We start from the raw sequence: 113,619 nt of genomic DNA, 5'->3' as shown, positions 1-113,619 counted from the left end.
GGTCGATCCGGTCATCAGTGCCGGGGCCCGCCGGCGGCGTAGCTCGGCAGCGCACCGCTGGCCGGCGCGGGCGTGGCGTCCAGCACCTCGCCGACCACGAACGCCGGGTCGACGCGGCGCAGCCACATCTCCGGGCGCAGCGTGATCCGGTGCGCGAGCGCGGGCGCCGCCACCTCCTTGACGTCCTCCGGCACCACGTAGTCCCGACCGCCGAACACGGCGCGGACGCGGGCCAGCAGCAGCAGCGCCAGCGAGCCGCGGGGCGAGGCCCCGACCAGCACCGACGGGTGCTCCCGGGTGGCCGCGGTGAGAGCCACGATGTACCGGCCGATGGAGTCCTCCACCACCACGTCCTCCAGGGCGGCCTGCATCGCCCGCAGGGTGGCCGCGTCGACCACCGGCTTGATGTCGGCCTCCTCGCGGCGGCGGCTCATCCGGCGGCGCAGCACCTCCCACTCCTCGTCGCCCTCCGGGTAGCCGAAGGAGACCCGCAGCAGGAAACGGTCGAGTTGCGCCTCGGGCAGCGGGTACGTGCCCTCGTACTCGATGGGGTTGGCGGTCGCCAGGACGTGGAACGGCTCGTCCAGCTTGTACGTCACGCCCTCCACCGAGACCTGCTTCTCCTGCATCGCCTCCAGCAGCGCGGACTGCGTCTTCGGTGGCGTCCGGTTGATCTCGTCGGCGAGGAGCAGGTTGGTGAAGACCGGCCCGGCCCGGAAGGTGAAGTCGCCGTTGCGCTGGTCGTACAGGAAGGAACCGGTGACGTCGGCGGGCAGCAGGTCCGGGGTGAACTGGAGGCGGCGGAAGTCCAGCCCGAGCGCCTGCGCGAAGGAACGCGCGGTGAGCGTCTTGCCGAGCCCCGGCAGGTCCTCCAGGAGCACGTGCCCGCCGGCCAGGATGCCGGCGAGGACCAGCTCCAACGCGTCCCGCTTGCCGACCACGACGGTGCCGACCGCGTCCAGCACCGCCCGCGCCAGGTGGCCGACCTCGGCGGCGGGCATGGTCCGGTCCACGTCGTTCATCAGATCTTCTCCAGTTCGGCGACGATCGCCGCGACGTCGCGCGGCGACGGGGGGCGGCGGGAGGGGGTGGAGAGGAAGCTCCAGAGCTGGTCACCGAGCAGCGCCCGGGCGCGGGTCGGATCGGATTCGCGGGTGAGGCCGTGCCGCTGGCGCAGCCGCTCGTCGGCGAGCTCGCCGAGGCGGGGCAGGATCCGTTCGGTGAACCGTTCACGGTTGCCCGACGACCAGTCCAGGGGCCGTTCCCAGCCGTTGATCGCCGCGCGCAGGGCGTCCCGCGAGGTCCAGTGGTAGCTGCCGTCCTCCTCGCCGGTGGCCATCCGGCGGGCGGGCGGCGCGGGGGGCGGCGGCGCGAGCAGGGCGGTGACCCGGCGAACCGCGAGTACGGCGAGCACCCCGGCGACCAGCACCGGAAGCGAGACCTGGAGCCCGACCGCGCGGAGGCCGACGAGCAGCACCGCGACCACCCCGGCGGCGACCGCGAGCGAACGCAGCACCGGACGGAACCGTGAGCCCCGCTCCTGCGGGCCGGCCGGTGCCGCCTCCTCCTCCTCGAAGGCGAGCAGGTCGTCGATGCTGGTGCTGCTCACGAACCCACCGCCACCGTCAGCTCGCCGCGCAACCGACGCAGCGCGGAGCGGGCCTGGTCGCGGGTGCGTTCGTCGACCGGGCGGGTCGCGTACCGGGCCTCGCGGTAGACGTACGCCAGCTCGGCCAGCACGTCGGCGCTGACGATCGCCGGCACACCCGCAGCCGGGTCACCGCGCAGCAGCCGGCTGACCAGGTCGGTGGGGGTGTCACCGGCACGTCGGGGAACACCCGCCGTGGCGGCGGCCTCCTCCAGACGCACCCAGCAGGCGATCACCGCCACCCGGGGGTCGGTGTCCCGGTCGTCGAGGTCCACCAGACCGGCGTCGAGCGCGGCGACGACCTCGCGGGCGGCGCCCTCGGCCGTACGCCTGGAGAACTGCGCGGGCAGCGCCCGGGTCGCCCGGCGGCGCCGCAGACCGCGCAGCAGGATCCAGCCCAGATAGCTGAGGGCGGCGAGGATGGCCAACCCGAGCAGCACCATCGCCACGGTCGCGATCCACTGCGGGATGTGCGCCTGGGTCGCCTCACCGGCGTCGCGCGGCTCCACCGGGATCGACGGTGGCGGCTCGGCTGTCGGGTACTCCGGAACCCACGGCACCTGTTCCACAGGCGGGATCCGGCTGGCCCCGATCGACGAGTTGCCGGACGCCAGCGCGGCGCCGGCGAGCAGGACGGCGATCACGCCAACCGGCCACCAGCGGCGCAGCAGGCCGACCGCCGGTCGCAGCACCCCCTGCTCGGCAGCCGGGTACGGCGTGGGCGGGCGCGTACCGTCAGTCATTGCCACCGCCCCACGCGTTCTCAGTCCACTCGGGCCAACTGCTTGGCCCGGCCGAAGACATCGTCAAGCATCTCTGGTGTCAGCCGCCCGGTGAAGGTGTTCTGCTGGCTGACGTGGTAGCAGCCGAGCAACTCCGGCGCGCCCGTTGCGGACCAGTGTGCCCCATGGCCGAACGCCGGTCGCGGGCTGGGCGGGCGCTGCCCGTACACCTGGCGCAGCACCGGCCACCACGCGGCCCAGGCGAACGCGCCGAGCGCGACGCGCAGGGTGGGCCGGATCAGCGTGACCTCGCGGTGCAGCCAGGGAGCGCAGGTGTCGCGTTCGTCCGGGGTGGGCTTGTTGTCCGGCGGCGCGCACCGCACGGCCGAGAAGATCCGCAGGTCGCGCAGGGTCAGACCGTCGTCGCTGGCGACGCTCGTCGGCTGGTTGGCGAGCCCGGCGCGATGCAGGGCGGCGAACAGCACGTCGCCCGAGCGGTCACCGGTGAAGATCCGGCCGGTGCGGTTTCCGCCGTGCGCGGCGGGCGCCAGCCCGAGGATGGCGATCCGCGCGTCGGCGGTGCCGTAGCCCGGGACCGGCCGACCCCAGTACTCCTGGTCGCGGAAGGCGGCCCGGCGGGTGCGGGCCACCTCCTCCCGCCACCGGACGAGCCGTGGGCAGGCGGAACAGTCGCTCACGGCCGCGTCGAGATCGGCCAGGTCGGTCGCCCGCGCTGCGCGGGCGACCACCTGCTCGGGGGTACGCGACTCAGCCAAGCTTGGCCCGGAAGAGTTCCAGGGTCCGGGCCCAGGCGCTGGCGGCGGCACGCTGGTCGAACGCCTCCGGCCGGTCGTCGTTGAAGAACGCGTGCGAGGTGCCCGGGTAGTCGTAGAGGTGGCAGGTGCCACCGGCCTCCTCGATGGCCCGGCGGGCGGTCTGCACGCCCTCGGCGGTGGAGGTGCCGTCCTCTTCGGAGCAGTGGATGACGGCGGCCTTGCCGGCGTAGTCGGCCCAGTCGGGGCGCATCGACTCCCACGGCAGCACCGGGTAGAAGCCGGCGGCGGCGACGATCCGCTCGGAGATGGTTGCCGACCAGAGGGCCAGGCTGCCGCCGGCGCAGAAGCCGGCGGCGCCGACCTTGCCGGTGACCTCGGGCCGCTCGGCGAGGTAGTCGGCCGCGCCGGCGATGTCCTTGGCCGCCTCGTCCATCCGCATCGCCAGCAGCAGCCGCTGCGCCTCGTCCGGCTCGCTGGTGGTCTCACCGTGGTAGAAGTCCGGTGCGAGGGCCACGAAGCCGGCCTCGGCGAACCGGTCCGCCACCGAGCGGATGTGCGGGACCAGGCCCCACCATTCCTGGATGACGATGACCGCGGGACTGGCCGTGCCGCTGGCGGGTATCGCGAGATACCCCTCGCTCGTGCCCCCGTTGCTCCGGTAGCGCACCATCTCGCCCATCGGCCGTCCTCCTAGCGGTCAGTCATCGTTGGCTGGTCGCCCAGTGGTCCTACGTGCCGGTAGCCTGCCACGCCTGACGTCCGGCGGGAAGACGCGCGAACAGTGGCGTTCACCTCCTGTTCGGCTGCCGATGACTGCGGGTACGCCGACGGCGGCGAGGATTCCTCCCCGCCGCCGCCGTCGTCGAGCGTTGACGTTCGGTCAGACCTTCTTGGTCAGGCAGAGCACGTAGCCCGTCTTGCCCGGCTCGATGTTGTAGAAGACGTAGCCCTCGTCGCCCTCCTTGAGGAACTGCTCACACGAGGTGGGCGCCTTGGCCTGCGCCTCGGTCTGCCCGTCAACCCGACCGACCACGTTGTACGCCGCCTCGGTGGAGGTGCAGGAGACGACCTTGGCGCCGTCGACCTTCTCCTCCTTGGTGCCGGTGACCTCGGGAAGCTCCGCGATGCAGTCACCGGCCTTGGCGTCGGCGGTCTCGTCCTTGTTGAGGAAGTTGCCGATCGCCGAAGCGATGCCGAACTTCAGGCCGGCGATGACGAGGACCACGACGATCGCGCCGATGATGCCCAGCGCCTTCTTCGCGCCGGACTTCTTCGCCTCCGGCTCGACCGGCTGCGGCGTCTCGACGGCGGGCTGCGGCGTCTCGACGGCGGGCTTCGCCGTCTCGTCGGCCGGCTGCTGCGGCGTCTGGTCGTCCGGCTGCTGCGGCGTCGAGTCGGGGGCGGAGGACGGTGCGACCTGCTCTGGCACGGGGGTTCCTTCCGAGGGGTTGATGAGCAGACGACACCGTAACGATCATTGATTTTCGGTGCCGTCCCGCTCGCCTCGTCCGTTCAGCTATTTCCCAGCTTCCCCCACATGATCCAGTTCACATGGTCGGTCAGCCCGTCGGGGTCGGCGTTGGAGGCATAGCCGGAGTCGCCGGGGGCGTGGTGGTCGCCGTCGGGGTGGTCGACGGGGTCACGCCGGGCTCCGGCGTACCGGTCGGCGTCGGGACGGCCGCGCCCGGCGCCCGGTGACCGAAGGGCGCCTGGTCGACGCAGTACGGGTAGGGCCGCAGCAGCGGATTGCCGTCCTCGTCGATCGGGCTGGAGCAGTCCGGGTAGCCCAGCCGGATCGGGTTGCCGTTCTGGTCGAACAGCCGGGCGTTCTCCACCAGGCGGCCCTCGCTGTCGTAGACGAAGACGTCCCGGACCTGGCTGTACTGACTGTCGACCGAAGTCTGGTCGTAGTAGTAGTCGTCGTAGCCGAGCCGGTCCTCGGCGTTGACGAGCGCGACCAACGCGAAGGCCACAAGCACCGCACTGCCGACCTGCACGGCCGAACGCGGCCAGCGGGCCAGCCCGCCGGAACGGCGACCGAGCCAGATCGAGGCGAGCACGAAGCCGACAAGCATGAACAGGCCGGCGAGCAGCTCGCCGCCGAACCGGGGCAGCAGCCCGATGCTGCCACCGGTGGACATCACCGTGACAAGCATCGCCGCGAGGTAGCCACGCAGGACCCACCAGGCGGGCCGCAGCAGCCGCAGGAACTCGCTCGCCGTCTCGTACCCCAGGGCGGGGCCGAGCCGGGTGTCGATGGCGCGTAGCTGGCCGCGGACCTGGACCAGTGCGGTGGCGACCCGCTGGTCCAGGTTGCGTCCACCGCCTCCGGTCGCGCCGGCCGCGGAACGCAGCTCGGCGGCGTACGTCTCGGGCTCGCCCAACCGCTCGACGAGGGTGCCGTCGGTCTCGGCGGCGAACTCGGCGAGATGGTCGGCCAGATCCTCGGTCAGCTCGTCGCGCTGGGCGGGCGGCAGGTCGGCCAGGGCGGCCCGGACCCGCGCCACGTAGTCGGTGATGTCCTGCCCCGTGACGGTCATGCCGCCATCCCCCGATCGTCGAGCAGACTGTCCATGGTGGTGGCGAACGAGCGCCAAAGCTTGCCGGAGCGGGTCAACTGGTCGCGCCCGGCGGCGTTCAGTGCGTAGTATTTGCGGTGCGGCCCGGATTCGCTCGGCACGACGTACGTGGTGAGCAGGCCGGCGGCGAAGAGGCGGCGCAGGGTGCCGTAGACCGAGGCGTCGCCGACCTCCTCCAGCCCGGCCTCGCGGAGCCGGCGCAGGATGTCGTAGCCGTAGCCGTCCTCCTCCCGGAGCACGGCGAGGACGGCGAGGTCGAGCACGCCCTTCAGCAACTGTGTGGTGTCCACGCAGTGCACACTACTGTGCAATGCGAAATACCGTCAACGATCCGGCCCCCGACACACGGGATTAACGTCGATCAGGGCCGCGCGCGGCCTACTGGAGGCTCCAGGCGATGCCGTCGAGGATGTCGTGCTCCGAGGCGACCACCGACGGCATCCCGGCCCGCTCCATGATCACGCGGAGCACCAGCGCGCCCGCGCCGATCACGTCGGCCCGACCCGGGTGCATCACCGGGATCTCCAACCGCTGCGCGCTGGTACGACCCAGCAGGTCAGCGGTCACCCCGGCCACCGCCTCGTACGACACTCGGGCGTGGTGGATGCGCTCCGGCTCGTACCCCTGGAGGCCCTGCGCGATGGCGACCACTGTCGTGACCGACCCGGCGAGACCGACGAGCGTGGCGGCCTGACGGCCGGGCACCACCGCGAGCGCCCGGTCCACTGCGGCCGCGATGTCGGACTGCGCGGCCGCGACCTGCTCGGGCGTCGGCGGGTCACCCGCCAGGTGACGCTCGGTCATCCGGACACAGCCGATGTCCACCGAGATCGCCGCCCCCACCCCGGCGGCCCGGTCGCCCACCACGAACTCGGTCGACCCACCACCGATGTCGACGACCAGGAACGGCTCCTTCGCGTCGGCCGGCAACCCGCGCACCGCGCCGGTGAACGACAGCCGGGCCTCCTCGTCGCCGCTCACCACCTCGGGCTCGACCCCGAGGGTGGCCCGCACCATGTCGGTGAAGTCGGCCGCGTTCGCCGCGTCCCGGGAGGCGGAGGTGGCACACATCCGCACCCGCTCGGCGCCCAACTTCTCGATGTCGGCGGCGTACGACGCGAGCGCCACCCGCGTCCGCTCGATCGCCTCCGGCGCGAGCCGGCCCGTCCGGTCCACACCCTGCCCCAGCCGGACGATCTCCATCCGCCGGGTCAGGTCGGTCAACGGCGCCTGCGGACCGGCCGACGCCTCGGGCAGATCGGCCACCAGCAGTCGGATCGAGTTGGTCCCGCAGTCGATGGCCGCCACACGCGTCGTCACCCCGCCACCCTACGACAGCCCGGTGCCGGCCCGGATCACAGGCGCAGCAGCATCCGGCTGTTGCCGAGCGTGTTCGGTTTCACCCGCTCCAGGTCCAGGAACTCCGCGACACCCTCGTCGTACGAGCGCAGCAACTGCTCGTACACCGGCTGCGGCACCGGAGCGCCGTCAATCTCCCGGAAACCGAACGAGCCGAAGAACCGCGTCTCGAAGGTGAGCACGAAGATCCGCGCCACGCCCAATTCGCGGGCCGCATCGATCAGCTCACCCACCAGCCGGTGACCGATCCGGCGGCCCCGGCAGGACGGATCCACCGCCACCGTACGGATCTCGGCCAGGTCCTCCCACATCACGTGCAGCGCACCGCAGCCCACCACCACGCCGTCGTCGGCGCGGACCGCCACCCGGAACTCCTGCACGTCCTCGTACAGGGTGACGGTGGCCTTGCTGAGCAGCCGCCTGTCGTCGGTGTACGTGTCGACGAGCCGCCGGATGCCCCGCACGTCACCGGTGCGGGCGCGCCGCACCAGGATCTGACCCTCGACCTGCGCTGTCATTCGGCGGGAGGCACGTCCACGCACGGACCGGCCGACCACCAGGGCTCGACCAGTTCCAGCGTCTCGTCGCCGAACGGGTTCACACCCGGTCCCGCGCCGAGCGCGTGCCCCAGGTGCACGTGCAGGCACTTCACCCGGCCCGGCATGCCGCCGGCCGAGATCCCGGCGATCTCCGGTACCTCACCGATCGCCTCCCGGCGGGTGAGGTAGTCCTCGTGTGCCGCCCGGTAGTGGGCGGCCAGTTCGGGATCCGTCGTCAGCCGGTCCGCCATCTCCTTCATCAGCCCCGCCGACTCCAACCGGCTGCACGCGGCGGTGGCCCGGGGACAGGTCAGGTAGTAGAGCGTCGGGAACGGGGTGCCGTCGGCGAGGCGCGGCGTCGTCTCCACCACGTCCGGCAGGCCGCACGGGCAGCGGTGCGCCACCGCCCGGGTGCCCCGGGGCGGGCGGCCGAGCTGCGCGGCCACCGCGGCCAGGTCGGCCTCCGTGGCCGGTTCCCGCTTCGGCGGAGGTACGGAATCCGCCGCCGGCTCCGACGGTGGTACGACAGTCACGGTGCCCATCTCTCCTGGTGCTGGTCGGTTGGTCACTTGCCCGGCTGCTGGTTGTCCGCCGCCTGCACGCTGGACCACAACGTGTCGTACCAGGTGGTCGGGCCCGCGTCGGTGGCCGGACCGGCCGACTTCCCGGCGTCCCGGGCGGCGCCCTCCGGATCGTGCAGGACCACCATCATCTTCTCGCCCGGCCGACCCATGAAGAAGCGTTCCCGGGCCTTGGTCTCGATGAACGCCTTGTCCTTCCACTTCGCGGCCTCGGCGGCGAGCTTGGCGATCTCCTCCTCCTGCACCGCCTGCGCGGCCTCCATCCGCTCGATGTCGGCCTGCTGGTCCAGGTAGACCCGCACCGGATAGGTGTACGCGAGGGCGAGCGCGATCAGCACCGCGAAGAGCACAGTGGCCCGGCCGGTGAAGCGACGGGGATGAGGTGCGGAAAGCCGCTTGACGGCGCCACCGGCGGCGGTACGCCGAGCGGCGGCCGGCCGGTTCGCCGAGCGCACACCGTCGGCGCCCCGGGCCGCGCCCGGCGCCCGGCCTGCCGCACCCCGCGACTCGGCGCGTACACCGGTCTCCCGGACCGACCCACGGGTGGCCCGGCCGCCACCCGGCCGGCCGGACTGACCCGGCCGGCGGGCGGGACGCTGACCACCCGGTGTGCGCCGCTGCTGCATCGTCACACCCCTCCCCCGAGGCTTCGTGCTTACAGAGGTTGCCGGGAAGCCCCGCGGTGGGGCTTCCCGACCACGTCTCAGGCCGAACGGTAGCGCGGGAACGCTCCGGCACCCGCGTAGCGCGCCGCGTCGGCCAGCTCCTCCTCGATCCGGAGCAGCTGGTTGTACTTGGCGACCCGGTCCGAGCGGGCCGGCGCGCCGGTCTTGATCTGACCGCAGCCGGTGGCCACCGCCAGGTCGGCGATGGTGGTGTCCTCGGTCTCGCCGGAACGGTGGCTCATCATGCACTTGAAGCCGGCCCGGTGGGCCAGGTCCACCGCGTCCAGGGTCTCGGTCAGCGAACCGATCTGGTTGACCTTGACGAGGACGGCGTTCGCCGCCTTCTCCGCGATGCCGCGGGCGATGCGCTGCGGGTTCGTCACGAACAGGTCGTCGCCGACGATCTGCACCCGGTCGCCGATCGAGGCGGTGAGCGTCTGCCAGCCGGTCCAGTCGTCCTCGGCCAGCGGGTCCTCGATCGACACGATCGGGTACTCGTCGGCGAGCTTGGTGTAGTAGGCGCTCATCTCCTCGGCGGACTTCCCGGCACCCTCGAAGGTGTACGTGCCGTTCTCGAAGAACTCCGTCGCCGCCACGTCGAGCGCGAACACGATGTCGGTGCCGAGCCGGTAGCCGGCCTTCTCGACGGCCTCGGCGATCAGGTCCAGGGCTGCCGCGTTGGTCGGCAGGTTCGGCGCGAAGCCGCCCTCGTCGCCGAGCCCCGTGGACAGGCCCTTCTTCTTCAGCACCGACTTGAGCGCGTGGTAGACCTCCGCACCCGAGCGCAGCGCCTCACGGAACGTGGGCGCGCCGATCGGCGCGATCATGAATTCCTGGATGTCGACGTTCGAGTCGGCGTGCGCGCCACCGTTGAGGATGTTCATCATCGGCACCGGCAGCAGGTGCGCGTTCGGGCCGCCCAGGTAGCGGAAGAGGCTCAGCTCGGCGCTGCCGGCGGCGGCCTTCGCCACGGCCAGGGAGACGCCGAGGATGGCGTTCGCGCCCAGCTCCGACTTGCTGTCGGTGCCGTCGATGTCGAGCATCTTCTGGTCGATGAGCCGCTGCTCGCTGGCCTCGTACCCGATGATCTGGTCGACGATCTTGTCTTCGACGTTGGAGACCGCCTTCTCCACGCCCTTGCCCTGGTAGCGGTCGGCGTCACCGTCGCGCAGCTCGATCGCCTCGAACGCGCCGGTGGAGGCGCCGGAGGGCACCGCGGCGCGGGCCACCGTGCCGTCGTCCAGGCCGACCTCGACCTCGACCGTGGGGTTGCCCCGCGAGTCGAGAATCTCCCGGGCGACGATTCCCTCGATGGTTGCCACTGAGTCGCTCCTCGTTGTTGTGATCCGGTCCGTGGGTGGGCCGCGACGGTGCGGCTGAGGCAGGTGTTGAACGCAGCGTATCGGGCCACGGGAACGGGCACGGCGTCGCCCGCGCACCCGCGCCGCCCCGCGCTGACGGACATTCCCGGATTTCCGGGCGTCAACCGGCAACTGGTTTGCGCTGCGTGGACCGGATCCACCAGGCTGGTCGTCATGCCCGCCGCCTCGACCACCCTCCGCATGCTCGCCGTGTCGGTCATCGCGTCGCTCACGGTCACCGGCTGTCAGACATTCGACGACGCCGGAATCGCCCTGGAACGCTCCGAACTCGTCAACGACCTCGCGGCCCGCCTCGACCGGGCGCTGGAGCTGACCTACTCGGCCGACTACCAGCTCCCCGGCGGCCGGAGCGCCGCGATCGCGCAGGCGCAGGACCCGGCCCGCTCCTCGTACACCTACCCGGGCGGGCGGCTCACCGTCACCCCGGAGGCGGTCACCCGCTGCACCGCCACCGGGGCCCGCACCGACTGCACGCTCGTCACACCGCCCACCTCGGCCGGCAAGCCCACCGTGGCGCTGTTCACCGAGGCGAACCAGCAGGGCCTGGCCACCCCACCGGTCGTGGTGGGGCTGCTGACCGCCGCCGCGCTCGACCCGCAGGCGGTCATCAAGCAGACCGACACGACCGTCGCCGGCCGGCACGCCACCTGCGTCGAGGTGCAACGGTCGGACGGCGACTTCACCGCCTGCGTGACCACCGAGGGCGTGCTGGGGAGCTTCACCGGGCCGGTCGACGGCAAGCCGATGGAGCTGGCGTTGAGCCGCTACTCCGAGACGGTCCCGCAGGACGCGTTCGACCCGCCCGCGGGCGCGAACGTGGTGGACCGCCGCCCCGGCGGCTCCTGACCGGCGCGGCCGGCCCCTAGACCCCGAGCAGGGTGCGCAGGTGGCGCGGGGGCGGGCAGTCGTGGGCGAGCATCGCGTCGTGCCACTCGCGCACCGACACACCGTCCGGACGGGCGGCGGCGATCTCGGCCACCTCGCTGTACCCGACGAAGTACGTCGACAGCTGGGTGGAGGTGAGCAACGACCGGCGCCACTTGCCGGCCGCCTCCCCCTCCTCCTGGAAACCGCGCCCGGTCATCAGCGCCATCGCGTCGGCCTCGGGCATGTCCTCGGCGTGCACCAACTGGTCGAGCAGCGCGTTGATCGTCATCCGGAGCTGCATCTTGAGCTGCTGCAATCGCACCGGCAGCCCGCCGAAGCCGAGCCCGACCATCAGCTCCTCGGCGTACACCGCCCAGCCCTCGATGAACGGACCGGACTCGGCCAGCGCCCGCACCCGCGTACCACCGACGTAGCGGCGAGCGTGGGCGAGCTGGAGGAAGTGCCCGGGCATCGCCTCGTGCACCGTCAGGTTGCGGATCATGTGGTCGTTGTACTCGCGGTAGAACGACTCGACCCGCCGCGCCGGCCAGTCCGACGGGGTGGGGGCGATGCAGTAGAACGTGGGGAGGTCCGCGGTCTCCAGCGGGCCGGGCGAGTCGCAGTACGCGACGGCGACACCCCTGGCGAACTCCGGCATCTCCTGGATGACGCACCTGTCGTCGACCAGGCTGACGAGGTCGTGGAGGCGGACGAAGTCGGTCGCCTCGTCGAGGGTGACGCCGGCCAGCTCGACGATTGTCGCGTCGTCCGGGTGCTCGGCGGCGAGGACGTCCAGGGCCCGGCGTACCGCCTCGTCGTCGGCCCGGCCACCGACCAGCTCGACGGCCGCCGCGCGGATCTCCTCGGTGACCCGGTCCAGGTTGGCCCAGGCGCGACGCTGGATCTCGGCGGCGCCCAGCTCGGTGTCGAGGGTGTGCCAGAGCCGGGCCTCCCAGCGGCGGCGACCGAGCCGTGGGTCGCGGCCCGGGCCGGCGTCGGCGGCGAGGCCGGCACGCAGCCAGGCGACGAACTCCTCGAGCGCGGCGACCGCGGCGGTGGCCGCCGGCTCCACCCGGTCGAGGCTCCCCGGCGCCTGGGCGATCAGCGCCGGCAACTCGTCACGGATCAGCGCGGCCGTGCCGGTGAACTGCCCGACCGCCGTCTCGGCGTGGATCCTCGGCATGTCCCGCAGGGTCGCGCGGGCGGTGGCGAGGGCATCGGGTACGGCGGCGAGCCGGCCGGCGAGCTGGGTCAGCCGCACCTCGGCCGGGGCGTACGGGCGGGCCAGCAGCGGGTGCAGCAGTGGCCCGGGATTGTGCCGTAGCGGGTCCCACTCGTGCGCCCGGATCTCGGTCGCCTCGAACAGCTCCCGGTCGACGAACGAGCTGAGCAGCGCGTGGTCGACCTGCTCGTCGACGTCGAGCGAATCGGGATCCAACTCGGACAGCGCGTTCGCCGCGTCGGAGAGCATCGCCCGGTCGGCGGCGAGCGCGTCGGCGGACAGGTCCGGCAGCCGATCGTCGTACCGATGGTCCCCCACCGAGGTGGCAAGCCCCGGCCGCGTCTCCAGCAGTGCCTCGACAACCCGCTCAGCGAGTACCTCAAACGCCTCCACCCGATCACCCTACCGACACCTCCGCCGGTCAGGTTGATCAAGCGGCTCGCGTCAGAATCCGGCCCGTCGACCGCCCTCGGCGGTACGGACGGCCTCGGCGTACGCCAGGGTCGCCCGGCGGAGCGCATGTTCCGGGTCCAGGTCGGCCTCGCGGGCCGCGGCGACCGCCGCCAGGAGACTCGCGCCCAGCCTCGCCTCCTCGTCCACCTGGGAGTCCGCCAGTGGAGGCGGGACGGCCAGGCCGACGCGGGCAGCGCGCTCCAGGATCTGCGCGGCCAGGGCCAGCGCGGGCTGACTCAACGCCACGCCGTCCAGCACCGAATCGCGCGCCTTCTCAGCCCGCTTGATCCGCTCCCAGTTGGCGGTGATCTCCTCCAACGTGCCCGCCTCCGTACCGGCGAAGACGTGCGGATTGCGCCGGATCATCTTGTCGACCAGGCCACCGGCCACGTCGTCGATGGTCCACCGCTCACCCTCGGGCAGGTCCTCGGCCAGCCGGGAGTGCAACACCACCTGGAGGAGCACGTCACCCAACTCCTCGCGGAGCGCGTCGGTGTCGTCGGCGTCGATCGCGTCGTACGCCTCGTAGCTCTCCTCCAGCAGATACCGGGCGAGGCTACGGTGCGTCTGCGCACGCTTCCACGGATCACCACCCGGCGAGGCCAGCCGGTCCATCACGGCCACCGCGTCCAGCAGCCGGGCGCCCGGCGGATCCCACGAGCCGTACATCAACTCCATCTCGGCGAGCCCCGGCTCCCGCGCCAGCCGCAGACCCAACTCCCGGGCCAACGCCTCGTCGCCCGCCGGACCGGCCAACCAGACCACCGTGCCGTGCGCCGCGACCAGGTCCAGCAGCCGCTGCGTCGCCGGGCCGTCCACCACGGCCACCTCGGCGCCCGCCTGGCGCACGGCCGTGACCAGCTCACTCTCCGCGCCGGTCAGCACCGGGTGCTGGCGTACGACGTCCCAGGCGGCCGCCGTCAGCAGACCGGCGGGAAGCCGGGGCGAGGTGACAAGCAGGACGATCCGTGCCGACATGCTCAGCTGGCCGTGCCCTCGGCGTCCGGGTTCGCGCTCGACGGCACCGACTGGGGGGTGGAGATGTCCGTGACCGGACCCTCCTCGTTGATGTACGGCAGCGAGTAGAAGACCAGCGACTGGCCGGTGCTCACCACCGACGGCACGCCCACCGCCCGGAAGCGCGGGTTGATCGTGACGTCGACCCGGTCGGCCTCCTCCTCCAGGGCGGCGCTGAGCGCGGTGGCGCTGCGCACGAAACCGCCGTCGCCGAAGGCCCGCCGCACGTCGGCCACCTGCATACCGCCCTGGATCGCGCCGGTCTTCGTGAGCGCGCCGTACACCGCCATCAGCGAGTCGTCGCTCAGGTCGGCCGGCGGAAGCTGCTGGTTGAGCACCTGGAGCAGGTCGATCCACTCACCCCAGAGCTTGGCGTACTCGGTGCTGGCCGGCACCCGCAGGTTCTGTTCCAACTGCTGCGGGGTGACCTCGTCGGGCACCTGGAGGTTCTTCGCCGCCGCGACCCGCTTGCCCAGGTCCAGGCTGACCAGCAGGTTCACCACGTCCTGCCGGGTGACGGTGGAACGCAGCTGCTCGGGCGACGGCGTGGCGCCCGCCTGCCCGGCCTCCTGACGGACCGCGTCGCCGTACTTCGCCTGCACGTCGTCGTAGATCGCGTCGACCCGGTCCAGGGAGTACGTCGTGTCACCGACGTACGCGGCGACGTCCGGCGCGGACTTCCCGCAGGCAGCGAGGGAGAGGACACCCAGAGCCGCGACGCTGGCGGCGGCGATCACACGGCGAGCACGCATGCCCGTCACTCTCTCATGCCCTCCCGGTCGCTGTGACGGCCCCCACCGCACCGCGCCGCCCGCAGACTCCCGTGGCCGCGCCAGCGAGCGCGGCCGGGACGCCCGCAATCTCACGTGGCCGCGCCGGCGAGCGCGGCCGGTGCGCCCAGCACATCGGAGAGCAACTGGGCGCACCACTGCAACAGCGCCTGGTCACGCAGCGGCTCCCCGCCGATCCGACGGGTGCTCGGCCGGGGCACGCTGACCTGGTCGGTGGCCTGCTTGTAGACCGCGTCCGGGTGGTAGCGCTTGAGCCGCAGCTGCTTCGAATCCGGCAACGGCAGCGGGCCGAACCGTACGTGCTTGCCCTGCATCGACACGTCGGTGAGGCCGTACCGGCGGGCCAGAAGACGGAACCGGGCCACCTCCACCAGGTTCTGCACCGGGGCCGGCGGCTCGCCGTACCGGTCGGTCATCTCGGCTACGACCTCGCTCAGCCGCTCCTCGTCGCGGGCCTCGGCGAGCTTGCGGTACATCTCCAGGCGCAGCCGTTCCACGCTCACGTAGTCGTGCGGCAGGTGCGCGTCGATCGGCAGGTCGATCTTGACGTCGGTCTCCTCCTCGGGCCGCTCACCCTTGAACGCGGACACCGCCTCGCCGACCATCCGTACGTACAGGTCGAAGCCGACACCCTCGATGTGCCCGGACTGCTCGCCGCCGAGCAGGTTGCCGGCGCCCCGGATCTCCAGGTCCTTCATCGCCACGTACATGCCGGCGCCCAGCTCGGTGTGCTGCGCGATGGTCGCCAGCCGCTCGTGGGCGTGCTCGGTGAGAGGCTTCTCCGGCGGGTAGAGGAAGTACGCGTACGCCCGCTCCCGACCACGGCCGACCCGGCCACGGATCTGGTGCAGCTGCGCCAGGCCGAGCAGGTCGGCCCGCTCCACGATCAGCGTGTTGGCGTTCGGGATGTCGATGCCCGACTCGACGATCGTGGTGCAGACCAGGACGTCGAACTCCTTCTCCCAGAAGCCGACCATCACCTTCTCCAGAGCGTCCTCGCCCATCTGGCCGTGCGCCACCGCGACCCGCGCCTCGGGCACCAGCTCCCGCAGCCGCCGCGCCGCCCGGTCGATCGACTCGACCCGGTTGTGCAGGTAGAAGACCTGCCCGTCGCGGAGCAACTCGCGGTGGATGGACGCGGCCACCTGCCGGTCGTCCTGCGCGCCGACGAAGGTGAGCACCGGGTGCCGCTCCTCCGGTGGGGTGGCAATTGTGGACATCTCCCGGATGCCGGTGATCGCCATCTCCAGGGTGCGCGGGATCGGGGTGGCCGACATGCTCAGCACGTCGACCGAGGCGCGCAGCGTCTTCAGGTGCTCCTTGTGCTCGACACCGAAGCGCTGCTCCTCGTCGACGATCACCAGACCGAGCTGCTTGAACCGGGTCGCGGTCTGGAGCAGCCGGTGCGTGCCGATGACGATGTCGACGGTGCCGTCGGCGACCATCTCCAGCGTCCGCTCGGTCTCCTTCGGGGTCTGGAACCTCGACAGCTGCCGGATCTGCACCGGGAACTGGCTCATCCGCTCGGCGAACGTGTTGTAGTGCTGCTGCACCAGCAGGGTGGTCGGCACCAGCACCGCCACCTGCTTGCCGTCCTGCACCGCCTTGAACGCCGCCCGGACCGCGATCTCGGTCTTGCCGTAGCCGACGTCACCGCAGATCAGCCGGTCCATCGGGACGGTCTGCTCCATGTCCCGCTTGACCTCGTCGATCGCGGCGAGCTGGTCGGGCGTCTCCTGCCAGGGGAAGGCGTCCTCCAACTCCCGCTGCCACGGGGTGTCCGGGCCGAACGAGTGGCCCTTGGACGCCTTGCGGGCGGCGTAGAGCTGGATGAGCTGCGCGGCGATCTCCCGCACTGCCTTGCGGGCCCGGGCCTTGGACTTCTGCCAGTCCGAGCCGCCCATCTTGTGCAGGGTCGGCTGCTCGCCGCCCACGTAACGGGAGAGCTGGTCGAGCTGGTCGGTGGGGACGAACAGGCGGTCGCCGGGTTGGCCGCGCTTGCTGGCCGCGTACTCGATGACCAGGTATTCGCGGCTCGCGCCGTTCACCGTGCGCTGCACCAGCTCGACGTACCTCCCGATGCCGTGCTGCTCGTGCACCACGAAGTCGCCGGCCTTGAGCTCCAGCGGGTCGATGGTGTTGCGTCGGCGGCTGGGCATCTTGCGCATGTCCCGCGTCGAGGTGCCCCGACCACCCGTCACGTCGTTGCCGGTCAACAGCACGAAACGGGACGCCTCGTCGACGAACCCGCTGCTCAGCGCCCCGCACGTCACCAGCAGCTCGCCGGGAGCGGGCGCGGTCGGCACCTCCTCGGTCAACCGGGCGCCGAGGCCCGCGTCGCGCAGCACCTCCACCGCCCGCTGGGCGGGGCCGTGCCCCTCGAAGACCAGCGCGATCGACCAGCCCTCGCCCGCCCACCGCTTGAGGTCGTCGACGACCCGGCTGGTCTCACCGTGGTACAGCGGGGCCGGCTGGGCGGCGAGGGTCACCGCGATGGCGTCGTCCGGGGAGACCGACGCCTGCTCGGGCGCGTCCTCCCAGGGCTGCCGCGTCTCGGTGGTCTCCGCCTCCACCAGGCCGAACGGAGACAACGTCCACCACGGCTGGCGGAGCCTGCCGGCGGCGGCGCGCACCTCGGCGAGGGTGCGGAAGGCGGCGGCGCCGACATCCACCGGCGCCTGGCCGCCGACCGCGGCGGCGGCCCAGCTGGCCTGCAAGAACTCCTCCGAGGTACGCACCAGGTCGTGCGCCCTCGTGCGGATCCGCTCCGGGTCGCACAGCAGCACGTGGGTGCCGGCCGGCATCGCGTCCAGCAACAGCTCCAGCGAGTCGGGGCCGACCAGCACCGGCGCCAGCGACTCCATGCCCTCCACCGGGATGCCCTCGGCCAGCTTGTCCAGGATCTCGGCCAACTCCGGGTGCTGCTCGGCCAGCGCGGCGGCCCGCTCCCGGACCGCAGGGGTCAGCAGCAACTCGCGGCAGGGCGGCGCCCACAGCAGCGGCACCTGCTCGATGGTCCGCTGGTCCGCCACCGCGAAGGTGCGGATCTCCTCCACCTCGTCGCCCCAGAACTCCACCCGCGACGGGTGCTCGTCGGTGGGCGGGAAGACGTCCAGGATCCCGCCGCGCACCGCGAACTCGCCACGCTTGGTGACCAGGTCCACCCGGGCGTACGCCATGTCCGTCAACCGGCGGGCGACCTCCTCCAGGTCCGCCTCCTCGCCGGCCGCGAGCTGCACCGGCTCCAGATCGCCAAGCCCCTTGAGCTGCGGCTGGAGCAACGAACGGACCGGCGCCACCACCACCCGCAGCGGACCCGTGCCGCCGTGCGCGTCGGTCGACTCCGGATGCGCCAGCCGGCGCAGAACGGCCAACCGCCGCCCGACCGTGTCGGAGCGGGGCGAGAGCCGCTCGTGGGGCAGCGTCTCCCAGGAGGGGAACACCACCACCTGCTCGGACGGCAGCAACCCACCCAGCGCGGCGGCCAGATCGTCGGCCTCGCGTGTGGTGGCCGTCACCGCCAGCACGGGCCGCCCGGCCCCCTCGTTGTCGGCGGCGACCGCCGCGACGGCGAACGGGCGCAGCGCGGCAGGGGCGGTGATGTCGAGGCCGTCGACCTGGGCGGCACCGGAGCGCGCCAGGTCACGCGCCCGGGCCAGCCCCGGGTCGGCCAGGGCGGCGGAGAACAGACCGGTGAGCATGTGATCACTTCCAGGGGAGTCGACGCACACGACGGCTGCCCCTCGTCCGGTCGGACGGGGGGTGCACGACAACCAGACTAGCCCCGTCCACCGACAGCGACCCCTTTCCGCCCCAGGTCCGCCACCGCGCGCCCCGCGCCCCCGCGCCCCCACCCCACACCTTCGCGCTTCGCGCCCCGCGCCCCGCGCCCCGCGCCCCGCGCCCCGCGCCCCGCGCCAAGATCGTGCTCGATCCCGGAAGTAGTGGCCCCGCCGGCGGGTCGATGCCACTGTTTCCTGGATCGAGTGCGATCTTGCGCGCGAGCCAGGCGCGGCGCCCACCCGGCGCACGAACTCACCCGGACCCCCGCCTCCTGGAGTCCGCGATCTTGACCTGGGGCGCTGGGTCGTGATCGGGTTTCGGTCATGGGTAGGCAGTGGCGGGCACAGTTCGACGCGGAGGTGAGCTTCGCCAACGGCGGCGGGTTGCGCACCGAGGGTTTCCGGCTGGACATTCCGGGTCGGGAGATCAGTGACGAGGATCTGGCCGCGCTCTTCGTGCGGCACCTCGGGCTGCTGATGGTCTCCGAGGTACGGATCAGCGAGAAGACGGTCATCGAGGAGCCGCACAAGGGCGGCCGGGGTGTCACCGGCGTACCCGGCACCGGCCGCCGGCTCGTCGAGTTGAGCCATCGGATCAGCGACGGAATGGTGACGCTGCCCGGCTGGACGGCGCCGCGGATCGGCCACTGGTTGACCTTCGCGGAGTCCCGGGCGCGCTACGCGCCGGGCACCGAGTTCCAGGTGGGCCGGATCGACATGATCGCCAACACCGGCACGTACGTGGACGCTCCCGCACACCGGTGGGCTGGCGGTGACGACCTGTCCGGGGTGCCGCTGGACCGGCTCGCCGACCTGCCAGGGGTGGTGGTCCGGGTACCGGCCGGCACCCGGGCGGTGGACCGGTTGATGCTGGCGCCGTACGACGTGGCGGGGCACGCCGTGCTGCTGCACACCGGGTGGGATGTGCACTTCGGGACCGAGCGGTACGCCGCACCGGAGGCGCCATACCTCACCGGGGACGCCGCCCGGGCACTGGTTGATGCCGGCGCCGCCCTGGTCGGGATCGACTCGATCAACATCGATGACATGAGCGCCGCGTCCGGCGGTGAACGTCCGGCGCACAGCACGTTGCTCGCCGCCGGCATCCCGATCGTGGAGCACATGACCGGTCTGGACGCGCTGCCGCCGGACGGTTTCCGGTTCACGGCGGCCCCGCCGATGGTGGTGGGCATGGGTACCTTCCCGGTCCGCGCGTTCGCCGTGGTCGACGGCTGACGCCGGCACGCCGGCAGGCCGGCCCTCGGTCCAGGTCGGGAAGAGGGGTGGACCGGGGACTGGTGAGCCGACACCATCGGGGCAGAGCGAAGGTGAGCCAGGGGGAACGATGCCCGCAGAAGGCACGGGGAGCGATCCACGCCGTCGCACCACGCCCGCGCGGTGGCGGGTTCTGGGGCACCCGGACGGAATGTTGATCTACCAGGTGCACTGCATCGTCGAGAACCACGGTTGGACGGAGACCGCCGCCGAGGACCGCCACAAGATCGTGCTTGGCCGGTCCGGGGCGTACCGCCGCCGGCTCAACGGGCGGGTCGGGCTCTCCGACGCCACCTCGGTACTGGTGACCCGACCCGGTGACGAGATGTCGGTGGCGCACCCGTTCGGCTGCGGCGACTCGTACACCTGCCTGGAGATCGATCCGGCGGTGCTGGCGGAACGGAAGGACGCGGAGCGCTGGCTGGACCGCAGCGGCTGGGCCGGCACCTCCGACGCCACGCTGGACCTGGCGCACCGCCTGCTGGTCGCCGAGTTCCGGCGCGGGCTGGACGGGTTCGAGATGGCCGAACGGCTGCAACGGTTCCTGGCCCGGCTGCTGCACCACAGCACCCTCGGCCCGGAGGAGGCGGGCGCCGAGGTGGAGCGTGCGGTACGACGACGACCGGCGACACTTGCCGCGCACCGGCGACTCGCCGACCGGGCCCGCGAGGTGCTGGCCAACTCCGGCTTCACGTTGGGTCTGGACGAGGTGGCGCGCGAGGTCGGCAGTTCACCGCACCACCTCAGTCGGGTGTTCCAGCGGATGACCGGCAGCAGCCTGACCGCCTACCGGAACCGGCTGCGGGTGCGGGAGGTGCTGAACACCCTCGCCGAGCCCGACGGCCGCCCGCTCGGCGCGCTCGCCACCGAGTACGGGTTCGCCGACCAGGCGCACCTGACCCGCGTGGTCCGCGACCACGTCGGCCATCCACCGGCCCGACTGCGCCGGCTGCTCACCGCCGCCGACGGTGACGACCCGAGGGGTACGAGCTGACCCGGCCGGACCCTCGCCGGGGCGACCGCGAGCGGGGCCGCGACGGGCGGAACAACCGCGCCGAGGTGCCGTACGTGGGGTGTACGGCACCTCCGCAGGCGCGCACCGAGGCGGCCCGTCACAGGTCCGGACGGGCGTCGGACCTCCCCGAACAGGTCCGCGTGCCGCGCTCCGCCAGCTGTCCCGCTGGCGGCTCCCGGACCGACACGACCATCCTGCCGAGGCGCCCACCGCCCGGTCTTGAACAAAATTGCTCATTCAGCCGAGCCCCGAGCCGACACACGCCGGCCCGAGGCGGGACAGGTCAGTAGCGCACCGCGATCCGCTGGTCGACGGCGTCGACCCGGATCGCGCCGCCGTACGGGATGATCAGCTGCGGGTCGGTGTGGCCGAGGTCGACGTCGAAGACCACCACCGCGTCCGGGTTGTAGGTGGCGAGCGCGCGGCTGATCGCATCGCGTTGGGCCTCGCCCCACGCGAGCCGTTCCGGCACCGGGAGCGGCTTGGCGAAGTCCCACGCCTTGGGTCGGCCCACGACGACTGCGGGGAAGGCGGCGAGCAGTCCCCGTTCTCCCATGTTCCGCACGATCCGGAACACCTCCCGGGCGTCGGGCAGTTCGTTCGAGGTCTCGAAGACCAGCACGGATCCGGTCAGCTCGTCGGCGGTGGGCACCCGGTCGGTGGCCATCAGCCAGTGCAGGATCTCCAGGCAGCCACCCCAGGTGCGGCCCTGCACCACCCGCGCCGGCCCGTGCCACCGCCAGCCGTCGCCGGGCAGCATCTCCGGCTCGTACGCCAGCGTCTCCGGTTCGCCCCACGGGTTGGGCCGGTCGCCCCAGAGCGGTGCGGGGGTCAGGTCGTACCAGTCGCTGGTGAACAGCGCGGCGCGCAGCGAGTCGAAGGTCAGCGGGTGCGGCGCGCCCGGCCGGCCGAGGTGTACCAGCACCGACCCGCCGTGGTACGCCACGATGCCCAGCCGGTACAGGTGGTTGAGCACGTTCGTGTTGTCCGAGTAGCCGAAGTAGGGCTTCGGGTTGGCCCGCAGCACGTCGTCGTCGAGGTGCGGGGTGACCGTGATCAGGTCGTCCCCGCCGACGGTGGCGAGCACGGCGGTGATGCCCGGGTCGGCGAAGGCGGCGGTCAGGTCGCGGGCCCGGTCGCGCGGGTCGGCTCCGGCGGCGCGGGTGGTCGGGTACTCGACCGGCTCCAGGCCGAACTCGTCGCGCAGCCGGCGCAGCCCCAACTCGTACACGTGGGGGAAGACGGCCGGTAGGCCGGCGGAGGGTGAGACGACCGCGACCCGGTCGCCTGGCCGCGGTTTCGGCGGGTAGCTGAGCGACACCATGATCAGACGCTAGCCGCCCGGCCAACCGGTTTCTGCCCGGTGAATCGCAGAACGGGTCATAAGCTGACAAGGTGGACCAGGCACCGCAGGGCCGATCCCGCGACTGGGCGCCGCGCAGCCTCGGGCTGCTCCTCGGCACCCTCGCGCTGGCCACCGCGTTCATCGCGGCCTACGTGGGGGCGCTGCACCAACCCACACCCCGGGACCTGCCGGTCGGCGTCGTCGCCGGCGACCAACGCGCCGAGGCGACGCTCGCCGCCGTGCGCGACCAGAGCGACATCATCAAACCCATCGGGTACGACGACCCGGGCGCTGCCGAGCACGGCCTGCTCGGCCGCTCGGTGTACGCGGTGCTCAGCAGTCGGGACGGGGGTCTGCTGCTCACCGTCGCCAGTGCGTCCGGCCCGTCCGCGACGAGCGCGATCCGTGCGGTGCTGACCACCGCGGCGGCCCGGTCCAACGCGCCGCTCGAGGTCGTCGACGAGGTGCCGGTCCCCTCGACCGACCCGCGCGGGGTGGTGCCCTTCTACCTGAACGTCGGGTTCGTACTCGGCGGCTACCTCGCCTCCACGGTGCTCGGCATCTCCGCCGGCACCACCCCGCGAACGGCGCGTCGGGCCGGTCTGCGCATCGCCGCGCTCGCCGTCTACAGCGTGCTGCTCGGCGTCGCCGGCGCGCTCGTGGTCGGCCCGGGCCTGGACATCTGGCACCACGACGTACCGACCATCGCCGCCATCGGCGCGCTCGCCGTCTTCGCCGCCGCGATGCTCGCCAGCGCCATCCAGGGGTGGCTGGGCGTCGCCGGCACCGCGCTCGTCATCCTGCTGCTCGTCGTGCTCGGCAACCCCGGCTCGGGCGGCGTCTACGCGCCGGAGTTCCTGCCCTCGCTGCTGCGGGGCATGCACCGGTGGAACATCCCCGGGCTCGCAAACGACCTCACCAAGGCGGCCGTGTACTTCGACTGGCGGTCGGCGGGCTGGCCTGCGGTGGCACTCGGCCTCTGGGCGGTCGCCGGCGCGGTCGGACTCGTCACCGCCAGCCTGGTCCGCGGTCGCCGGGCCGGCGCTGCCCACCCCACCCCGGCCGGGGACGGTGGTTGAGATCACGTCCGAATCGGCCCCTCCGGCACAGGAGATCCGGCGGGGCCCCTCCTGCCATCCGGGTCCGCGCGGATACGATCCAGGGAGTCGGACAGCGCTGTCCTTCGTACCAACGTAAGGAGCGCATCGTGACCGACCAGCACGACCACGACGGCCCGGACGCCGCGCTGCGCGCCGACATCCGCCGGCTCGGCACCCTGCTCGGGCAGACCCTGGCCCGCCAGGAGGGCCGCCCGCTGCTCGACCTCGTCGAGGAGATCCGCGCCCAGGTCCGCAGCGACGCCCCGGCTGCCGCCCAGCGGCTCGGCGGGCTCGACGTGACCACCGGCACCAAGCTCGCGCGGGCCTTCTCCACCTACTTCCACCTGGCCAACATCACCGAGCAGGTGCACCGCGCCCGCGACCTGCGCCGCCGCCGCGCGGTACAGGGCGGCTGGCTGGACCAGGCCGCCAAGATGATCGCCGAGCGCGGGGTGCCGGCCGAGGAGATCGCCAACGCCGCCCGGCGGCTGGCCGTCCGGCCGGTCTTCACCGCGCACCCCACCGAGGCGGCCCGCCGCTCGATCCTGTCCAAGTTGCGGGCCATCGCCGACGAGTTGGACACCGAGACCGCGAACGCGATCCTCTACGGCGCCAGCGACGAGGGCCCGGCCAACCGCCGCCTCGCCGAGCTGCTCGACCTGATGTGGCAGACCGACGAGCTGCGGCTGGACCGACCGGACCCGACCGACGAGGCCCGCAACGCCATCTACTACCTGCGCGACCTGTACGCCGAGGCCGCCCCGCAGGTGCTCGACGACCTCGCCGACACGCTGCGGACGCTCGGCGTGGAGACCTCGCCGACGGCCCGCCCGTTGAGCTTCGGCACCTGGATCGGCGGCGACCGGGACGGCAACCCGTTCGTCACCCCGGCGGTCACCCGTGAGGTGCTGACCATCCAGCACGAGCACGGCATCGCGGCCACCGAGAAGGCGATGGACCACCTGATCAACGAGGTGTCCGTCTCCCGCCGGCTGCGCGGGGTGTCGCTGGACCTCTCCGCCAGCCTCGCCGCCGACCTGGACGCGCTGCCCGAGGTGGCGCAGCGCTTCCGCCGGGTCAACGCGGAGGAGCCGTACCGGCTCAAGGCGCGCTGCGTGAAGGCGAAGCTGGCCAACACCCGGCAGCGGCTGCGCATGGGCACCGCGCACGTGCCGGGACGGGACTACCGCGGCTCCGCCGAGCTGGTCGCCGACCTGGAGCTGCTGCGCGCCTCGCTGGCCCGCAACTCCGGGCAGCTCACCGCCGTCGGCCGGCTGGCCTCCACCATCCGTACGGTGTCCGCGTTCGGCCTGCACCTGGCCACCATGGACGTCCGGGAGCACGCCGAGGCGCACCACGCGGTCCTCGCCCAGTTGTACGAGGCGGTCGGTGAGGTCGCCGACTACCCGGCGCTGACCCGGCTGGAACGCACCAAGCTGCTCGCCGACGAGCTGACCGGCCGCCGGCCGCTGTCCACCCTGGACACTCCGCTCACCGAGGCGACGCGCAAGACGTTCGACGTGTTCAGCACGATCCGCGAGGCACAGGACCGGTTCGGCGCCGAGGTCATCGAGTCGTACATCATCTCGATGACCCTGGGCGTGGACGACGTCCTGGCGGCCGTGGTGCTGGCCCGCGAGGCCGGGCTGGTGGACGTGCACAGCCGACGGGCCCGGATCGGGTTCGTGCCCCTGCTGGAGACCCCCGCCGAGCTGAACGCCGGCGGGGAACTCCTCGACGAGCTGCTGTCGCTGCCCGCGTACCGGGCGCTGGTGGCGGCCCGGGGTGACGTGCAGGAGGTCATGCTCGGCTACTCGGACTCCAACAAGGAGGCCGGGATCACCACCAGCCAGTGGTCGATCCACCGGGCGCAGCGCGCCCTGCGGGACGTGGCCGCCCGGCACGGTGTGCACCTGCGGCTGTTCCACGGCCGGGGTGGCACGGTGGGGCGTGGCGGCGGGCCCACGCACGAGGCGATCCTCGCCCAGCCGTACGGCACGCTCGACGGCGCGATCAAGGTGACCGAGCAGGGCGAGGTGATCTCCGACAAGTACACGCTGCCCTCGCTGGCCCGGGAGAACCTCGAACTCACCCTCGCCGCGGTGCTCCAGGCGACGCTGCTGCACACCGCACCCCGGCAGCCGGCCGAGATGCTGGAACGCTGGGACGCGACGATGGACGTGGTGTCCGAGTCGGCCTTCCGGTCGTACCGGTCGCTGGTGGAGGATCCGGACCTGCCGGAGTACTTCTGGGCGTCCACGCCCACCGAACTGCTCGGCGCACTGAACATCGGCTCCCGCCCGGCGAAGCGCCCGAACACCGGCGCGGGCCTGTCCGGCCTGCGGGCCATTCCGTGGGTGTTCGGCTGGACGCAGACCCGGCAGATCGTGCCGGGCTGGTTCGGCGTCGGTTCGGGGCTGGCCGCCGCCCGCGAGGCCGGACTGGCCGACGTGCTGGCCGAGATGAACCGCAACTGGCACTTCTTCCGCACGTTCCTGTCGAACGTCGAGATGATGCTGACCAAGACGGACCTGAGCATCGCCCGCCGGTACGTCGAGACGCTGGTGCCGAAGAAGCTGCACCCGATCTTCGAGCAGATCGAGCGGGAGTACGAGCTGACCAAGCGGGAGGTGCTGGCGGTGACCGCCTCACCCGCACTGCTGGAGAATTCGCCGGTGCTCCAGCGCACCCTCGCGGTCCGCGACACCTACCTGGAGCCGCTGCACCACCTCCAGGTGGCGTTGCTGCGGCAGTACCGGGACTCGGGTGCCGCCGGGCGGGCCGTGGCCACCGCGCCGGGCGGCCGTCGCGCACCGAGCGACGGCACCGCCCTGGAACGGGCGCTGCTGACCACGGTGAACGGCATCGCCGCCGGTATGCGCAACACCGGCTGACCGGACGGAACGACGAAGCAGGCCCCGGTCGCCACGACCGGGGCCTGCTTCGCGGGTCATTCACCGACTGTCAGAAGTCGCCCCCGCCGAAGTCGCCGCCACCGAAGTCACCGCCACCGAAGTCGCCCCCGCCGAATCCTCCGCCGAAGTCACCGCCGGCGTAGTCGCCGCCACCGAAGTCACCGCCGACGTCGCCACCCTGGTCACCGCCGAAGTCCTGGTCGCCGCCGTCCCCGCCCTGGTCGACCCCGTCACCGAAGCCCTCCTGGTAGCCCTCGTCGTACCCGTACCCCGGGTCGGCGAAGGCCGGCGAGAACAGCGCGTCGGCGATCAGGATGCCGCCGAGCACACCGGCGCCCGCGCCCAACGCCGTCTTCCACCACGGCGTCGAATACCACCCGGCCGGCACCGGCCGGCCCTGGTAACGCCCACCCGGGTAGTAGTAGGGCGTCTCCCGACCCGGCTGCGGACCGGCCCGGAAGGTCTGCCCCTGCACGTCGACAGTCCGTTCCTTGGTGAGCTGCCCGACACCGCGCGCGGCGGCCAACGCCGGCAGCTCGGGGCCGGGGTCGATGCCCAGGGCGGTACGCGCCGCCCGGATGTACGCCAACCCCTCCAGCGCGGTCTCCCGGGCCAGCGCGAACTGGTTCGGCGTGGACGCCTGCTCCAGCTGCGAACCCGCCGCGTTGTACCGCTCGCCGGCATCGGCCAGCGCCTGCCGCACCGCCGGGTCCTCGCCGTGCAGGTTCATCAACTGGCCGCCGAGACGCTCGTACCAGCGGTGCGCCTCCGCGCGGGCGTCGCCCAGCTCGGTGCGTCGACGGGCGGTGGCCTGAGCGCGGACGAGCGCCCCGGCGCCCAGCGCGCCGACCAGCACAACCGCGAGGCAGAGCACAAGTTCCATGTCAACGAACGTACCCCCGGGTGTCACGTCGTACCCGTCTGGCAAGCTCCGGTGATGGACGTCTCGACGCTGCTCCTGGTGATCGTGTGCCTCGGCGTCGGAGGGGCGGTGGGTTGGCTCGCGGCCCGGTCCCGGTCCGTGGCCGACATCGCCCGCCTCGACGCCACGCTGGCCGCCACCCGCGAGGGCGAGGGGCGGCTGGAGCAGTCCATGCGGGCGCTGAGCTACGAGGCCACCGCCCAGTCCCAGGAGGCGGTGGCCCGGGCGGTCGCTCCGCTGCACGACACCCTGCGCCGCTACGAGCAGCGGGTGGCCGAGCTGGAGCACGACCGCGTCGACGCGTACGCCGAGCTGCGGGAGCAGGTGCGCTCGATGAGCGCGGTCTCCGGTGAGCTGCGTACCGAGACGAAACAGCTGGTGGCGGCACTGCGTGCGCCGCAGGTCCGGGGCCGGTGGGGTGAGCACCAGCTACGCCGGATCGTCGAGGCGGCCGGCATGCTGGAGCACTGCGACTTCTCCGAGCAGGTCACCGCCAGCACCGACCAGCAGGTCGTCCGCCCGGATCTGGTGGTCCGGCTGCACGGCGGGCGGTCGGTGGTGGTGGACGCGAAGGCGCCCTTCGACGCGTACCTGACGGCGATGGAGGCCCGCGACGAACGCGGCCGGGACACCCACCTCGACGCGCACGCCCGGCACCTGCGCGGGCACGTGGACGCCCTGGCCGCGAAGTCGTACTGGTCGGCGTTCGACAACTCACCGGAGTTCGTGGTGCTGTTCGTGCCCGCCGACCCGTTCCTCGACGTCGCGTTGCAGCGTGACCCGTCGCTGCTGGAGCACGCCTTCGCCCGCAACGTGGTCCTCGCCACGCCTGCCACGCTCGTCGCCCTGCTCCGCACGGTGGCCTACTCGTGGCGGCAGGAGGCGCTGGCCCGCAACGCGCTCGCCGTGCACACCCTGGCCCGGGAGCTGTACGGCCGGCTCTCCACGCTCGGTGACCACGTGGGCAAGCTCGGGTCGTCGCTGGCCGGGGCCGTGACCGCGTACAACCGGGCGGTGGGCTCGCTGGAGGCGCGGGTGCTGGTCAGCGCCCGCAAGCTCGCCGAGCTGGGCGTCTCCGACCAGGAGCTGGCCACCCCGGCCCAGGTCGAGCTGACGCCCCGGCAACCGCAGGCACCCGAGCTTGTCGACGCGGCCGACGACGAGGTGGCGGCCGGCGAGCCGACCCGTCCCTGAGTCAGGCGGGCAGGGCGGTCTCCACCTGGAACGGGGTGCCCTGCTGGCAGGTGGTCATCACGCCCGCCTCCACCCGACCGGTGACGGTGACCTTCGCGCCGGAGACCAGCAGGTCCCGTGGGCCGCCCAGCAGCAGGTAGCCGTCGAGCAGCACACAGTTCGGTTCGACACCGGCGGTGATCGTGCCGGTGAGCGTGGTCGCGCCCACCGGCGGCGGCAGTGTGGGGCCACCGGGCTTCGGCCGGCGCACCGGCGCGGACGGGGTGGTGGTCACGGCCGGGTCGGAGGTCGCCGGCACGGCGGTGGACGGCGACGGCTCGGCACTGGGCTGACCGGTCGCCGGCGCGCTCGGGCCGGGGGCGGTGGGGTCGTTCGTTTCGCCGCAGGCGGCAAGTGCCGCGCACAGCACGAGGGCGGGGACGGCGAGCCGAGGGATCCTCATACCCGTATCCGACGTGCCGCGTCGCCGAGCCGTTCCCTCCGGCACTCAGCCGCGCGCCGCGGCGGCCTTCATGTCCCGCTTGAGCTCCTGCGGCAGCGAGAAGGTGAGCCGCTCGTTGGCGGTGGTGATCTCCTCCACGTCGCCGAAGCCGCGCGCCGCGAGGTGGGCCAGCACGTCCTTGACCAGGTCCTCCGGGACGCTCGCGCCGGAGGTCAGGCCGACCGTGGTGGCGCCCTCCAGCCAGGCGTCGTCGATCTCGTGGGCGAAGTCGATCAGGTGGCCGGCGCGGGCGCCGGCGTCCAGGGCGACCTCGACCAGGCGGACCGAGTTGGAGGAGTTCGTCGAGCCGACGACGAGCACCACGTCGCAGTCGGCGGCGATCTCCTTGACCACGTGCTGGCGGTTGGAGGTGGCGTAGCAGATGTCGTCGCTGGGCGGCGACTGGAGCAGGGGCAGCCGCTGCTTGAGCCGGGCCACCGTCTCCAGCGTCTCGTCCACCGAGAGCGTGGTCTGGGAGAGCCAGACCACCTTCTCCGGGTCACGGACGGTGATCTTGTCGGCGTCGTCCGGGCCGTCCACGAGCTGGATGTGCGCGGGAGCCTCACCGGCGGTGCCGATGACCTCCTCGTGACCCTCGTGGCCGATGAGCAGGATGTCGTAGTCCTCGGCGGCGAACCGCTTCGCCTCCTGGTGCACCTTCGTGACCAGCGGGCAGGTCGCGTCGATGGCCTTCAGCGAGCGCGCCTTGGCCTGCTCGTAGACCTCCGGCGCCACCCCGTGCGCGGAGAAGATGACCGTGGCGCCCTCGGGCACCTCCTCGTTCTCCTCCACGAAGATCGCGCCCTGGGCCTCCAGGGTCTGTACGACGTGCTTGTTGTGCACGATCTGCTTGCGGACGTAGATCGGGGCGCCGTAGAGCTTCAGCGCCTCCTCGACGGTCTGCACGGCGCGGTCGACGCCGGCGCAGTAGCCGCGGGGCTTGGCCAGGAGCACGCGCTTGCCAGTCCGGAGATCAGTCACCCGTCCATCCTACGTGCCGGTCCCCAGACCCGGCGATCAAGAGGTTTGCGTCGGAAACGCGCCCGATGCTGACGCAAACTTCTTGATCACCGCGAGGGTCCGTAGGGTGGGCGGGTGACCGAGGGGGCGCGGAGCAGCGCGGAGGAGCCTTGGCCCGTGCGGGTGGTCAGCCAGAAGGTCGGGGCCTGGATCGCCAAGCTGGGTTGGGTCTGGGTGGACGGGCAGGTGGCGCAGATCAGCCGCCGGCCCGGTGCGAGCACGGTCTTCCTCACCCTGCGTGACCCGTCGGCCGACCTGAGTCTCACCGTCACCACCAACCGGGACGTCCTCGACATCGGTGCTCCGGAGCTGCGTGAGGGCGCCCGGGTGGTGCTGCACGCCAAGCCGGAGTTCTACGCCGCCCGGGGCACGCTGAGCCTGCGCGCCGACGAGATCCGCCAGGTGGGCCTGGGTGAGCTGCTGGCCCGGCTGGAGAAGCTCAAGAAGCTGCTCGCCGCCGAAGGGCTCTTCGACCGGGCCCGCAAGCGTCGGCTGCCGTTCCTGCCCGGCCGGGTGGGCCTGATCACCGGTCGCGCCTCGGCCGCCGAGCGGGACGTGCTGACCAACGCGCGCCGGCGCTGGCCAGCTGTGGAGTTCCGCACGGTCAACGTGGCGGTGCAGGGCCCGTCCGCCGTTCCGCAGATCGTCGACGCGCTCAAGGTGCTGGACGCCGACCCGACCATCGACGTGATCATCATCGCCCGGGGCGGTGGCGGCATCGAGGACCTGCTGCCCTTCTCCGACGAGGCGCTCTGCCGGGCGGTGTTCGGCTGCCGTACCCCGGTGGTCAGCGCCATCGGCCACGAGACGGACGCGCCGCTGATCGACTACGTGGCCGATGTCCGGGCTTCCACCCCCACCGACGCGGCCAAGCGGGTGGTCCCCGACCTCACCGAGGAGGTACGCCTCATCGGCCAGGCCCGGCACCGGCTGCACCGGGCGGTCCGCAACCTGGTCGACCGGGAGTCCCACCGCCTCGACAGTCTGCGGTCCCGACCGGTGCTGGCCCGTCCGCAGGTGATGGTCGAACAGCGGGCGACCGAGCTGACCGCGCTGCGCCAACGGGCCGGGCGCTGCCTGGACCACCGGTTGGCCGGTGCCGAGGACGAGCTGCGGCACACCCTGGCCCGGCTGCGCGCGCTGTCCCCCGCCGCAACCCTCGACCGGGGGTACGCGATAGTGCAGCGCGCCGACGGCCACGTGGTGCGCGCGGCCACCGAGGTGGGCAAGGGCGACCCGCTGCGGGTACGACTGGCCGACGGCGAACTGGCCGCCACTGTCGACGGCTGAAGGCCATGACCGTAGGGTCGAGAAGCCATCCGCCCCGGCCGGGTCATCGCCGCCTCGGCTCGCACCGCCATCCCCGCGCATCGCCGGACAGCTCGAATCGATCGAGCAGGCCGAAGGCGTCCGCGGTGGCAGCGCAGGCTGCTGCCCGTACCGCCGTGGCTTCCGTATCCACGACGTTCATCCCGACCCACGTTATGTGAACCCTGTGACCTGACACGTCCAGCCCCATGTCGGCAACGGCCTGCAACCCGATGGTGGCACCCTCCAGGGCGGCCCGCGCCAGGTCGGATTCCCCGTCGGGCTGAGCAGATGTGCGGTCCCGTGGATCGACTGCCCAGACCACACCTGACGGCGCATCCCCGGCCCGGGTGACCTCCACCCGGATCTCGGCGAAAGTCATTCGTCCAGCTGCCTGCCGAAGTAGTCGGAACTCCCCGGAGCGTCGGTCCGCCATCACTCGACCGCGTTCGTCGCGTCGTCGTCGCGGACCGGCGTCAGGTCAACCGAGCGGAGGCGGAGCGCTCCCCCTGCGGATGGCCTGTGCGACATGACGTTCACGGCGTGCGCTCCTCTCCGTGAGCTGACTCAACTGTCATACATCCGGCTCGTAACCCGATGCGGCCAGGTGAGCCCGAACGCGCTCCACATCCGCCGGAAGTGGCCGCCGGGTGCTCAACGCGGCAGCGGCATCGTTCTCCACGACGACGACCTCGCCGTCGATGAACTCCGCGACCAGACGGGCGAGCCCTCGCTCGGAGAAGTCCTCGGACATCACGGCGAGAAGCGGCAGGTAGTCCGTCTCCGGCAGACCGTACGGATAGGCCCGACGAAGGACGCGCAGGGACGGCAGGAGCCAATCCGGCAGCACGAACACCTCCTGAGCACGGTCGACCCTGGGCGGCCGCGCTTCTCGCGTACCACGACGCGCCGGCCGGCAGTCGGACCCACAGCCGGGCAGCCTGCCGCCGGTGTGGTGGGATGGGCTCGATGAGCGACGAAAAGGACACCGGGCCGGACGAGCGGCTCAGCTACGAGCAGGCCCGCGCCGAGCTGGCGTCGGTGGTCGAGCGGCTGGAGGCCGGCGGCACGTCCCTGGAGGAGTCGCTGGCGCTCTGGGAGCGTGGTGAGGCCCTGGCGGTGATCTGCCAGCGTTGGCTCGACGGTGCCCGGGCGCGGATCGACTCCGCCCGGCAGGAGCAGGCCTCCTGAGCGTCGGGTGGGATGGCCGGAGCCACCCCACCCGTACGAGCGTCAGTTGAACAGGCTGTACAGCTCGGCCGGCGCCTCGACGACCTGGTCCGCCGGCGGCTTCTGCGCGGCGGTGGCGGTGCCGTAGTCGGAGTACGTCATCTTGATCTCCTGGGCGGCGGTCTGCCCGGCGGCCGGGAGCTGCAACACCAGCTCGCTGAGCCGGCCCTGCGGGTCCACCTTCGCGGTGAACGGGACGGTCTTCGCCTGGGTGCCCAGCGCGGCGATCGTGGCGGCGTTCAGCGAGCCAGCCTCGGCGGCCTTGGTGACGTCGATGGTGCCCGCGTACGCGCCGGTGCCGGTGCTGCGTACCTCGGTGATGCCCTGGGTCAGCACGGCGCTGCCGGCCGGGTCGACCTTGTCGAAGTCGAAGCCCAGGTTGCGGTTGCCCTTGATCCGGGCCTGGTCGAGGTGCTGGTACTTGCCCAGGTTGAGCTGCTTGATGGCGGGCAGGCTGTTGGCGGTGGGGCCGGTCAGCTCCAGCTTGACCCAGCTGTCCGGCTTGAAGTGGATCACGTCGAGCTTCATCGCCAGGTCGGACGAGGGTCCGCCGATGGCGATCTTCATGGCCGCGCTCTGGCTCGGCTGGTGCACCTGCCCCTCGGCGGTGGAGCCGGCGGCGGTGAGGGTGAACCGGAAGTTGCCGTTGCTGATCTCCTTGGTGGAGTCGAGCAGAGCCTGCTTGGCGTCGCCCGCCACCGGTGCTCCGCCGGATGGGCTCGCCGAGCCGGACGCGCTCACGGTCGGGGACGCCGTCGATCCGGCGGTGCCGGTGCCGCCGCTGGCGCAGGCGGCCAGGGCGGGCGTGAACAGGGCGGCGGCTACCAGGCCTGCGCCGAGTCGTCGAACAGTCATGCGTGTCTCCCAAGAGGGTCACCCGACGACCTGGACGGCGCCGGAAACCGGGCGGCGCAGCAGCACCGTCGGCTGCGCCGCGCGACCCGGGCCGAGCTGCGCGCCCGGGGTCACTCCCTCTCTGTTCCCTGCCGGCGGGTCGGACAATCACCCTTCTGTCCGGTTGCTCGAAAGGGTTGACCCGCAAAAGCGGAACCGGGGCGGCCAGCGGCCACCCCGGTTCCGTGGATCAGACCTACTTGAACATCTCGTACGTCTCGGCCGGAGCCTCGACGACCTTGTCCGCCGGCGGCTTCTTCGCGCCGGTGCCGGCCCCGTAGCCGGTGTAACCGATCTTGACCTCGTGCGCGGCGGTGTCGCCGGCGGCCGGAACCGTGATGACCAGCTCGGTGAGCCGGCCCTGCGGGTCCAGCTTGGCAGTGAACGGCAGCGCCTTGGCCTGGGCGCCCAGGGCCGTCACGACCTCCTCGTCGAGGGCGGCCGAGTCGGTGGCGGCGGCGGTGATGTCGATCTTGCCGGCGTAGGCGCCCTCGCCGGTCTTCTGCACCTCGGTCACGCCCTTGACCAGCGCGTCGCTGGCCAGCGGGTCGAGGGTCTCCGGGTCCAACTGGAGATCCTTGATGTCCTTGATCTTGGTCTTGTCGAGGTGCTGGTACTTGCCCTTGTTCTTCTTCGCGCCGGGGATCGCGTCGGCCATGGCGCCACCCATGTCCATCTTCACCCAGCTCTCCGAGTCGATGTAGATCATGTCCATCTCGATCGACACATCCTCGGACGCGTCACCGAACTTCACGGTGAACTGCGCGCTGTTGCTCGGCTTGTGCACCAGCCCGCCGCCGGTCGTGTCGGCGCCGGCCAGGGTGAAGGTGAAGTAGCCCTTGCCGAGCTCCTTCGTGGAGGCGAGCAGCGCCTCCTTGGGGTCGGCCGGGACCGACGGGGCGGACGGGGACGAACCCGAGGCCGCCGGCTTGTCGTCCGTGTCGGAACCGCACGCAGCGAGAGCCGGCACGAGCAGGGTGGCGGCGAGGAAGCCGTAGCTCCACCGTCGAATGTTCACGAAGATTCCACTCTAAGAAAGGGAAAAGTATCCGGCCGCGACATCTGCCGGACCTGAGCCGTGGGAGCGTAACGGATCTTCGTCACCGTCCGGGGTCCGCCGATCGGCGGAACCCGGCTCAACGCAGCGCGCCGGCCAGTTCGCGTAGCTCGTTGTCCCGGGCGTCGCCGATGACCAGCACCGTACGGGTCGGTTCCAGCAGAACGAGCGCCTGCTGGTTGCCCCGGGCGGTGTAGCGCTGCCAGGTGCGCCCGGCCAGCTCCGTCGGCCCCTGCGGCTGCCCCTGGTCGGTCAGCTCGGCGGGCAGCAGCCGCTCCGCCGGCACGCTGCTCTGCACCAGCTGGACGCCCCGCCCCTCCGGCGTGAGATAGCCGATCCGCAGGTTCGCTCCCCCGTCGACGGTCTGGTAGCGGGCGCTGACGGTGCGCCAGTCCGAGCCGAGCCCCTGCGGCTGGCTCACCGGGAACACGTTCGCCGAACGGGCCTGCTCGATCGCCGGGGCCGGGTCGACGGTGGTGGCCTGGTCGCCGCCGAGAAATCCCCGGTAGAACGCCAGCAGCAGAGCGATCGGGACGAGCAGCACCAGCAGCGAGATCGCCATGTCCTTCGGCGAGCGCTCGGACCTGGCGGCCTGCGCTCGCGGTGGCGGCACCGGCCGCTCACCGGTCCCGGTGGCGGCGTCGCCCCGGCCCGGCTCGGCGGCCGGCCCGGGCTCGACCAGGGCCGCTTCGCCGTCCGGACCGGGCTCGACCAGGGCCGGTTCGCCGTCCGGCGGGGACGTCGGGCCGGTCACGGCAGGTTCACCACCGGCGGCGGCCGGCGGCTGGCCGTCCGGCGGCGTGCGGTCGGCGGGTACGCGGTCAGCTGGCTGTGCGGGTTCCACCCCGTCATCTTCGCAGCCGCCCGACCGGCGGTATCCGGGCCATCACCGCCCCGCGCCGAGGCCCGGTCGGCCATCGTGTGAGGATCAGCGACAGAGCCGGCAGCGGGGAACGCCCCGCAACCGGTCGTCCCCGCACCGTCGCGAGGAGGAGCCGTCATGACGAACACCAGGACGCGGATCCCACAGGATCTCGACCGCAACCTTGCCCTCGACCTGGTCCGGGTCACCGAGGCCGCGGCGATGGCCGCCGGCCGATGGGTCGGCCGGGGCGACAAGGAGGGCGGCGACGGAGCCGCCGTCGACGCCATGCGCAAGCTGATCAACTCGATCCAGATGCGCGGTGTCGTGGTGATCGGCGAGGGCGAGAAGGACAACGCGCCGATGCTCTTCAACGGCGAACACGTCGGCGACGGCACCGGCCCGGAGGTGGACGTCGCGGTCGACCCGGTCGACGGCACCACGCTGATGAGCAAGGGCATGCCGAACGCCCTCGCGGTGCTCGCCGTCTCCGAGCGGGGCGCGATGTTCGACCCGAGCGCGGTCTTCTACATGGAGAAGCTCGCGGTCGGGCCGGCGTACGCCGACGTGATCGACATCAACGCCGGGGTGACCGACAACCTCCGCCGGATCGCGAAGGTCAAGGGCACCGACGTCTCCGAGGTCACCGTCTGCGTGCTGGACCGCAGCCGCCACGACGACCTCGTCACGCAGATCCGCCGGACCGGGGCGGGCATCCGCTTCATCTCCGACGGCGACATCGCCGGCTCGATCGCCGCCGCGCGGGGAGAGTCCGACGTCGACGTGCTGATGGGCATCGGCGGCACCCCGGAGGGCATCATCTCCGCCTGCGCGTTGAAGTGCATGGGCGGGGCGATGCAGGCCAAGCTCTGGCCGCGCGACGCCGAGGAACGGGAGAAGGCGCTCGCCGCCGGGCACGACCTCGACCGGGTGCTGAGCACCGACGACCTCGTCACGGGCGACAACTGCTTCTTCGTGGCCACCGGCGTCACCTCGGGCGACCTGCTGCGCGGGGTGCGCTACCGGGCCGGTGGCGCGTACACCCAGTCGATCGTGATGCGCTCCAAGAGCGGCACGATCCGGGTCATCGACTCGTACCACCGGCTGGAGAAGCTGGCCCTCTACTCGGCCGTCGACTTCGACGGCCGGCCGCTGGCCGAGCAGGAGTGATCGAGACCGGCGTCGCGACCCCGCAGGCCCTCTCCACGACCCGCCGCATCGCGGGCGTCGCGTTGGCGTCGGTCTCCGGGGTCGCGGTGGCGGTGCAGTCGCGCATCAACGGCGAGCTGGGGGTACGGCTGGCCGACGGGTTCGCCGCGGCGGTCGTCTCGTTCGGGCTGGGACTGCTGGTGCTGCTGGTGCTCGTGCCCGCCACCCCCGGCGGGCGGCGTGGACTGGTCGCCGTGCGGCGCGCGCTCGTGACGGGGACGCTCCGGCCGTGGCAGTGCCTCGGCGGCATGTGCGGGGCGTTCCTGGTCGCCTCCCAAGGGCTCACCATCGGCGCGCTCGGGGTGGCGGTCTTCACCGTTGCCGTGGTCGCCGGACAGAGCGGCAGCAGCCTCGCCGTGGACCGGGCCGGCATCGGTCCGACCGGGCGGCAGCCGGTCACCCGGCAACGGCTGGCCGGCGCCCTGCTCACCGTGCTCGCGGTCGGTCTGGCGGTGGGTGACCGGCTGGGTGCCCCGGGAACGTTGGCGTTGGCGCTGCTGCCGCTGATCGCCGGTGTGGGCACCGCCTGGCAGCAGGCGGTCAACGGACGGGTCCGGGCGGCGGCCGACAGCGCGCTGACCGCCACCCTCGTCAACTTCGCCGTCGGCACGGTCACCCTGCTCGTCGCGTTCACGATCGACATCGCCGTACGCGGCTGGCCGACCGGCGACCTGCCGAGCGAGCCGTGGCTCTACCTGGGCGGCCCGATCGGCATCGTGTTCATCGCGATCGCCGCCGCGATCGTGCGTTTCACAGGTGTCCTGCTGCTCGGCCTGGCCACCATCGCCGGTCAGATCGTGGGGGCGGTCCTGCTGGACGTGGTGCTGCCGACGGCGGCCTCGCACCCCGGGCCGAACACCCTGCTCGGCGCCGCGCTGGCCATGGTGGCCGTGCTGATCGCCGCGCTCGCGCCTCCCGCCCGACGCTGACCAGGCCGCCGCCGGACCGCACGACGCGGCAGCCAGCCGGACGACCTGCTCAGCGCGGTGGCAGCTGCGCCGGGTAGGGCGGATCCGGCACCGCCGGTGGCCCCGGAGGGTACGGCGGGTACGGCCGGTACCGGCGCTCGTACGCGTTGGCCGGGTCGACCAGCCGGGAGATCCTGATGGCCAGCAACACGCCCGGCACCACGGCCAGTAGGGCGATCCCCACCGCGACCCTGCTCTGCGGAGGGTTGCCGACCAGCCAACCGGCGAGCGGCAGCCCGGCCAGGAGAGCGGTGAGCAGGAGCCCGGCCAGCGCCCAACCGACCCAGCGGGACGATGCCCCCTGGTAGTGGGCCCGGACGAGCAGTGTCGTCGCCACCAGCACACCCAGCGGCAGGGTGACGGCCGCCAGGGCCATGAACGTGAGGCCGTCGTCCGCACGGTCCCAGACCGCGGCCAGCGCCGTCGCCGCGATCAGCATCGACAGGCCGCCCGCGTAACCCCACCAGCGTGGGCCCTCACCACGACGGATCGCCAGGTGACCGGCGAGCACGGTGACCGCGCAGCCGAGGGTCAGCGCGAGCGCCACGGCGAGCAGCAGGTCCGTCTGACGGTCACCGGGGCCGCCGTCCAGCGGGGGCGGATCTTCCCAGCGGGCCTCCTTCGAGTACCGCCCCTCCAGGAAGCCCTTCCGCTGCCACGCGCCATCCGACCCACGGTGCAGGATGCCGTCCCGGCCGTTGGCGACAAGCACCTCGTGGCCTCCGCCGGCGGCGGGATACACGATCAGGTCCCGGGAGGCGAAGTGCCGGCTGACGTCGCCCGGGTTGTGGGACTGGCGGGCCAGCCCCTCGCGGCGCGCGTCGGACACCTCCCACGCCACCCGCCACGTCGTACCCGCGTCGTCGCTCTGTTCCACCCGCAGGTGACCCTCGACCGCCCGGTAGCACCGCTGCGGCTCGGCCGGCACGCACGCCTGCCGCTGCCCGGCGCCCTGGCCGGACAGCCGCTGCTCCTCGGCAGGGGTGGCGTTCCGCCAGGTGATCCCCCGGTTCTCGCTGACCAGCCACGACCCGTCGGCCGGCCGGGTCGGCCAGTCCTGGCTGTCGTATCCCATGCCGGCCGAGATGGCCGGTTGACCGTCGAGCAGCGCGGTGCCCACGGCGTAGGGGTAGTAGACCGCGCTGGTGGCGGCCACCGCCAGCACCGCGGGCGGCAGCACCACCAGCAGCCGGACCGTCCGGGCGGTCCGTCGACGCACCGGTCGGTGGCGCGAACGCGTCCAACTCCACCAGGCCACGGCGAGGGCGGGCAGGGTGAGCAGATCGGTCCGGTCGGCCCGGACCAGCGACGGTCCGGCCAGCAGCGTCCACGCCGACGAGGCCAGCTCGGCGGCGTACCCGCTGGATTTGACGACCGCGAAGCTGGCGCCCACCGACGCCAGCGCGACAAGCGCGGCGGCCCGCGCCGGCATCCGCGGCAGCAGGAGGGTCAGCAGCACCGCGACCAGCGGCGGGGCGAGCACCAGACCGGCGACATCGCTGAGCTTGCCGGTCAGCAGGCCCGGGAAGGCCGCCTTCAGCACGTGGTCGTTGACCAGCAGCACGGCCAACGCGAGCAGCGTGGTGGGGTGGCAGAGCCAGGCCAACGTCGTCGGAGCGCCGTCGTGCGGTGTCGCGGGGCTCGTCATCCCCTCAGGGTCCGGTCGGCCCGTCTCGATCCGGACACGGGGCGATCAGGGTCCGATACCGACGGTCAGCCGGCGTCCGAGGAGTGCCCCGGGAAGAGGTGGGCGCCCGGGTCGATGGCCACCGCCGCGTTGTTGACCGCGGTCGCCGCCTCACCGAAGCCGGTGGCGATCAACCGCACCTTGCCCGGGTACTCGGTGATGTCGCCGGCCGCGAAGACCCGGGGCAGGTTGGTGGCCATGGCGCTGTCCACCAGGATGTGCCGGCGGTCCAGCCGCAGCCCCCACTCGGCGAGAGGGCCCAGGTCGGCGGTGAAGCCGAGCGCGGCGACCACGGTGTCCACCGGCAACGTCTCGGTCGCGCCACCGCGCACGGTCACCTCGGCGCCGGTCACCGCGTCCTCCCCGAAGAGCCTGGTGACCTCGGCGTTGACCACCACCCGGATCGGCAGGGACAGCACCCGGGCGACCGTCGAGGCGTGCGCCCGGAACTTCTCCCGCCGGTGTACGAGAGTCACCGAACGGGCCAGCGGTTGCAGCGCCAACGCCCAGTCGAACGCGGAGTCGCCGCCGCCGACGATCAGCACGTCCCGGTCGGTCAGCTCGGCCGGCTCGGTGACGAAGTAGACGATCCCGCTGCCCGGCGCGGCGTCGGCGCAGGGCAACGGCCGAGGGCTGAAGCTGCCCAGCCCGCCGGTGACCACCACCGCGCCGCAGCCGAGCTGCTCGCCACCGGCCAGGCCGAGCACCGGTCGCTCGTCGGCGTACGACAGTTTCTCGGCCCGGGTGCCGAGCAGGTACTCCGGGCCGAACGGAGCGGCCTGGGCGACCAGGTTCGCCACCAGGTCACGACCCTTCACGGCGGGAAAGCCGGCCACGTCCAGGATCAGCTTCTCCGGGTACATGGCGGTGACCTGGCCGCCAGGCTCGGGCAGCGCGTCGATCACCGCCACCGACAGCCCCCGGAACCCGGCGTAGTACGCGGCGAAGAGGCCGGACGGCCCGGCCCCGATCACGGCGATGTCGACCTCACGCATGGCGTACCGTCGCTTTCCGCTCACGGATCAACGCTTGCTGATCTCGACCGTAGGCGGGTGGCAGCGGTCGGGCAAGCATGTCCCAGAGGCGCGCCGACGAGCAGGTCAGGGCAGGCTGAGCGTGGACCCCGAGTAGTCCGGACCGTCGACCGTCGGACGGCGGCGTCGGAACAGGATCGCCGCGACCACCCCACCGAGCAGCCCGAACAGGTGCCCCTGCCAGGAGATCCGCTCGTCGGTGGGGAGGATGCCCACGAGTTGCCAGCCGTAGAGGAGGCCGACCAGCAGGAACACCGCGAAGTTCCACCAGCTGCGCTCGACGATGCCCCGGGTGAGCAGGATGCCCAGGTACCCGAAGATCACCCCGCTGGCGCCGACCACCACCGAGTTGGGCGAGCCGGTGAACCAGACGCCGAGCCCGCTGACCAGGATGATGATCAGCGTCGACCAGAGGAAGCGGCGCGCGCCGGCGGCCAGCACGAACGTGCCGAGCAGGATCAGCGGGATGCTGTTGCTGTACAGGTGGTCGAAGCCGTGGTGCAGGAACGGGGAGAAGAAGACCCCGTCCAGGCCGTCGATGCGGTGCGGGATGATGCCGGCCGTGGCGTCGAGGCCGAACGCGAGCCCCTGGTCCACGGCCTCGATGAGGAAGAGGAACGGGACCACCGCGCACATGGCGACGAAGGCCCGGCCGAGCGCGGCGTAGAACGCCTCGGTGCCGAACCGGAACGGGTCGCCGCTTGGCGGGTGCAGGCTCACCCCCCAACTGCTATCAGCAAAAGGGGCCGACCGCCACTCACGTTCCGTCCAGCCAGCGGGTGTACGCGCGACGGCGGGGCGGGTGGTCGTCCACCCGCCCCGCCGTCGACAACGTCAGTAGTGGCCGTTGTTCTGGAAGTAGTTCCAGGCGCCGCAGGGCGTCTTGTACCTGCCCTTGATGTAGCCCAGCCCCCACTTGATCTGGGTGGCCGGGTTGGTGCGCCAGTCGTCCGCGACCGAGCTCATCTTGCTGCCCGGAAGCGACTGCGGGATGCCGTACGCGCCGGAGGAGGAGTTGCTGGCCTTGTGGTTCCAGCCGCTCTCCTTGGTCCAGAGCTTCTCCAGGCAAGGGAACTCGGCGATGCCGAAGCCCGCGTCGATCATCAGCGCGCAACCCGTCTTACGGTTGCCGCTGTACTCCGCGCAGGACGCGGGGATCGGTCCGTCGTACGGCTTGGTGACGGCCGCCTTCGCCGCCTCGCGTTCACGCTTGCGGGACGCGGCCGCGGCCTCGGCCCGGCGGGCCCGCTCGGCGGCTTCCTTGGCGGCCTGCGCGGCCCGCAGCTTGGCCTGGTACTCGGCGGCCCGCCGCTTGGCGAACTCCACCTGGTGGGCGGCGTGCCGCTCGCGCTGGTACGCGAGGTCGGCCCGGTCGACGTCGCGGCTGACCTGCTCGGTCAGGCCCTGTTGCTGGGTTTCCCGGTCTTCGCCCAGGTAGAAGCCACCGGCGACGCCCACGGAGAGCAACGCGACAGCGGCCGTACGGGCGCCCAACCGGCTCCACAGCCGACTCACGAAGTGGTCCCTTCGTCGGGGGCAAAGGACGCGGCGCGGCGCCAGCCACATCTGGCCGTCGGCCGTGCCGCGAGCGCCCCGACCGGTTGCCGGTCGCGCCGACGCACCGATCTCCGCCGATGTCGCTCGTCTCGGGACGAACGACGGTCAACGATGCTCGTGGTGCGTGGGCGCTCGTGGGACACCATCGCGCACAGTGAGGCCGATGGGAAACGGACCACGCGCTTTGTGATCTGCGCCACACGTAAAATGCGGATAAAGTGCTACAAAAGCACCATCACAGGGGGATGTCCTCCAGAAGATCCGTCACCATCGCGGCGATCGGCGACCGCTCCGACCGGCTGAGCGTGACGTGGGCGAAGAGCGGATGACCCTTGAGCGCCTCGATCACCGCGGTCACCCCGTCGTGCCGCCCCACGCGCAGGTTGTCCCGCTGGGCCACGTCATGGGTGAGCACGACCCGGGAACCCTGCCCGATCCGGGACAGCACCGTCAGCAGGACACCCCGCTCCAGCGACTGGGCCTCGTCCACGATCACGAAGGCGTCGTGCAGGCTGCGCCCCCGGATGTGGGTCAGCGGCAGCACCTCCAGGATGCCCCGCGACGTGACCTCCTCCAGCACGTTCTCGTGCACCACCGCGCCGAGCGTGTCGAAGACCGCCTGAGCCCACGGCGACATCTTCTCCGACTCCGAACCCGGCAGGTAGCCCAACTCCTGGCCACCGACGGCGTACAGGGGACGGAACACGATCACCTTCTTGTGCCGGCGGCGTTCCATCACCGCCTCCAGGCCCGCGCAGAGCGCCAACGCGGACTTGCCCGTGCCGGCCCGCCCGCCGAGCGAGACGATCCCGATCGACTCGTCGAGCAGCAGGTCGAGGGCGATCCGCTGCTCTGCCGAGCGGCCGTGCAGCCCGAACGCCTCCCGGTCCCCCCGGACGAGGCGGACCGACTTGTCCGGCAGCACCCGGCCGAGCGCGGAGCCCCGCGTCGAGTGCAGCACGAGGCCGGTGTGGCAGGGCAACCCGGCCGCCTCGTCGACGTCGAGCGTCTCCCCCGCGTACAGCGAGGAGATCTGCTCCTCACCCAGCTCCAGCTCGGACATGCCCGTCCAGGTCGGGTCGCTGGCCTGGCCGTGCCGGTACTCGTCGGCCCGCAGGCCCACCGAGGCGGCCTTGACCCGCAGCGGCATGTCCTTGCTGACGAGGGTGACCTCCCGCCCCTCGGCGGCGAGGTTGAGTGCCACGGAGAGGATCCGGGCGTCATTGCTCTCGGTGCGGAAACCGGGCGGCAGCACCCCGTCGTCGGTGTGGTTCAGCTCCACCCGCAGGGTGCCACCGGCGTCGTTGGCGGGCACCGGCGTGTCCAGCCGGCCGTGTCGGACGCGCAGGTCGTCGAGCATGCGCAGCGACTGTCGGGCGAACCAGCCCAGCTCCGGATGGTGCCGCTTGCCCTCCAACTCGGTGATGACCACCAGCGGCAGCACCACCTCGTGCTCGGCGAACCGGTGGAACGCCGCCGGGTCGGAGAGCAGCACGGATGTGTCCAGGACGAATGCCTGGCCCGCTGGTCGCGGCTCCTTGGGGTCGGCCGGCGCGGTCGCCGCCGTACGGCGGCTCCTGGTGGCGCGGCGGGTCGTGGCAGTCGCGGCCGGGGTCTGATCGGCACCGGCGGTGGTACGGCGAGTCGTCACAGGCCTGCTCCGACGGATGGGCACCCGCCACCCGTGTTCCGCCTCCTCCGGTGCCCGGGGACACGGGGTCGGATGCGGAACCCCGTGTGCGAGGTCGCAGATCCGGGCGGACCGGCTGGCTCGGGAGAACCCCGTGCCATGCCTAGACGCTAGCCCCGCCGGACCGTCGCGGCTAGAGGGCGATCGTGGATCTCCGGAGACGGCCGCGTGAACACGGCCGGGCACGATCCGAGTGGACGCGGCGGATCCGGCCGGGATGCATGCCCCCTGCGCGCATCCCGGCCGGTGGGGCCACCGTCACCGGTCTGACGTGACCCCGACGGTGCGTGTCCGCCGCGGACGACGCACCGCGATCGTGGTGCCGGTCGACGGGACCGCCGCTCCCGGCGGCCCGCCGGCCGGCTCAGCCGGTCCGTCGAACGAGCGTGCCGGTCGGGTGCCGCCCGGTGATCGGGGCGGCCGGCGCGGTGAACGACGAGCCGGTGTAGGTGGTGCCGGGACGGGCGACCGTGCCCGCCGGGCGCACGACACCGGTCGGGGCCACCGACAGGGCGGAGGCGATCGCCGCCTGGGCGTCGCGCCGGCGCCGGTTCCACGCACCCCGGTCACCGTCGAAGTAGCCCTGCCGGTAGCCGAAGCGGTAGCCGATGCGGTAGCTGAGCTGCCCGTGCAGCCGTCCGGCCGCGTAGCTTGTCGCGCCGAGCACCAGGACGAGGAAGACCGCGAGGAACGGGCTCATCGGGCGGCTCCGGCCCGGCCCGGTCGCCGGATCATCGCTCCTCCGGCTCGATGGCGGTGGGGTCCGCGACCAGCAGCCGGTCCAGGTCGTCGGTGCTGACCTCCTCGACCAGCTCGACGCTGATCCGGCAGCCGTCCAGCACCACCTCGGCGACCGAGGAGCGACGGATCTCGCCGCCGGCGTCGTACACGCGGACGCTCAGCTCCGGGCAGCCGAGGTGGGTACGCCAGGCGTTCCACTCGGTGCGGTCGCCCACACTCAGCGACAGATAGCGGCAGCCTCGGGCGAGGTAGAGGCGCCATGGGGCGGTCAGCCCGGCGGCGACCCCCTCGGCGATCAGCCCGAAGGCCTGGGCTCGGGTGGCGAGCTCGGTCACCACACCCCCTCCGAACCGGGGGCGTGACGCATGTGAGCACCAATCGTCTCATGCACGTGACACACCGTAGGTTGTCCCATGAGCGTGACAGTATCAGCTTTTCGTCTGTTTACCTTCACCACTACGGGCATCTATTCTGCCCGCGTGATACCCCTCAAGAGTGGCACTGGATCGTTTACCGGAAATCCGAGGACCCTGTCACGTTCGCGTGACAGTGGCGCGCCCGAACGCGCGCCCGCGCACGCCTCGCCGTACCGTCACGGGGTGACCGAGACGGCCAATGCGCGGAAGATCGCCTTCGCCACCTTCGTCCGCCGCGCCCTGGACGAGGCGCGGGCGACCCGGGCCTGGAGCGGCACGGAGGTGTCGCGGCGCACCGGCGTCTCCCGGCAGACCATCAACCGGTGGGTCCGCGGCGACTGGGCCAGTGACCCGGAGGCCGAACGGGTGGTCGCCTTCTGCGAGGGCCTGGGCCTCAACCCGGCCGCCGCCTTCGCCGCACTCGGCTGGGACCGCGCCGCGACCGGCCCGCGCGCCGGCCAACCCGCCCCTCCGATGGACCCCGACGTGGAGGCGCTCCTGCGCCGCCTGATCGACCCCAACGTGTCGGACGCGGAGAAGTTCCACATCCGCGAAACCATCAGGTACCTCGCATACCGCCCAACGTTGCCGGTCGATGTCCGAAAAAGAGGGAATCAGGCAGGCTAGTTCCTCAGATGGCGAAAGAACGCCTGGTCGGGTTCATTCGTTTCCCTCCGGGGCCGGAACGGGCACGCTAGCGTCCCTATTCGTTACTGCTTGGGCTCGTCGTCGGCGGGGGGACGGGACAAGGCCGAACCCAGCCCTGCGGGACAGAAGGAGGGGTCTGTCCATGACCCTGAAGTGGTTGGCAGTCGTGGTCGCCACGGTGTCGATGACACTGTGGGCGACCGGCAACGTGGTGACCCTCGTGGTCAACGGCGGGCAGCTTCCGCTGTTCGTCAACCTTCTCGCACTCATCAGCGCCGGCACCGCGGTCATCCTGGCCGTCGTCGCCGAGCTGCACGAGCGCCTCAACGACCGGATCAGCGCCCTCACCGAGTTCCTGGTGGCACGCCTCAACGAGATCGAGAGCCACACCGGGGACCGCAACACCGGGTTCGTGGAGGGCTACCTGTTGAGCCACGGCCAGGAGGCGGCGGTGGTGCCGTTCGGGCGTCGCGGACGGGGAGCCGCCGAACGCTGACAAGCGCCGCCGGGTGGGTCCGCTCGGCCAGGAATGAGCCCCGCACGCCGGGGTACGCTGACGCGCGTGCCGCCGTTGAATCTGGGCAATCAGCAGCCGAGGACCCCGTTGAACGCCGACCAGGCCTGGCGAACCACCGCCGGTCGGGCCGCCGGGACGGTCCTCTTCTTCGACTTCGACGGGACACTCGCGCCCGTCGACGACGACCCGACCGCGGTCCGCCCCGCGCCCAAGGCGTTGGCCGCGATCGAGGCGCTGGCCCCGGTCGTGCAACGGGTCGCGATCGTCTCCGCCCGACCGGTCGAGTTCCTGCGGGAACGCCTCGGCGGGCTGACCGGCGTGGACCTCTACGGTCTCTACGGCCTGGAGCACAGCCACTCGGACGGCGACATCGTCACCGAGCCCGCCGCCCTGCCCTGGGTGCCGACCATGGCGGAACTGGCCGACCTGGCCCGCGCCGAGCTGCCGCCGGGCACGCTCGTCGAGTACAAGCGGTTGTCCGTGGCGCTGCACTGGCGTACGGCGCCGCAGCTCGGCTCGACGGTGCAGCAGTGGGGTCAGGCGCAGGCCGACCGGCTGGGGCTGCGGGTGCAGGCCGGGCGGATGGTGCTGGAGCTCAAGCCCCCCGTCGACCGGGACAAGGGCATGGTGATCGGCGAGGTCATCCGGGACGCCACCGGCGCGTGGTATTTCGGTGACGACGTCTCGGACATCAAGGCGTTCGCCGCGCTACGCGCACGGGCCGCCGCCGATCCGGACTTCTTCGGTGTCTGCGTGGCGGTCGCCAACCCGGAGACCGGTCACGAGGTGGCCAACGCCGCCGACCTGACCATCGAGTCCCCGGCCGCCCTGGGTGACTTCCTCACCGAGGCGCTCGCCCACCTGCCCTGACGAGCCCGTGCTCCGCCTCCGGCGGGAGGCTGCCCGGGTCAGGCGCCGTAGCGGCGCTGGCGCGTGGCGTACGAGCGCAGGGCCCGCAGGAAGTCGATGTGCCGGAAGTCCGGCCAGTTGAGTTCGCAGAAGTAGAACTCGGAGTGCGCGGACTGCCACAGCATGAAGCCGGACAGCCGCTGCTCGCCGCTGGTGCGGATGACCAGGTCGGGGTCGGGCTGGCCGCGCGTGTAGAGGTGCTCGGAGATGTGCTCGACGTCCAGCACCTCGGCCAGCTCCTCGATGGTGCCACCGGCGGCCGCGTGCTCCAGCAGGAGTGAGCGGACCGCGTCGGTGATCTCCCGTCGGCCGCCGTACCCCACCGCGATGTTGACCTCCGCGCCGCCGCTGCGGTCGCGGGTGCGTTCCTCGGCGCCCTTGAGCGCCGCAGCGGTCTGCGCCGGCAGCAGGTCGAGCGCCCCGACGATGCGCAGCCGCCAGGGGTTGCCCTCCTCGGCCAGCTCCACCACCAGATCCTCGATGATCTTCAGCAGCGGATCCAGTTCGCTTGCCGGGCGGCGCAGGTTGTCCGTGGCCAGCAGGTAGAGGGTCACGTGCCCGATGCCGGCCTGGTCGCACCAGCCGAGAACGTGCTTGATCTTCGCCGCGCCGACCCGGTGCCCGTCGTTCGGGTCGACGAAGCCCATCTCCTTCGCCCACCGACGGTTGCCGTCACACATCACCCCGACGTGCCGGGGCACCGGCTTACCCGCGAGCTTCGCCGTGAGCCGGCGCTCGTACACGGAGTAGATAAGGTTCCGCAGCGTCATCACCTAGCAGCGTAGCGACCCGCCAGCCGGATCACTGCCTCGGAGCCCGATCACCGCCGGGCAGACCGGCACCGATCATGGCCAGCGTACGGGCGGTGAGCCGACCGTCACCCAGCCCCAACTCGACCACGTCGTCGAAGACGCGGTCGTCCCGACGGGCCGCCCGCACCGCCGCGTCGACCACCCTGCGTCGCCGGGCCAGCCAGGCCGCCACCGAGCTGTGCCGCAGATGGGTGCCGAGGCGGCGGCGCAGCCCGTCGGCGTAGCGGCGGGCGGCGTTCTCCGGAGCGCCGGCGGCGGCCGAACCGGCCAGCGCACCGGAGAGCAGCGCGTAGAAGATGCCCTCCCCGGTGAACGGATTGATCAACGACAGCGCGTCGCCGGCCAGCAGGGTGCGGCCCTGCCCCGGCGCCGGTCGGTGGGTGGACAGCGGCAGGTGGTGGGCGCGCAGCGCGGTCACCGCGCCCAGATCGGTGCCGGGCAGCAGCGCGACCAGCCGGTCCAGCAGGTAGCCGCGACTCAACGGCTCGCCACGCAGCACCTCCCCGTACCCGACGTTCGCCCGCCCGTCGCCGATCGGAAACGACCAGGCGTACGCCGGCCAGCGCGCCTTCGAGGTGACGATGAGTTGCTCGGGTGGGCCGGGCAGCGCGGGCGCGTACCCGCGGATGGCGAGTGCCAGGTGCCGGTCCGGGTTCACCGGATGGCCGAGTGCCCGGCGCACCACCGACCCGGCGCCGTCCGCGCCCACCACCACCCGACCGGAAACCTCCCCGTCGAGCACGACCCGGTCCACGCGCGGCTCGACCCGGCGTACGGTGTGCCGTCGCAGCTGCGCGCCGGCGGCCACCGCGGCCGCCACCAGCCGCGCGTCGAAGACCTCCCGGGGCACCGTGTACGCCGGGCGCGGCAACGCCCGGGCCACCGACCCGCCACCCGGGGCGACCATCCGCAGCGCGGGCAGCGGGGCGTAACCCGCCACGGCCTCGGGCACCCCCAGCTCGGCGAGCACATCCACCGAGTGCGCCGCGATCCCGTCGCCGCACGCCTTGTCCCGGGGAAAGTCGGCCCGGTCCAGCAGCAGCACACTGGCACCGGCCCGGCGGGCCGTCAGCGCGGCGGCCGCCCCGGCCGGACCAGCCCCCACCACCACCACGTCGAACTCGTCGCCCACCGCGCGCCTCCCTTCAGCCCGAACGCGGCGCGGCCGCTCCCGCCGGGCGGCCCGGTCGGCGTTGCGGCCGGCCGGGCCGACGATCTCCGCAGCCGCCCGACGCCGACCGTTGTGACCGACGCCATCCGTCATCCTGCCCCCTGTCCGCCTGCGGGGACCGCTCCCGCACCGGCCGGTCTCCGCCCGCGGGGCCGCTCCGTACCGACCGGCCGGTCTCCACCCGCCCGCGGGGCCACTCCCGCACCGACCGGCCGGTCTCCACCCGCCCCCTTTGCTCTGCACCCACGGACGCGACGCTCACGGTCCGCTACCGGCGCCTATCGGGGTGCAGAGCAAAGGAGGGCAGAGGTAGGGGCAGGGCCGTGGGCCGACCGCCGGGTCGGCGTCGTCGGTGCGGGCCCTCGCCGCTGTCAGGGGCGGGGTTCGGGGAGCGCGGCGTCGGGGGCGCGGGCGGCGCGGCGCAGGCCGTACAGGGTCAGCCCGGCCGCCGCGATCAGCGGACCTCCGTCGCGGACCAGGCCGTCGACCCCCAGCAGCCACCAACACAACGGCAGATCCACCGCGAGTACGACCAGGGTGACGGCGACCAGCAGGCCGCGTGCCCAGTCCTTGCCGCGCATCAGGAAGGCCGTGCAGAACAGCACCGCGTAGCTGGCGGCGATGCCGGCGCCGAACCAGAACAGCACGGCCGGTACGGCGCTGAGCCGACCGTCCAGGATGGAGCCCCCGGCCACCAGCGCCGGCACCAGCATCAGCGGGCTGTAGGTGAACGCCGCCACCCGGCTGGTCAGCAGCCAGGCGCTGGCCTGCGGTCGGCGCGGCGGGGTCTCCCGCCAGGAGATGCCCTCCCGGTCGATGACGAGGCGCGGCCGGTGCCGGACCAGGTGCCCGGCCAACGCGGACGAGCGGTACAGCAGCCAGACCACCGCCACGCAGAGCGCGGTGAGGACACCGAAGCCGAGCAGGCCGGGCAGCGGTGGCACCCCCTGCCGGGGCACGATCAGGCGGCCGACGGCGAAGATCGTGGTGACCGCGAGGATCAGCCCGAACGGGCGGGCCACCGTACGGCCCCTCCGGACGTGGCCGATGAGCAGCAGGAAGCCGAACGAGCGCAGCATCGCCCAGCCGGTCCGCACCGCCAGCCCGAAGCCCTGCTCCGGGGCGTACCACCAATTGAGCAGCTCGACCACGACGGTGGCCGCCGCGGTCGTCGCGAGCAGGAAGGTCAGAACCCGGACGGCGGACGGCCGCCGGACCTCGGTCTCGGCGGCCGTCCTCATGGGATCCGATGATGCCCGCGAAGGGCGTCTTTCACACCTACCGCTGCGGCTGCGCGGCGTCCAGGCGGGCGCGCAGCGCGTCCAGCTCGGCCCACAGCACGCCGGGCAGCTTGTCACCGAACTTCTCGAACCACTCGGTGATCATCGGCAGCTCCTCGCGCCACTCGTCCGGGTCGACCTTGAGCGCGATCCGGACGTCCTCCGGAGTCATGTCCAAGCCCTCGACGTCAAGCGCGTCGGGTGCCGGGACCATGCCGACAGGCGTCTCCACCGCGTCGGCCTTGCCCTCGATCCGCTCGACGATCCACTTGAGCACCCGGGAGTTCTCCCCGAAGCCCGGCCAGAGGAACGAGCCGTCCGGGTCCTTGCGGAACCAGTTGACGTAGTAGATCTTCGGCAGTTTCGCCTCGTCGCCGTCGGCGCCCTTGCCCATCTCGATCCAGTGCCGGAAGTAGTCCCCGGCGTTGTAGCCGATGAACGGCAGCATCGCCATCGGGTCCCGGCGGACCACGCCGACCGCGCCGGACGCGGCGGCCGTCGTCTCCGACGAGAGCGTCGCGCCCATGTAGACGCCGTGCACCCAGTCGCGGGCCTCGGTCACCAGCGGGATGGTGTCCTTGCGGCGGCCACCGAAGAGGATCGCGTCGATCGGTACGCCGTTGGGGTCGAAGTACTCGTCGGCGAGGATCGGGCACTGGGTGATCGGGGTGCAGAAACGGCTGTTCGCGTGCGAGGAGAGGCCCTCGCTCTCCGGCGTCCAGTCGTTGCCCTTCCAGTCGATCAGGTGCGCCGGCGGCTCACCCATGCCCTCCCACCAGATGTCGCCGTCGTCGGTGAGGCCCACGTTGGTGAAGATCGAGTTGCCCCGGTCCAGCGTGCGCATGGCGTTCGCGTTGGTCTTCCAGTCGGTGCCGGGCGCGACGCCGAACAGGCCGTACTCCGGGTTGACCGCGTAGAGCCGGCCGTCCGGGCCGAACCGCATCCAGGCGATGTCGTCACCGATGGTCTCGACCTTCCAGCCCGGGATGGTGGGCTCCACCATGGCCAGGTTGGTCTTACCGCAGGCCGAGGGGAAGGCTCCGGCGATGTGGTGGACCTTGCCCTCCGGCGAGGTGATCTTGAGGATCAGCATGTGCTCGGCGAGCCAACCCTCGTCCCGCCCCATCACGCTGGCGATCCGCAGCGAGTAGCACTTCTTGCCGAGCAGCGAGTTGCCGCCGTAACCCGAGCCGTACGACCAGATCTCCCGGGTCTCCGGGAAGTGCGAGATGTACTTGGTCTCGTTGCACGGCCACGCCACGTCCTGCTGGCCCGGTGCGAGGGGTGCGCCGATCGAGTGCAACGCGTGCACGAAGTCCGCGTCGTTCCCCATCGCCTCGAGCACCTTCTCGCCCATCCGGGTCATGATGCGCATCGACGCGACCACGTACGGGCTGTCGGTGATCTCGACGCCGAACATCGGGCTCTCGGCCTCGACCGGACCCATCACGAACGGGATGACGTACATGGTGCGGCCCCGCATGGAGCCGCGGTACAACTCGGTCATCGTCCGCTTCATCTCGGCCGGCGCCATCCAGTTGTTGGTGGGGCCGGCGTCCGCCTCGTCGACGGAGCAGATGAAGGTGCGCTCCTCGACCCGCGCGACGTCCGTCGGGTCGGTGCGCGCGTAGAACGAGTTGGGCTTCTTCTCGGGGTTCAGCCGGATCAGCGTGCCGGCCTCGACCAGTTCATCGGTGAGGCGGCGCCACTCGTCGTCGGACCCGTCCACCCACACGACCCGGTCGGGGGTGGTCAGTTCTGCGACCTCACGGACCCAGGCGAGCAGTTTCGGATGGGACGTCGGGGCCTGATCGATACCCCGCACAACAGCCGGAGCAACCATGACACATCTCCTTGTGGTCGACGCTGACCGATCTATGGGATGCACGAGACTCAGCGGCGCGATGCGTCGCTTCGTGGAAACCTGGGATTGGCCTCAGCGTAAACCGGGCAGCCTTCCGAGTCAGTGGGACTGGTTGTGAAGAACTGCACAAGGTACGGCCACGCTGCGGCATCACGATCTGATACCCGCTTTCCCGCGCAGTTTCACGCAAATCTTGTTGTGCACCTCGGCCGACGTGAGGTGCGGTCGGTCTCGGCACTGCCCCGCCGACCGGTCCGTGGATTCCCGTTCGGCGGCGTGTCAGTCATCCCACTTGGTTACGCTCTGTACAACGGTGGCGCACCCGGTGATCGGCCGGCACGAGCGTCGACGTCCACTCGTCGTTGCTCCCCCGCTGACTGGTCAGCAGCCGGTAGGCTCGGCCCGTGGCCGCCACGATGACCGGGGAGCAACCGGGCCCCCGGCAGACCCGACGGGGTCCCCTTCGGGCGCTGCTCGACCGTTTCGGTCACCTCTTCCGCGAGTTGAGCAAGTTCGCGACGGTGGGCGGCATCGCCTTCCTGCTCGACTTCGCGCTGTTCAACTACCTGACCACGGCCCGCGGGGTCGAGCAGGTGACCGCGAAGACGATCTCCACCGTGATCGCGGCCACCGTCGCCTTCGTCGGGAACCGGTTCTGGACGTGGCGACACCGCCAGCGCAAGAACCCCGCCCGGGAGTACGCGCTGTTCTTCTTCTTCAACGCGGTCGGTCTCGGCATCGCGGTGGCCTGCCTGGCGGTCAGCCGGTACGGGCTGGGCAGCATCTGGCCTGCCGTGTTCCAGACGCAGCTGGCCGACAACATCGCCAGTTTCGTCGTCGGCACGGGCCTGGGGACGCTGTTCCGATTCTGGTCCTACCGGCGGTTCGTCTTCGTCGAAGCGGGAACCCCGACCGTTCCGCAGGTGAAGCACGACCGTGACCACGGGGCGTGACCTGCCGCCCACTCCGTCCCTGCCGGTGATCGCCGGCCTCTCCGACTGCCCTAAGGTGTTTCGCATGCGTCTTGTCCGTCTGCTGCCTGAGCGCTGGCAGAAGTTCATCCACGAGGCGCTCAAGTTCGGCATCGTCGGCGGCATCAACACCGTCATCAATTACGCGGTGTTCAATGTCCTTGCACTTACCGTTTTCGTCAACGGTCAGTTGAAGGCGACCGTGATCGCGACCCTCGTCGCCACGATCACGTCATATCTGATGAATCGCCACTGGACGTACCGGGATCGCCCGAAATCGGCACTTCGCCGAGAGTACGTCCTGTTCTTCCTTTTCAACGGGGCCGGCCTGCTCATCGAACTCGGCGCCGTGGCGGCGGCCAAGTACGGGCTCGGCGTCCACGGACTCCTCGCGCTCAACGTGGCCAAGACCGCAGGCGTCCTGCTGGCCACACTGTTCCGGTTCTGGTCCTACCGGACGTTCGTCTTCCAGCCGGTCGTACCGGCCGAGGAGGAGACGAAGACCGAGCCCACCTGGCACGACATCCCGCGCGACGAATGGGACACCATGGCCGGCATGGACCCAGTCGCCGAACTCGCCGAATCAGTCACCGAGTTGGAAGAGGCGCAGGCGGCCGACGACCGTCCGGACCCGGTCGCCGGTCCGACCGCAACACCCGTGCAGGGCCGGCCCACGCCGCTGGCCGCCGGCCTCGCAGCCGACCTGGACGCGGAACTCGCCGCCGAACTGCACGCCGGCACCCGCCGCTCACCCCGCCGGTGACCACGTCAGCCGCCCGCTCCGGCACCGGGACTCCCGCACAGCTGTTCTTCGAAGACCTGGTCCCGGGGCTCACCGTCGACCTCGGGGTGGTCACCGTCGACGGCGACGAGATGGTTGCCTTCGCCCGCCGGTTCGACCCGCAGTGGTACCACGTCGACCAGGAGCTGGCCGCCGCCAGCCGGCACGGCGGCGTGATCGCCAGTGGCTTCTACACGGTCAGCCTCTTCATGCGGGCGTACGTCGACCACCTGCTGTCCCGGGCGGCGGCGGACGCCTCCCCCGGCCTGGAGGAACTGCGCTGGCTCGCCCCGGTACGCGCCGGGGACCGGCTCGCCGTACGGGTCGACGTGATGGGTGCGCGGCCGTCGACCGCCCGACCCGGGCTCGGTACAGCCACTCTCACCGGCACCATGCTCCGCCTCGGCCCGGACGGCCGACCCGAGCAGGAGGTGCTGCGGACCCGGTTCCGTGGCTGGTTCGCCCTGCGCCCGGCCGAGGACGACCCGACCGGGGACGACGAGACCGGGGACGACCCGACCGGGGACAACCCGACCGGGGACGACCCGACCGAATCCGGCCGCGCCCAGCCTGGCCCGCCCGGGGCCGACGCGTCCCAGCCGACCGCGGCCGAGCCGGCCGGGGCTGCGCCGCACGGGACTCCCACGACCCGCACTTCGGTGCCTGGGCCGACCGGCTGAGACCACCCCGGCGGGTACGCCGGAACGATCTCCGCCGTTCGGGATCAGGTGGTGGTGTCGCGCAGCGGCTTGCCCTCGCGCATGTCGGCGAGGATGTCGCGCATCTCCCCGTCGCCCAGCGAGTGCTTGTCGTGCTGCGCCTCGACCAGCTCGTACAGGGTGGTCTGCACCCGGCTGACCCCGGGCACGTCGGCCAGCACCGACTGGCCGCGCTCGCCGGCCGACTCGATGGTCAGCGTGCCGCAGCCGAGCAGCCGCTCCACGAAGTGCTGGTTCATCGAGTGGTCGTTGATCCGGGTGAGCGGCAGGTCCCGCCGGTCCCGGGAGAAGACACCCTGCTGAAGCAGCACGCGTTCGTTGGTGAACAGGTAGTGGGTGGTACGCCAGACGAGGAACGGCCACAGACCGAGCCAGAGCACCGCGACCAGGGCGATCACCCCGATCACGGCCAGCGCGATCGAACCGCCGCTGCTCTCGGGCAGCAGGAGAACGCCGACCACCACCGCCGCGATGGCCAGCACCAGCACCGCGATGGGCCGGATCAGCGCCTTCCAGTGCGGGTGCAGGTGCAGCACGACGTGCTCGTCCTTGGTGAGCACGTCTTCGGGAAACGCCACGACAACCTCCAACGCCATTTTCTCGACGCGCAGACCGTAAACCCCCCAACCCCCACCACGGCATCCGCCACGCGGCCCCACCCCGATCGCCACGATCTTGCACTCCTGGTCGCCGTTACGCGGCTTTCGTCCCGTTACGCCACCACACAGAGTGCGCGATCGCCGGGGAGGGGGCGAGGGTCAGCGCAGGTGGAGGACGTCTCCGGCGGCCAGGACCCGGGGGCCGGTGGGGGTGGTCAGTTGGAGTTGGCCGTCGTTGTCGACGCCGGTGGCGGTGCCGAGCTGGGTCTCACCGTCGGGCAGCAGGACGCGTACCTCACGGCCGATCGTGGCGCAGACTTCCAGGTAGGCGTCGCGCAGGCCGCTCGCCACCGCGTCGCCACCCGCCGCCCGCCAGCGGTCGTACCAGTCGGCGACCGAACGCAGCAGCGCCCGCAGCAGCGGGTCGCGGTCGGTGGCCGCCGCCCCGGCCAGTTGCAGTGAGGTCGCCGGCAGCCCGGTGGGGTTCACCGGCAGCTCGTCGGCGCGCAGCGTCACGTTGAGCCCGATGCCGAGCACGATGGCCGGCGGCTGTGCCGCCGAACGGCCCGGCACCGCCTCGGCGAGCACCCCGGCGCACTTCGCGTCGCCGATCAGCAGGTCGTTCGGCCACTTCAGGGTGGCGTCCAGCTCGGCCAGCCGGGCCACCGCCTCGACCAGCGCGACGCCGGCGAGCAGCGGCAGCCAGCCGTACCCCGTGGGGGGTGCCACCGGCCAGCCGCGGTCCGGAACGGCCTCGCCGGGCCGCAGCAGCACGCTCGTCGCGATGCCGGCGCGCGGCGGCGACTGCCACACCCGGCCGCGCCGGCCCCGCCCAGCGGTCTGCCGCTCAGCGACCACCACCAGGCCCTCCGGCTCACCGGCGGCGGCGGCCTCGGCCACGTCCGCGTTGGTGGAGCCGGTCTCGGGGTACAGCTCCAGCCGGGACCACGGCCCGTTCGGCGCGACCAGCGCGCGCCGCAGCCGGGCCGCCGACAACGGCGGGCGATCCAGATCGGTGTACGGGGAGCCCGGCATCCCGTCAGCCTACGGCGACGCCCGGGGAGGCACTGAGGCGTACTGCACAGCCGCGGCGACCTGAACCATCGTTATATTCCCTGGGTGACTACCGAGACCGGGACCAACATCCACAGCACTGCGGGCAAGCTGGCGGACCTGGAGCGCCGGGTCGACGAGGCGGTGCACGCCGGGTCGGCGCGCGCGGTCGAGAAGCAGCACGCCCGCGGCAAGAAGACCGCCCGCGAGCGGATCGAGATGCTCCTCGACGAGGGCTCCTTCGTCGAACTCGACGAACTGGCCCGACACCGCTCCACGGCGTTCGGCCTGGAGAAGAACCGCCCGTACGGCGACGGCGTGGTCACCGGCTACGGCACCGTCGACGGCCGGCAGGTCTGCGTCTTCGCCCAGGACTTCACGGTCTTCGGTGGTTCCCTCGGCGAGGTCTTCGGCGAGAAGATCGTCAAGGTCATGGACCTGGCCATGAAGATCGGCTGCCCGGTGGTGGGCATCAACGACTCCGGTGGCGCCCGCATCCAGGAGGGCGTCGTCTCGCTCGGCCTCTACGGCGAGATCTTCTTCCGCAACGTGCGCGCCTCCGGCGTCATCCCGCAGATCTCGCTGGTGATGGGACCGTGCGCGGGCGGGGCGGTCTACTCCCCCGCGGTCACCGACTTCACCGTGATGGTCGACCAGACGTCGCACATGTTCATCACCGGCCCGGACGTGATCAAGACGGTGACCGGCGAGGACGTCGGCATGGAGGAGCTGGGCGGCGCCCGCACGCACAACTCGCGCAGCGGCAACGCGCACTACCTCGCCACCGACGAGGAGGACGCGGTCGACTACGTCAAGGCGCTGCTGTCGTACCTGCCGTCGAACAACCTCGACGAGCCGATGGTGGTCGAGGCCCCCGCCGCGCTGGAGATCAGCGACGAGGACCGGGAACTGGACACACTGATCCCGGACTCGGCGAACCAGCCGTACGACATCCACACGGTCATCGAGCACGTCCTGGACGACGGGGAGTTCCTGGAGGTCCAGCCGCTCTACGCGCAGAACATCGTGGTCGGCTACGGCCGCGTCGAGGGGCGCCCGGTCGGCGTCGTCGCCAACCAGCCGATGCACTTCGCCGGCACCCTGGACATCGCCGCCTCGGAGAAGGCCGCCCGGTTCGTCCGCACCTGCGACGCGTTCAACATCCCGGTTCTGACCTTCGTGGACGTCCCCGGCTTCCTGCCCGGCACCGGCCAGGAGTGGGACGGCATCATCCGCCGGGGCGCCAAGCTCATCTACGCGTACGCCGAGGCGACCGTCCCCAAGGTCACCGTGATCACCCGCAAGGCGTACGGCGGGGCGTACGACGTGATGGGTTCCAAGCACCTCGGCGCGGACCTGAACTTCGCCTGGCCCACCGCGCAGATCGCGGTGATGGGTGCGCAGGGCGCGGTCAACATTCTCTACCGCTCCGAGCTGGCCGGCGCCGAGGACCCGGCGGCGGTCCGCGCCGAGAAGATCGCCGAGTACGAGGACACCCTGGCCAACCCGTACGTGGCCGCCGAGCGCGGCTACATCGACTCGGTGATCCCGCCGCACGAGACGCGTACCCAGATCGTCCGGGCGCTGCGTGTCCTGCGCACCAAGCGGGAGACCCTGCCGCCGAAGAAGCACGGCAACATCCCGCTCTGATCCGATCCGGTCAGCAGGAAGGGTTGGCGGCGAGGCACATCCGCCCGGCGGCGACCGTCGCCAACCGGCGCAGGTCTGCTTCGGTGCCGTCCTGGCCGACGCTGAGCACGGCGATCAGATCACCCACCCGGACGATCGCCGTGCTCGTCGACTGCGGTTCGTCGCCGGCTGGCGCACCGGTCGACCGGGACACGGTGTGCCGCACCAACGAGGCCTCGTCGCCCGCGAAGTTCCGGTCGACCACCGCCCACCGGTGCACCGCCTCCCCCACGCCCGTCTCCCCCGCCACCTCGTACGGCCCGACGCCGCGCCACTCGGCGCACGGGGCCACCATGCCGTCCAGGTCGGCGAGGAACGACTTCGCCAGCTCCGGAGTCACCCGGTACAGGTCCTGGGTGAGCAGCACGCCGCCGAGGGTGGCGGCGCCCTGCCGGTATTCCCGCAGCAGCGTCTGCGACCGTGACCAGCGGGACGTCTTCCAGACCGGGGTGAGCCCCTGACTCTCGCGGCAGTAGCCCAGCAGGTGGTCGACGAGGATGGGTTCCCCCAGCCCGGACTGGCTGAGCTCCCGTTGGGCCGCCTGCGCCAGGTCGGTCGGCCGCAGCAGCGAGTCGTCCACGATCTCACCACGCGCCGGTGTCAGCGTGGCCGCGGCGACCGGAGTCCGCACCGGCCCTCGGCCACCTTCGGCAAGCGCGGCGGCGGAGCCCCCCACGAGTGTGAGCGCGACCGTGGCCACCACGATGGTGCGCCGGCTGCGCCGCCGGGCCCGGGCGCGGATCTCCTGCGGCTCCGGCCAGCGCACGTCGTTCAACTCCCGGTGGATCCGTTCGACGAACGCCAGTTCGTCACGCATCGGTGGCCTCCTCCAGATCAGAGACGGCGAGCAGACCGGCGAGCGCGACACGCCCCCGGGAGAGTCGGGCCTTGACCGTGCCCACCGGGGCCGCGGTCTCCCGGGCCACCTCGGCGACCGGCATGCCCATCAGGTAGTAGAGGGCGATGGCGGTGCGCTGCTCCTCGGGCAGGCGGCGCAGCGCGGCGACCACCTCGACGGTGTCGGTGCCCGGCCCGGGAACGGACTCGGTGGCCCCGTGCCGCAGGTACGCCCGCGCGCGGCTGCGCAGGCTGCGCCACCGGCTGACCGCGACCCGGCTGGCCACCACCCGCACCCACGCCTCCGGGTCGTCGTACCGGCTGACCGTCGACCAGCGCTGCCACGCCCGGATGTACGCCTCCTGCACGGCGTCCTGCGCCTCGATCCGGTCGCCGGTCAGGGCGTAGACGAACCCGAGCAGCCGTTGCCGGCTCCCCCGGTAGAACTCGTCGAACCCGTCGACGTCCGGCACCCGCTACCTCCCCGTGTCGGTCGCAGGGAACACGCGCCGGGCGGGGTCGTCGGTTGCCCCGCTCAGGCGGTCATCTTCTCCAACTCGGTCAGCGGGAACGCCCCCGCCCCGATGCCCTCCCGGACCGCGCGGCGTACCGCGCGCTGCACTGCCGCGTTCGCGGGCGTCGGTACGCCGTGCAGACGTCCGAGCAGGACGATCTCCCCGTTGAGGTGGTCGACCTCGGTGGAGGCGGCGCCCCGGGCCAGGCTCTGCCAGGTGGAGCCGCCGGATCGGTCCTCACCGGCCACCGGGCGCTGCCCGACGAGGTCGCCGCGTTCGGTCTTCTCCTCCTGCGGGGAGGTGTGCGCGATGCCCGCTGCGGCGAGTACGGCGACGCCTTCGGCGCGTACCCGCTCGGCCAGCGCGTCGGGGACGTCCCCGCCGAGCAGCGCCTGGAGGCCGTTGCCGAGGTTGCTGAGCAGCTTGCCGTACTTCCAGCGCTGCACGTCGTCGCGTACCGGCGCGACGAAGCCGGCGTCGGTCAGGTCGGCGGCGACGGCCCGGTCGGTGTCGTCGGCGCCGTCCGGGTACCGACCGATGTGGAGCATCCCCGGATGCGGGTACCCGTTCGCCACCACCACGCCCGGGTCGAGGTGGGTGGCCGGCAGCCAGACACAGACGGGATGCACGTCGGCGAAGAGCCGCAGCGCGGCCCGCTCGTTCGCCACCCCGTTCTGCGCGGTCACCAGCGGCAGCCGTTCGCCCGCCGTGCCGCCGCCGACCACCGGCGCATCCACCCAGGCGGCCAACGCACCGGCGGTGTCCTGCGACTTCACCGTGAGGACCAGCACGGTGTCCGCTGGCAGCGGCTGGTCGGTGGGCCGGTCCACCGCCGTGAGCCGCGCGGTGGTCTCACCGTCGGGCTGGCGCAGCGTCAGACCCCGCGCGCGGATCGCCTCCAGGTGCGCTCCACGCGCCACCAGGGTCACGTCCCGTCCGGCCTGGGCCAGCCGTACGCCGATGGTTCCGCCGACCGCGCCCGCCCCGATGATCACGTATCGCATGGCCCTCATTCTGCCCCGTGCGGTCAGAGTGTCAGGCCGGCGTCGGTGAGGAACGGGCCGGCGAGCAGGAGCGCGCCGGCGATCAGCGCCGCGAGGTTGACCAGGGCGAAGACCATGACCCAGAAGAACGCCGGGAACGGGGTGAGCCCGGCGAGCTGGTCGGCGTCGGAGGCGGGCATCCGGCCACGGGAGCGCAGGCGTTGCAGCTCCACCACCGGGCGCACCCCACCCAACAGCAGGAACCACACCCCGGCGTACGCGAACGCGGCCTGCACCTGCGGGGTGGCGTACCAGGAGACGGCGAACACCAGCGCGCCGGTGACCAGCACCGACACCACGCCGAAGGCGTTGCGGATCATGACGAGCATGGCGAGCAGCAGCGCCACCGCCACCCAGAGCAGCAGGGTGATCCGGTTACCGCCGAGCAGCCAGGCGCCGGCAAGCCCGACGAGCGGCGGGGCGACGTAGCCGGCGAGCAGGGTGAGGATCATGCCCGGCCCGGTGGGTCGACCGGCGGAGAGGGTCAGCCCGGACGTGTCCGAGTGCAGCCGGATGCCGTGCAGCTTACGGCCGGTGAGCAGGGCGACGAGCGCGTGTCCGCCCTCGTGGGCGATGGTGATGGCGTTGCGGGCGATCCGCCATGGCAGCCGCGTGGAAACCACCACCAGCGCGACGGCAGCGGTGATCAGCACCAGCAGCGGGGGCGGGTCCGGCTGCGCGCCGAACAGCGTGTCCCACTTCTCGCCCAGCCCGTCGATCGACATCATGGGGCGCGAGCCTACCGGCGGCGTTCGGTGCCGCTTCCGACGCACCGGCTCGCCGCCACTGCGACGGCTGATCGTTCCCCGCGGTTGCGGCAGGCCACCGACACCCGTCGATGAAAGTTTCCTCGACAACTCTTGTGATCTAGGGCAGTAACCTCCAAAGATGGGCGTCAATAGACAGGCGCATCTGGAGGCACTCATGGCCCGTACCGACTCACCGCTGCGCCGCGTACTCGCGGCCGGCCTCACCGTCCTCGCCACCGCGGCGGCGACCCTCGTCGTGACCGCCGGCCCGGCGGCGGCGGCCACCACCCCCGGCGTCGACGTGTCCCGCTACCAGGGCTCGATCAACTGGACCAGCGTCCGCAACGCGGGCGTCCAGTTCGCCTTCATCAAGGCGACCGAGGGCACCAGCTACAAGGACCCGAACTTCAACGCGAACTACGTGAACGCCTACAACGCCGGGGTGATCCGCGGGGCGTACCACTTCGCCCGGCCGAACATCTCCGCCGGCTCCACCCAGGCCAACTACCTCGCGTCCAACGGGGGCGCGTGGTCGGCGGACAGCCGCACCCTGCCGGCGGCGCTGGACATCGAGGGCAACCCGTACGCCGGTGGCTACTGCTACGGGCTCAGCACGACCGGGATGCGCAACTGGGTGCAGGACTTCCTGAACACCTACCGCTCCCGCACCGGCCGGTACGCGGTCATCTACACCACCACGAGCTGGTGGAACCAGTGCACCGGCAGCTGGACCGGCCCCTGGGCGAACCACCCGCTCTGGCTGGCCCGCTGGGCGAGCGCGCCCGGCGCCCTGCCGGCCGGCGCGTCGGTGTGGAGCTTCTGGCAGTACACCAGCACGGGAGCCGTCTCCGGGATCAGCGGCAACGTGGACCGCAACTACTGGAACGGTGACCGCAGCCGGCTGATCGCACTGGCCAACAACACCTGATCGAGCCGTTGGCGGCAGCGGGATCGACGGTCACCACACGGTCGACAATCGGTCCGGCTGCCGCCACACAATCGGTTTCGGGTCAGGCCCGCCGTCGGCTCATCGCCGGCACCGGAGTCTCATCGGGAGTCAGTGCACCCCGCCGGGTCAGCCGCCACGCGCCGACCCCGCAGACGGCAACGGCCACGACGCTGAGAAATGCGATGAGCGCCGGAACCCCCACGGCGACCAGCAGCAGGACCGCGTCGCCGAACGCGACCAGCATCCACAGTGCCAGCCGGGGCCGGGCGTCCCTCCGTCGGTAACCCATGTCGTACCTCCTTCCGTCGTCGAAGGTCAATTACCCCGGACGACGGAAGGTCATGCGAATCAATTTTCAGTCCTTGCGGTCGGGCACGAAACCCTTGGCGATCCGGTCGAAGTTCGGCAGGTTGGCCTGCCAGTCCTTCTCCGCGACCTCCCACCGCATGGCATACCCGCGGTTGCTGGCCGTCACGAAACCCCGGTTACGGACGTGGATCCGCTGCCCGTCCCGGGTCTCCAACCACTCCCAGTCGGCACAGGTCTTCCAGAACGTGCACCGCTTGATCCCGATCAACTTGTAGTCGGTGACGAGTTTCTTGCGGCCACCCTCGATGCTCTGCCAGTCGGCGTAGGCGTCGTCCTTCGGGTTGGGAGTCCACTGCACCAGCAGCTCGCCCGGCCCGTTCGACTGGTCGAAGACGACCTGGTCGCTCTTGGGCTGGCTGCGCACCCACCCGTCGGGGATCGGCAGGGTGAAGCCTGCCGGGTCCTTGTGCAGCTTCCAGCCCGCCGGCAGCGCGTTCGGGTCGACCGACGGCGTGGCCGACGCGGTCGGGCTGGGAGCGCCGCTCGTCGGCGGGGGCGCCGCCGGGGGGCTCGTCGGTGCCGGCGCGGACGTCGCGGCAGCCCCGGTCGGGCCGGCCTGCGGAGTGTCGTCCTCACCCTTGGTGAGCATCGGCACGATCACCACGAGGCCGATCAGCAGCACGGCCACCAGGGCGCCGATCAGGAGATTACGCCGGGTGTTGTTCGGTTTCGTGCCGTCCAAGGGCGGCACCGCCGCGCGCCCGGCCGGACTCACCGGAGGCATCACCGATGTCGGAGTCGACGGTTTGCGCTGCTCCGGCGCCACCGGTGGACCGTCCACGACAGTCGGCTCGTCGTCGTCAGCGTCGGTCGTCGTACCGTCGCCGGAGGTGCCGGCCGCGGCCGCGACGGGCGCGGTGGGCTCGGCGTCCGGCGTGGCCGGCGGGTCGATCGTCGCGGTGGGCTCGGCCGGCACCAGCGCGGTAGGCGCGGCGTCGGCACCGGACGGCACGGTGGCCGTCGGCGTCGCGTCGGCGGAGGTCTCGGCGGCGGCGACCGGCGGCGGCGACACCGGCCGGCTCGTGGAATCCTCGGCGGGTCGCGGGGCCGGCACGACAGGCACGCGCGGCTCGCGCGGACCGTTCGGCCCCGGCCGGCGTACGCCGTCGAGCAGTGAGATCGAGCGCGACCGCTTGCCGCCGGCGCGGCGCAGCAGCCGCTCCGCCACCTCCGCGTTGATCCGCTCGTTCGGGTCCTTGCGCAGCAGCCCGTTGAGCACGGCCTTGAGCGGGCCGGCGTTCTTCGGCGGCGGGATCGGCTCGGTGGCCAGCGCCGCCAGGGTGCCGATCGCCGACGGCCGGGCGTACGGCGACTTGCCCTCGACAGCCGCGTAGAGCGTCGCGCCCAACGACCACAGGTCGGCTTCCGGCCCGGCGGTGCCGTCCCGGGCCCGTTCGGGCGAGATGTACGCGGGCGAGCCGAGGACCATGCCGGTGCGGGTGACGTTCGGGTCGCCCGGGATGGTGGCGAGACCGAAATCGGTCAACACCACCCGGCCGTCCTCGCCGAGCAGCACGTTTCCGGGCTTCACGTCGCGGTGCATGACGCCCGCCTTGTGGGCCGCGTTGAGGGCGCCCAGCACCCCGAGGCCGATCTCGACCGCGCGAGCCACCGGCACCGGGCCGTCCTCGGCGAGCGTGTCCTGCAACGACTTCGACGCCACGTACTCCATGACGATCCACGGGTCGCCGTCGGTGCGCAGCACGTCGAAGATGCGTACGACGTTGGCGTGGTTGAGCCGGGCGATGGCCCGCGCCTCCCGCAGGGAGCGTTCCCGCATCTCGCGGCGTTCCTCGTCGGTGAGGCCGGGCGGCGGCACCAACTCCTTGATCGCCACGTCCCGGTGCAGCACCTCGTCGCGCGCCTTCCACACCCGACCCATGCCGCCCTGGCCGAGCGGCGACAGAAGCCGGTATCGGTCAGCGACGAGTTGGGGAAGCGCGTTCGACATCGGTGAGACGGTACCCGGACCGCCCGACCGTCACACCGCCGGCACGCCACTGTGCGTTCCCCGTAACTTCCGGCCGCGTACCCTGGCGGCATGTCTGCCGAAGAGCCGCTGTTCCGGGTCGTTCGCGGCGTGCCCACCGCGGAGGAGTTGGCAGCCCTGGTGGGTGCCATCGTCGTCCGGTCCCGCCCGGCCACCGCCCCCGCGCCGACGACCGCATCCGCGTGGGCCCGCAGCGCCCGACCCGCCAGCCGGGACACCTGGCGCACCGCCGGTCTCCCCCGCTGACACGACCCGCCGCGCGGGGGCTGCCAGGGTCGCGTCGAGCCGTTAACCTCACTCAGGGAAACGGTGCCGTGACGCGTAGGGAGGATCGATGATCCCCGAAGAGGATGGGCCAGCACCCTGGCTGCGCAACTACGGCGGCATCGAAGCTGACATCCGCCAACTCCGGGAGTTCGCCGACCAGCTCGCCGCCGAGGTCGAGCGCAACTACGCGCCGCACCTGCCGTACATCGCCGCCGACATGTCCGCCGAAATCCCCAACCCCTGCGACGCCTTCGTCGAGCTGGTCACCTTCCTGCACGCACACCACGAGACACAGCAGGCCACCGCCGACATGGTGTACGCCGTCCGAGGCGCCACCGGCCACCTCGCCGCAGCCGCCGACCGGGTCGCCACCCGGTACGCCGACACCGACGCCTTCTCCGCCGCCCGGGTCGTCGACGTGCAACAGGCCCTCGCCGACCCGGGCGCCGTGCTGCCACACACCCCCACACCCGCACCGATGCTCCGCGACCCCAGCGGCCCGGTGGTCCTCCCATGATCGAACGGGGCAACAGCCGCACCGCCGGCACCGACTGGCAGCTCATGGACGTCAACAGCATGTGGGCGTGCCTCCAGGACCACGACACCGCCAACCACTGGAAACAGGTCGCCGGCTGGCGCAAGGTCTGCGACCTGGCACAGATCCACCTCGGCCGGCTCCAGGAGTACCGGCGAGGGCTCGCGGCAGTGTGGCCGCCCGAAACCAGCGCCGCCTCGGGCACGTACCTCGCCCAACTCGACGAACTCATCGACAAGGTGCGGCACACCCACGACGCCGCAGCCGCCAACTACACCGCGCTGTCCGCCGCAACCCAGGCCATCGGCACCACCCGCGCCGCGCTCCGCAAGATCTATGAGGAGTACGCCGACAAACTCCAACAGAAGCAGGCGTACGAGACGACGGCGGCCGACCCCAAGGCGATCATGGGTAACCGGATGACCGAGCCACCCGTTTCAGACGCCGAACTGGAACGGCTGAACGTACAGGCTCGGGGGATGATGTTCGGCCTCAGCGGCGAACTCCAACAAGCCCAAGCAACCCTCCAAAAACCACCACCACCACCGAAAGGCAAGCCAGTCGCCGACCAGGCGAACCCGGATGTCTACGGCGAAAGTAGCGGTCCAGTCATTCCTCCAATCGTGTCCGTACCGCCGCGGAAGCGCTCCGAAGGTAGACCGGCCTTGAGAACCCAACCTGTTTCCATGCCGAATGCTCCAGGTTCCGGGCCTATACTCGGCGCCTCAAGTGGCGGGTTGCCGGGCATGGCGACGAACGGCGGCTCAGGCTTTGGATCCACATCACCAACGCCAGCAGGGTCAGCATCCACTCTCGGACCGCAGTCCCTCCCCCCTGGAGTCGCCCCTCTTGCCGGTCCGCCAAGAGGCGCTCGTTCGCAGCTCCCTCCAATCAACCGCCCGGCCGGAGGCAATACACCACCGCATACAATGCCGGCAGCGCAACCGCGTTCAATGCCACCTGGCGGTCTGATCGGGGGAATACCCGGAGTTGGAATTGGGCAGCCAGGCGCAAGCCCAACACCTCGTCGTGTCAACCCGGTCGGCGGCGTGATAGGCGGCGGGGGCGCCGGCACTGGACCTACAGGCGGAGCGGGATCGCGACCAGGCAGCGGCCGCAGTGTCGGCCTCTCCAGCGGATTCACGCCATTTGGCGGCAGCCCGAACTTGAACCCTCCAGGCAGCGGCGTGTCTCGTTCGAGCCTACGGGAACCCGACCGTGACAAGAGTCGTCCTTGGGATCCTGACCACCCGTGGGAAATTGACCAGGGCGTCGAGCCAGTGGTCCGTCCACCAGAAAATCAGGGCCCCATCGACCCCGGCCCTGCCATCGGCTTTGACCGGTAAGCCTCTTGCCGCTTGGACGGCGGCCATCGTCAGTGCGAGCGCTGCCATCGTCGTACTGCAACTCCCGCTGGCTTTAGTTGCAACTGCCGCGCCTGAAGGTCAAGAAGTCGAGAGAATTCGCGGCGATCAGTGGCATTTGAACTATCTTCGTGTGAACGATGCGCTTAAGATCAGCCGAGGCACTGGGGTCATTGTGGCAGTGCCAGACACCGGCGTAGACGATCATCCCGATCTGCAAGGCAACCTTATTTCCGGCACAGACGTCACTTCTGACGGCACTGGTAACGGTAAAGCCGATTTAAGTAGCCACGGCACAGGAATGGCCGGCCTGATAGCTGCGCATGGACGTGGCGGCAATCTAGGAGCGCTTGGCATCGCCCCAGAATCCAACGTTCTACCTATTCGGATCCAAGTGACGGATGCGGAAGGCGACAGCGACGACCTCGCTGCGGGAATCGAATATGCCGTCTCTCGCGGGGCGAAGGTCGTCAGCATCTCTTCTGTCGCTGGGCCAAATTTGAACCTACAGAAAGCCGTGGAAAGTGCCATACAAGCGGACGTCCTTGTGATCGCGGCGGCAGGCAATCTGCCTCGTGACCGGTATGTCAGCTTTCCGGCCTCGTACCCTGGCGTCATTGCCGTCGGTGGAATCGATCGCGATGGCAACCGAGCTGCCGAGTCCGTGACCGGGCCAGAGATTGACGTGGTTGCGCCATCGGTTGACATCTACAGCACGAGCATCAACGGCAAGTACCGCAAGGGCACTGGCACCTCGGACGCGACGGCCATTGTCGCGGGAGCTGCGGCGTTGATCAGGTCGAAGTACCCCTACCTGCCGGCGCGGGAGGTGGCGCATCGGATCACGGCCACGGCCGTCGACAAGGGGCCGCCGGGTCGTGACGACGAGTACGGGTATGGCGTCATCGATCTTGTGGCGGCACTGACGGCCGACGTACCCCCATTGGGTTTTGAGTCGGCAAGCGCTCCGGCCAGCGCTGGGACGAGCACGACGGCTGGCGCTCGACCCGGTAACGACGGTGATGGCGCGACGGCTCGCGGCCTGGTCACTCTCGCGGTGATCGTGGCCGCTGGCGTCGGTTGGGCGTTGGTGGCGCGACGTCGGCGGCGTGGTGATGATCCCCCGCCCAGAATCAGTCGCTGACCGACACGGGACGCTGGACGAGGGCAGCGGCCCGCTGCAACGACGTGGCGGGCACGGTGTGCCGCCCCGCAGCCGGTAGCGTCGGATCCGTGTCTGAATCTTTGCCTCTCCGCCTCGTGCTCGCGTCGGCGAGCCCTGCCCGTCGTAAGACTCTCCGCGCCGCCGGTATCGAGCCGGACGTGCTGGTCAGCGGGGTGGATGAGTCGCTGGTGGTGACGGACCGGGCCGAGGATCTGTGCCTGGAGTTGGCGCGGCTCAAGGCGCAGGCCGTGTTGACCCGGCTGAGCCCGACCGGGCCGAGCAGCCCGACCGGGCCAGCCGGCACCGGCGCCGAGCAGCGAACGTTGGTGATCGGCTGTGACTCGGTGCTGGCGTTCGACGGGGAGATCCTCGGCAAGCCGGCGGATCCGGCGGACGCGACCCGGCGGTGGCAGCGGATGCGGGGGCGCAGCGGCGTCCTGCACAGCGGGCACTGCCTGATCGACGTGGTCGCCGGGCGGCGCGCGGAGGCGGTCGGCTCGACGACCGTCCACTTCGCCGACATCAGTGACGACGAGATCGCCGCGTACGTGGCGAGTGGGGAGCCGCTGGCGGTGGCCGGCGCGTTCACGATCGACGGGCTGGGTGGGCCGTTCGTGGAGCGGATCGAGGGCGACCCGGGCACGGTGGTCGGGTTGTCGATGCCGCTGCTGCGCCGCCTCCTCGCCGAGTTGGATCTGCGGATCACAGACTTGTGGACGAAGGTCGCGCCGGGCGGCCAATCCGTGGAGCCGCTCGGTAACGTCCGGTCATGACAACCAAGTCGATTCCGCTCACCGACGAGCTGCACGCGTACCTGGTCGCGCACGGCGCCCCGCCCGACGAGATCATCCGGGACCTGGCCGAGGAGACCCGGTCGGTTCTGCCGGAGCACGCCACCATGCAGGTGGCCCCGGAACAGGCCGCCTTCCTGACGTTCCTCACCCGGCTGCTCGACGTACGGCAGGCCGTGGAGGTCGGCACGTTCACCGGACTGTCGTCGCTCGCGATCGCGCGGGGGCTGCCCGACGGTGGGCGGCTGACCTGCTTCGACATCTCCGAGGAGTTCACCGGCATCGCCCGGCGCTACTGGGCACGGGCCGGTGTGCAGGACCGGATCGACCTGCGTATCGGCCCGGCCGGGGAGACGCTGCGGGAGCTGCCGAACGAGCGCTACCTGGACTTCGCGTTCATCGACGCGGACAAGACCGGCTATCCGGTGTACTGGGCGGAGCTGGTGCCCCGGATGCGTCCGGGCGGGGTGATCGCGGTCGACAACGTGCTGCGCGGTGGTCGGGTGATCGCCCCGCGGGACGCCAACGACCGGGCCATCGCCGCCTTCAACGACGAGGTGCTGGCCGACGTACGGGTGGATCCGGTGATGCTGCCGATCGCGGACGGTCTCACCCTCGCCCGGGTGCACTGACACGACGACCCGCACGCGGATCGGGGTGCCCCCGCGACGACGAAGGGGCACCCCGGTGCGTGCGACCCGTCAGCGGACGCTGCGGGCGAACTGGCGGGCGGCCCAGAAGACGCCCAACGCGGCGAGCACGGCGGTGATGGTCAAGCCCTGCCAGACCTTGTCGCTGCCCAGGTCGCCGGCGAACAGCGCCCGGGTGCCGTCGACCGCCCAGGAGAACGGGTTCCAGTCGGCGATGCCCTGCAACCAGCCGGGCGCGAAGGTCAGCGGCAGCAGGATGCCGGACAGCAGCAGCACCGGCTGCGCCACCGTGTTCATCAGCGGGGCCAGCGCGTCCTCGCTCTTGACCTTGAGCGCGACGCCGTACGAGACGGCCGAGGTCATGAGCGCGATCAGGGCGAGCATCAGGTACGCCAGCAGCAGGTCACCGATGAACACCCGCAGGTCGAACAGGAGTGCCAGCAGGGTGATGATGACGGCCTGCACGATGAGCGAGACCACGTCGCGCAGTGAGCGGCCGAGCAGCAGGGCGAGCCGGCTGATCGGGGTGACCCGGGAGCGTTCGATGACGCCGGCGCGCAGCTCGGCGATCAGGCCGAAGCCCTGGAACAGGCCACCGAAGATGGCCAGCAGCACCAGCAGACCCGGTACGAAGATCTTGTAGGCGGCGGCCTGGGTGGGTGCGTTCAGCGCCGGCTTGAGCAGTGGGGCGAAGAGCAGCAGGTACATGACCGGCTGGAAGACGCCGACGAAGACCCAGACCGGGTTGCGCAGCAGGAGTTGGGTCTGGCGCTGGAAGATCAGCCACGTGTCACGGGCGAATTTCATGAGAGTCGTCTCCGGTGGTCAGGACTCGCGCAGCGAGCGGCCGGTCTTGGTGAGGAAGACGTCGTCCAGGCTGGGACGGTGCAGCTCGATCGAGCGCAGCTCCAGCCCGGCGTGGTCGAGTCGGCGCAGCACCTGCGGGATGGCGGTGGCGCCCTCGTCGACGTAGAGACGCAGGCCGCCCTCGTCGGCGGTCTCCAGCTTGTTGACGTACGGCTCGCCGTCGAGCGTCTGCGCGGCCTGCGGGGTGGCGGCCAGGTCGAGGCCGACCAGCACCACGTCGCCGGAGATCTCCCTCTTCAGCTCGGCCGGGGTGCCCTCGGCCACCACCTCGCCGTGATCCATGATCGCGATCCGGTCGCAGAGCGCGTCGGCCTCGTCCAGGTAGTGCGTGGTGATGAAGACGGTCATTCCGTCGCGGCGCAGGCGCCGGATCTCGTCCCACATGTGCGCGCGGCTCTGCGGGTCGAGGCCGGTGGTCGGCTCGTCCAGGAAGACGACCTTCGGCTCGTGGATGATGCCGAGCGCGATCTCGACCCGCCGGCGCTGACCGCCGGAGTAGGTCTTGCACTTGCGGTCGGCGTACTCGATGAGCTGGAAGGCTTCCAGGGCGCTGACGGCGCGGCTCTGCGCGTCGGCCTTGCCGATGCCGTACATGCGGGCGTGCAGCACCAGCTCCTCGCGGGCGGTGGACTCGTCCCAGGTGCTGCCGCCCTGTGGGACGTACCCGATGCGACGCCGCACCTCCGCCGGGTCCTTGCGCAGGTCGGCCCCGGCGATGGTGGCCTCCCCGCCGTCCGGCTCGATCAGCGTGGCGAGCATCCGCAGCGTGGTGGTCTTGCCGGCGCCGTTCGGGCCGAGGAAGCCGAAGATCTCGCCCTCGGCGACCTCGAGGTTGACCCCCCGCACGGCGTCAACCGTCTTCGTCTCTCGACCCGCGCGGGAGCGGAACGACTTCCGTAGCCCCCTGGTCTCGATCATTTCTGCTCCTGGTCGGTCGGGCCGGTCGAACCGGCCGTCGGGTGGGACGACGCCGGACGGCGCACTCCCCCGCTGTGCCGACAGCAGGCTAACGCGATATAACTCTTGTAGTCAACGTTGATTATTCCGTGTCTGTCGAAGGTCGCGCCTCCTGGCGCTGCTTCCACCCGGACCAACCCTCGACGTTCTCCAGCTCAGCAGGCAGGTACGACACTCCGGAGTCGATCCGCTCCGCGATCCGTTCGCACCACCCCATCTCCGCCTCCGCCCGCGCCGCCCACAGCTCGAACATCCAACCCACGTGCGCCGGCTTGCGGTTACGCACCCAGTCCGATTCCAGGGAGGCGCGCATCGACTCGACACCGGCGCGCAGCAGATTGGCCCGGTTGCGCAGGGCCGCTGCGGCCTCGGCGCGCGGCATGGCGGGCAGGAAGGAGAAGGCCACCGCGAAGGGGTCGGCCGGCTCGACGAGGTTCCACCAGGAGTTGCGCAGCAGCGTCTCGAACTCGTCCTCGCCCTTGACTGTCACCTCGTAGGTGGTCCGGGCCGGACGAGCGCCCACCTGCTCGGTGGCGACGGCACGCAGCAGCCCTTCCTCGGTGAGCTTGCGCAGCGCGTGGTAGATCGAACCGGGCTGCACGTTCGCCCACTTGTCGGCGCTCCAGCTCAGCAGCTCACGGCGCACGTCGTAGCCGTGCACGGGCTGCATCCACCGCACCAGACCGAGGATCATCATCCGAGTCGCAGACACCCCACAAGCGTAATAGCCAAGTTTGACTAACTTCAGTGCCCCATCCCACACTGAGCGATCGTTAGGGCCGGCGCGGGTGGCCGATACACTCCCGGTCAGTAACTTCCCGGGAGGAGCCACGAGGTGCGCAAGGTACTCATCGCCAACCGCGGCGAGATCGCCGTCCGGGTCATCCGCGCCTGCCGTGACGCCGGCCTCGGCAGCGTCGCCGTGTACGCGGACTCCGACCGTGACGCTTTGCACGCCACCCTCGCGGACGAGGCGTACGCGCTGGGCGGGGACAGCGCGACCGACACGTACCTGCGCATCGACAAGCTGCTCGACGTGGCCGCCCGCGCCGGCGCCGATGCCGTACACCCGGGTTACGGGTTTCTCAGTGAGAACGCCGACTTCGCCCAGGCGGTCATCGACGCCGGGCTGACCTGGATCGGCCCCACCCCGCAGGCGATCCGCGACCTGGGTGACAAGGTCACCGCGCGGCACATCGCGCAGCGCGCCGGCGCCCCGCTGGTCCCCGGCACCCCGGACCCGGTGGCGAGCCCGGACGAGGTGATGGCGTTCGCCGTCGACCACGGTCTGCCGGTCGCCATCAAGGCCGCCTTCGGTGGCGGTGGGCGCGGTCTCAAGGTCGCCCGCACCATGGAGGAGATCCCCCAGCTCTTCGAGTCGGCCACCCGGGAGGCGGTCGCCGCGTTCGGTCGGGGCGAGTGCTTCGTCGAGCGGTACCTGGACCAGCCCCGGCACGTCGAGGCGCAGGTCCTCGCCGACCAGCACGGAAACGTGATCGTGGTGGGCACCCGGGACTGCTCGTTGCAGCGGCGGCACCAGAAGCTCGTGGAGGAGGCCCCCGCGCCGTTCCTCACCGACGCCCAGCGGGCGCAGATCCACGACAGCGCCAAGGCGATCTGCCGGGAGGCCGGCTACCACGGCGCCGGCACCGTGGAGTACCTGGTCGGCAGGGACGGCACGATCTCCTTCCTGGAGGTCAACACCCGACTCCAGGTCGAGCACCCGGTCACCGAGGAGACCGCCGGCATCGACCTGGTCCGGGAGCAGTTCCGGATCGCCGACGGCGAGAAGCTGCGGATCACCGAGGACCCGACGCCGCGCGGGCACGCCATCGAGTTCCGGATCAACGGCGAGGACCCGGGCCGCAACTTCCTGCCCGCCCCGGGCACCGTCACCGCGCTGCGGCTGCCCACCGGCCCGGGCGTGCGGGTGGACACCGGCATCTCGGCCGGGGACGTGATCGGCGGCAACTTCGACTCGCTGCTCGCCAAGGTGATCATCATCGGTGAGACGCGGACCGAGGCGCTGGAGCGCGCCCGCCGGGCGCTCGACGAGATGGTGGTCGACGGCATGGCCACCGCCCTGCCGTTCCACCGGCTGGTCGTGCGGGACGAGGCGTTCACCGCCGAGCCGTTCACCGTGCACACCCGGTGGATCGAGACCGAGTTCGACAACACCGTGCCGCCGTTCACCGCCGCCGCCGGCGCCGCCGAGGCGCCGGCCGACCGCGAGACCGTCGTGGTCGAGGTGGGTGGCAAGCGGCTCGAGGTCAGCCTCCCCGCCGGCTTCGGCGGGGGTACGACCACCGCGGCACCAGCCTCCCGTAAGCCGAGCCGGCGGGGCGGGGGCGCCAAGGCCGGCGCTCCGGTCAGCGGCGACGCGTTGACCTCGCCGATGCAGGGCACCATCGTCAAGATCGCGGTGGCGGACGGCGACACCGTGGCCGAGGGCGACCTCGTGGTGGTGCTGGAGGCGATGAAGATGGAGCAGCCGTTGCACGCCCACAAGGCGGGTACGGTCAGCGGGCTCTCGGCCGAGGTCGGCGCGGTGATCACCGCGGGTGCCGCGATCTGCACCATCGCCTGAGCGCTCCGCCGTCGGCGGTCAGCGGAGGTTTTCGGCGGCGACCGCGCGGACGGCGGCGGTCAGGTCGTTGAGGACGTCCGACTCCAGCCGCCAGTGCTGCCAGTAGAGCGGGACGTCGAGGTGTCGGCCGGGTGCGAGGTCGACGCAGCGGCCGGCGGCCAGGTCGGCCTCGGCGATCTGCTCCGGCACCAGGCTCCAGCCCAACCCGAGCCGGATCGTCTCGCTGAAGGCGGGCACCGACGGCACGTAGTGCACCGGCGGGTCGAGCGGCTGGCCCGCCACCGCCTCGACGAACCGGTGCTGCACCCGGTCCTTGCGGTCGAAGACGATCATCGGGGCGGCGGCCAGCGCGGCAGCGCCGAACCCGTCGGCGAAGTGGGCGGCGGCGAATTCCGGGGTGGCCAGCGCCCGGTAGCGCATGGCACCCAGCCGCAGCACCCGGCAGCCCTGCACGGCCTCCCGCTGGGCGGTCACCGCGGCCGTCACGGAACCGTCCCGGAGCAGCTCGGCCGTGTGGTTCTGGTCGTCCTGCCGCAGGTCGAAGAAGAGCCCGGCCCGTCGCGGCAGTCGGGCCAGCGCGGCGGGGAACCAGGTGGCCAGCGAGTCCGCGTTGACCACCACGGCGACCCGGACGCGCCCGAGGCCGGCCAGTGACCCGCCGGCGTCGGCCAGGGCCTCCCGTTCGAGCAGGGTGAGCTGGCCGGCGAGGCGCAGCAGCGGGCGGCCGGCGTCGGTCGCCACGCACGGGCGGGCCCGGCGGACCAGCACCTGCCCGACGGTCTCCTCCAGCGCCTTGATCCGTTGACTCACGGCCGACGGGGTGAGGTGCAGGAGTCGGGCCGCCGCGTCGAAGCTGCCCTCGGCCACCACGGCGGCGAGTGTCCGCAGCTGCGCCGAGTCGAGACCGTCCATCAGGAGAGCTTACGTTTCGTGAGAATCTTTAGTTGGACTGCCGATGGTGCTCCGCTCTAGCGTCGACCCGTGCTCACCTCCGCCGTCGCCGGCTTCTCGATCTCCATCGCCCTCATCGTCGCCATCGGCGCCCAGAACGCGTTCGTCCTCCGACAGGGCCTGCGCCGCGAGCACGTCGTACCCGTGGTGCTCACCTGCGCCACCTCGGACGCCCTGCTGATCACGGCGGGGGTGGCCGGGTTCGGCTCGCTGGTGACCGGGCGACCAGGTCTGCTCGCGGCGATCCGCTGGGGCGGCGCGGCGTTCCTGCTCTGCTACGCGGCGCTCGCCGCCCGCCGTGCCCTGCGACCCGGCGGCCTGCTGCCCACCGAGCGGCCGCCGGCAACGTTGGGGGCGACCCTGCTCGCCTGCGCCACCTTCACGTTCCTCAACCCCCACGTCTACCTGGACACCGTGCTGCTCCTCGGCGGGGTGGCCCAACAGCACCCGAACCGCTGGGTATTCGGCGCCGGAGCCGCCCTCGCGAGCGTGGTCTGGTTCACCGCGCTCGGCGCCGGTGCGCGGCGTCTCGCGCCGCTGCTCGCCCGTGCCGGCGCCTGGCGGGTACTGGAGGGGGCCATCGCCGTCGTGATGGCCGGGCTCGCCGTGGCGCTCCTGCTGGGCTGACCGGCGCCACCGCGGCGGGAGTGTTTTCCACGACCACCGGCGGCGGGACGGAGCACGAGCGGCAATGATGGCCGGGTGCGGTTCCTTCACGGCGCGGTTCCCGCGCACGACCTGACCTATACCGACGTCTTCATGGCGCCGGCCCGTTCCGACCTGGGCTCCCGGCTCGACGTCGACCTGTCCACCGGCGACGGCACCGGCACCACCATTCCGCTGGTGGTGTCGAACATGACGGCGGTCGCCGGCCGGCGGATGGCCGAGACGGTGGCACGGCGGGGCGCGATCGCGGTGATCCCGCAGGACATCCCGATCGAGGTGGTGGCGAACGTCGTCGCCTGGGTCAAGCAGCGCCACCTGGTCTACGACACCCCGATCACCCTGGGGCCGACCGAGACCGTCGGCGACGCCATCCACCTGCTGCCCAAGCGCTCGCACGGTGCGGTGATCGTGGTCGACGAGGCCGGCCGTCCGGTGGGCGTGGTCACCGAGGCGGACACCCTGGGTGTCGACCGGTTCGCCCAGTTGCGGCACGTGATGTCCACCGAGCTGCACACGGTCCCGGCGGACGCGGACCCGCGTACCGGCTTCGACCTGCTCTCCGCGGGCCGTCGCCGGCTCGCTCCCGTGGTGGACGCCGACGGCCGGCTGGTCGGGGTGCTGACCAGGCAGGGCGCGCTCCGGGCCACCCTCTACACGCCCGCGGTGGACGACCGGGGACGGCTGCGCGTCGCGGCGGCGGTCGGGATCAACGGTGACGTCACCGGCAAGGCCGCCGCGCTGCTGGAGGCCGGGGTGGACACGCTTGTCGTGGACACCGCGCACGGCCACCAGGAGCGGATGATCTCCGCGTTGCGGGCGGTCCGCAAGCTGGACCCGGGGGTGCCGGTGGCGGCCGGCAACGTGGTCACCGCCGAGGGCGTACGCGACCTCGTCGAGGCGGGCGCCGACATCATCAAGGTCGGCGTCGGGCCGGGCGCCATGTGCACCACCCGGATGATGACCGGGGTGGGCCGCCCCCAGTTCTCGGCCGTGCTGGACTGCTCGACGGCCGCCCGCCAGCTGGGCCGGCACGTCTGGGCGGACGGCGGGGTGCGGCACCCCCGCGACGTCGCGCTCGCGCTCGCCGCCGGCGCGTCGAACGTGATGGTCGGCTCCTGGTTCGCCGGCACCTACGAGTCGCCCGGTGACCTGTACACCGAGCCGGACGGACGCCGGTACAAGGAGAGCTTCGGGATGGCCTCGGCGCGGGCGGTCAGCGCCCGTACCGCCGACGACAGCCCGTACGACCGGGCCCGCAAGGCGGTGTTCGAGGAGGGCATCTCCTCGGCCCGGATGTACCTGGACCCGGTCCGGCCCGGCGTCGAGGACCTGATCGACGAGATCATCGCCGGCGTACGCAGCGCGTTCACCTACGCCGGCGCGCGGGACCTGACGCAGTTCCACGAGCGGGCCGTCGTGGGTGTGCAGAGCGCCGCCGGCTTCACCGAGGGGATGCCGCTGCCGACGAGCTGGTAGCGCCGGTCGGGGTTGGCGACTCGGGGCGGGTGCGGGGCAGCCGGGCGCAGGCAACCAGGCCGATCAGGAGGAAGCCGGCGGCGGCGAAGGCGGCGTACCGGGTCGCGTCGGAGAACGCGATGCGGGCTTCCTGGGCGATCGGGGCGGTACGCGGGTCGTCCGCCAGGCCGCCGATGGCCGCCCCGGCGCTCTCCTTGACCGCGGTGACCACCTGGTCCCGCTGCCCGGCGTCGAGACCCGGCTGGTCGGCCAGCCGGTCGCCGAGGATGCCGCCGAGGCTGGCGAACAGGACGGTGCCCAGCACGGCGATGCCGAGCGCCGAGCCGACCTGCCGGGCGGTGCTCTGCACGCCGGAGCCCTGCCCGCTGCGCCGCACCGGCACCTCGGAGAGCGACACCCCGGTCAGTTGCGCGGTGGCCATTCCGACGCCGATGCCGTAGACGAAGAGGAAGCCCAGCGGAGCCCACCAGCTGGTGTCGGGTGCGACGACCAGGCCCAGCCCGGCGACCCCGACGAGTTCGGCGGCGACGCCGAGCTGGACGACCCGCGCGGCACCGAGGCGTTGGGTGAGGGGGGCGCCGATGCCGCTGGCGAGGAAGCTGCCGACGGCGAGTGGCAGCAGTGCCAGACCGGTGTCGAACGCGCTGTAGCCGAGCACGTTCTGGTACCACAGCGGCAGCGCGAAGAGCAGCCCGAATTCGCCGAGGCTGACGATGGCGGCGGCGAGTACGCCGTTGCGGAACGACCCGATCCCGAACAGCGACAGGTCGAGCAGGGCGGGGCGGCCGGCCCGGTTGCGGCGCATCTGGTGACCGAGGAAGACGGCGAGCGCGGCGAGGCCGAGCAGACCGGCCACCGGGACGGGCGAGAGCGTGAAGTTCCAGTCCAGCCCGAAGAGGCTGAACGGCTTCTCCCGCTGCCACCAGCCGTAGGTGCGGCCCTCGATGAGGGCGAAGACGACGCCGGTCATGCCGATCACGGAGAGCAGCGCGCCGACGATGTCGATGCCCCGCTCGGCGCGGTCGTCGCGGGACTCGGCGACCAGTGCGAGGGTGACCACGACGACGGCGAGGCCGACCGGGACGTTGATGCCGAAGGCCCAGCGCCACGAGTACTCGGTGGTCAGCCAGCCGCCCAGCAGCGGGCCGAGGGCCGCCGCGCCGCCGATGGTGGAGCCCCAGACGGCGAAGGCGATGCCCCGCTCGCGGCCGGTGAAGTTGGCGTTGAGCAGCGACAGCGAGGTGGGCAGCATCATCGCGCCGCCGATGCCCTGGAGCACCCGGGAGGCGATCAGCGTCTCGCCGGAGCCGGCAAGCGCGGCCAGCACGCTGGCGGCCACGAAGACGCCCACCCCGGCGACGAACATCCGGCGGCGTCCGGACCGGTCGGCGAGGCGACCGGCGACCAGCAGCAGCGCCGCGAAGACGAGGGTGTACGCCTCCTGGACCCACTGCGCGTCCGTCGAGGTGATGTCGAGGTCCCGGATGATCTGCGGGACGGCGACGTTCACGATCGTCGCGTCCACGATGATCATCGCGACGCCCAGGCTGATCGCGAACAGCCCCCACCAGCGTCCGCGCCCGCTCCCGGCCATTGAGCTCCTCCTTCTAGTAGCTAGATTTTCTAGCTACCCGAGCTGCTAGCTTTTACCCATGGCGCGGCCCCCGTCAACCCCTACCAGCGAGACGGCGCGTGCACTGCGTGAGCTGCTGCGCGTCGCCGGCGACACCCGGGGCGCCCTGGCCCGCCGGCTGGGGATCGGCACCACCGACGCGGCGGCCATCGACCACCTGATCTCCAGCTCCGACCCGCTCGGGCCGGTCGAGCTGGGCCACCGGCTGGGCATCCGTTCCGCGTCGGCCACCAACCTGGTCGACCGGTTGGTGCAGGCCGGCCACGTACGCCGCGCGCCACACCCGCACGACCGGCGTCGCCTCGCGCTCGAGGTGACAGAGCAGGCGTACGACGAGGTCCTGGCGGCACTGCGGCCGATGCTCGTCAGCGTGGACCAGGTGGTGAGCCGGCTGACCCCGGAGGAGGCGGCGACGACCACCGAGTTCCTGCGCGCGGTCACCGAGGTCATGCGGGAGTACGTCGCCACCGCCCCCGCCGACCGGCCGGCGGGCAGCCCGCAGCCCTGACGGTCAACCGAACAGGCGCCGCAACACCGTACGGGCGGCGTCGTGCGGATCGGCGCCGACCCGGTCCGGCAGGGCACCGGCCAGCCAGAGCGTGGCGAAGCCGTGCGCGATGGACCAGGCGGCGAGCGCGTCGGTGTCGGTGTCGGCGTCGTCGTCCGTCGACAGTGTCGCCACTCCCGAGCGGAGCGCGGCGCCGGAGCGCCCCCGTGCGGCGATCAGGTCGGCATCGTCGACCCGGTACAGCTCGGGCCGGAACATCACCTCGAAGTGCGCCCGGTGCCGGACGGCGAAGTCGACGTACGCCACGCCGGCGGCCAGCAGGTCGTCGGCGGCCTCCAGCGCCTCGGCCAGCCTGTCGAAACCCTCGGCTGCCAGTGCGGTGAGCAGGCCGGCCTTGTCGCCGAAGTGGTGCGCCGGCGCGGCGTGCGAGACGCCGGCCCGCCGGGCGAGGTCGCGCAGGCTCAGTGCGGTCGGGCCGGCCTCGTCGATGGCCTCGACGGCGGCGGCGAGCAGGGTGCGGCGGAGATCGCCGTGATGGTAGCCGCGCACCGAGGTCATGCCGCGATCTTATCTTGCCATTGACAAGATGCCACGTCGGCACGCAATCTTGTCACTGACAAGTTCTCGCGAGGAGGATCCGATGGCACCCCTATTCGCCCTTGTGGTCGGCACCGCGCTGGCCCGGCTCGCCGGCCTGGCCGGCATCTCCGCACTCGACGGCTGGCACCCCGCACTGCGGGTCGGGCTGGCGGTGATGTTCGTGCTGACCGGCGTCGCGCACTTCGCCGGGCGACGCCGCGCGGACCTGATCACCATGGTCCCCCCGAGGCTGCCCCGCCCGGACCTGCTGGTCTCACTCACCGGCGTGCTGGAGCTGGTCGGCGCGGTCGCCCTGCTGATCCCGGCGACCGCCCGGGTGGCGGCAGCCGGGCTCGCCCTGCTCATGCTCGCGATGTTCCCGGCGAACATCTCGGCCGCGCGCCGGAGGTTGACCCTCGCCGGACGGCCGGTCACCCCGCTCGGGCAGCGGACCGCCCTACAGGTCGTGTTCGTCGCCACTGCTGTCGTTATTTCGTTTGGCCCCTGACTATCAGGGAGCTAATCTGCCCACGTGGAACTCGTCACCCTCCAGGACGTGCCGCTCGGTCGGCTGCTGGTGGTCGCCGGGCACCTCGTCGGGCAGCGCTGGAACCGCTACCTCGCCGAGGAGCACGGCCTCACCCAGGCCGGCATGGTCACCCTGCTGACGCTCGCCCGACACGGCGAACTGCCCCACCGCGAGGTCGCCGAGAAGGGGTTCGTACGCCCCGCGACCCTGACCGGCATCGTCGACACACTGGCCCGCGACGGTCTCGTCGAGCGGCAGCGCGACGACAGCGACAGGCGCAGCATCCGACTCGCCATCACCCCCGCCGGGCGGGAGCGGGTGGCCGCGCTCGGCGCACTCATGCACTCCGGACGCCCCCTCACCTCGGTCGACGCCGACCCGGCGAAGGCCCAGGTCATCCGGGAGTTCCTGCTCGAGGTCATCGGCAGCGGAGACGACCCGCGGATGACCGGACGACCTACCGACACGAAGGACCCGGCGTGCTGATCCGACTACTGCGCGGCCAACTGCGCACCTATCAGAGACCGTTGCTGGCGGTGGTGCTGCTCCAGTTCGTGGGCACCATGGCCTCGCTCTACCTGCCCAGCCTCAACGCGGACATCATCGACCAGGGCGTGGCCCGGGGCGACACCGACTACATCGTGCGCACCGGCGGCTGGATGCTGCTGGTCAGCCTCATCCAGATCGTCTGCTCGATCGCCGCCGTCTACCTGGGCGCGCGCGTCGCGATGGGCTTCGGTCGGGACGTACGCGCCAGGTTGTTCGGGCACGTCAACCGCTTCTCCGCCCGCGAGGTGGCCCGCTTCGGGGCGCCGTCGCTGATCACCCGCAACACCAACGACGTGCAACAGGTCCAGATGCTCGTGCTGATGAGCTGCACGATGCTCGTCGCGGCACCGATCATGAGCGTCGGCGGGGTGTTCATGGCGCTGCGCGAGGACATCGGGTTGTCCTGGCTGATGCTGGTCAGCGTGCCGGTGCTCGCCATCACGCTCGGCTCGATCATCCGCCGCATGGTGCCGGGCTTCCGGCTCATGCAGACCCGGATCGACACGGTCAACCGGGTACTGCGCGAGCAGATCACCGGCATCCGGGTGGTCCGCGCGTTCGTCCGCGAGCCGTACGAGACGGACCGCTTCGGCGTCGCCAACGCCGACCTGACCGCCACCGCGCTGCGTACCGGACGGTTGCTGGCGTTGATCTTCCCGGTGGTCATGCTGGTGCTGAACGTCTCCAGCGTGGCGGTGCTCTGGTTCGGCGCGCAGCGGGTGGACGCCGGGGCGATCCAGGTGGGGGCGCTCACCGCGTTCCTGCAGTACCTGATGCAGATCCTGATGGCCGTCATGATGGCCACCTTCATGCTGATGATGGTGCCCCGGGCGGCTGTCTGCGCCGAGCGGATCACCGAGGTGCTGGACACCGACTCCTCGGTCGTCCCCGCCCCCACGCCGGTCACCGAACTGCCCACCCGGGCCGAGTTGGAGCTGCGCGGGGTGCGCTTCCAGTACCCGGGAGCGGTCGACCCGGTGCTGCGGGACATCTCCTTCCGGGCCACCCCGGGCACCACCACGGCGATCATCGGCAGCACCGGCGCGGGCAAGACGACGCTGCTGTCGCTCATCCCCCGCCTCGTCGACGTCACCGCCGGCGCCGTGCTCGTCGACGGCGTGGACGTCCGCGAGCTGGCCCCCGACGAGTTGTGGCGACGGATCGGGCTGGTGCCGCAACGCCCGTACCTGTTCACCGGCACGGTCGCCAGCAACCTGCGCTACGGCAACCCGGACGCCACCGACGAGGAACTGTGGACGGCGCTGGAGATCGCCCAGGCCCGGGACTTCGTGGCCCAGATGCCCGGCGGGCTCGACGCGCCGATCGCCCAGGGCGGCAGCACCGTCTCGGGTGGGCAGCGGCAGCGCCTGGCCATCGCCCGCGCGCTGGTCCGGAAACCGGAGATCTACCTGTTCGACGACTCGTTCTCCGCACTGGACCTCGGCACCGACGCGCGGCTGCGGGCGGCACTGCGGCCGGTCACCGCGCAGTCCGCCGTGGTGATCGTGGCCCAGCGGGTCTCCACGATCGTGGACGCCGACCAGATCATCGTTCTCGAGGACGGAGGGGTCGTCGGAGTGGGACGACACGCTGAGCTTCTCAAGTCCTGCCCGACGTACGCCGAGATCGTGGCCTCCCAGCAGACGACGGAGGTGCCGGCATGACCGGCCGCGAGACGCCGCCCACCGCGGCCGTACCCGAGCAGAAGTCGGCCACGGACGGCCCGACGCCCAAGCGGCTGCCTCCGGGCCGTCAGGGCGGTGGCCCACCGTGGATGGGCGCCGGGATGCCCGCCGAGAAGTCGATGAACTTCGGGCCGTCCGCCCGGCGACTGCTCGGCCGGCTCCGCCCGCATCGGCTGCACCTGGCCGCGATCATCACGTTGGCCCTGGTGAGCGTCGGGTTCAGCGTGGCCGGGCCGAAGATCCTCGGCCACGCCACCGACCTGATCTTCAGTGGTGTGATCGGTCGGCAACTGCCGGCGGGCACCACCACCGAGCAGGCCGTCGCCGCCGCGCGGGCCAGCGGCAACGCCAGCTTCGCCGACATGCTGGCCCGGATGGACGTGGTGCCCGGGGTGGGCATCGACTTCGACGCCCTGAGCCGGGTGCTGCTGCTGGCGCTCGGGCTCTACCTCGCGGCCAGCCTGCTCATGTGGTGGCAGGGCTGGCTGCTCAACGGGGTCGTCCAGCGGACCGTGCTGCGGCTGCGCGCCGAGGTGGAGGAGAAGCTCAACCGGCTGCCGCTGCCCTACTTCGACAGGCAGCCCCGTGGCGAGCTGCTGAGCCGGGTCACCAACGACATCGACAACATCTCCACAAGCCTCCAGCAGACCCTCAGCCAGCTGCTCACGTCCCTGCTGACAGTCGTCGGCGTCCTGGCCGTGATGTTCTGGATCTCGCCGCTACTGGCCCTGGTGGCCCTCGTCGCGGTGCCACTGTCGGTGCTGGTCACCCAGCGGATCGCCAAGCGTTCGCAGAAACAGTTCATCGCGCAGTGGACGCACACCGGCGAGTTGAACGGTCAGATCGAGGAGGCGTACACCGGCCACGAACTGGTGAAGGTCTTCGGGCGGCAGCGCGAGGTGGAGGCCGCGTTCCACGCGAAGAACGAGGAGTTGTTCCGGGCCAGCTTCGGCGCGCAGTTCATCTCCGGGATCATCATGCCGTCGATGATGTTCATCGGGAACCTGAGCTACGTGGCGATCGCCGTCGTCGGTGGCCTGCGGGTCGCCTCGGGGACGATGAGCCTCGGTGACGTGCAGGCGTTCATCCAGTACTCCCGGCAGTTCACCCAGCCGCTCACCCAGCTCGCGTCGATGGCCAACCTGCTCCAGTCCGGGGTGGCGTCCGCCGAGCGGGTCTTCGCTGTGCTCGACGCCGACGAGCAGACCCCCGACCCGGTCGAGCCGGCCCGGGTCGTCGACCCGCACGGCCGGGTCGAGTTCGAGCACGTCTCGTTCCGCTACGACCCGGACAAGCCGTTGATCGACGATCTGTCGCTGGTCGCCGAGCCGGGGCACACGGTGGCGATCGTCGGCCCGACCGGCGCCGGGAAGACCACACTGGTCAACCTGGTCATGCGTTTCTACGAGCTGGACGCCGGCCGGATCACGCTCGACGGGGTGGACATCACCTCGATGCGCCGCGACGACCTGCGCGGCAGGATCGGCATGGTGCTCCAGGACACCTGGCTCTTCGGCGGCACCATCCGCGACAACATCGCCTACGGCCGGCCGGGCGCCACCGAGGACGAGATCGTCGCGGCGGCACGGGCCACCTTCGTGGACCGGTTCGTGCGCAGCCTGCCCGACGGCTACGACACGGTGATCGACGAGGAGGGCAGCAACGTCAGCGCCGGCGAGAAGCAGCTCATCACCATCGCCCGCGCGTTCCTCGCCGAGCCGTCGCTGCTGATCCTCGACGAGGCCACCAGCTCGGTGGACACCCGCACCGAGGTGCTGCTCCAGCGGGCGATGGCGGCGCTGCGCTCGGACCGGACCAGCTTCGTCATCGCGCACCGGCTCTCCACCATCCGCGATGCCGACCTGATCCTGATGATGGAGAACGGCCGGATCGTCGAGCAGGGCACCCACGAGCAGTTGCTCGCCGCCCAGGGCGCGTACCACCGGCTCTACCGCTCCCAGTTCACCGGGGCGGTGGTCGACGAGGAACCCGCCGCCACCGCCGCCCAACCGGCGTCGGTCTGACGTGTCAGTCCGGGGGGAGCAGATCCGCCGAGCGGGCCGCGACCTGCCCGCCGATCAGGGCGAGCGCGGCGGCGGCCGGCATCGGGGGCAGGGCACCGCCGCCGCGCAGGCGCAGCGCGAGGTGCCCGTCGGCCACCTCCCGGGCACCCAGTACCCCGAGGTACGGGACGCGGCGGCGGGCCGCGTCCCGGACCCGGGCACCCAACGAGCCGGCGACGTCGACCTCGACCCGCAGGCCGGCGTCGACGGCCCGCCGGGCCAGCTCGCCCGCCGCGTCGACCTGCCCGGCGTCCACCGGCAGCAGCACCAGCTGGACCGGCGCGTACCAGGCCGGGAAGGCGCCCTCGTGCACCTCGATGAGGTACGCGAACAGGCGCTCCATGCTGCCGACCAGACTGCGGTGCACCATGACCGGCCGACGCCTGCCGCCGTCCGAATCGGTGTACGACAGGTCGAACCGCTCCGGCTTGTCGAAGTCCAGTTGGATGGTGGAGATGGTCGACTCCCGGCCCGCCGCGTCGACGATCTGAATGTCGATCTTCGGACCGTAGAAGGCGGCCTCCCCGGGCGCCTCGACGTACTCCACCCCGGCCAGCGCTCCCCGGAGCAGATCCTCGGCGTGCGCCCACTGCGCGTCGTCTCCGACGTACCTCCCGCCCGGCCCGCGCAGCGACAGCCGGAAACCGGCCGGGCGTACGCCGAGCGCGGCGTGCGCCGCCCGGATCAGCCCGAGGATCTCCACGACCTCCGCGCCCACCTGCCCGGGTGCGCAGAAGGTGTGCGCGTCGTTGAGCGAGATGGCGCGTACCCGGGACAGCCCGCCGAGCACCCCGGAACGCTCCGAGCGGTACATGCCGCCCAGCTCCGCGACCCGCAGCGGCAACTCCCGGTAGGAGCGGCCCCGGGCCCGGAACACCAGCGCGTGGTGCGGGCAGAGCGCCGGCCGGAGCACGAACTCGTCGTCGGCGCTCAGGCGCATCGGCGGGAACATGTCGTCGGCGAAGTAGCCGAGATGCCCGGAGAGTTCGAAGAGTTCCCGCTTGCCGAGCGGCGGCGAGTAGACGTGCTGGTGGCCGGAGCGGCGCTCCAACTCCCGGACGTACTCCTCGACGGCGTGCCGGGCGGCGGCGCCGGCGGGCAGCCAGATCGGCAGGCCGGCGCCGGCCAGCGGATCGGAGACGAAGAGGTCCAGCTCGCGGCCGAGCCTACGGTGGTCGATCATGTCGGGCTCCTGGATCGGGTACGACCCGGAGGCGACCTGGACACCGAACGCCGTGCGGCCCTCGGGGGCGGATCGCCCCGGGGCCTGGTCGACGGTGGTTACGTCAGAGCGGCGCGCCGGGGACACCCGGCGTCGTGGTCACTACTACCGCGCTGCGCATACGGCGACGCTAGCCGTGGAGCGGTCGGGGACGCACCCGAATTAACGGCGGTGCGCGAGGGGCGGGCCGCCGGCGCGGGACCCGCCGGCGGCCCTGGCGGCTCGCGGTCGTCAGGAACGGGGGACCCGACGGGCGGAGCCGCGCCGACAACGGTACGCCGACGAGCCCCGATCCGCCGACCGCTCCGGCGCGGGTGGCACGGCCCTCGGAACCGTCACCTGAACGCCGTTCGCCTCGTTGAACCGGGGTGGCCTGGCCGTGTCGACGGTCACGCCGGGCCGGGGCTGTCCACGGTGACGGCGGACACGCCGTCAGGCTCGATACACCCAATCGGCCGCATCCGGCGAGGTGGCAGGCGTGCCCGAACTACTGACTGACGTCGCATCGCCGGCGTGGGCGTACCTGGTGCTGCTCGCTCTGCTGATCGCGGACGCCTTCGTCCCGGTGATCCCCACCCAGATCGTCATGATCACCAGCGGTGCGCTCACCGTCTACGGCGGGCTCAGCCTGCCGGTCACCATCGCCGTCGGCGCGCTCGGCGTGTTCGCCGGCGACCTGGCCTGCTACCTGCTCGGTCGGGGCGCCCCCGACCGCCGGGCACCCCGGCACGCCGAGCCGAGCCGGGCCCGCCGGATGGCCAGCCGGGTCACCCAGGGGCTCCGACAACCCGGGCCGATGGTCATCCTGCTCTGCCGGTTCGTGCCCGGTGGCCGCATGGCGGCCTGCTTCTCGGCCGGCCGCAGCCGGTACCCGTACCGGCTGTTCGTGCTCTACGAGGCGGTCGCCGCGCTGGGCTGGGCCACGTACGGCGCCATGGTCGGGCACCTCGGCGGCACCGCGCTCACCGAATCGGCCTGGCGGCTGGCCATCATCGCGACCGCCGCCGCGGCCGGCTTCGCCGCCGCCGGATGGGCGATGACCCTGATCAGCGCCCGCCACGCCCGCACCGCCGCCGCCACCCAGGTCCCCCTGGACTAACCCCCTCCCCGCGCGATCTTGCGCTTTCTGCCCCGACAACTCGGGTAAGGCGCACATGAGCACGACCGAAAGTGCAAGATCGGCCTGGTTTTCGGGGCCTGTAGGGGTGGTTCCTGGGGTGGAATTCGGTGGGCGTCCCGGATTCGGCTGGGGGTCCTGCGGCGACAGGCTGCAGGCATGCCTGTTATCCGGAACACCGGCCTGTTGGCGCTCGGCGGGATCGCCGTGGCGGCGCTGCTCACCGTGATCGGTCACCTGGAAGTCAACGACGACCTCAACCCGTGGGCGCTGACCATCAGCGACTTCGCCGTCTCCGACCGGGGCGGTGTCATCGACGTGGCGATGGTGGTGCTGGCACTCGCCACGGTGACGCTGATGTACGGGCTGCGCCGTACCGGACCGCCGCCCGACCGGGCTGTCGAACTGCTGCTCGGTGCGTGGGTGGCGGGGTTGGCGGTGGCCGCCGTGGTGCCGACGAACGAGCCGGGCACCGCCATGACCACCGCCGCCTACCTGCACCGGTACGCCTCGGTCGTCGCCTTCCTGTCGCTGCCGGTCGGCGGCTGGCTGCTGGCCCGCCGGGACCAGCTGACACCGGCCGCCCGGTGGCTGCGCGGGTTGGCCGTGGCCAGCCTCGTCCTGGCCGCGGCCATGGTGTGGTCGGCCTACCCCGGTGAGCGCGTGCTGATCGGACTGGCCGAACGTCTGCTCATCCTCACCGAGGTCGGCGTGCTCACCGCGGTGGCACTCGTCCTCGCCCGCTCCGGATCACCGACCCGGGGCATCGCCGCCTAGGCTCCCACCCCGGGCACCTGGAGTGCCTCCGGGGCGAGCGCCCGCCGCCGTCACTCCAACTCGTGGAGCATCAGCTGGCGTGCCGCCTCGGTGATCGAGCCGGACAGCGACGGGTAGATGGTGATGGTCTGTGCCAGCTCGTTGACCGTCAGGTTGTTCTCCACGGCCATCGTGATCGGCAGGATCAGTTCGCTTGCCTTCGGCGCGACCACCACACCGCCGATCACCTGACCACTGGCCGGGCGGCAGAACAACTTCACGAAGCCGTCGGCGAGGTCGTCCATCTTGGCCCGGGCGTTGCCGGACAGCGGCAGCATCACCTGCCGGGCCGGCACCTTCCCGGCGTCCACCTCGTCCTGCGAGACGCCGACGGTGGCCAGTTCCGGGTCGGTGAAGACGTTCGCCGCGACGGTCCGCAGCCGCAGCGGACGGACCGCCTCACCGAGCGCGTGCCACATCGCGATCCGGCCCTGCATGGCGGCGACGCTGGCCAGCAGCAGAACGCCTGTGCAGTCGCCGGCGGCGTAGATGCCGGGCACGTTGGTCCGGGAGACCCGGTCGACGGTGACGTAGCCGCCCCGACCCAGCTCCACGCCGTACTCGGCGAGGCCCAGGTTGGCCGTGTTCGGGATCGAACCGACCGCGATCAGGGCGTGCGAGCCGGTGACCCTGCGGCCGTCGGACAGCTCCACCTCGACACCGTCGGCGGTACGCCGCACCGCGTCGGCCCGGGAGTTGTTGAGGATCTCCATGCCCCGGCTGCGGAACACCCGCTCGATGGCGGACGCGGCGTCGGCGTCCTCGTGCGGCATCACCCGGTCGCGGCTGGAGACCAGGGTGACCTCCACCCCCATGGCCAGGTACGCGCTCGCGAACTCCGCGCCGGTCACACCGGAACCGACAACGATCAGGTGCTCGGGCAACTCGGGCAGGTCGTACACCTGACGCCAGGTCAGGATGCGCTCGCCGTCCGGCACGGCGGTGGGGAGCTGCCGGGGCGTCGAGCCGGTGGCCACCAGCACCGAGGAGGCGTCGATCGAGTACTCGTCGGACCCGTCGGCGGGGGTGACGACAACCCGGTGGGTGTGCCCGAGGGCGTCCTCACCGAGCCGGGCGGTGCCGGCCACGAAGGTGACCCCCGCCTTGAGCAGCTTGGCGTGGATGTCGGCGGACTGGGCGAGCGCCAGCCGCTTGACCCGCCCGTGCACCGCCCGCGCGTCGACGGTCACCGCCTCCAGGCCGTCCGAGTGCACACCGAACTCCTCGGTGTCCCGGTAGCCGGTGACCACACCCGAGCTGGCGATGAAGGTCTTCGACGGTACGCAGTCGGAGAGCACGCAGGCCCCACCGGCCCCGTCGGCCTCCACGACTGTGACATCGGCGTCCAGCTGGGCGGCGACGAGGGCCGCCTCGTACCCGGCCGGCCCCCCGCCGATGATCACGATCCGGCTCACAGTGCTCGCCCTTCGTTGATGCTCACAGTGACTTTCTTCTCCCGAACGCACCCGACACGCACAGTCGTATTCTCCCCCACCCGCCGGCCGGGCTATCGTCATCGCCGTGGGTCATCACGCCGCCTACGGCTCAAACCTGGATCCCGCCCGGATGCGCGCCTACTGCCCGCACTCGCCGATGGTGGGTACCGGCTGGCTGGAGGGGTGGCGGCTGACCTTCGCCGGGGAGGACGTCATCGGCTGGGAGGGCGCGGTCAGCACCCTCGTCGAGTCCCCCGGTGACCGGGTGTTCGTCGCGATCTACGACATCCACCCGTACGACGCGGCCCAGCTCGACGAGCTGGAGGGGGCCACCGCCGGCACGTACCGCAAGCTGCACGTGCGGGTCTCCACCCTCGACGGCGACGTGACCGCGTGGATCTACGTGTTCGACGGGTACGAGGGTGGCCTTCCCACGTCGTGGTATCTCTCGGAGATCGCGAACGCCGCCGAGAAGGCGGGCGCCCCGGACGACTACGTCAACGAGCTGCGGTCCCGCCCCACCGGCACCGCGTCCGCGTAGCGCGTATCCCACGCCCCCAGTCTGCAACCGTCACCGATCGGCGCTTCCGTCGGGCCCCACCGGCGTCGTCAATCACACACCGGCGGCCGGGACGACACGCTCGTACATGTCGGTCCACAGGGTCTCCCGCAGGCCCACCGACTCGTACAGCGACAGCGGCGCGGTCGGGTTGGTCAGATCGACGCCCAGGCCGGCCGAGCGTCGACCCTTCGCGGCGTAGCGGGCGAAGGCGCGGCGCAGCAACGCCGCACCCACACCCCGCCGACGGTACGCGGACAGCACCGACAGCTTCTTCACCCAGCCCTCCTGCTGGTCGAGCGCCTGGTCCGAGGACTGCAACGCCCCGGCGGGCACCCCGTCCACCTCGGCGACCAGCCACTCGTCCCAGGCGGTCAGATCACCGATCCGGGCCCGCCACCGGTCGTAGGGCAGCGGCTCGTGATCCGGGGTGTCGGCGAAGGCCGACTCGTGGATGCGGTGGAACTCCCGCAGGTCGGCCTCGTCGTCGGGGCGTACCGGCCGCACCCGCACGCCGGGCGGGGCCGCCGGCTCGTCGGGCAGGTCGGCCAGCGGCCGGCTCATCCGGACGTACCGCTTGGCCCGGGTGAAACCGGCCTCCCGCAGGTACCGCTCCCAGTGGCGTTCCGGCGCGCAGACCGTGCAGCGGACGGTGAGCGACGGCAGCCCCCGCTCGGCGGCGCGCTCGGCGACCCGGTCCAGTTGTCGGGCCAGCAGCGGCGCCCGGACCGTCGCGGCGCGTACCGGGTCGACGTAGACCTCCACGAACTCCCGGCCGACCCCGGTCGGGTTGTCCACGGTCGCCCAGCCGACCACCGTGCCGTCCGGGTCGACCGCCAGCCAGGAGTCGCGGGTCGGGTCGAAGTAGGAGGCGGTCAGCGACGCCACGACGTCCTCGGCGTCGAAGTCGGGATGACCGATGGCGAAGGTGTCGGCGGCGTGCACGACCGCCAGGATCGCGGGCACGTCGTCGAGGGTGGGCCTACGCGTCGTCCAGCCAGCGGGAAGGGTCACGGCAGAACATCCTGGCAGCCGCCCCCGGCCGGCGCCGCCCATTTTCTCGGCGGCCCGGGGCTCAGGCGAGGGCCGCCCGGGTGCGGTGCAGCAGCTCCGCCAACTCGGCGCCGTCGGCGGGGCCGAGCGCCGCGAACGCCGGCGCGGCCAACCGGTTGGTCACCGCCTCGGCCCACAGCCGTCGACGTACCAGCGGGCCGATCGGCGGGTACGGGGGCGACCAGCCGCAGGCCACCGCGCCGCCTTCCCCCTCCGGCCCGGCCAGCACCGCCTCCAGCGGGGTCATCCCGGCGGCGCGCACGGCCAGCAGGTACGCGCCGGTGAAGTGTTCGCGCAGAAGCCGCAGCCCGGCGGCGGTTCGGGCGCCCGTCGAGAGGTCCGGTAGGGGCATGGCCCGCCACGCGGCGAAGAGCGGCATCGCGCTCGCCTCCGCGGCGACCACCGACCGCTCGACGAGTGTCGCCAGGCGCTCGGCCCCGGGCAGGCCGCCGAGCTGCTGCGCTCCCCACCGGCAGCACTCGGCGAGGCTCGCGGCGGCCACCTCGAACGGCGGGACGACCCGACCGGCGGCGTCCCAGCCGTCGGCGACCGCGTCCGGGGCGATGAAGCCGAGGGCGGCGGCGGCCGTCTCGGCCCGGACGTCGCCGAGCGCGCCGGCCCGCCCGCTGATGTAGAACGCCCAGCCGGAGATGCCGAGCAGCCGGGCCCGACGCAGGGTCGCCGGGTCCCGGCTGAACGCGTCGCCCAGGTCGAGCACGACGGGCTTGCTGGCGGCGGCGACCTGCTCCGGTGTCATCCGAGCGTCCGCCCCGGCCTGCTCCGGCCCGGACCTGCCGCCCGTTCGTCGTCGTCCATCGATGTCAGTCTGCCGCGCCGCCGCCGGAGTCCGCAGTCCCCTCTTCGGCCGCCAACGCCTCGACCGCCGCCTCGACCTCGCCGGCACGCCGGCGGGCCACGGTGACCGCCCGCTCGGCCGCACGGCGGGCGAGTTTGGCCCGGCTGAGGTCCTGTTCGGCGACCGCCCGTCGGCGCTCCAACTCGGCCAGCTCGGCCTCGATGGTGTCCAGCGCCTCGGCGCCGGCCTGCTCCTGCCCGCCCGCCTCGGCCAGTTCGGTCTCGGCCCGCTGCTGGTCGGCCCGCGCCTTGGCCAGTTCCCGGTCCAGCGCCCGGCGCTGCCGGTCCCGTTCGGCGCGGGCGGCCCGTTCGGCACGCTCGGCGGCCCGATCGGCGGCACGGTCCGGGGTCGCCTCGGTGTGTCCGCGCTGGGCCGCCGGTCGGCGGGACGGACGTTCCGCCTTCTCGTCCGGGCCGGTGACCAGCCGGAGCTGGGGTCGGGGCACCTCGCCGAAACCGGCGTACGTGGCCGAGCGGATCAGGCGGCCGGCCCGGACCTGTTCGGCGACCTCGGCGTCGGACAGCGCCGCGTTGAGCGTGGCCTCCACCTCGGCCAGTGGCAGCCTGCCGACCGGCGGCGCGTCGGGCTCCGCCGCGGCCAGCTTGCGGACCTCGGCGACGAGGGCACCGACCACGGCCCGGCGTTGGGCGGACAGCTCCCGCAGTCGGGGCCCGCGCAGTTCCCGCTGGGCCGAGCGCAGCGCGTCGGCGAGCTGCACCAGGTCGGCGACCAGTTCGGGACGCTTGATGGCGAGCAGGTTCACCAGCCAGGCGGCCACCGTGGGGCGACGCAGCCGCGCCACCTGCCTGGCGGTCGCCGGATCGCCGGCCCGCCGGGCCTCGGCCACGGCCGCGTCCCGCGCGGCCACGAACCGGTCCGGCGGGATGCGGTAGAGCTGTCGCACCAGCTCCGGGGAGGGGCCGGGCATCGCTCAGACGTCCACCCGGCTGCCGGGCTCCAGCCGCTGGTACTCGGTGCCGGACATCGCCGTGTACTGCCGGTTGAGCAGGGCCAGCCCGTTGTCGTTGAGCAGCCCGTCGTGCAGGGCGTACGCGCGCCGGGGTGCGACCGCCCGGATGAAGTCGAGCACCTCGGAGAACTTCGACCAGGGGGCGTGGATCGGCGCGAAGAGCGTGTCGACGGGTGTCTCGTCCGGCACCACGAGGGCGTCACCCGGGTGGTAGACCGCATCGTTGATCAGGTAACCGAGGTTGTCGATCACCGGAAGGTCCGGGTGGATCACCGCGTGCTTGCCGCCGTATGCGCGGACGGCGACACCCGCGGCGGTGAACGACTCGCCAGTCGTGACCGGGTGCAGCGCCTCCGCCGCGTCGCCGAGGGTGCTGGCGAGCGAGGCGGGCCCGTGGATCGGGAACGGCCGCCGGTCGAGTTGCAGACGCACCGCCGCCAGGTCGAGGTGGTCGGGATGTTGGTGGGTGATCAGCACCGCGTCCGCGCCGTCCAGTGCCACCGCCGGGTCGCTGAACATGCCGGGGTCGACGACGAGCACCCCGCCGTCGTGTTCCACCCGGAGGCAGGAGTGGGCGTACTTGGTGAGCCGCATCGTGACTCCTCGATTATCGAATCGTGACGTCCTCAGCGCAGTCTGCCGGAACCAGCCGTGGCGCGCGTCGCGTCCGAGGTATCGGCACACCGGCTGACAACGATGGGAGCGGGGATGGACAAACGGGAGGGACGACGCCGCGGCACGCTGCTGGCGGTGACGACACTGGCGGCGGCGCTGGCCGTGGCGGGGTGCGGCGCCGACGACAGCGGGGCACGGGACACCGCGGATTCGGCGGCCAAGGCGCCGGCCGTCGCCGGCGAGGCGGGCCGGGACGCCGCCGCGGGCGCACCGGAGGCGGCCGGGGCCGGCGCACCGGACCTGCGGGTCGACCAGCGGGCGATCATCTACACCGGAGCGATGCGGGTGCAGGTGGACGATGTGGACGCCGCCGCCCGCGAGGTCACCGCCGTGGCCACCCGGGCCGGTGGCTTCATCGGCGGCGACCAGCGGCGCAGCGCCGACGCCGACGCGGTGGCGGAGTTGGAGCTGCGCGTACCGGCGGCGAAGTTCACAGGCGTGGTGGACGAGATCGCGAAGCTCGGCCGGCAGCAGAGCCGGGAGATCAGCACCCAGGACGTCACCGAGGAGACCGTCGACCTGGACGCCCGGATCACCAGTCAGCGTGCCCGGGTGGACAGCGCCCGCCGGTTGCTGGCCCGCGCCACCTCGATCACCGACCTGGTGTCGTTGGAGAACGAGCTGGGTCGCCGGGAGGCCGATCTGGCCTCGCTGGAGGCCAAGAAACGACGCCTCGCCGACCTGACCGCCCTGTCCACGGTCACCGTGTCGCTGGCCGGGCCGGCGGCGAAGACCAGCGAGGAGGAGGCCGAGACCGGCTTCCTGGTCGGGCTCAGGGACGGCTGGAAGGCGTTCGTCGTCTCGATGACCGTCCTGCTGACGGTGCTGGGCGCGCTGCTGCCATGGCTGGTGGCGCTCGGCGTTCCGCTGGCGCTGCTGCTGGTGGTGCTGCGACGGCGGCGGAAGTCACCGGCCCTCGTCGCTCCGGTCAGCGCGCCGCCGCCAGTGCCCGCAGCGCGGTCTGCACCATGACGCGTACGCCGGCCGGGATGGCTCCCTCGTCCACGTCGAACGACGCCCGGTGCAGGTCGACGTTGGGGCCGGAGCGGCCAACGCCGAGGCGGGCGAGGGCGCCGGGGACGTACTCCAGGTACCAGGAGAAGTCCTCGCCACCCATGCTCTGGGGCGTCTCGGCGATCCCCTCCGGGCCGAGGGCCGCGCCGGTGGCGGCGGTCAGCACCTGGATGGCCCGGGAGTCGTTGCACACCGGCGGCCGGCCGCGCAGGTACTCCAGGTCGACTGTCGCGCCGGTCGGGGCGATCACGTCCCGGACCACCTGAGCGACGATCTTGGGGGCCTGCTCCCAGGTGTCGCGGTCCATCACCCGCAGGGTGCCGGACGCGCTGGCCTCGGACGGGATGACGTTGTAGCGGGTGCCGGCCGAGGCGTGGCCGAAGACCAGCAGCAGGCCGCTGTTGGCCGGCACCCGGCGGCTGACCAGGGCGGGCACCTCGGTGATCAGCCGACCGAGCGCGTCGACCAGGTCGACGGTCAGGTGCGGACGGGCGGTGTGCCCGCCGGGGCCGGAGAGCCGGACGGTGACGTTGTCGGCGGCCGCGGTGATCGGGCCGACCCGCAGGCCGACCTGACCCACCGGCAGGTTCGGGTCACAGTGCAGGGCGAAGATCTGCACCACGTCGTCCAGGCCACCGGCCTCGATGACCTCCAGCGAACCGCAGGGCAGGATCTCCTCGGCCGGCTGGAAGATGAGCCGGACGCGGCCGTCCAGCTCACCGAGGTCGGCGAGCTGGGCCAGCAGCATGCCGACGCCGAGCATGATCGTGGTGTGCACGTCGTGGCCGCAGGCGTGGCAGACACCCTCCACGGTGGACCGGTACGGCACGTCCTTGGAGTCGTCGAGCGGCAGGGCGTCGATGTCGGCGCGCAGCGCGACGACCGGGCCGTCGGGGCGCCCGTCGATGTCGCAGATCACGCCGTTGCCCTTGGGCAGGAGCCGGGGTTGCAGACCGGCCAGGGACAGCTCCCGCGCGATCAGGGCGGCCGTCTCGAACTCCGTACCGGACAACTCCGGGTGTGAGTGGATGTGACGGCGCGTGGCGATCAGCCCGGGTACCCGGAGCGCCAGGAGGTGGTCCAGGTCGCGGGGCAGCGGCTGGGACCCGGGCGGCGGCTCCGGCCAGGACGACGCCAGCTGGCTGCCGGTGGGCAGCGTCAACGCACTCGTCACGTCGAATTCTCGATCACTAGAAATGGATGGATCATCGGGAACAGCAGACAGCCTAGACCTCCGGCGGTGACGCTGCGCAACCTCGTTCCGGTAATGATCGGACCGCGCAGCGTCACGTATGCCCTGCTGAGCGCGCTCGGAGAGGTGCGGGACAGCAGGTAGATCGCGGTCGAAGGCCGTCATCCGCCCCTCACCTCCTACAACGCGTAACCGATCCCGGCGGTCACGAATCTCGGTGCCGACCACCGGCCCCTGTTGCGAATTGTCGCATTAGTCGGGGTGATGAACTGACACTCCGACAATTAGCCGACCACGCTCCGCAACGAGCCGGAAAGACGCTCACACGCAGGCGACCGCCGCCACCGCACACGGTGTGCGTTCCGACGACCCGGTCGAACTACCCGCAAACAGCGAGGGGCACACCGCGAACACCCGCAACCGGGCCGCGCCGCCCCCGGGTTCCGCCCTCGACGGTAGCTCGACCGAAGCCCGCAAACACCCTCTGAACTGGGAAAACGACAGAAGTACGATCAGAAACGATCGGTCGGCCGGTACAGCCCCCACACCTCGCGCAGGGTTCCGCAGACCTCGCCGACCGTGGCGCGGGCCCGCAGCGCCTCCTTCATCGGGTACAGGACGTTGTCCGTACCGTCGGCGGCGGCCCGCAGGTCGGCGAGCGCCCGCGCCACCGCGTCGACGTCCCGCTCGGCGCGCAGCCGCGCCAGCCGCTCGGCCTGCGCCGCCTCGATCGTCGGGTCGACCCGCAGCGGCTCGTACGGCTCCTCCTCGTCCACCGTGAACCGGTTGAGCCCGACCACCACCCGCTCGCCCGAGTCGATCTCCTGGGCGATCCGGTACGCGGACTGCTCGATCTCCCGCTTCTGGAACCCGGCCTCGATGGCGTCCACCGCCGACCCGTGGTCCGCCACCCGCTCCATCAGCTCCAGGGCGGCGGCCTCGATCTCGGCGGTCATCGCCTCCACCACGTACGAGCCGGCGAACGGGTCGACGGTGGCGGTCAGGTCCGTCTCGTACGCCAGCACCTGCTGGGTCCGCAGCGCGAGCCGGGCGGCCTTCTCGGTGGGCAGCGCGATGGCCTCGTCGAAGCTGTTGGTGTGCAGCGACTGGGTGCCGCCGAGCACCGCGCCCAGCCCCTGCACCGCCACCCGGACCAGGTTGACCTCGGGCTGCTGCGCGGTGAGCTGCACGCCTGCGGTCTGGGTGTGGAACCGCAGCATCATCGACTTCGGATCCTTGGCGCCGAAGTCGTCACGCATCAGCCGGGCCCAGATCCGCCGGGCGGCGCGGAACTTCGCCACCTCCTCCAGCAGCGTGGTGCGGGCCACGAAGAAGAACGACAGCCGGGGCGCGAAGTCGTCCACGGCGAGCCCGGCGGCCAGCGCCGCCCGCACGTACTCCACGCCGTTGGCCAGGGTGAACGCGATCTCCTGCGCGGGCGTCGCGCCGGCCTCGGCCATGTGGTAGCCGGAGATGGAGATCGTGTTCCACTTCGGCACCTCCTTGCGGCAGTACGCGAACGTGTCGGCCACCAGGCGCAGCGACGGCTTCGGCGGGAAGATGTACGTCCCCCGGGCGATGTACTCCTTGAGGATGTCGTTCTGGATGGTGCCGTTGAGGGCCGAGCCGGGCACCCCGTTCTCCTCGGCGACGAGCTGGTAGAGCAGCAGCAGCACCGAACCGGGCGCGTTGATGGTCATCGAGGTGGACACCTTGTCCAGCGGGATGTCGGCGAAGAGCAGCCGCATGTCCTCAATGGAGTCGATGGCCACGCCAACCTTGCCGACCTCGCCGTGCGCGATCGGCTCGTCGGAGTCGTAGCCCATCTGGGTCGGCAGGTCGAAGGCGACCGACAGGCCCATGGTGCCGGCCCGCAGCAGCTGGTGGTACCGCGCGTTGGACTCGGTGGCGGTGCCGAAGCCGGCGTACTGGCGCATGGTCCACGGGCGGGAGGTGTACATGGTGGGGTAGACGCCCCGGGTGTACGGGAACTCGCCCGGGCCGCCCAGCCGGGAGTCCAGGTCCTCCGGAAGGTCGGCACCCGTGTAGACGCCCTTGATCGGAAACCCGGACTCGCTTGACCGCCGTTCGCTCATCCCCGGATGGTAGGACGGATGGGCGTGCCGTCGGGTGAGGGATACCGCACAGTGCGTCCGGACCGGTCGACAGGAGGTGAACGACAGGGCACGTTCTGTCGACTTCGATAAACGCCCGTCGCGTCGGCTTTCATATCGGGCGTCGGACCCAGCAAGATAGGGGGGTTGTGTCCCAGCCCCCTCGATTTCCCCCGGTGGCTTTTCTGTGACTCAGATCCCGACGTGGAGCGGCGGACCAGTCAGTCCCGCCAACGGCCGCGCAGCACCCGGCACCACCATCGGTGACCGGTACTCGCTGCGGTCCTCGGTGGGCAACGGCGGCATGGGTACGGTCTGGCGCGCCACAGACACCCTGCTGCGCCGCGACGTGGCGGTCAAGGAGGTCGTCCTGCCCCCGGGGCTGGCCCCCAGCGACCGCGACGCCATGTACGAACGCACCCTGCGCGAGGCCCGCGCCGCCGCCGCCATCCAGCACCCGGCGGTGGTGCAGGTGTACGACGTGGTCACCGAGGCCGGTCGCCCGTGGATCGTGATGGAGCTGCTGGACGCGCGCAGCCTCGCCGACATGGTGATCGAGGACGGGCCGGTCGCGCCCCGCGCCGTCGCCAAGATCGGCATCGCGCTGCTCGGGGCGCTGGAGGTGGCGCACGCGATCGGCGTGCTGCACCGCGACGTCAAGCCGGCAAATGTGCTGATCTGCACCGACGGGCGCTGCGTGCTGACCGACTTCGGTGTCGCCCGGATGCCCACCGACGTTCAGCTCACCACCCCCGGCATGGTGCTCGGCTCGCCACACTTCATCTCGCCGGAGCGGGCCATGGGCCAGGAGTTCGGCCCTCCGAGCGACCTGTTCTCGCTTGGTGTGACCCTTTACACGGCGGTCGAGGGGCGACCGCCGTTCGACAAGGGCGACCCGATCGAGACCATGCACGCCGTGGTCGAGGACCCGCCCGCCCCGCCGCAGCGCAGCGGCCCGCTGACCCGGGTGCTGATGGGTCTGCTGGAGAAGGACCCGGCGCGCCGGCTGGACGTGCACACCTCCCGGGCGATGCTGCGTGAGCTGCTCGCCGGCCCGCTGGGCAGCACCGCCACCGCCGTCCACTCGGTCACCGACCCGTACGCCGTGGTGCCGGTGCAGCAACGCCCCGCACCCGTACACCAGCCGGCGCAGCCGGAGCCGAAGCCGGACAACCAGATCGGCGGCCGGGCGATGCTGGCCGCCGACGAGTCTCTGACCGACCGCCTGGCGGCGCTGCGTCGCGGCGAACGCCCGCAGCCGGCCGCCCCCGCCAGCGCCAGTGGGCTGGACGAGACCAGCGCCGACGCGCTGTCCGGCCCCCTGCACACGCCGACCGGCGCGATGCCCACTCCCGGGCGACCCGCCATCGGCCGTACCTACGGCGGCAACGCGGACGCCACCCAGCGGGTCAACTACGGCGCCCCGTCCGACGCCACCCAGCAGGTCGGGTACGGCTCCGCGCCGGACGCCACCCAGCGGGTCGGATACGGCTCCGCGCCGGACGCCACCCAGCGGGTCGGCGGCACCTACGGCGGCGGCAACCAGTGGTCGGTGCCGGGCACCGGGCAGCCGTGGACGACGCCCGCCCCGTCCGGCGGCAGCCCGCTCGACAAGGCCCGCGCCACCGGGGGTCGGCTCGTCGGCACGGTCAAGGGTTGGCCGCGCAAGGTCCAGCTCGCCGCCGCCGGCGGCCTGGCCGTCGTGCTGCTGATCACCGTGGTGGCGCTGTCCGGCGGCGACGATCCCGCTCCGATCGCCCCGCAGGCGCAGCCCTCCCCGTCCGGCGCCGCGGTCCCCGGCGTCGAGATGCAGGAGCACGCCGGCCGGGGCATCCAGGTCATGGTGCCCAAGGGCTGGAAGAAGGCCACCGGCGGTTCGTACACCGACTACATCGACCCGCAGGACAGCGGCCGCAAGGTCCGCATCATCACCGAGAAGTGGTCCAGCAGCTCCACGCGGTGGGCGGAGACCGCCGAGAACGGCCTCAAGACCAAGAGCACCTCCTGCGTCAAGCCGTACGCCCAGATCAGCGCCACGGAGACGGAGCTGGCCAGCAAGCCGGCCGCCGAATTCGAGTACACCTGCGGCGAGGGCGACGCGATGCGGCACGGCGTCTGGCGGGGTGTGGCGCAGGGCGGCAAGGCGTACTCGTTCTACCTGACCGCCACCGACACCAAGTTCGCCGAGAGCAAGCCGATCTTCGACGAGATGGTGCGCACATTCCAGCTCACCGGGGACGGCTGAGCCGGAGGGAACCGACAGGGATGATCCGCCGCCGTGCTATCAAGGGGCATGGCGGCGGACAGCACTGACATCGACGACATTCGCGAACAAGCCCGGCGCTGGCTGGCCGACGACCCCGACCCGGCCAGCCGGGACGAGCTGACGGCGGTGCTCGACGCGCTGCCGTCGAGCGCCCCGGACCTGGCCGACCGGTTCGCCGGCCCACTCACCTTCGGCACCGCCGGCCTGCGCGGCCCGCTGCGCGCCGGCCCGAACGGCATGAACCTGGCCGTGGTCACCCGGGCCGCCGCCGGCCTGGTCGACTGGCTCGCCGCCCAGGGCGGCACCGGCCCCCTGGTGATCGGGTACGACGCCCGGCACGGTTCCCGCCAGTTCGCCGAGCGCACCGCCCAGGTGGCCACCGGGGCCGGCCGCCCCGCGCTGCTGCTGCCCCGGCCGCTGCCCACCCCGGTCCTGGCGTACGCGGTGCGCAAGCTTGGCGGGGTCGCCGGCGTGATGGTGACGGCCAGCCACAACCCGCCGCAGGACAACGGCTACAAGGTCTACCTCGGTGCCGAGCTGGGCGGTGAGCTGGGCGCGGGAGCACAGATCGTGCCTCCGGCCGACGCCGGCATCGAGGCCGCCATCCGGGCGGTCGGCCCACTGTCCGGGGTGCCGCTGGGCGCGCCCGGTCAGGTGCTCGGCGACGATCTGGTCGCCTCGTACGTGGAGCGGGCGACCGCGGTGATCGACCCGGACGGGTCGCGGGACCTGAGCGTGGCGTACACCCCGCTGCACGGCGTGGGGGCCGCGGTGCTCACCGCAGCGTTCGCCCGCGCCGGTTTCCCGGTGCCCGGGGTGGTGCCCGACCAGGCCGAGCCGGACCCGGCGTTCCCCACCGTGTCGTTCCCCAACCCGGAGGAGCCGGGCGCGGTGGACCGGCTGATCGCCCTGGCCGACTCGACCGGCGCGGATCTCGCCATCGCCAACGACCCGGACGCGGACCGCTGCGCCGTGGTCGTCCGGGACGGCCGTGACGGTTGGCGGATGCTGCGCGGCGACGAGGTCGGTGTCCTGCTCGCCGACCATCTGATGCGGCGCGGGGTGACCGGGCTGTACGCGACGACGATCGTGTCGTCGTCCCTGCTGCGGGCCATGTGCGCGGCCCGGGGCCTGCCGTACGACGAGACGCTCACCGGCTTCAAGTGGATCGTCCGGGCCGGCGGCGGGAGCGCGCCTCTGGTCTTCGGCTACGAGGAGGCGCTGGGCTACTGCGTCGCTCCGGAGCACGTGCGGGACAAGGACGGCATCACTGCCGCGCTGACGGTGGCGGAGCTCGCCGCCGGCCTGAAGGCGCAGGGTCGTACGTTGACCGACCGGCTGGACGAGATCGCCGCCGAGTTCGGCGTGCACCACACCGACCAGCTCTCCGTCCGGGTGGACGACCTACGGCTGATCGCCGACGCGATGGCCCGGATCCGGGCGGCCACCCCCACCACCCTGCTGGGGCAGCCGGTGGACAGCGCCAAGGACCTGCTTCCCGAGGCGGACGTGGTGATCCTGCGTACCTCGGCGGCCCGGGTGGTGATCCGGCCCTCCGGGACCGAGCCGAAGCTCAAGGCGTACCTGGAGGTGGTGGAACCGGTCGTGGACGGTGACGTCGCGGCGGCCCGCAGCCGGGCGGCCTCGGCCGTCGCCGCGCTGCGCGCCGACGTCGGCGCCGCTCTCGGCATCTGACCTCGGCGGGACCCACCCACGACACCTCAGCCCTTTGCTCTGCACCCGTGGAGGCACCGGTAGGCCGCCGGCCGGTGGTGCCTCGGTGGGTGCAGAGCAAAGGGCGCGCAGCGCGGGTCGGCCCGGCGGTCAGCGGCGCGGGCCGAGGGCCTGGTCGACGGCCCGGCCCAGGGCCGCGACGACCAGGCCCACTGACGGGCGGACCACCGAGTCGTCGGCGCTGACCTCGCCGGAGAACCCGGCGCCGGTGGCGATCTCCTCCAACCGGCGGCGGGCGTCGGCGGCGGTCTCGCCGCTCACCCCCAGCGCGTTCTCCATCCGCAGCACCACGACCAGGGTGGCCAGCGCGGCGGTCCGCTCGTCCGGGGCCGCCGCCCCGGTCAGCGCCTCGGTGAGCCGCTGGCGGGTGTCCGCCTCGACGGACGTGTCCACCACCGGATAGCGGTGCACGTGGATGAAGCCCAACTCGGTCTCGTCGACGTCCCGGACCACCCCCTGGGTGCACAGGTCACCGAGGATCCTGTCGCGCAGGCCGTGCCGCAGACGCTGCACCCAGGAGGCCGGCGTGTGCGGGGTGTCGGCGGCGATCCGGCCCAGCACCTCGTCGGCGACCGGCTCGCCGGTGGGCGTCGGGTCGACCACGGTCAGGGAGCCGTCGGCGTACGCGATCCGGCCGGCCAGCGCCAGCTCGACCAGCACCGCCGCGGCCATACCGAGGTCAAGGCTGATCCGCGGCATGGTCGCCTTGCCGGTCGTGTCGTCGTAGGCGAGGAGCAGCAGCTCCTCGGCGAGCGCTACACCAGTCATGGCCGGAAACGCTAGCGGGTCCGCGCCACACCGCGCGCGGACCCGCCGGACCCGGCACCGACCGGGGTGACGCGTCAGAACCGGGGCATGCCGCCGAACTGCCGGTCACCGGCGTCGCCGAGGCCCGGGACGATGAACTTGTGGTCGTTGAGCCCTTCGTCGATCGAGGCCGTGACCAGGCGCAACGGCAGACCGGAGCGTTCCAGGCGCTCGATGCCGACGGGCGCGGCGAGGACGCAGAGCACGGTGATGTCGGTGCAGCCCCGGTCTGCGAGCAGCCGGCAGCAGTGCTCCAGCGAGCCGCCGGTGGCGAGCATCGGGTCGAGCACCAGCACCGGCAGGCCGGCCAGGTCCCGGGGCAGCGACTCCATGTAGGCGCGCGGCTCGTAGGTCTCCTCGTCCCGGGCCAGGCCGACGAAGCCCATCGAGGACTCGGGCAGCAGGCCCAGCGCGGCGTCCGCCATGCCCAGCCCGGCCCGCAGCACCGGCACCAGCAGCGGCGGGTTGGCCAGCCGGGTGCCCTCGGTGCCGGTGACCGGCGTCTGCACCGGGTACCGCTCGACGGGGAAGGAACGCGCCGCCTCGTACACCAGCATGGTGGTCAGTTCGTGCAGCGACGCCCGAAACGTCGACGAATCGGTGCGCGCGTCCCGCATGGCGGTCAGCCGGGCCTGGGCCAGCGGGTGGTCAATGACGTGTACGTCCACGATCGCTCAACCTACCGGTCCGCCCGGCGCTGCGGTGCGGCCGCGCTCGGTGCAGCGACGCCGCTCACGTCGCGGCGGCCTGGCGTGACCAAGATCACTCGGCCTTCCGGTGCGTAGACTTCGGGGCATGACGGCGACAACGACGTCGGCCCGGTCGGACCTCTCCGAGCTGGGACGATCCGAGACCGCTCTGCGGACCTTCCTGCACGGCCTGCCCGGCGTGGACCAGGTCGGCGCGGAGCAGCGGGCGGCGCAGCTCGGCACCCGCTCCATCAAGACCACCGCCAAGGCGCAGGCGATCGACCTGGCGATCCGCATGGTCGACCTGACCACCCTGGAGGGGGCGGACACCCCGGGCAAGGTGCGCGCGCTGGCCGCGAAGGCGCTGCGTCCGGATCCGGCCGACCCGTCCTGCCCGCACGTCGGCGCGGTCTGCGTCTACCCGGCCATGGTCCCGTACGTCGCCGAGGTGCTGCGCGGAAGCGGCGTGCACCTGGCGAGCGTGGCGACCGCGTTCCCGTCCGGTCAGGCACCGCTGGAGATCAAGCTCGCCGACACCCGGGCCGCCGTCGCGGCCGGCGCCGACGAGATCGACATGGTGATCAACCGGGGTGCGTTCCTGGCCGGGCGCTACTCCGAGGTCTACGACGAGATCGTGGCCACCAAGGAGGCCTCCGGGGACGCCCACCTCAAGGTGATCCTGGAGACCGGCGAACTGGCGACCTACGACAACGTGCGCCGCGCCTCGTGGCTGGCCATGCTGGCCGGCGGCGACTTCATCAAGACCTCCACCGGCAAGGTCCCGGTCGCGGCCACGCTGCCGGTGACCCTGGTGATGCTGGAGGCGGTCCGCGACTTCCGCGCGGCCACCGGGCGGCAGGTCGGCGTGAAGCCGGCCGGCGGGATCAAGACCACCAAGGACGCGATCAAGTACCTGGTGATGGTCAACGAGACCGTCGGCCCGGACTGGCTCGACCCGGACTGGTTCCGCTTCGGCGCGTCCAGCCTGCTCAACGACCTGCTGATGCAGCGCACCAAGCTGACGACCGGCACCTACTCCGGTCCCGACTACTTCACCCTGGACTGATAGCCGATGTTCGAATACGCCCCCGCCCCCGAGTCCCGCTCGGTGGTGGACCTCAAACCCTCGTACGGGCTGTTCATCGACGGTACGTTCGTCGACCCGACCGACGGTGGCAGCTTCAAGTCGATCAACCCCGCCTCCGAGGAGGTGCTCGCCGAGATCGCCGAGGCCGGCGCCGAGGACGTGGAGCGTGCGGTACGCGCCGCCCGCAAGGCGTACGACAAGGTCTGGGGTCCGATGCCGGGCCGCGACCGGGCGAAGTACCTGTACCGGATCGCGCGCCTCATCCAGGAGCGCTCCCGCGAACTGGCCGTGCTGGAGTCCCTGGACAACGGCAAGCCGATCCGGGAGTCCCGGGACGTCGACCTGCCGCTTGTCGCCGCGCACTTCTTCTACTACGCCGGCTGGGCGGACAAGCTCCCGTACACCGGGTTCGGCCCGAACCCGCAGCCGATCGGCGTGGCCGCGCAGGTCATCCCGTGGAACTTCCCGCTGCTCATGCTGGCCTGGAAGATCGCCCCGGCGCTCGCGGCGGGCAACACGGTGGTGCTCAAGCCCGCCGAGACCACCCCGCTGACCGCGCTGCTGTTCGCCGAGATCTGCCAGCAGGCCGACCTGCCGGCCGGCGTGGTCAACATCGTCACCGGCGCCGGCGACACCGGCCGCGCGCTCGTCGAGCACCCCGGCGTGGACAAGGTCGCGTTCACCGGCTCCACCGAGGTCGGTCGGGCCATCGCCCGGTCCGTCGCCGGCACCCGCAAGAAGCTCACCCTCGAGCTGGGCGGCAAGGCCGCCAACATCGTCTTCGACGACGCGCCGATCGACCAGGCCGTCGAGGGCATCGTCAACGGCATCTTCTTCAACCAGGGACACGTCTGCTGCGCCGGGTCCCGTCTTCTCGTGCAGGAGAACGTCGCCGACCGGGTGCTGGAGTCGCTGAAGCGTCGGATGGCCCTGCTGCGCGTCGGCGACCCGCTGGACAAGAACACCGACGTCGGGGCGATCAACTCGGCCGCCCAGCTGGAGCGGATCCGCGAGCTGTCCGACGCGGGCTCCGCCGAGGGCGCCGAGCGTTGGTCACCGCCGTGCGAGCTGCCCGAGCAGGGCTTCTGGTTCGCGCCGACCATCTTCACCGGCGTCACCCAGGCCCACCGGATCGCCCGCGAGGAGATCTTCGGGCCGGTGCTGTCGGTGCTCACCTTCCGCACCCCGGCCGAGGCCGTCGAGAAGGCCAACAACACGCCGTACGGGCTGTCGGCGGGGATCTGGACCGACAAGGGCTCCCGGATCCTGTGGATGGCCGACCGGCTGCGCGCCGGCGTCGTCTGGGCCAACACGTTCAACAAGTTCGACCCCACCTCGCCGTTCGGTGGCTACAAGGAGTCGGGCTACGGTCGCGAGGGCGGCCGGCACGGGCTGGAGGGCTACCTCAATGTCTGAGCGGGTCGCGGTACGCAAGACGTACAAGCTCTTCATCGGCGGGAAGTTCCCGCGCAGCGAGTCGGGACGGTCGTATCTCGTGCAGTCCTCGAATGTGTCACTGGCCTCCCGCAAGGACGCCCGCGACGCGGTGGTCGCCGCCCGCGCCGCCGTGAAGGGCTGGGCCGGCGCGACCGCGTACAACAGGGGTCAGATCCTCTACCGGGCCGCCGAGATGCTGGAGGGCCGCCGCGAGCAGTTCGTCGCCCTGGGCATCCCCGGCGACGAGGTGGACGCGGCCGTGGACCGCTGGGTCTGGTACGCCGGCTGGGCCGACAAGCTCCCGCAGGTGTACGGCGGCGCCAACCCGGTCGCCGGCCCGTACTTCAACATCTCCGCGCCCGAGCCGACAGGCGTGGTCGCCGTGGTCGCACCGGAGCGCCCGGCGCTGCTCGGCCTGGTCAGCGTGATCGCCCCGGCGATCGTCAGCGGCAACACGGTGGTGGTGGCGGCGTCGCCGTCCGAGCCCCTCGCCGCGGTGACGCTGGCCGAGGTGCTGGCCACGTCCGACCTGCCCGGCGGTGTGGTCAACATCCTCACCGGCGCGATCACCGAGACCGCGCCGACCCTCGCCGCGCACATGGACGTCAACGCGATCGACCTGACCGGGGTGACCGACACCGAGCTGGCCACCGAGCTGGAGGTCAAGGCGGCGGAGAACCTCAAGCGGGTGCTCCGGCCGGCGCCGACCGAGCAGGACTGGTCCGCCGACCCGGGCCTGGCCCGGATGACGTCCCTGCTGGAGACGAAGACGGTCTGGCACCCCAAGGGGGTGTGACCGGCCTTGGGTTTTCCGGGGGAGCCCGCCCACTCCGGGCGGTCAGGCTTGATCCCTGCGCGGGCGGGCTCCCCCGGAAAACCTGACCTGGGCCGGGTCCGCTGACGGGTGGGGCTCAGGCGTGCTGCCGTGGCAGGGGGTTCTACTACCGGGGGTAGGATTGATTTCGTGACTCGGTTGGGCGATCTTGAGCGTGCGGTGATGGACGTGCTGTGGGACGTGGTCCCGGGCACGTCGGACGGCGTGACCGTGCGCGAGGTGGCCGACGCGCTCGACGGCCGCGAGCTGGCGTACACGACGGTGATGACCGTCCTGGACCGGCTCGCCGGCAAGGGCATGGTGCAGCGCGAACGCGAGGGCCGGGCCTGGCGGTACCGGCCGGCGGCCAGCCGTGAGGCGCACATCGCCCAGCTCATGCTCGACGCCCTCGACCTGGGCGGCAGCCGGGACGCCGCACTCGTGCGCTTCGCCCGCTCGGTCACCGGCACCGAGGCCGAGGTGCTGCGCGCCGCGTTGGGCAGCGAGGCCGGACTGACCGGGCCGGGCGGGGCCGAGCTGACCGACCGCGTGGACGGACCGGCGGGCCGGCGGGCGGCCGACGAGGCAGCGGAGCGGTAGGCCGCGCCATGGCGTACGCCGTGCACTTCGCCGCCACCATGCTGGCCTGCTACCTGACCGCGCAGGTCCTGGCCCGTTCCACCTGGACGTGGCGCAGCCCCCGGGTGGCGATCGTCTGCTGGCAGGCTGTCGGTCTTGCGCTGGGCCTGTCCGCGATGGGCCTGCCGATGGCACTCGGCCTGAGCGCGTACGACCTGCCGACCGGAAGCGCGCTGCTCGCCCTGGCCTCCGACCTGGCGCACGGCACCCTGCCCGTCGGGGAGACCGCGTTCCACCTGGCCGGTGTCGGGGTGGGCATCGGCATCGGCGCGGTGCTGGTCACCACGACCGCCCGCAGCATCCACGGCACCGTCCGCGCCCAGCGCCGGCACCGGGACCTGCTCTCGCTTGTCGCCCGGAACGACCCGGCCGCTCCCGGCGCGCTGGTGCTGGACCATCCGAGCGCCGCCGCGTACTGCCTGCCGGGGGTGCGGCCGCAGGTGGTGGTGAGCGCCGGCACGTTGAGTCTGCTGGATCGGGCCGAGCTGGCGGCGGTGCTCAGCCACGAGCGCGCGCACGCCCACGAGCGGCACGATCTGGTGCTGCTGCCGTTCACCGCGCTCTGCCGGGCTCTGCCGTGGTTCGGCTGGGTCCGCGACGCCCACGAGCGGGTCGCCCTGCTGGTCGAGATGCGCGCCGACGACAAGGCACGCGAGCTGCACGCCGAGGCGCCGCTGGCGGGTGCGCTGCGCCGGTTCGCCGCCGCCGGCCACCGGATCACGCCGGCCGGCGCGCTGGGTGTGGGCGACCGGGACCTCGACGTACGGGTGCAGCGCCTGCTGGTCAGTGACCAGCCGCCCCGGGTGCTGGGGGCCACCGCCCTGGCGGTCGCCGCCACGTTGGTCGCCCTCCCGATCAGCCTCTTCCTGAGCTGACGACCCGCCGGCCCGCGCCGGCCCGACGCCCATCTGACGGCCGACGCCGACCCCTCTCAAGATCGCGCTCGATCCCGGATCCAGTGGCATCCGAGGGTCCACGAGGCCACTACAAGCAGGTTCCTTCGCGATCTTCCCCATCCCCTGACTACTACGCCCTGTCGTAGAGTCCATTACGACAGGATGTAGTAGGCGGACATGTAGGGACGCTACGTGTAGGGTGGCTATGACAAGAGAGCCAACCTACGGAGAGCCGGCCATGGACACGCTGCTCCTCGCCCGCCTGCAGTTCGCCACCACCACGTCGATCCACTTCCTGTTCGTGGTGGTCACACTCGGGCTGGTCACCCTGCTGGTCGGGATGCAGACCGCCTGGGCGCTGACCGGCAACCCGAAGTGGGAGCGGCTCACCCGCTACTGGGGCCAGCTCTACGTGATCAACTACGTGCTGGGGATCGCCACCGGGATCGTGATGGAGTTCCAGTTCGGGCTGAACTGGAGCGGCCTGTCGCGCTACGTCGGCAACGTCTTCGGCGCCCCACTGGCCATCGAGACACTCGTGGCGTTCTTCCTGGAGTCCACGTTCCTCGGGATGTGGATCTTCGGGTGGCACCGGCTCCACAGGGGCGTACACCTCGCGCTGCTCTGGGGTGTGGCCCTCACCGCGTACGCCTCGGCGTTCTGGATCATGGTGGCCAACTCCTGGCTGCAGAACCCGGTCGGGTACGAGGTCCGCGACGGGATCGCCCACCTCACCGACTTCGGCGCGCTGCTCACCAACCCCAGCCTCGGCATGGCGTTCGGGCACGTCGTCTCGGCCGCGCTGCTGGTCGGCGGGATGCTGATGGCGGCGGTCAGCGCCTGGCACCTGATCCGACGCACGCCCGACTTCGTGCTGTTCCGCACCTCGCTGCGGGTCGGCCTGGTCACCGCGGCGCTGGCGGTCACGCTGGTGCAGGGCTTCGGCTTCGCCCAGTTCGGCCCGGTCGGCGAGGTGCAGCCCACCAAGTTCGGGCAGGGCCCGGAGGCGCAGACGCTGATCGCCGAGTGGACCACCCGGTTCGGCCCCGGCGACTACACCCCGCCGGTGCTGGCGAACGTCGGGCTGGGCTTCATGATCCTGATCGGCCTCACCCTCGGCTGCGTGTGGCTCCTGCTCCCGCTGCTCGTGCGGGACTGGGTCATCCGACTGCGCTTCCCGCTCTGGCTGATCCTGCTCGCCCTGCCGCTGCCGTTCGTCGCGGTGATCCTCGGCTGGATCGCCCGCGAGGTCGGCCGCCAGCCCTGGGTGGCGTACGGGCTGCTCCCCACCGACCAGGCCGTCTCCGCGGTCGGCGCGCCGGTGATGCTCACCTCGCTGATCGGGTTCAGCCTGCTGCTCGGCACCCTCGCGGTCACCAACTGGGTGCTGCTCGCCCGGCACGCGGCGCGCGGCGCGGACGACCCGGCGCTCGGACGCCCTCCGGCACCGCCAAACGAGCCCGCCCACCCCGAACCCGCCCTCGCCTGAGGAGATCACCCGTGGACCTCGCCTGGTACGCCCTGCTCGGCCTCTTCTTCGCCGGCTACCTGGTGCTCGCCGGCTACGACTACGGCGTCGGGCTGCTGCTCGCCCGGGGCGGTGGCCCGGTCGGGCGGCGGGCGGCCCTCACCGCGCTCGGCCCGTTCTTCCTCGGCAACGAGGTCTGGCTGGTGGCGGCCGTGGGGATCCTCTTCGGCGCGTTCCCGATGCTGGAGGGCGAGTTGCTGTCCGGCTGTTACCCGGCGGTCGCCGGCGCCCTGGTCGGGGTCATCCTGGTCACGGTCGGCGTGCAGTTGCGCAGCCGGCCGTCCGACGAGCGGATCCGGGCCCGCTGGGACCGGGTCGTGGTGGTCGGCAGCGCCCTCGCCGCGCTGGGCTGGGGCGTCCTGCTCGCCGCGCTGCTACAGGGTGTCCCCCGCCAGGCCGACGGGCACGTGGTCGGCGTGACGCACCTGGCCACCCCGTTCGCGGCCGCCGCCGGGCTGGCCATGGTCGCCCTGGTCGCGGTGCACGGTGCGACATTCCTCACGCTGCGACTGCCGGCCGCCGACGCCGCCGTGCTCGGCCGCACCGCCCGCCGGCTGGTGCCGGTGGCACTCGCCGCGGTCGCCGTGGCCACCGTCGTGGGCCTGCTCTCTCTCCGGGTACGCGACAGCGTCCAGCGGCCGGCGGTGGCCGTACTCCTGCCGGTGCTGCTGGCGGCGGCGCTGCTGGCGGCCCGCGCGGCGCTGGGCCGCCGGCGGCCGGGGTGGGCTCTGGCCGCCACCGGCGCGGCCCTGGCGATGCCGGTGGCGCTGGTCGGGGCGGCCCTGTGGCCCTACGTGCTGGTGTCCACAACCGACCCGGCCGCCTCGCTGACGGTGGCCGACGCGGCCGCCAGTGCGCCGACGCTGCGGCTGCTCGCCTGGGTGGCGCTGCCGCTGCTGCCGGCCCTACTAGGCTTCCAGGCAATGTGCATGTGGGTTTTCCGGGGACGGACCGACGGCAGGGCACCGGTGTACTGGTGAACCGCCGTCCCTTCGACCCGCGTCTCCTGCGCCGGGTCCCCGCGGCCCGGCGCGACCTCGCCGTGCTCGCGCTACTGGGTGTGCTCGCCGCCGGACTGATCGTGGCACAGGCCACAGCCCTCGCGGCGGTGCTCGCCACCGCCTTCGACGGTCGGCTGGACCGGCCGGCGCTGGCCGGGTTCCTGCTCACGGTCACCGCCCGATCGGCGCTGGTCTGGGCGCAGGGCACGGTGTCGGCGCGGGTTGCCGCCACGGTCAAGGCCGCCCTGCGGGCCGACCTGCTCGGCGCGGTCGGCCGGCACGGGCCGGGTTGGGTGGCCGGTCAGCGGGCCGGTCAGCTCGCCACCCTCGCCGGTCGCGGGCTGGACGCGCTCGACGCGTACTTCACCGGGTACCTGCCGCAACTGGTGCTCAGCGTGACGGTGCCGCTGGCCGTGCTGGCCCGGATCGTCCTCGCCGACTGGAGTTCGGCGGTGATCATCGCGTTGACGCTGCCGCTGATCCCGATCTTCGGCGCGCTGCTGGGCTGGCAGGCGCAGGCCGCCACCGAACGGCAGTGGCGTCGACTCGCCCTGCTCGGCGGGCACTTCCTGGACATGGTCGCCGGACTGCCCACCCTGCGCGCGTTCGGCCGCGCCCGGGCGCAGACCGAGGTGGTCCGCCGGATGGCCGACGGCCACCGGGTCGCCACCATGAAGACGCTGCGGATCGCGTTCCTGTCCGCGCTGGTGCTGGAGCTGGTCGCCACCCTGTCGGTGGCCCTCGTCGCGGTGCCGGTCGGTATCCGGCTGCTCGGCGGCGGCCTGGCCCTGGAGACGGCGCTGCTGGTGCTGCTGCTCACCCCGGAGGCGTACCTGCCGCTGCGGGCCGCCGGCAGCCGCTTCCACGCCAGCATGGAGGGGCTGGCCGCGCTGGACGAGGCACTCACCATCTCGGCGGCGCCCACCCCACCCCGGGCGGCCGAGGGCGCGGCCACTCCCGACGGGCGGGGTGAGATCCGGTTCGAGTCGGTGACCGTGGCGTACGAGCGGACCACCGCGCTGCGCGACGTGACCCTGACCATCCGACCCGGCGAACGGATCGCCGTCATCGGCCCGAGCGGCGCCGGCAAGAGCACACTGCTCGGCCTGCTGCTCGGCTTCGTCACCCCGACCAGCGGCCGGATCACCGTGGACGGCGTGGACCTCGCCACCGCCGACCCGGACGCCTGGCGTCGGCAGCTCGCCTGGGTGCCGCAGCGCGCCCACCTCTTCGCCGCCTCGCTGGCCGACAACATCCGCCTCGGCGCACCCGACACCCCGCCCGAGGCACTCACCGCGGCGGTACGCGACGCCGCCCTCGACGACGTGGTGGCCGGCCTGCCGGACGGGCTGGACACCCTGCTCGGCGAACGCGGGCACGGGCTGTCCAGCGGTCAACGGCAACGGGTGGCCCTGGCCCGCGCGTTCCTGCGCGACGCCCCGGTGGTGCTGCTCGACGAGCCCACCGCCCGCCTCGACACCGCCTCCGAGTCCGTGGTGCTCGACGCCACCCGCCGGCTGGTCGCCGGACGGACGGCGCTGCTCGTCGCGCACCGGCCGGCGCTGCTGGCCGACGCCGACCGGATCCTGCGGATCGAGGACGGTCGGCTCACCGAACTGACACCGATGCCGACCGGGAAGGTGGCCCGATGACCGCGGCACCCGGGCCACCGACCGGCGGACCGGACCCGGTGGACCCCACGCGGGACGTCGACCCGGCACCGGCCGGGCGGACGGCCGCCGAACGCGCGGTGCTGCGACTGGCCCGGCCGTACCTGGGTCGGCTGGTCGGCGCGGGGCTGCTCGCGGCCGCCACCGAGTTCGCCGGGCTGGCCCTGATGGCCACCGCGACCTGGCTGCTGATGAGCGCAGCCGGTCAGCCGCCCCTGGACCGGCTCACCGTGGCGATCGTCGCGGTGCGGGCGCTCGCCATCAGCCGGGGCGTGTTCCGGTACACCGAACGGCTCGCCGGACACGACGCGGTGCTCCGCATGATCACCGACGTGCGGGCCCGGGTCTTCGCCACCCTCGCCGCCCGCCGCACCGCCGGGCACCGCTCCGGGGACGTGCTGAGCCGGCTGGTCTCCGACGTCGAAGCCGTCCAGGACCTGCTGCTGCGGGTGCTGGTGCCCGGCGCGGCGGCGGCCCTGGTCGGGGTGCTGGCCGTCGGCGGCGCGACGCTGATCTCGCCGCTGGCCGGCGCGGCGCTCGCCGCCGGGCTGCTCGTCGCCGGGGTGGCGCTGCCCGCGCTGGCCACCGTGGTCACCCGGCGCAGCGCGGCCGAGGTGGCCCCGCTGCGCGGCGCGCTGGCCACCGACGCGGTCGACCTCACCCACGGCGCCGCCGACCTGGCCGCGTTCGGCGCCACCGACACCGCCCTGCGCGCCGCCGAGCAGCGGGCCGGCCGGCTGGCCCGGTTGGAACGCCGACTGGCCGCCACCGGGTTCGCGGTGGACGCGGCCGGGGTGCTGGTCGCCGGACTGACCACCGGCGCGGTGGTGCTGGCCGCGCTGGCCGCGGACGTACCGGGAGTGCTGGTCGGTGTGCTCGCCGTCGGCTCGCTGGCCGCCGTCGAGGTGGCGCTGGCCCTGGTCGGGGCGGCCCGACAGTGGACCCAGCTGCGCCCGGGACTGACCCGGGTGGCCGCCCTGCTCGACGAGGACGCGCCCACTCCCCCGGCTGCCGACGGCGGCACCGCGCCGGCCGGCCCGTACGACCTGCGCTTCGTGGAGCTGACCGTGCGGTACCGCCCCGGCGCCGCGCCCGCCCTGGACGGCGTCGACCTGGACCTGCCCGCCGGTCGGCGGATCGCGGTGGTCGGCCCGAGCGGCGCCGGCAAGAGCACCCTGGCCGCCGTGCTGACCGGGGCGGTCCGGCCCTCGTCCGGCCGCGTCGAGCTGGGCGACCGGGACCTGTCGACGTACACCGAGCAGGAGCTGCCCCGCGCGGTCGGCGGGCTGCTCGCCGAGGCGTACGTCTTCCACGCGACGGTGCGGGAGAACCTCCTGCTCGGGCGCGCCGACGCGGACGACGACGAGCTGGCCGAGGCCACCGCCGCCGCCGGCCTGCTGGACTGGGTACGCGCCCAGCCGGCCGGTTGGGACACGCTGGTCGGCGAGGAGGGTGGCCAGCTCTCCGGTGGCCAGCGGCAGCGGCTCGCGCTCGCCCGGGCGCTGCTCGCCGCGCCGCCCGTGCTGGTGCTCGACGAGCCCACCGAGGGCCTGGACCCGGCCGCGGCGGACGCGGTGCTCGCCTCCGCCCTCGCCGCCACCCCCGTCGGGCACTCGGTGCTGCTGATCAGCCACCGGCTCAGCGGTCTGGCCGGTCTCGACGAGATCGTCGTCCTCGACGGCGGCCGGGTGATCCAACGCGGCCGGCACGTCGACCTGGTCGCCGCCCCCGGCTGGTACCGGGACCAGTGGCTGCTGCAGGAGGCCGCCGAACGCGGATACCTGGCACTGGCCCCCTGATCCGGCTCGGGGACGGACCAGGGTTACCCCGGACGTCGGCGCGTCGAAGTCGTGGCAGGGTGGTGCCATGCCGCGCTGTGAGGACGTGTTGGTCGACGAGCACCTGCGCGAACTGGCCGCGCGGTTGCAGGGCCCGGCACGCCTGAAGTCCGACCTGCTCACCGAGGCCCGGCACGGGCTGCTGGACGCCGCTGAGGCGTACCGCGACAGCGGGGTGCCGCCCACCGAGGCGCAGCGCCGCGCGGTGGCCGAGTTCGGCTCGCCGGCGCAGTTGCTGCCGTCCTGGCAGGCCGAGCTGGCGACGGCAGCCCTGCGCGGGTTCGCCCTGCGGATGCTGGCCATCGCCGCGGTGGGGGTGGCCGCCGGCGACCTCACCTGGCAGGGGGCGAGCTGGAGTGACGGCCCCCGCCCGCCGGCCGTCTACCTGCTGCTCTCCGCCTCGGTGAACTGGATCTGGGTGGGCGCGCTGCTGCTCTCGGTGGCCGGCCTGCTGGTGGTCGCGGCGAGCGCCCGTACGGCATCGCCGGGCCTGGCCGTCGCGCAGCGCGCGGTGGGTGCCGGCCTGACCGGTGTGCTGGTCCTCGGTGCGCTCACCGGCGGCGCGCTCTTCGCCTGGTCACTCGGTCTCTGGGACGCGG

109 protein-coding genes and 2 pseudogenes (2 of these 111 cut by a window edge) are annotated in these 113,619 nt (G+C 72.2%); 49 read left to right on the top strand and 62 right to left on the bottom strand.

The window, feature by feature from the left end; genetic code table 11:
* From ABZS77_RS05455 to eno, 14 genes are all read right to left on the bottom strand, one after another.
* Positions 1-15, bottom strand: the 5' end (the start) of a protein-coding gene (locus ABZS77_RS05455) for a DUF58 domain-containing protein (RefSeq protein WP_354817640.1). It extends 1,404 nt beyond the left edge of the window; only the first 15 of its 1,419 coding nucleotides appear in the window; it begins with the start codon at positions 13-15; its stop codon lies off the left edge, out of view.
* Positions 15-1,022 carry a MoxR family ATPase gene (locus ABZS77_RS05450; protein ID WP_354817637.1) on the bottom strand — a complete coding sequence of 336 codons (1,008 nt, stop codon included), beginning with the start codon at positions 1,020-1,022 and terminating at the stop codon, positions 15-17. Before ABZS77_RS05450 ends, ABZS77_RS05455 begins: the two co-directional genes overlap by 1 nt.
* Entirely contained in the window at positions 1,022-1,609 is a 588-nt protein-coding gene (locus ABZS77_RS05445) for a hypothetical protein (protein WP_354817634.1), read from the bottom strand. The genes ABZS77_RS05450 and ABZS77_RS05445 overlap by 1 nt, the downstream gene beginning before the upstream one ends.
* Complete coding sequence (locus ABZS77_RS05440) at positions 1,606-2,391, bottom strand: DUF4129 domain-containing protein (protein WP_354817631.1); 786 nt, start codon at positions 2,389-2,391, stop codon at positions 1,606-1,608. The genes ABZS77_RS05445 and ABZS77_RS05440 overlap by 4 nt, the downstream gene beginning before the upstream one ends.
* 20 nt (positions 2,392-2,411) lie before the next feature.
* Entirely contained in the window at positions 2,412-3,119 is a 708-nt protein-coding gene (locus tag ABZS77_RS05435) for a uracil-DNA glycosylase (protein ID WP_354817628.1), read from the bottom strand.
* A 19-nt stretch (positions 3,120-3,138) separates the two neighbouring features.
* On the bottom strand, positions 3,139-3,825 hold the full coding sequence (locus ABZS77_RS05430) for a dienelactone hydrolase family protein (protein WP_354817625.1): 687 nt from the start codon (positions 3,823-3,825) through the stop codon (positions 3,139-3,141).
* A gap of 201 nt (positions 3,826-4,026) precedes the next feature.
* A complete protein-coding gene (locus ABZS77_RS05425; protein WP_354817622.1) occupies positions 4,027-4,575 on the bottom strand; it encodes a hypothetical protein in 549 nt (182 codons plus the stop codon).
* A gap of 130 nt (positions 4,576-4,705) precedes the next feature.
* Positions 4,706-5,686, bottom strand: a complete 981-nt coding sequence (locus tag ABZS77_RS05420; RefSeq protein WP_354817619.1) for a hypothetical protein — start codon at positions 5,684-5,686, stop codon at positions 4,706-4,708.
* Positions 5,683-6,015, bottom strand: coding sequence for a PadR family transcriptional regulator (locus ABZS77_RS05415; RefSeq protein WP_089017691.1), 333 nt, complete (start codon positions 6,013-6,015; stop codon positions 5,683-5,685). Before ABZS77_RS05415 ends, ABZS77_RS05420 begins: the two co-directional genes overlap by 4 nt.
* An 88-nt stretch (positions 6,016-6,103) precedes the next feature.
* Positions 6,104-7,033, bottom strand: coding sequence for a Ppx/GppA phosphatase family protein (locus ABZS77_RS05410; RefSeq protein WP_354819543.1), 930 nt, complete (start codon positions 7,031-7,033; stop codon positions 6,104-6,106).
* 47 nt (positions 7,034-7,080) lie between these two features.
* A complete protein-coding gene (locus tag ABZS77_RS05405; RefSeq protein WP_354817616.1) occupies positions 7,081-7,602 on the bottom strand; it encodes an amino-acid N-acetyltransferase in 522 nt (173 codons plus the stop codon).
* Positions 7,599-8,156, bottom strand: a complete 558-nt coding sequence (locus ABZS77_RS05400; protein WP_354817613.1) for a DUF501 domain-containing protein — start codon at positions 8,154-8,156, stop codon at positions 7,599-7,601. Before ABZS77_RS05400 ends, ABZS77_RS05405 begins: the two co-directional genes overlap by 4 nt.
* A 32-nt stretch (positions 8,157-8,188) precedes the next feature.
* Positions 8,189-8,830 (bottom strand): septum formation initiator family protein, encoded by a 642-nt coding sequence (locus tag ABZS77_RS05395; protein ID WP_354817611.1) that lies wholly within the window; start codon positions 8,828-8,830, stop codon positions 8,189-8,191.
* A gap of 77 nt (positions 8,831-8,907) precedes the next feature.
* A complete protein-coding gene (gene eno / locus ABZS77_RS05390; protein WP_354817608.1) occupies positions 8,908-10,191 on the bottom strand; it encodes a phosphopyruvate hydratase in 1,284 nt (427 codons plus the stop codon).
* Between the two features lie 213 nt (positions 10,192-10,404).
* On the opposite strand from eno, the gene ABZS77_RS05385 reads away from it, so the two are divergent.
* Complete coding sequence (locus ABZS77_RS05385) at positions 10,405-11,097, top strand: hypothetical protein (protein ID WP_354817605.1); 693 nt, start codon at positions 10,405-10,407, stop codon at positions 11,095-11,097.
* Between the two features lie 16 nt (positions 11,098-11,113).
* Here the strand turns inward: ABZS77_RS05385 and ABZS77_RS05380 are convergent, their stop codons facing one another.
* The 4 genes from ABZS77_RS05380 to mfd form a co-directional block, all read right to left on the bottom strand.
* Positions 11,114-12,733, bottom strand: a complete 1,620-nt coding sequence (locus ABZS77_RS05380; RefSeq protein WP_354817602.1) for a DUF885 domain-containing protein — start codon at positions 12,731-12,733, stop codon at positions 11,114-11,116.
* A gap of 51 nt (positions 12,734-12,784) precedes the next feature.
* Positions 12,785-13,771: a nucleoside triphosphate pyrophosphohydrolase gene (locus ABZS77_RS05375; RefSeq protein WP_354817599.1), complete on the bottom strand. Its 987-nt coding sequence runs from the start codon at positions 13,769-13,771 to the stop codon at positions 12,785-12,787.
* 2 nt (positions 13,772-13,773) lie between these two features.
* Positions 13,774-14,562, bottom strand: coding sequence for a hypothetical protein (locus ABZS77_RS05370; protein ID WP_354817596.1), 789 nt, complete (start codon positions 14,560-14,562; stop codon positions 13,774-13,776).
* Positions 14,563-14,672: 110 nt separating this feature from the next.
* Complete coding sequence (mfd, locus tag ABZS77_RS05365; protein WP_354817593.1) at positions 14,673-18,302, bottom strand: transcription-repair coupling factor; 3,630 nt, start codon at positions 18,300-18,302, stop codon at positions 14,673-14,675.
* Positions 18,303-18,707: 405 nt separating this feature from the next.
* Between mfd and ABZS77_RS05360 the strand changes: the two genes are divergently transcribed.
* A complete protein-coding gene (locus ABZS77_RS05360; protein WP_354817590.1) occupies positions 18,708-19,619 on the top strand; it encodes a cyclase family protein in 912 nt (303 codons plus the stop codon).
* Positions 19,620-19,809: 190 nt separating this feature from the next.
* The gene (locus ABZS77_RS05355) at positions 19,810-20,652 is read left to right on the top strand and encodes an AraC family transcriptional regulator (RefSeq protein WP_354817587.1); all 843 of its coding nucleotides are present in this window, start codon (positions 19,810-19,812) and stop codon (positions 20,650-20,652) included.
* Between the two features lie 304 nt (positions 20,653-20,956).
* Here the strand turns inward: ABZS77_RS05355 and ABZS77_RS05350 are convergent, their stop codons facing one another.
* Positions 20,957-21,997, bottom strand: coding sequence for a S66 peptidase family protein (locus ABZS77_RS05350; protein WP_354817584.1), 1,041 nt, complete (start codon positions 21,995-21,997; stop codon positions 20,957-20,959).
* Positions 21,998-22,068: 71 nt separating this feature from the next.
* Between ABZS77_RS05350 and ABZS77_RS05345 the strand changes: the two genes are divergently transcribed.
* Positions 22,069-23,097 (top strand): hypothetical protein, encoded by a 1,029-nt coding sequence (locus ABZS77_RS05345; protein WP_354817581.1) that lies wholly within the window; start codon positions 22,069-22,071, stop codon positions 23,095-23,097.
* A gap of 128 nt (positions 23,098-23,225) precedes the next feature.
* The gene (gene ppc / locus ABZS77_RS05340; RefSeq protein ID WP_354817578.1) at positions 23,226-26,012 is read left to right on the top strand and encodes a phosphoenolpyruvate carboxylase; all 2,787 of its coding nucleotides are present in this window, start codon (positions 23,226-23,228) and stop codon (positions 26,010-26,012) included.
* 70 nt (positions 26,013-26,082) lie between these two features.
* Here ppc and ABZS77_RS05335 read toward each other — a convergent pair whose 3' ends face one another.
* On the bottom strand, positions 26,083-26,916 hold the full coding sequence (locus ABZS77_RS05335) for a hypothetical protein (RefSeq protein ID WP_354817575.1): 834 nt from the start codon (positions 26,914-26,916) through the stop codon (positions 26,083-26,085).
* Positions 26,917-26,970: 54 nt separating this feature from the next.
* On the opposite strand from ABZS77_RS05335, the gene ABZS77_RS05330 reads away from it, so the two are divergent.
* Positions 26,971-28,149 (top strand): DNA recombination protein RmuC, encoded by a 1,179-nt coding sequence (locus ABZS77_RS05330; RefSeq protein ID WP_354817572.1) that lies wholly within the window; start codon positions 26,971-26,973, stop codon positions 28,147-28,149.
* A gap of 1 nt (position 28,150) precedes the next feature.
* Here the strand turns inward: ABZS77_RS05330 and ABZS77_RS05325 are convergent, their stop codons facing one another.
* Together ABZS77_RS05325 and ABZS77_RS05320 are read right to left on the bottom strand one after the other, a co-directional pair.
* The gene (locus ABZS77_RS05325; protein WP_354817569.1) at positions 28,151-28,591 is read right to left on the bottom strand and encodes a hypothetical protein; all 441 of its coding nucleotides are present in this window, start codon (positions 28,589-28,591) and stop codon (positions 28,151-28,153) included.
* Between the two features lie 45 nt (positions 28,592-28,636).
* A complete protein-coding gene (locus tag ABZS77_RS05320) occupies positions 28,637-29,611 on the bottom strand; it encodes a 4-hydroxy-3-methylbut-2-enyl diphosphate reductase (protein WP_354817566.1) in 975 nt (324 codons plus the stop codon).
* A 114-nt stretch (positions 29,612-29,725) separates the two neighbouring features.
* On the opposite strand from ABZS77_RS05320, the gene xseA reads away from it, so the two are divergent.
* Positions 29,726-30,940, top strand: coding sequence for an exodeoxyribonuclease VII large subunit (gene xseA, locus ABZS77_RS05315; RefSeq protein ID WP_354817563.1), 1,215 nt, complete (start codon positions 29,726-29,728; stop codon positions 30,938-30,940).
* A gap of 43 nt (positions 30,941-30,983) precedes the next feature.
* Here the strand turns inward: xseA and ABZS77_RS05310 are convergent, their stop codons facing one another.
* Both ABZS77_RS05310 and ABZS77_RS05305 read right to left on the bottom strand, forming a co-directional pair.
* Positions 30,984-31,340: a hypothetical protein gene (locus ABZS77_RS05310; RefSeq protein WP_354817560.1), complete on the bottom strand. Its 357-nt coding sequence runs from the start codon at positions 31,338-31,340 to the stop codon at positions 30,984-30,986.
* A gap of 192 nt (positions 31,341-31,532) precedes the next feature.
* Positions 31,533-31,814 carry a DUF3349 domain-containing protein gene (locus tag ABZS77_RS05305; protein ID WP_354817557.1) on the bottom strand — a complete coding sequence of 94 codons (282 nt, stop codon included), beginning with the start codon at positions 31,812-31,814 and terminating at the stop codon, positions 31,533-31,535.
* A 113-nt stretch (positions 31,815-31,927) separates the two neighbouring features.
* On the opposite strand from ABZS77_RS05305, the gene ABZS77_RS05300 reads away from it, so the two are divergent.
* A complete protein-coding gene (locus ABZS77_RS05300) occupies positions 31,928-32,149 on the top strand; it encodes an exodeoxyribonuclease VII small subunit (RefSeq protein WP_354817554.1) in 222 nt (73 codons plus the stop codon).
* 42 nt (positions 32,150-32,191) lie between these two features.
* Here the strand turns inward: ABZS77_RS05300 and ABZS77_RS05295 are convergent, their stop codons facing one another.
* From ABZS77_RS05295 to ABZS77_RS05285, 3 genes are all read right to left on the bottom strand, one after another.
* Positions 32,192-33,043: a hypothetical protein gene (locus ABZS77_RS05295; protein WP_354817551.1), complete on the bottom strand. Its 852-nt coding sequence runs from the start codon at positions 33,041-33,043 to the stop codon at positions 32,192-32,194.
* Positions 33,044-33,278: 235 nt separating this feature from the next.
* Positions 33,279-34,100, bottom strand: coding sequence for a hypothetical protein (locus ABZS77_RS05290; protein ID WP_354817548.1), 822 nt, complete (start codon positions 34,098-34,100; stop codon positions 33,279-33,281).
* 118 nt (positions 34,101-34,218) lie between these two features.
* Positions 34,219-34,983 carry a DUF4245 family protein gene (locus tag ABZS77_RS05285; RefSeq protein WP_354817545.1) on the bottom strand — a complete coding sequence of 255 codons (765 nt, stop codon included), beginning with the start codon at positions 34,981-34,983 and terminating at the stop codon, positions 34,219-34,221.
* Between the two features lie 156 nt (positions 34,984-35,139).
* Between ABZS77_RS05285 and glpX the strand changes: the two genes are divergently transcribed.
* Both glpX and ABZS77_RS05275 read left to right on the top strand, forming a co-directional pair.
* A complete protein-coding gene (gene glpX, locus ABZS77_RS05280; RefSeq protein WP_354817542.1) occupies positions 35,140-36,171 on the top strand; it encodes a class II fructose-bisphosphatase in 1,032 nt (343 codons plus the stop codon).
* Positions 36,171-37,139 (top strand): DMT family transporter, encoded by a 969-nt coding sequence (locus ABZS77_RS05275; protein WP_354819540.1) that lies wholly within the window; start codon positions 36,171-36,173, stop codon positions 37,137-37,139. Before glpX ends, ABZS77_RS05275 begins: the two co-directional genes overlap by 1 nt.
* A gap of 49 nt (positions 37,140-37,188) precedes the next feature.
* Here ABZS77_RS05275 and ABZS77_RS05270 read toward each other — a convergent pair whose 3' ends face one another.
* The 7 genes from ABZS77_RS05270 to ABZS77_RS05240 form a co-directional block, all read right to left on the bottom strand.
* Entirely contained in the window at positions 37,189-38,826 is a 1,638-nt protein-coding gene (locus ABZS77_RS05270) for a hypothetical protein (protein WP_354817539.1), read from the bottom strand.
* Between the two features lie 65 nt (positions 38,827-38,891).
* On the bottom strand, positions 38,892-39,860 hold the full coding sequence (locus ABZS77_RS05265) for an NAD(P)/FAD-dependent oxidoreductase (RefSeq protein ID WP_354819537.1): 969 nt from the start codon (positions 39,858-39,860) through the stop codon (positions 38,892-38,894).
* A 105-nt stretch (positions 39,861-39,965) separates the two neighbouring features.
* Entirely contained in the window at positions 39,966-40,619 is a 654-nt protein-coding gene (locus ABZS77_RS05260; RefSeq protein WP_354817536.1) for a rhomboid family intramembrane serine protease, read from the bottom strand.
* A 114-nt stretch (positions 40,620-40,733) separates the two neighbouring features.
* Complete coding sequence (locus ABZS77_RS05255) at positions 40,734-41,414, bottom strand: transglycosylase SLT domain-containing protein (RefSeq protein ID WP_354817533.1); 681 nt, start codon at positions 41,412-41,414, stop codon at positions 40,734-40,736.
* A gap of 277 nt (positions 41,415-41,691) precedes the next feature.
* Positions 41,692-43,107, bottom strand: a complete 1,416-nt coding sequence (locus ABZS77_RS05250; RefSeq protein WP_354817530.1) for a PhoH family protein — start codon at positions 43,105-43,107, stop codon at positions 41,692-41,694.
* Positions 43,108-43,510: 403 nt separating this feature from the next.
* Complete coding sequence (locus ABZS77_RS05245; protein WP_354817527.1) at positions 43,511-43,846, bottom strand: hypothetical protein; 336 nt, start codon at positions 43,844-43,846, stop codon at positions 43,511-43,513.
* Between the two features lie 31 nt (positions 43,847-43,877).
* A complete protein-coding gene (locus ABZS77_RS05240) occupies positions 43,878-44,222 on the bottom strand; it encodes a hypothetical protein (protein WP_354817524.1) in 345 nt (114 codons plus the stop codon).
* Positions 44,223-44,486: 264 nt separating this feature from the next.
* Between ABZS77_RS05240 and ABZS77_RS05235 the strand changes: the two genes are divergently transcribed.
* The 3 genes from ABZS77_RS05235 (at position 44,487) to otsB (ending at position 46,338) form a co-directional block, all read left to right on the top strand.
* Positions 44,487-44,930 (top strand): XRE family transcriptional regulator, encoded by a 444-nt coding sequence (locus ABZS77_RS05235; protein ID WP_354817521.1) that lies wholly within the window; start codon positions 44,487-44,489, stop codon positions 44,928-44,930.
* A gap of 163 nt (positions 44,931-45,093) precedes the next feature.
* Positions 45,094-45,447, top strand: a complete 354-nt coding sequence (locus tag ABZS77_RS05230; protein ID WP_354817518.1) for a hypothetical protein — start codon at positions 45,094-45,096, stop codon at positions 45,445-45,447.
* 66 nt (positions 45,448-45,513) lie between these two features.
* Complete coding sequence (otsB, locus tag ABZS77_RS05225) at positions 45,514-46,338, top strand: trehalose-phosphatase (RefSeq protein WP_354817515.1); 825 nt, start codon at positions 45,514-45,516, stop codon at positions 46,336-46,338.
* Positions 46,339-46,376: 38 nt separating this feature from the next.
* Here the strand turns inward: otsB and ABZS77_RS05220 are convergent, their stop codons facing one another.
* From ABZS77_RS05220 to ABZS77_RS05205, 4 genes are all read right to left on the bottom strand, one after another.
* Complete coding sequence (locus ABZS77_RS05220; RefSeq protein ID WP_354817512.1) at positions 46,377-47,147, bottom strand: isoprenyl transferase; 771 nt, start codon at positions 47,145-47,147, stop codon at positions 46,377-46,379.
* Positions 47,148-47,178: 31 nt separating this feature from the next.
* Positions 47,179-48,321, bottom strand: coding sequence for a geranylgeranyl reductase family protein (locus ABZS77_RS05215; protein ID WP_354817509.1), 1,143 nt, complete (start codon positions 48,319-48,321; stop codon positions 47,179-47,181).
* Positions 48,322-48,731: 410 nt separating this feature from the next.
* Positions 48,732-49,601 carry a hypothetical protein gene (locus ABZS77_RS05210; protein WP_354817507.1) on the bottom strand — a complete coding sequence of 290 codons (870 nt, stop codon included), beginning with the start codon at positions 49,599-49,601 and terminating at the stop codon, positions 48,732-48,734.
* Positions 49,602-49,638: 37 nt separating this feature from the next.
* Positions 49,639-51,483: a phosphoenolpyruvate carboxykinase (GTP) gene (locus ABZS77_RS05205; protein WP_354817504.1), complete on the bottom strand. Its 1,845-nt coding sequence runs from the start codon at positions 51,481-51,483 to the stop codon at positions 49,639-49,641.
* 135 nt (positions 51,484-51,618) lie between these two features.
* Between ABZS77_RS05205 and ABZS77_RS05200 the strand changes: the two are divergent.
* The 4 genes and pseudogenes from ABZS77_RS05200 to ABZS77_RS05185 form a co-directional block, all read left to right on the top strand.
* Positions 51,619-51,711, top strand: a pseudogene (locus ABZS77_RS05200) (GtrA family protein); the annotation flags it as partial.
* Positions 51,712-51,890: 179 nt separating this feature from the next.
* Positions 51,891-52,457 (top strand): annotated as a pseudogene (locus tag ABZS77_RS05195) (GtrA family protein); the annotation flags it as partial.
* Between the two features lie 64 nt (positions 52,458-52,521).
* A complete protein-coding gene (locus tag ABZS77_RS05190) occupies positions 52,522-53,238 on the top strand; it encodes a GtrA family protein (RefSeq protein WP_354819534.1) in 717 nt (238 codons plus the stop codon).
* Positions 53,235-53,936, top strand: a complete 702-nt coding sequence (locus ABZS77_RS05185; RefSeq protein ID WP_354817501.1) for a MaoC/PaaZ C-terminal domain-containing protein — start codon at positions 53,235-53,237, stop codon at positions 53,934-53,936. The genes ABZS77_RS05190 and ABZS77_RS05185 overlap by 4 nt, the downstream gene beginning before the upstream one ends.
* Before the next feature lie 44 nt (positions 53,937-53,980).
* Here ABZS77_RS05185 and ABZS77_RS05180 read toward each other — a convergent pair whose 3' ends face one another.
* Positions 53,981-54,553: a PH domain-containing protein gene (locus ABZS77_RS05180; RefSeq protein ID WP_354817498.1), complete on the bottom strand. Its 573-nt coding sequence runs from the start codon at positions 54,551-54,553 to the stop codon at positions 53,981-53,983.
* Positions 54,554-54,733: 180 nt separating this feature from the next.
* Positions 54,734-55,609: a biotin--[acetyl-CoA-carboxylase] ligase gene (locus ABZS77_RS05175; RefSeq protein ID WP_354817495.1), complete on the bottom strand. Its 876-nt coding sequence runs from the start codon at positions 55,607-55,609 to the stop codon at positions 54,734-54,736.
* A gap of 84 nt (positions 55,610-55,693) precedes the next feature.
* On the opposite strand from ABZS77_RS05175, the gene ABZS77_RS05170 reads away from it, so the two are divergent.
* Positions 55,694-57,277, top strand: coding sequence for an acyl-CoA carboxylase subunit beta (locus tag ABZS77_RS05170; RefSeq protein ID WP_354817492.1), 1,584 nt, complete (start codon positions 55,694-55,696; stop codon positions 57,275-57,277).
* Positions 57,278-57,287: 10 nt separating this feature from the next.
* Here the strand turns inward: ABZS77_RS05170 and ABZS77_RS05165 are convergent, their stop codons facing one another.
* The 4 genes from ABZS77_RS05165 to ABZS77_RS05150 all read right to left on the bottom strand — a co-directional run bounded on the left by ABZS77_RS05165 (position 57,288) and on the right by ABZS77_RS05150 (position 60,439).
* On the bottom strand, positions 57,288-58,133 hold the full coding sequence (locus ABZS77_RS05165; RefSeq protein ID WP_354817489.1) for a hypothetical protein: 846 nt from the start codon (positions 58,131-58,133) through the stop codon (positions 57,288-57,290).
* Positions 58,126-58,626 carry a sigma-70 family RNA polymerase sigma factor gene (locus ABZS77_RS05160; RefSeq protein WP_354817486.1) on the bottom strand — a complete coding sequence of 167 codons (501 nt, stop codon included), beginning with the start codon at positions 58,624-58,626 and terminating at the stop codon, positions 58,126-58,128. The genes ABZS77_RS05165 and ABZS77_RS05160 overlap by 8 nt, the downstream gene beginning before the upstream one ends.
* A 62-nt stretch (positions 58,627-58,688) precedes the next feature.
* Positions 58,689-59,672: a 2-dehydropantoate 2-reductase gene (locus ABZS77_RS05155; RefSeq protein ID WP_354817483.1), complete on the bottom strand. Its 984-nt coding sequence runs from the start codon at positions 59,670-59,672 to the stop codon at positions 58,689-58,691.
* A gap of 23 nt (positions 59,673-59,695) precedes the next feature.
* Positions 59,696-60,439, bottom strand: coding sequence for a M50 family metallopeptidase (locus ABZS77_RS05150; protein ID WP_354817480.1), 744 nt, complete (start codon positions 60,437-60,439; stop codon positions 59,696-59,698).
* Positions 60,440-60,635: 196 nt separating this feature from the next.
* On the opposite strand from ABZS77_RS05150, the gene ABZS77_RS05145 reads away from it, so the two are divergent.
* Positions 60,636-61,388 (top strand): GH25 family lysozyme, encoded by a 753-nt coding sequence (locus ABZS77_RS05145; protein ID WP_354819531.1) that lies wholly within the window; start codon positions 60,636-60,638, stop codon positions 61,386-61,388.
* Between the two features lie 82 nt (positions 61,389-61,470).
* On the opposite strand, the gene ABZS77_RS05140 is transcribed toward ABZS77_RS05145, so the two are convergent.
* Both ABZS77_RS05140 and ABZS77_RS05135 read right to left on the bottom strand, forming a co-directional pair.
* Positions 61,471-61,698, bottom strand: a complete 228-nt coding sequence (locus ABZS77_RS05140) for a hypothetical protein (RefSeq protein WP_354817477.1) — start codon at positions 61,696-61,698, stop codon at positions 61,471-61,473.
* Positions 61,699-61,764: 66 nt separating this feature from the next.
* Positions 61,765-63,729 carry a protein kinase gene (locus tag ABZS77_RS05135; protein ID WP_354817474.1) on the bottom strand — a complete coding sequence of 655 codons (1,965 nt, stop codon included), beginning with the start codon at positions 63,727-63,729 and terminating at the stop codon, positions 61,765-61,767.
* A gap of 90 nt (positions 63,730-63,819) precedes the next feature.
* Here ABZS77_RS05135 and ABZS77_RS05130 point away from each other — a divergent pair, with 90 nt between their 5' ends.
* The 6 genes from ABZS77_RS05130 (at position 63,820) to ABZS77_RS05105 (ending at position 68,522) form a co-directional block, all read left to right on the top strand.
* The gene (locus tag ABZS77_RS05130; protein ID WP_354817471.1) at positions 63,820-64,014 is read left to right on the top strand and encodes an acyl-CoA carboxylase subunit epsilon; all 195 of its coding nucleotides are present in this window, start codon (positions 63,820-63,822) and stop codon (positions 64,012-64,014) included.
* Positions 64,015-64,102: 88 nt separating this feature from the next.
* On the top strand, positions 64,103-64,552 hold the full coding sequence (locus tag ABZS77_RS05125) for a hypothetical protein (protein ID WP_354817468.1): 450 nt from the start codon (positions 64,103-64,105) through the stop codon (positions 64,550-64,552).
* Positions 64,549-65,916 (top strand): hypothetical protein, encoded by a 1,368-nt coding sequence (locus ABZS77_RS05120; protein ID WP_354817465.1) that lies wholly within the window; start codon positions 64,549-64,551, stop codon positions 65,914-65,916. The genes ABZS77_RS05125 and ABZS77_RS05120 overlap by 4 nt, the downstream gene beginning before the upstream one ends.
* The gene (gene mycP, locus ABZS77_RS05115) at positions 65,906-67,078 is read left to right on the top strand and encodes a type VII secretion-associated serine protease mycosin (RefSeq protein ID WP_354817462.1); all 1,173 of its coding nucleotides are present in this window, start codon (positions 65,906-65,908) and stop codon (positions 67,076-67,078) included. Before ABZS77_RS05120 ends, mycP begins: the two co-directional genes overlap by 11 nt.
* An 89-nt stretch (positions 67,079-67,167) precedes the next feature.
* A complete protein-coding gene (locus ABZS77_RS05110; protein WP_354817459.1) occupies positions 67,168-67,872 on the top strand; it encodes a Maf family protein in 705 nt (234 codons plus the stop codon).
* On the top strand, positions 67,869-68,522 hold the full coding sequence (locus ABZS77_RS05105) for an O-methyltransferase (protein WP_354817456.1): 654 nt from the start codon (positions 67,869-67,871) through the stop codon (positions 68,520-68,522). The genes ABZS77_RS05110 and ABZS77_RS05105 overlap by 4 nt, the downstream gene beginning before the upstream one ends.
* Before the next feature lie 69 nt (positions 68,523-68,591).
* Here the strand turns inward: ABZS77_RS05105 and ABZS77_RS05100 are convergent, their stop codons facing one another.
* The 3 genes from ABZS77_RS05100 to ABZS77_RS05090 all read right to left on the bottom strand — a co-directional run bounded on the left by ABZS77_RS05100 (position 68,592) and on the right by ABZS77_RS05090 (position 71,061).
* Entirely contained in the window at positions 68,592-69,347 is a 756-nt protein-coding gene (locus ABZS77_RS05100) for an ABC transporter permease (RefSeq protein ID WP_354817453.1), read from the bottom strand.
* Positions 69,348-69,365: 18 nt separating this feature from the next.
* Complete coding sequence (locus ABZS77_RS05095; RefSeq protein WP_354817450.1) at positions 69,366-70,325, bottom strand: ATP-binding cassette domain-containing protein; 960 nt, start codon at positions 70,323-70,325, stop codon at positions 69,366-69,368.
* Between the two features lie 121 nt (positions 70,326-70,446).
* Positions 70,447-71,061 carry a PadR family transcriptional regulator gene (locus ABZS77_RS05090; protein WP_354819528.1) on the bottom strand — a complete coding sequence of 205 codons (615 nt, stop codon included), beginning with the start codon at positions 71,059-71,061 and terminating at the stop codon, positions 70,447-70,449.
* A 138-nt stretch (positions 71,062-71,199) separates the two neighbouring features.
* On the opposite strand from ABZS77_RS05090, the gene ABZS77_RS05085 reads away from it, so the two are divergent.
* Positions 71,200-72,951 (top strand): biotin carboxylase N-terminal domain-containing protein, encoded by a 1,752-nt coding sequence (locus ABZS77_RS05085; protein ID WP_354817447.1) that lies wholly within the window; start codon positions 71,200-71,202, stop codon positions 72,949-72,951.
* 18 nt (positions 72,952-72,969) lie between these two features.
* On the opposite strand, the gene ABZS77_RS05080 is transcribed toward ABZS77_RS05085, so the two are convergent.
* Positions 72,970-73,863: a LysR family transcriptional regulator ArgP gene (locus ABZS77_RS05080; protein WP_354817444.1), complete on the bottom strand. Its 894-nt coding sequence runs from the start codon at positions 73,861-73,863 to the stop codon at positions 72,970-72,972.
* Positions 73,864-73,932: 69 nt separating this feature from the next.
* Between ABZS77_RS05080 and ABZS77_RS05075 the strand changes: the two genes are divergently transcribed.
* Positions 73,933-74,529, top strand: coding sequence for a LysE/ArgO family amino acid transporter (locus tag ABZS77_RS05075; protein WP_354817441.1), 597 nt, complete (start codon positions 73,933-73,935; stop codon positions 74,527-74,529).
* A 75-nt stretch (positions 74,530-74,604) separates the two neighbouring features.
* Positions 74,605-76,044 (top strand): GuaB1 family IMP dehydrogenase-related protein, encoded by a 1,440-nt coding sequence (locus ABZS77_RS05070; RefSeq protein WP_354817438.1) that lies wholly within the window; start codon positions 74,605-74,607, stop codon positions 76,042-76,044.
* On the opposite strand, the gene ABZS77_RS05065 is transcribed toward ABZS77_RS05070, so the two are convergent.
* Positions 76,010-77,638: an MFS transporter gene (locus tag ABZS77_RS05065; RefSeq protein ID WP_354817435.1), complete on the bottom strand. Its 1,629-nt coding sequence runs from the start codon at positions 77,636-77,638 to the stop codon at positions 76,010-76,012. The genes ABZS77_RS05070 and ABZS77_RS05065 overlap by 35 nt on opposite strands.
* Before the next feature lie 58 nt (positions 77,639-77,696).
* Here ABZS77_RS05065 and ABZS77_RS05060 point away from each other — a divergent pair, with 58 nt between their 5' ends.
* On the top strand, positions 77,697-78,185 hold the full coding sequence (locus tag ABZS77_RS05060) for a MarR family transcriptional regulator (RefSeq protein ID WP_354817432.1): 489 nt from the start codon (positions 77,697-77,699) through the stop codon (positions 78,183-78,185).
* Between the two features lie 3 nt (positions 78,186-78,188).
* Here ABZS77_RS05060 and ABZS77_RS05055 read toward each other — a convergent pair whose 3' ends face one another.
* Positions 78,189-78,743, bottom strand: coding sequence for a TetR/AcrR family transcriptional regulator (locus ABZS77_RS05055; RefSeq protein WP_354817429.1), 555 nt, complete (start codon positions 78,741-78,743; stop codon positions 78,189-78,191).
* Between the two features lie 82 nt (positions 78,744-78,825).
* On the opposite strand from ABZS77_RS05055, the gene ABZS77_RS05050 reads away from it, so the two are divergent.
* From ABZS77_RS05050 to ABZS77_RS05035, 4 genes are read left to right on the top strand one after another with little or no spacing between them, the layout of a single operon-like run.
* Complete coding sequence (locus ABZS77_RS05050) at positions 78,826-79,272, top strand: DoxX family membrane protein (protein WP_354817426.1); 447 nt, start codon at positions 78,826-78,828, stop codon at positions 79,270-79,272.
* 24 nt (positions 79,273-79,296) lie between these two features.
* Positions 79,297-79,779 (top strand): MarR family transcriptional regulator, encoded by a 483-nt coding sequence (locus tag ABZS77_RS05045; RefSeq protein ID WP_354817423.1) that lies wholly within the window; start codon positions 79,297-79,299, stop codon positions 79,777-79,779.
* Positions 79,773-81,506 (top strand): ABC transporter ATP-binding protein, encoded by a 1,734-nt coding sequence (locus tag ABZS77_RS05040; protein ID WP_354817420.1) that lies wholly within the window; start codon positions 79,773-79,775, stop codon positions 81,504-81,506. The genes ABZS77_RS05045 and ABZS77_RS05040 overlap by 7 nt, the downstream gene beginning before the upstream one ends.
* Positions 81,503-83,551 (top strand): ABC transporter ATP-binding protein, encoded by a 2,049-nt coding sequence (locus ABZS77_RS05035; RefSeq protein ID WP_354817417.1) that lies wholly within the window; start codon positions 81,503-81,505, stop codon positions 83,549-83,551. The genes ABZS77_RS05040 and ABZS77_RS05035 overlap by 4 nt, the downstream gene beginning before the upstream one ends.
* A gap of 4 nt (positions 83,552-83,555) precedes the next feature.
* Here the strand turns inward: ABZS77_RS05035 and thrS are convergent, their stop codons facing one another.
* Positions 83,556-84,773 (bottom strand): threonine--tRNA ligase, encoded by a 1,218-nt coding sequence (gene thrS / locus ABZS77_RS05030; RefSeq protein ID WP_354817414.1) that lies wholly within the window; start codon positions 84,771-84,773, stop codon positions 83,556-83,558.
* 517 nt (positions 84,774-85,290) lie between these two features.
* Here thrS and ABZS77_RS05025 point away from each other — a divergent pair.
* Together ABZS77_RS05025 and ABZS77_RS05020 are read left to right on the top strand one after the other, a co-directional pair.
* The gene (locus ABZS77_RS05025; RefSeq protein ID WP_354817411.1) at positions 85,291-85,911 is read left to right on the top strand and encodes a DedA family protein; all 621 of its coding nucleotides are present in this window, start codon (positions 85,291-85,293) and stop codon (positions 85,909-85,911) included.
* Between the two features lie 177 nt (positions 85,912-86,088).
* Positions 86,089-86,706 carry a DUF998 domain-containing protein gene (locus ABZS77_RS05020; protein WP_354817408.1) on the top strand — a complete coding sequence of 206 codons (618 nt, stop codon included), beginning with the start codon at positions 86,089-86,091 and terminating at the stop codon, positions 86,704-86,706.
* Between the two features lie 50 nt (positions 86,707-86,756).
* Here ABZS77_RS05020 and ABZS77_RS05015 read toward each other — a convergent pair whose 3' ends face one another.
* The gene (locus tag ABZS77_RS05015; protein ID WP_354817405.1) at positions 86,757-88,160 is read right to left on the bottom strand and encodes an NAD(P)H-quinone dehydrogenase; all 1,404 of its coding nucleotides are present in this window, start codon (positions 88,158-88,160) and stop codon (positions 86,757-86,759) included.
* A 106-nt stretch (positions 88,161-88,266) separates the two neighbouring features.
* On the opposite strand from ABZS77_RS05015, the gene ABZS77_RS05010 reads away from it, so the two are divergent.
* Positions 88,267-88,722 (top strand): gamma-glutamylcyclotransferase, encoded by a 456-nt coding sequence (locus tag ABZS77_RS05010; protein ID WP_354817402.1) that lies wholly within the window; start codon positions 88,267-88,269, stop codon positions 88,720-88,722.
* A 72-nt stretch (positions 88,723-88,794) separates the two neighbouring features.
* Here ABZS77_RS05010 and ABZS77_RS05005 read toward each other — a convergent pair whose 3' ends face one another.
* The 4 genes from ABZS77_RS05005 to ABZS77_RS04990 form a co-directional block, all read right to left on the bottom strand.
* The gene (locus ABZS77_RS05005) at positions 88,795-89,754 is read right to left on the bottom strand and encodes a GNAT family N-acetyltransferase (RefSeq protein WP_354817399.1); all 960 of its coding nucleotides are present in this window, start codon (positions 89,752-89,754) and stop codon (positions 88,795-88,797) included.
* 61 nt (positions 89,755-89,815) lie between these two features.
* Entirely contained in the window at positions 89,816-90,550 is a 735-nt protein-coding gene (locus ABZS77_RS05000) for a hypothetical protein (RefSeq protein ID WP_354817396.1), read from the bottom strand.
* A 64-nt stretch (positions 90,551-90,614) separates the two neighbouring features.
* Entirely contained in the window at positions 90,615-91,577 is a 963-nt protein-coding gene (locus tag ABZS77_RS04995; RefSeq protein WP_354817393.1) for a hypothetical protein, read from the bottom strand.
* Positions 91,578-91,580: 3 nt separating this feature from the next.
* Positions 91,581-92,213, bottom strand: coding sequence for an MBL fold metallo-hydrolase (locus ABZS77_RS04990; RefSeq protein WP_354817390.1), 633 nt, complete (start codon positions 92,211-92,213; stop codon positions 91,581-91,583).
* Positions 92,214-92,306: 93 nt separating this feature from the next.
* On the opposite strand from ABZS77_RS04990, the gene ABZS77_RS04985 reads away from it, so the two are divergent.
* Positions 92,307-93,266: a DUF4349 domain-containing protein gene (locus ABZS77_RS04985; RefSeq protein ID WP_354819525.1), complete on the top strand. Its 960-nt coding sequence runs from the start codon at positions 92,307-92,309 to the stop codon at positions 93,264-93,266.
* Here ABZS77_RS04985 and ABZS77_RS04980 read toward each other — a convergent pair.
* Together ABZS77_RS04980 and ABZS77_RS04975 are read right to left on the bottom strand one after the other, a co-directional pair.
* Complete coding sequence (locus tag ABZS77_RS04980) at positions 93,223-94,482, bottom strand: amidohydrolase (protein WP_354817387.1); 1,260 nt, start codon at positions 94,480-94,482, stop codon at positions 93,223-93,225. The two genes, ABZS77_RS04985 and ABZS77_RS04980, sit on opposite strands and share 44 nt — an antisense overlap.
* A gap of 530 nt (positions 94,483-95,012) precedes the next feature.
* Positions 95,013-96,596 (bottom strand): methylmalonyl-CoA mutase family protein, encoded by a 1,584-nt coding sequence (locus ABZS77_RS04975; protein WP_354817384.1) that lies wholly within the window; start codon positions 96,594-96,596, stop codon positions 95,013-95,015.
* 205 nt (positions 96,597-96,801) lie between these two features.
* On the opposite strand from ABZS77_RS04975, the gene ABZS77_RS04970 reads away from it, so the two are divergent.
* Positions 96,802-98,859 (top strand): protein kinase, encoded by a 2,058-nt coding sequence (locus ABZS77_RS04970; RefSeq protein WP_354817381.1) that lies wholly within the window; start codon positions 96,802-96,804, stop codon positions 98,857-98,859.
* 48 nt (positions 98,860-98,907) lie between these two features.
* Positions 98,908-100,575, top strand: coding sequence for a phospho-sugar mutase (locus tag ABZS77_RS04965; protein ID WP_354817378.1), 1,668 nt, complete (start codon positions 98,908-98,910; stop codon positions 100,573-100,575).
* Positions 100,576-100,704: 129 nt separating this feature from the next.
* Here ABZS77_RS04965 and ABZS77_RS04960 read toward each other — a convergent pair whose 3' ends face one another.
* Positions 100,705-101,382 carry a GPP34 family phosphoprotein gene (locus tag ABZS77_RS04960; RefSeq protein WP_354817375.1) on the bottom strand — a complete coding sequence of 226 codons (678 nt, stop codon included), beginning with the start codon at positions 101,380-101,382 and terminating at the stop codon, positions 100,705-100,707.
* A 74-nt stretch (positions 101,383-101,456) separates the two neighbouring features.
* A complete protein-coding gene (gene upp, locus ABZS77_RS04955; RefSeq protein ID WP_354817372.1) occupies positions 101,457-102,089 on the bottom strand; it encodes a uracil phosphoribosyltransferase in 633 nt (210 codons plus the stop codon).
* A gap of 127 nt (positions 102,090-102,216) precedes the next feature.
* On the opposite strand from upp, the gene deoC reads away from it, so the two are divergent.
* From deoC to ABZS77_RS04905, 10 genes are all read left to right on the top strand, one after another.
* Positions 102,217-103,176, top strand: coding sequence for a deoxyribose-phosphate aldolase (deoC, locus tag ABZS77_RS04950; RefSeq protein WP_354817369.1), 960 nt, complete (start codon positions 102,217-102,219; stop codon positions 103,174-103,176).
* Between the two features lie 6 nt (positions 103,177-103,182).
* Entirely contained in the window at positions 103,183-104,613 is a 1,431-nt protein-coding gene (locus ABZS77_RS04945) for an aldehyde dehydrogenase family protein (protein WP_354817366.1), read from the top strand.
* Positions 104,606-105,430, top strand: coding sequence for an aldehyde dehydrogenase family protein (locus ABZS77_RS04940; RefSeq protein ID WP_354817363.1), 825 nt, complete (start codon positions 104,606-104,608; stop codon positions 105,428-105,430). The genes ABZS77_RS04945 and ABZS77_RS04940 overlap by 8 nt, the downstream gene beginning before the upstream one ends.
* 168 nt (positions 105,431-105,598) lie before the next feature.
* Complete coding sequence (locus tag ABZS77_RS04935) at positions 105,599-106,048, top strand: BlaI/MecI/CopY family transcriptional regulator (protein WP_354817360.1); 450 nt, start codon at positions 105,599-105,601, stop codon at positions 106,046-106,048.
* An 8-nt stretch (positions 106,049-106,056) separates the two neighbouring features.
* Positions 106,057-106,962 (top strand): M56 family metallopeptidase, encoded by a 906-nt coding sequence (locus tag ABZS77_RS04930; RefSeq protein ID WP_354817357.1) that lies wholly within the window; start codon positions 106,057-106,059, stop codon positions 106,960-106,962.
* 259 nt (positions 106,963-107,221) lie between these two features.
* The gene (locus tag ABZS77_RS04925; RefSeq protein WP_354817354.1) at positions 107,222-108,472 is read left to right on the top strand and encodes a cytochrome ubiquinol oxidase subunit I; all 1,251 of its coding nucleotides are present in this window, start codon (positions 107,222-107,224) and stop codon (positions 108,470-108,472) included.
* Between the two features lie 11 nt (positions 108,473-108,483).
* The gene (locus tag ABZS77_RS04920; RefSeq protein WP_354817351.1) at positions 108,484-109,491 is read left to right on the top strand and encodes a cytochrome d ubiquinol oxidase subunit II; all 1,008 of its coding nucleotides are present in this window, start codon (positions 108,484-108,486) and stop codon (positions 109,489-109,491) included.
* Entirely contained in the window at positions 109,488-111,164 is a 1,677-nt protein-coding gene (cydD, locus tag ABZS77_RS04915) for a thiol reductant ABC exporter subunit CydD (protein WP_354817348.1), read from the top strand. Before ABZS77_RS04920 ends, cydD begins: the two co-directional genes overlap by 4 nt.
* Complete coding sequence (gene cydC, locus ABZS77_RS04910) at positions 111,161-112,981, top strand: thiol reductant ABC exporter subunit CydC (RefSeq protein ID WP_354817345.1); 1,821 nt, start codon at positions 111,161-111,163, stop codon at positions 112,979-112,981. The genes cydD and cydC overlap by 4 nt, the downstream gene beginning before the upstream one ends.
* 67 nt (positions 112,982-113,048) lie before the next feature.
* Positions 113,049-113,619, top strand: partial view of a permease prefix domain 1-containing protein gene (locus ABZS77_RS04905; RefSeq protein ID WP_354817342.1) — the 5' portion only. Its footprint extends 104 nt past the window's final position; the window shows 571 of its 675 coding nt (coding positions 1-571); its start codon is at positions 113,049-113,051; the stop codon falls past the right edge of the window.

The organism is Micromonospora sp. NPDC005298, from assembly GCF_040607375.1.
In the GTDB taxonomy this organism is placed as follows: Bacteria; Actinomycetota; Actinomycetes; order Mycobacteriales; family Micromonosporaceae; genus Micromonospora.
The sequence above is the reverse complement of the archived record's forward strand: the minus strand, read 5'-3'. Positions and strand labels throughout refer to the sequence as shown.

Bases quoted from the DNA above. Each gene is read 5' to 3' on its own strand.
- ABZS77_RS05450 (WP_354817637.1), bottom strand. From the start codon at position 1,022: ATGAACGACGTGGACCGGACCATGCCCGCCGCCGAGGTCGGCCACCTG.
- ABZS77_RS05440 (WP_354817631.1), bottom strand. From the start codon at position 2,391: ATGACTGACGGTACGCGCCCGCCCACGCCGTACCCGGCTGCCGAGCAG.
- ABZS77_RS05430 (WP_354817625.1), bottom strand. From the start codon at position 3,825: ATGGGCGAGATGGTGCGCTACCGGAGCAACGGGGGCACGAGCGAGGGG.
- ABZS77_RS05420 (WP_354817619.1), bottom strand. From the start codon at position 5,686: ATGACCGTCACGGGGCAGGACATCACCGACTACGTGGCGCGGGTCCGG.
- ABZS77_RS05405 (WP_354817616.1), bottom strand. From the start codon at position 7,602: ATGACAGCGCAGGTCGAGGGTCAGATCCTGGTGCGGCGCGCCCGCACC.
- ABZS77_RS05395 (WP_354817611.1), bottom strand. From the start codon at position 8,830: ATGCAGCAGCGGCGCACACCGGGTGGTCAGCGTCCCGCCCGCCGGCCG.
- ABZS77_RS05385 (WP_354817605.1), top strand. From the start codon at position 10,405: ATGCCCGCCGCCTCGACCACCCTCCGCATGCTCGCCGTGTCGGTCATC.
- ABZS77_RS05375 (WP_354817599.1), bottom strand. From the start codon at position 13,771: ATGTCGGCACGGATCGTCCTGCTTGTCACCTCGCCCCGGCTTCCCGCC.
- ABZS77_RS05370 (WP_354817596.1), bottom strand. From the start codon at position 14,562: ATGCGTGCTCGCCGTGTGATCGCCGCCGCCAGCGTCGCGGCTCTGGGT.
- mfd (WP_354817593.1), bottom strand. From the start codon at position 18,302: ATGCTCACCGGTCTGTTCTCCGCCGCCCTGGCCGACCCGGGGCTGGCC.
- ABZS77_RS05360 (WP_354817590.1), top strand. From the start codon at position 18,708: ATGGGTAGGCAGTGGCGGGCACAGTTCGACGCGGAGGTGAGCTTCGCC.
- ABZS77_RS05355 (WP_354817587.1), top strand. From the start codon at position 19,810: ATGTTGATCTACCAGGTGCACTGCATCGTCGAGAACCACGGTTGGACG.
- ABZS77_RS05350 (WP_354817584.1), bottom strand. From the start codon at position 21,997: ATGGTGTCGCTCAGCTACCCGCCGAAACCGCGGCCAGGCGACCGGGTC.
- ABZS77_RS05335 (WP_354817575.1), bottom strand. From the start codon at position 26,916: ATGGAACTTGTGCTCTGCCTCGCGGTTGTGCTGGTCGGCGCGCTGGGC.
- ABZS77_RS05330 (WP_354817572.1), top strand. From the start codon at position 26,971: ATGGACGTCTCGACGCTGCTCCTGGTGATCGTGTGCCTCGGCGTCGGA.
- ABZS77_RS05325 (WP_354817569.1), bottom strand. From the start codon at position 28,591: ATGAGGATCCCTCGGCTCGCCGTCCCCGCCCTCGTGCTGTGCGCGGCA.
- ABZS77_RS05310 (WP_354817560.1), bottom strand. From the start codon at position 31,340: ATGACTTTCGCCGAGATCCGGGTGGAGGTCACCCGGGCCGGGGATGCG.
- ABZS77_RS05300 (WP_354817554.1), top strand. From the start codon at position 31,928: ATGAGCGACGAAAAGGACACCGGGCCGGACGAGCGGCTCAGCTACGAG.
- ABZS77_RS05295 (WP_354817551.1), bottom strand. From the start codon at position 33,043: ATGACTGTTCGACGACTCGGCGCAGGCCTGGTAGCCGCCGCCCTGTTC.
- glpX (WP_354817542.1), top strand. From the start codon at position 35,140: ATGACGAACACCAGGACGCGGATCCCACAGGATCTCGACCGCAACCTT.
- ABZS77_RS05270 (WP_354817539.1), bottom strand. From the start codon at position 38,826: ATGACGAGCCCCGCGACACCGCACGACGGCGCTCCGACGACGTTGGCC.
- ABZS77_RS05265 (WP_354819537.1), bottom strand. From the start codon at position 39,860: ATGCGTGAGGTCGACATCGCCGTGATCGGGGCCGGGCCGTCCGGCCTC.
- ABZS77_RS05245 (WP_354817527.1), bottom strand. From the start codon at position 43,846: ATGAGCCCGTTCCTCGCGGTCTTCCTCGTCCTGGTGCTCGGCGCGACA.
- ABZS77_RS05230 (WP_354817518.1), top strand. From the start codon at position 45,094: ATGACCCTGAAGTGGTTGGCAGTCGTGGTCGCCACGGTGTCGATGACA.
- ABZS77_RS05220 (WP_354817512.1), bottom strand. From the start codon at position 47,147: ATGACGCTGCGGAACCTTATCTACTCCGTGTACGAGCGCCGGCTCACG.
- ABZS77_RS05210 (WP_354817507.1), bottom strand. From the start codon at position 49,601: ATGAGGACGGCCGCCGAGACCGAGGTCCGGCGGCCGTCCGCCGTCCGG.
- ABZS77_RS05205 (WP_354817504.1), bottom strand. From the start codon at position 51,483: ATGGTTGCTCCGGCTGTTGTGCGGGGTATCGATCAGGCCCCGACGTCC.
- ABZS77_RS05190 (WP_354819534.1), top strand. From the start codon at position 52,522: ATGCGTCTTGTCCGTCTGCTGCCTGAGCGCTGGCAGAAGTTCATCCAC.
- ABZS77_RS05175 (WP_354817495.1), bottom strand. From the start codon at position 55,609: ATGCCGGGCTCCCCGTACACCGATCTGGATCGCCCGCCGTTGTCGGCG.
- ABZS77_RS05165 (WP_354817489.1), bottom strand. From the start codon at position 58,133: ATGCGTGACGAACTGGCGTTCGTCGAACGGATCCACCGGGAGTTGAAC.
- ABZS77_RS05155 (WP_354817483.1), bottom strand. From the start codon at position 59,672: ATGCGATACGTGATCATCGGGGCGGGCGCGGTCGGCGGAACCATCGGC.
- ABZS77_RS05150 (WP_354817480.1), bottom strand. From the start codon at position 60,439: ATGATGTCGATCGACGGGCTGGGCGAGAAGTGGGACACGCTGTTCGGC.
- ABZS77_RS05145 (WP_354819531.1), top strand. From the start codon at position 60,636: ATGGCCCGTACCGACTCACCGCTGCGCCGCGTACTCGCGGCCGGCCTC.
- ABZS77_RS05140 (WP_354817477.1), bottom strand. From the start codon at position 61,698: ATGGGTTACCGACGGAGGGACGCCCGGCCCCGGCTGGCACTGTGGATG.
- ABZS77_RS05135 (WP_354817474.1), bottom strand. From the start codon at position 63,729: ATGTCGAACGCGCTTCCCCAACTCGTCGCTGACCGATACCGGCTTCTG.
- ABZS77_RS05130 (WP_354817471.1), top strand. From the start codon at position 63,820: ATGTCTGCCGAAGAGCCGCTGTTCCGGGTCGTTCGCGGCGTGCCCACC.
- ABZS77_RS05125 (WP_354817468.1), top strand. From the start codon at position 64,103: ATGATCCCCGAAGAGGATGGGCCAGCACCCTGGCTGCGCAACTACGGC.
- ABZS77_RS05120 (WP_354817465.1), top strand. From the start codon at position 64,549: ATGATCGAACGGGGCAACAGCCGCACCGCCGGCACCGACTGGCAGCTC.
- ABZS77_RS05105 (WP_354817456.1), top strand. From the start codon at position 67,869: ATGACAACCAAGTCGATTCCGCTCACCGACGAGCTGCACGCGTACCTG.
- ABZS77_RS05100 (WP_354817453.1), bottom strand. From the start codon at position 69,347: ATGAAATTCGCCCGTGACACGTGGCTGATCTTCCAGCGCCAGACCCAA.
- ABZS77_RS05095 (WP_354817450.1), bottom strand. From the start codon at position 70,325: ATGATCGAGACCAGGGGGCTACGGAAGTCGTTCCGCTCCCGCGCGGGT.
- ABZS77_RS05090 (WP_354819528.1), bottom strand. From the start codon at position 71,061: ATGATGATCCTCGGTCTGGTGCGGTGGATGCAGCCCGTGCACGGCTAC.
- ABZS77_RS05080 (WP_354817444.1), bottom strand. From the start codon at position 73,863: ATGGACGGTCTCGACTCGGCGCAGCTGCGGACACTCGCCGCCGTGGTG.
- ABZS77_RS05065 (WP_354817435.1), bottom strand. From the start codon at position 77,638: ATGGCCGGGAGCGGGCGCGGACGCTGGTGGGGGCTGTTCGCGATCAGC.
- ABZS77_RS05060 (WP_354817432.1), top strand. From the start codon at position 77,697: ATGGCGCGGCCCCCGTCAACCCCTACCAGCGAGACGGCGCGTGCACTG.
- ABZS77_RS05055 (WP_354817429.1), bottom strand. From the start codon at position 78,743: ATGACCTCGGTGCGCGGCTACCATCACGGCGATCTCCGCCGCACCCTG.
- ABZS77_RS05050 (WP_354817426.1), top strand. From the start codon at position 78,826: ATGGCACCCCTATTCGCCCTTGTGGTCGGCACCGCGCTGGCCCGGCTC.
- ABZS77_RS05035 (WP_354817417.1), top strand. From the start codon at position 81,503: ATGACCGGCCGCGAGACGCCGCCCACCGCGGCCGTACCCGAGCAGAAG.
- thrS (WP_354817414.1), bottom strand. From the start codon at position 84,773: ATGATCGACCACCGTAGGCTCGGCCGCGAGCTGGACCTCTTCGTCTCC.
- ABZS77_RS05020 (WP_354817408.1), top strand. From the start codon at position 86,089: ATGCCTGTTATCCGGAACACCGGCCTGTTGGCGCTCGGCGGGATCGCC.
- ABZS77_RS05000 (WP_354817396.1), bottom strand. From the start codon at position 90,550: ATGACACCGGAGCAGGTCGCCGCCGCCAGCAAGCCCGTCGTGCTCGAC.
- ABZS77_RS04995 (WP_354817393.1), bottom strand. From the start codon at position 91,577: ATGCCCGGCCCCTCCCCGGAGCTGGTGCGACAGCTCTACCGCATCCCG.
- ABZS77_RS04990 (WP_354817390.1), bottom strand. From the start codon at position 92,213: ATGCGGCTCACCAAGTACGCCCACTCCTGCCTCCGGGTGGAACACGAC.
- ABZS77_RS04975 (WP_354817384.1), bottom strand. From the start codon at position 96,596: ATGAGCGAACGGCGGTCAAGCGAGTCCGGGTTTCCGATCAAGGGCGTC.
- ABZS77_RS04965 (WP_354817378.1), top strand. From the start codon at position 98,908: ATGGCGGCGGACAGCACTGACATCGACGACATTCGCGAACAAGCCCGG.
- ABZS77_RS04960 (WP_354817375.1), bottom strand. From the start codon at position 101,382: ATGACTGGTGTAGCGCTCGCCGAGGAGCTGCTGCTCCTCGCCTACGAC.
- deoC (WP_354817369.1), top strand. From the start codon at position 102,217: ATGACGGCGACAACGACGTCGGCCCGGTCGGACCTCTCCGAGCTGGGA.
- ABZS77_RS04945 (WP_354817366.1), top strand. From the start codon at position 103,183: ATGTTCGAATACGCCCCCGCCCCCGAGTCCCGCTCGGTGGTGGACCTC.
- ABZS77_RS04940 (WP_354817363.1), top strand. From the start codon at position 104,606: ATGTCTGAGCGGGTCGCGGTACGCAAGACGTACAAGCTCTTCATCGGC.
- ABZS77_RS04930 (WP_354817357.1), top strand. From the start codon at position 106,057: ATGGCGTACGCCGTGCACTTCGCCGCCACCATGCTGGCCTGCTACCTG.
- ABZS77_RS04925 (WP_354817354.1), top strand. From the start codon at position 107,222: ATGGACACGCTGCTCCTCGCCCGCCTGCAGTTCGCCACCACCACGTCG.
- cydC (WP_354817345.1), top strand. From the start codon at position 111,161: ATGACCGCGGCACCCGGGCCACCGACCGGCGGACCGGACCCGGTGGAC.